The following is a 111,617-nucleotide window of genomic DNA, read 5'->3' as shown; positions in this document are numbered from 1 at the left end:
CTCGTCATCTGGACGACCTCGGTGTCGGCTTCATCGAGGGTGGCTGGCCAGGCGCGAACCCGAAGGACACCGAGTTCTTCCGGCGGGCTCAGACAGAGCTCGACCTGAAGCACGCGCAACTCGCCGCGTTCGGCGCGACCCGCCGGGCCGGAGTGAAGGCCGCCGACGACCCTCTGGTGGCCGCGTTGCGCGAATCCGGCGCACCCGTCGTGACACTCGTCGCGAAGAGTCACGACAGGCACGTTGAGCTGGCCCTCCGCACCACGCTCAAGGAGAACCTCGCGATGATCCGCGACACCGTCTCCCACCTGCGTGCGGAGGGCCAGCGAGTCTTCCTCGACGCCGAGCACTTCTTCGACGGCTACGCCTCCAACCCGGCCTACGCACTGGAGGTCCTCCGTACGGCGGCCGAGGCCGGGGCATCCGTCATCGCGCTCTGCGACACCAACGGAGGGATGCTCCCCGACGAGCTGGCCGACGTCGTCCACGCCGCCGTCTCCACCGGCGCGCGCGTCGGCATCCACTGCCACGACGACACCGGCTGCGCCGTCGCCAACACGCTGGCCGCCGTCAAGGCCGGCGCCACCCACGTGCAGGGCTGCGCCAACGGGTACGGCGAGCGCTCGGGCAACGCCAACCTGTTCACGGTCGTGGCGAACCTCCAGCTCAAGAAGGGGTTCGACCTCGTACCCCCGGATTCGCTGCGGGACATGACCCGCATCGCGCACGCGATCACCGAGGTCACCAACGTCACGCCCAACTCACACCAGCCGTACGTCGGGACGTCGGCCTTCGCGCACAAGGCGGGCCTGCACGCGTCGGCCATCAAGGTCGACCCCAACCTCTACCAGCACATCGACCCGTCCATGGTCGGCAACGACATGCGCATGCTCGTCTCGGACATGGCGGGCCGGGCCTCGGTGGAGCTCAAGGGCAAGGAGCTGGGCTACGACCTGACCTCCGACCAGTCCCGCCAGCTTGTCGAGCGCGTCAAGGAGCTGGAGTCACGCGGGCACACCTTCGAGGCCGCCGACGCGTCCTTCGAGTTGCTGCTGCGCGACACCGTCACCGGCGAGCGCCGGCGCCACTTCTCCGTCGAGTCCTGGCGGGTCATCGTCGAGCGCCGCCCGACCGGCGAGGTAGCGAGCGAGGCCACGGTCAAGCTGCACGCCAAGGGCGAGCGGATCGTCGCCACCGGCGAGGGCAACGGCCCCGTCAACGCCCTCGACAAGGCCGTACGGCTCGCGCTGGAGAAGCTCTACCCGGAGCTCGCCGGGGTGGAGCTCATCGACTTCAAGGTCCGCATCCTGGAGGGCACCCACGGCACCGACGCCATCACCCGGGTGCTCATCACCTCCAGCGACGCCACCGGCGACTGGTCCACCGTGGGCGTCGCCGAGAACATCGTCGAGGCGTCCTGGCAGGCCCTGGAGCAGGCTGTCACCTACGGACTCCTCCGCGCCGGTTACAGCGCCTGATTGGGCTCGCTGTGTCTATTTGCGCTCGCTTCGCTCGCGCGGGCTCGGGGCGCCTTGAGGCGATGTCTTCTCTCGTCGCTCGGGGCTTCGTCCCTCAGCCCACTCGTTCCTCAGCCCAGACACCGCCGCGCCCCTCGCGTCATGGTTCGGGCTGTAGGGGTTGATGGTGCTCGCGCGGGCGTCGTCTGATCCCCTCGCGTGGAGACGGGGGATCAGACGAGGTCGGAGCCGGAGATCTTGAAGCTGGTCGGGCCGTCGGAGGTGTGAACGATCACCGAACGGCCCGAGCAGCTCACCTCAGGCTTCGCCGTGCCGGGCACGATAATCGTGAGCAGCGACGAGGCCGCGGGCGAGATCACAGCCGGGGCGGCGACCTTCTTCATGTAGGCGGGGGAGATCCACCCCTGGTAGGGGTTGGTCTGGCCGCGGACCACCTTCTGGCCGCCGATCGGCTTGCATGAGGGCAGGGCGAGTTGCACCAGCGTCGCCCGCCACGACCCCTCGCCGACCACGACGCGGCCGCCGCCGTTGGAGTACACCTTCAGCGACGGGTCGAAGTGCCACAGGTTGCGCACCTTGCCGCCGCCCGTCGTGTCCAGCACCGCCATGACGTCCTGGTCGTGGTTCACGAGCACCGCCCTGGTACGGCTGACGCCGTACGCCTTGTCGGTCAGCGTGAACGACTGACGGTCCTTGCCGATCGAGCGGCGGACCAGCGACGTCGGCGTGCGGCCGTGGAACGGCTTCCCCACGACAACGGGGATGTTGTGCGCCTCGGGCGTCATCGTCCAGCGCCGGTACGGGGTGTTCTCGTAGGAGTGGAACCCCGCCTCGGTCAGCACGTCGCGGCCCTGGGCGTAGTAGGTCACACCCAGGTGGTCCTCATGGCCGTGGAACTTCAGGCCCGGCCCGAACCTGATCGAGTAGTAGGCCGACTGCGGATCGCCCCAGGCCGTACGGCCGAAGACGTAGCCGGCCTTGAACACCTGCACGGTCTCGGAGGAGTGGGCGAACCCGGCGGGCTGGACGTCCGGCGCGCCGTCCCCGAGCGGCACCATGTACCCGTTGGGCCGCGTGGCGGCGCTGATGTGCTTGGGCAGGCCGTCCCAGCGCTTGGCGAGGTCGTCGGGCACCTTGAGGTCGCAGTCCTTGATGGTGTCCGTGGCGACGCGCAGCCGGTCGTGCACGTAGATCGCGTACCGCGGGGCCTGTTCCCTCAGCGATCCCTCGGAGTCGATGTCGAGCTTCATCGACTTGACCATGCGGGAGAGGGCGAGGTCCTTCCAGCCCTTCTGGTTGTAGCGGCAGCCGATGCGCAGGAGGCCGATGTCCTGGTCGAGCCCGTGGTTGTGCCCGGCCTTGTAGAGGCGCGGGTCGGCCAGCAGCTTCGCGTGTACGGCGAGGCTGTTCTTGAGCCAGGCGTCGGGGACGTACCTGCTCAGGCAGACCAGCGCGGGGGCGCGCAGCGCGGTCGGGTGGTCGCTCCAGGCGTACTTGTGGGTGCTCCGGCCGCCGTAGGGGTTCTTCTCGACCCAGTCCTTGGCGATCTCGGTCGCGCGGGTGAGGTACGCCTGCTTGCCGGTGGTCTCGTAGTCGGCCACCAGCCGCCCCATCCACCGCAGTGACTGGAACACCATCTGCCACGACCGGCTCTTGTACGGGTCCAGCTTCCAGTCGATCTTCGCGCCGATCTTGACGGCCGGGCGGTCCAGGAAGGAGAGCTGCCCGCTCATCACGTCCTCGGAGGTCGGCGTTCCCGGCAGCCAGTCCCCCTGGCACTCGGGTGTACGAGCGGGGGGCTCGGCGGATTGGGAGGCCTCGGCGGGCACGGCGGCGAACGCGCCGCCGGTGAGGGCCAGCGCGGAGATCAGACCGAGGGCTCGAGCGCGGGTACGCACGCAAGATCCTTCCGGGGCACGGACGGGAGAGGGTGATCATGCTGGCCGAATGTCCGTTATCGGTCAAGTCGCCGATGGTCATCGTTAGCAGGATGTAAGGGTCACGCCGTCCGGCCCCCTCGCGTGACCCGACGAGTTCCGTCCGGTGCGGGGGACCTGTGCGCGACTTGCCGTGAACCCGCTGGACGCTTGACCTCATACAGGGACGGTCCGGGAAGGAGTCCCAGAAAGGAGGAAGCCATGATCAAAGGTGCGCACTGGCTGCTGTACAGCCACGACCCGGACGCCGACCGGGCCTTCCTCCGAGACGTGCTCGGGCTGCGGAACGTCGACGCCGGGGGCGGCTGGCTGATCTTCCGCCTGCCGCCCGCCGAACTGGGGGTGCATCCCACCCGGGACCGGCCGATGTTCGACCTCTACCTGATGTGCGACCGGATCGCCGACACGGTCCGCGAACTGACGGCCAAGGGCGTGACGTTCACCCGGGAGGTCGGTGACGAGGGGTACGGCCTGGTCACCGGGTTCCGCCTGCCCGGCGGCGCCGAGATCGGCCTGTACGAGCCCCGCCACCCCACCGCCGTATAGGCGCGTCTAGTCGCGCTTGGGCGAGGCGCTCTGCACGACCTCGAAGGACCAGATCTCGGACGCGGACGCGGCCGGACCCTGGCCGTGCCCGTGACCCTGCCCCGGCCCGTGCCCCTGACCGTGACCGTGGCCCTGCGCGCCGGCCTCGGCGGCGGCCTGCGCGTGGCCGGACTGGAAGGCCCGGCTGCTCTGCCAGCGCTGGAAGTCCTCCTCGCTGCGCCAGCGCGTGTAGACCATGTACCGGTCCGTGCCCTCGACCGGCCGGAGCAGCTCGAACCACTCGAACCCGTCGGCCGCCTCCACCATGCCGGCGCGGTTGGCGAAACGCTGCTCCAACTCCTCGCGCATCTCCGCGCTCACCGTCAACACGTTGATCTTCACGACCGACATCGCGGGCTCCTCCCGTGGATGAATTCCGACACGGCCACACTACGAGTCGTGCTGTTCGCCCCCGGGACGCGCCACGGCCTTCCCGCCCCCGGGGTGCCACAAGCCGGGGGAGAGGTACGTGAGCAATCGGCAAGCGGCACTAGCCTTGTGACCGTGCGTATCGCGAGGTTCTCCAAAGGCGACGGTGTCGCCTTCGGCGTGGTTGAAGAGGACGGCGAAGTCGTCGCCAGGGTCGACGGGCATCCCTTCGGCGGTGTCGAGTTCGCCGGGGACAGATATCCGCTCGCCGAGGTCAGGCTCGTCGCGCCGATGCTGCCCAGCAAGATCGTCGCAGTCGGCAAGAACTACGCCGACCACGCGCGCGAGATGGGCGGTGAGGCGCCGGAGGAGCCGCTCATCTTCCTCAAGCCGAGCACCTCGGTGGTCGGCCCCGGCGAGGCCATCGCGTACCCGTCGAAGCTGTCGCAGCGGGTCGACTACGAGGGCGAGCTGGCCGTGGTCATCGGGCGGCTCTGCCGGGACGTGCCGGTGGAGCGGGCGCATGAGGTGATCTTCGGGTACACCTGCGCCAACGACGTGACCGCGCGCGACCTGCAGCAGCGGGACGGCCAGTGGAGCAGGGCCAAGGGCTTCGACACCTTCTGCCCGATCGGCCCGTGGATCGAGACCGACCTCGACCCGGGCGACCTCGCCCTCACGACCAGCGTGAACGGCGAGCTCCGGCAGAGCGCGCGCACCTCGCTCCTGCTGCACGACATCCCGGCGCTCGTCGCGTACGTGAGCGCCGTCATGACGCTGCTGCCCGGCGACGTCATCCTGACCGGCACCCCCGCCGGCGTCGGGCCCCTGTCCGTCGGTGACGAGGTCAGCGTCGGCATCGAAGGAATCGGAACTCTCACCAACCGGGTGATCTCTCGTGACTGACCTGCGTGTCCGCTTCGCGCCCTCGCCGACCGGCATGTTCCATGTCGGCGGCGCCCGTTCCGCGCTCTACAACTGGGCGCTCGCCGAACAGTCCGGGGGCACGTTCGTGCTCCGCATCGAGGACACCGACGCGGCGCGCAACCGGCCCGAGTGGACCGAGGGCATCATCTCCGCGCTCGCCTGGATCGGCATCAGCGGCGACTCCCCGCACTTCGAGGGTCCCTACTTCCAGTCCGCGTACGAGGCGCAGCACCGCGAGGCGGCGGCCAAGCTCCTCAAGGACGGCAAGGCCTACCACTGCACCTGCACGCGTGACGACGTGAAGGCCAGGACGGGCTCGGAGCACCAGGGCTACGACGGCTTCTGCCGGGACCGCGGCCTCACCGAGGGCGCGGTGCGGTTCCACACGCCGGACGAGGGCGTGACCGTGGTGAACGACCTGGTCCGCGGGCGGGTCGAGTTCCCGAACGCGGCCATGGAAGACTTCGTCATCGTGCGCGCCGACGGGTCGCCGCTGTTCAACCTCGCCAACGTGATCGACGACATCGAGATGCGGATCTCCCACGTCATGCGCGCGGAGGAGCACCTGTCGAACACGCCCAAGCAGCAGCTCCTGTGGGAGGCGATGGGCGCCACGCCGCCGGTCTGGGCGCACGTCCCGGTCATCGTCAACGAGAAACGGCAGAAGCTGTCCAAGCGTCGCGACAAGGTGGCCCTGGAGTCCTACCGTGACGAGGGATACCTCGCCGAGGCGATGGTCAACTACCTCATGCTGCTCGGCTGGGGCCCCGGCGACGACCGCGAGATCATGCCGTGGTCGGAGATGATGCCGATGTTCCGCCTGGAGGACGTGAACCCGTCCCCGGCGTTCTTCGACGAGAAGAAGCTGCGCGCCTTCAACGGCGAGTACATCCGGGCGCTGCCCCTCGACGTCTTCATCCAGCGCTGCGACCCCTGGCTCGACCCGAGCTGGGACCGGACGACCTTCGCCCGGGTGGCGGAGCTGGTCCAGACCCGCATCGCGGTGCTGTCCGAGGTCACCGCGAACGTGGACTTCCTCTTCCTGGAGGTCCCCGTTCATGACCAGGCGTCGTGGGACAAGGCGATGAAGCCGGGCGCGACCGAGATCCTCAACGACTACGCCGAGCGGCTGCAGGACGTGAACTGGGATCCCGAGTCGCTCAAGACCGCCTTGGAGGAGGTCGGCGCCGCACACGGCCTCAAGCTGGGCAAGGCGCAGGCGCCGGTCCGCGTGGCCGTCACCGGCCGTACGGTCGGCCTCCCGCTGTTCGAGTCGATCGAGGTCCTCGGCCGCGAGCGCTCCCTGGAGCGGCTGCGTACGGCTCTGTCGAAGCTCTCCTGAGCGCGGCGGCCGGCCGGCTATCCGGTCGGCCGCCGCGTCAGCGTCATCGTGAGCGCCAGCGAGAGGGCCGCTCCGGCGGCCATCGCGAGCCAGAGGCCGGTGACGCCCAGGGAGGAGCTCAGCAGCGCGGCGAGGGGCAGCTGGACCGCGAAACCCGCCAGCGTGGCGGTGAGCAGCCTGCCGCCCTTTCCGCTTGCCTGGAGCGCCCCGCCCATGGCGATGAGCCCGCCGAACGGCACCAGATAGAGGCTCATGCACCGCAGGAACCACACGGTCGCCCCGGCCACCGCGGCATCGTCGGTGAAGAGGGCGGCCGCCGGCACCGCACACATGTTGAGGATGAGCGCGGTGACGACGCCGGCGGCCAGGCCGAGCCGCAGTGATGTGCCGGTGGCGGCGCCACCACCTCGCGCCGTCCGGATCATCGCCGCCTGGCGCAGCGCGTAGAAGGCCATCGTCCCGGCCAGCATGATCTTCAGGCCGATGCCGTAGCCGGCCAGTGCGGGAACGCCGTGCGCGCCCACCAGGCCGGTCATCGCCACGCCGGTCAGGCTGCGCGCCAGGAAGTCGCCGGACATCGGCAGGCCCGTGCGCAGGAGTTCCACGCCGTCGGCTCGGTTCGCCATGCGGTGCGCGCGCGGCGGCCGTTCGCGCGGCAGCCGTCGCACGAGCAGGGTGGCCGCCACCGCCAGCGTTACCAGCCGGGCCAGGACCGTGGCCAGCGCGGCGCCACGCACCCCCAGGTCGAAGCCGTAGATGAGCAGGGGATCGAGCCCGATGACCAGCGCGTTGCAGAGCAGCGCGGTCCGCATCGGCGTCGCCGTGTCGCCGAGCCCCTTGAATATCCCGTCCACCAGCGTCTGAGCGAAGAAGACCGGGACCGCGGAGAGCGACACCAGGAAGAAGTCCGAGACGAGGACAACGGTAGCGGCGTCTCCGGTGAAGAGCCGCGCCAGCGGTTCGCGGAAGAGAACGCCCGGTACGGCCACCACGAAGCCGAACAGCGCCCACAGGACCCACGCGGTACGGATCACCGGCGTGAGAGATGATTCGCCCTCCCGCCTGCCGACCAGCACGGTCGTGCCCGTCGTGAGGGCCAGGATCACCCCCAGGGCCAGGTGCTCGGTGGTGGTGGCGATCGTGACGGCGGCGACCGCCGTACTGCCCAGCCCCGAGACCCACAACGTGTCGATCAGGCCGACGGCCACGACAGCGGTCAGCAACTCGACGTAGACGGGCACAGCCAACCGGATGAGCTTCATTCCATACCTCGATTCGAGCTATATCGATTAGAGGTATAGCGATACGATGCGGCCATGGCAAGCGGGGAGCTGGCGCTGGCGATCCTCGGCTTCCTCAACGAGGAGCCGATGCACGGATATGAGCTCAAGCAGCGGATCGCGGGGCTGAGCGGGCATGTCCGTCCGGTCAGCGACGGCGCGCTCTACCCGGCGATCACCCGGCTGGAGAGGTCGGGCCTGGTCGACCGGCGCGAGGAGGAGGGGGCCGCCGCGGCGCGGCGGCATGTGCTCTCGCTCACCGGCAAGGGCCGGGAGGAGCTGTTCCGCCGGCTACGCGAGCCGTCCGACCTGGAGATCAGTGACCAGTCGCGGTTCTTCGCGCTGCTGACGTTCCTGTCGGCGCTTCCCCGGGAGGACCAGGTAACGGTGCTCCGGCGGCGGCTGGACTTCCTGGAGGCGCCCGCGAGCTTCTTCTACCGTTCGGGAAAGCCGGTCAGGGCCAGGGAGGTCGCCGACCGCTTCCGCCACGGCATGCTGGTCATGGCCCGCGAGATCGGAGCCGTGGAGAAGGCCTGGCTCAAGGGCGCCATCGCCGATCTCGCTGAACCGGGCCCCGGTCCGGCCGAAATCCCCGACCCCTCTCCTGACCTGTCCGTACACCATCCGTGAGGGCGCTCGCTGCGCCGTGCGAGCCCGGCGAGCGGAGTTCCACGCGATCACAAGGGCTCGCGGCGTGACGGGACCGCGAGCCCACGCGTGATCAGGTACGGCGTCAGAGAAGGCCGCGGCGGGCGAGCAGGGGCTCGATCTGCGGGTCACGGCCCCGGAAGTCGCGGAACGCCGTCAGGGCCTCCATGCTGCCGCCCTTGGACAGCAGCCGCTGCCGGAACCGGTCGCCGTTCTCCCGGCGCAGCCCGCCGTTCTCCTTGAACCACTCGACCGTGTCGGCGTCGAGGACCTCGCTCCAGATGTAGGAGTAGTAGCCCGCGCTGTAGCCGCTCGACCAGATGTGCGCGAAGTAGGTGCTCCGGTAGCGCGGCGGCACGGCGGGCAGGTCCACGCCCGCGTTCCGCAGCGCCTCGGCCTCGAAGGTCTCGGCGTCGCCGCCCGTGTAGGAGGTGTGCCAGGCCCAGTCCAGCAGCGTCGCGGCGAGGTACTCGACCGAGGCGAAGCCCTGGTTGAACTTCTGCGACTCCAGCATCCGGTCCACGAGCTCCTGCGGCATGGGCTCGCCGGTCTCGTAGTGCTTGGCGTAGTTCGCCAGGATCTCCGGGTCGGTCGCCCACATCTCGTTGACCTGCGAGGGGTACTCCACGAAGTCCCTCGGCACCGCCGTACCGGAGACCCGGGGGTAGCGGACGTCGGAGAACAGGCCGTGCAGGGCGTGGCCGAACTCGTGGAACATCGTGTTGACCTCGTCGAAGGTCAACAGGGTCGGCTCGCCCTTGACGATGTTGAGGTTGTTGACCACGACCGGGCGGGTGCCGTCCAGGTCCGACTGCTTGACCAGGCTGTTCATCCAGGCCCCGCCGCGCTTGGCGGCGCGGGCGAAGAAGTCCCCGAGGAACAGGCCGAGTGGCGAGCCGTCCTCGTTGAACACCTCGAAGACCCGGACGTCCGAGTGGTAGCCCTGCAGGTCCGCCCGCTCCCGGAAGGTGAGGCCGTACAGCCGCTGCGCCGCGTAGAAGACGCCGCGTTCCAGGACGCTGTTCAGCTCGAAGTAGGGGCGCATCCGGGAGCTGTCGATGTCGTACCGGGCCTTGCGCACCTTGCCGGCGTAGAACTCCCAGTCCCACGGCTGGATCGGGTGCCCGGCGATCTCCTCCAGGTCGGACTGCTCCTTGCGGGCGTTGGCCACGGCCGGAGGGACGAGCCGGCCGAGCATCTCGGTGACCGCCTGCGTGGATCCGGCCGTCTGGTCCGCGAGGACGTACTCGGCGTGGTTGGCGTAGCCGAGCAGCTTGGCCCGCTCCTCGCGCAACGTGGCGATCCGGGTGATCAGCTCGGCGTTGTCCGCCCCGCGGCCGACGGACGCCTTGTGGATCCGCTCACGCAGCTCCCGGTGGGTGAGCTCGGCGAGTGCGGGCTGGCGGGTGGGCAGGGTGAGGGTGACCAGGTAGCCGGCGTCCAGCCCCCGCTCCTTGGCGGTCTCCTGGAGGCCCTGTACGGCGTCGGGGGAGAGCCCGTCGAGCTCGGCGACGTCCTCGACGGCGACCGCCCGCGCGTTGGTGTCGGCGAGCAGGTTCTGGTGGAAGGTGGTCGCGAGGGTGGACAGCTCCTCGTTGAGCTCCCTGAGCCGTGCCTGCTCCTCCTCGCCCAGTTCGGCTCCCGCCCGGATGAAGTCGGTGAGGTAGCGGTCGAGGAGCCACTGCTGCTCCCCGTCCGCCGCCTGTACGGCCCGGATGCGGGCGAACAGCCGCGGGTTCAGGTGGATGGCGTCGCCGTGCGTGGACAGCTTGGGCGTGATGTCCTTCTCGATCTCCTGGACGCCCGGCGTGGCGTCGGAGGACGCCTGGTTGAAGAAGACCGTCGAGACCCGGTCGAGGAGCCGGCCGGACCGCTCCAGAGCCTCGATCGTGTTCTCGAAGGTCGGCGGCTCGGAGTTGTCCGCGATCGCCGCGATCTCGGCGAGATGCTCGGCCATCCCCTGCTCGAACGCCGGGACGTAGTGCTCCTCCCGGATCTCCTGGAAGGGAGGCAGTTGGTACGGCAGGGAGCTGGGGCTCAGAAACGGGTTCGCCGTCTGGGACATCGGGGGCTGCTCCTCATCGCTGTTCTCGACGCTGGTGGCTCTTCTCAGCCTGGCACAGCAGGGTCGTGAGCAGCGATGAGGAGCCACGCGGGCAATCGTTTTGGTGATGAGCCGCAAGCTGGGCTATTCTTTCGGAGTCGCCAGCGAGCCCCAAGGGGCGAGCGAAACGATGGGGTATAGTGCAATTGGCAGCACGACTGATTCTGGTTCAGTTAGTCTAGGTTCGAGTCCTGGTACCCCAGCTGCATCCCTCCTTCGGGAGATGCTACGGATTCGGGTTCCCCCCGGTCCGATCACAGTGTGTATGGTCCCGTCGTCTAGTGGCCCAGGACGCCGCCCTCTCAAGGCGGTAGCGGCGGTTCGAATCCGCTCGGGACTACCACACACTGCGAGGTCCCGTCGTCTAGTGGCCCAGGACGCCGCCCTCTCAAGGCGGTAGCGGCGGTTCGAATCCGCTCGGGACTACTTTTTCTCCAACCCCCGGAACATTCGTTCCGGGGGTTTTTCGTTTGTCGTGGTTCCACCTCCGGACCCCATCGCCGTTGACTGGACAGTGCTGCTATCCAATAATTGGGGAGCTGGACTATCTAATTGGAGGTGTGTGGGGATGTTCACACTGCTGGCGGACGGCCGCGACGAGGTCGTCCCGGGTCTGACCGTCCCGGCCGGAGAGAAGGTCCTCGGCTGGGAGCGCAAGCCGCACGGCTGGTGCCGGGGGGACGCCTGCATCCCGGCCTTCCGGGCCGCGGCCGCCGAGACCGCCGCCGGCACCGACCTGGTCGCGTTCGCCGGGCTGCTCGGGCGCGGCGTCGTGGTCGACCACGACGAGAGGCTGATCGCGGTCGGTGACGCGCGGACGATCAGTCCCGAGGAGGCTCCGGAGTTCGAGCTGGACGGCTTCCGTCTCGACGGCCTCCGCGGTACCAAGGTGGCGCTCGTCTTCTGGGCGTCGTGGTGCGGCTGCCGCTACGACCTGCCCGCCTGGGAGCTGCTGCACCGTGAGCTGTCCCCGGACGGCTTCAGCGTGGTCAGCGTCTCTCTCGACCGGAACCGCGATGACGCCGCCCCGTGGATCGAGGACGTGACCCACCCGGCGCTGGTCGACACGGAAGGCGCCGTCGCCGAGATGTACGGCGTCATCAACGTCCCGACCGTCGTGTGGATCGACGAGGAGGGGCGGGTGGCCCGGCCGCAGGACACCATGACCGCCACCGACACCTTCCGCGAGATGAACGGGCTTTCCTCCGAGGCCGCCACGGCGGCCCTGCGCCGGTGGGTCGTCGAGGGCGAGTCCGGTCTGTCCGAGCAGGCCGTACGGGAGCACCTGCGCGTCCCGACCGAGGAGGAGCGGCTGGCCCGGCTGCACGCGCGCCTCGCCGCCTGGCTGTTCCGCCGCGGCCGCGCGGACGCGGCGCGCGGGCACGCCCGCCGGGCGGCCGAGCTGGCGCCGCACGACGTCGCCATCCGCCGGGGGCTGATGCCGCTCGACGGCGTGGATCCGTTCGGGGACGGCTACTTCCGGCTTCGCGCCGAGCTTGAAGCGAGTGGGACGCCGATTTACCGGCCGCTGCCCGACTGGGCGGGGGAGCGGTGACGTGATGGGGTGGGTTGCGGTGCGCGGCACCTGGGTTCCAAAATCAGACTCATGACCACGACACTGCGCTCGCGCACGCACAGCTGGGCCCCGCCGACATTGCCGGGGGACGTCGCGGAGTTGAGCGGCCTGGAGTTCCTTCAGGCCATGCTCGACGGCCTGATCGCCGCTCCGCCGATCGCCGGCACGATGGGTTTCACGCTGCTGAAGGTCGAGCCCGGGGTGGCGATCTTCGAGGGGGAGACGGGAGAACACCAGTACAACCCGATGGGCTCCGTGCACGGGGGCTACTTCGCCACCCTGCTCGACTCGGCCCTCGGATGCGCCGTCATGACCATGCTCCCGGCCGGGACGGCCTATACGACCACCCAGTTGAACGTGCACATGGTCCGCCCGGCCTTCGCGCACACCGGGCTGCTGCGGTGCGAGGCGAAAGCCCTCCATGTGGGCCGGAGCGTCGCGACCGCCGAGGGGCGGCTGGTCGGCTCGGACGACGGCAAGCTGTACGCGCACGGCACGACGACGTGCGCCGTTTTCGCGATGCGCTGATGGTCCCGCCGCCGGGAAAGGGGACCGGCTCCGGGCGGCGGTCGTCGCGGACATGACAAGGGGACACGACCCCGCCGGATCGTGTCCCCTTCTCCGTGCCCTTCGGGGGCCGTGGACGCCGCCTAGCCGCGCGACCGGGCCTTGAAGAGCGCCCGCTTGGCGGCCTTGCCCACCTGCTTGTCCGGGTGGGCCTCGGCGACGGCTTCGAGCAGCTCCTCCAGGTGCGGGTGCGGCACCTTCCAGATCACGTCGAGCAGGCCGATGATCTGCTGCGCGGGGCCGATGTCGTGCAGGCTGCTGACGAACTCCGCGCGGCCGAGGCCCGCCGAGATCGTCCACATGTCGAGGATGAGCCAGTGCGTGTCGGCCGGGGTGGGCTCAGGCGCGTCCTCGACGTCCAGCTGGGCGAGGTGCGTCGCGGCGTACGGCCGGAGCGAGGGCACCTTGAGCGCCTCGGTCCAGGCGGGCACGGCCACCTCGCCGAGGGCGCCGACCAGGCTGGCGGCCTGCACCCGGACCAGGGCGTCGGCCTCGTCCTCCGCGGCGGCTTCGAGCAGCTCGGTGGCGGCCCGGGCCGGGTCACGCAGGTCGAGCCAGGCGGCGAACTCCGCGTCCGCCTCCTCCTCCGGCAGGTCGGCGCTCAGCGTCAGCAGGTCGAGCGCGGTCATCGCGTCGATGGCGGGCCGGGCGTCGATGTCGATGTCGGCGTCGTCCACCATGTGGACCACGCCCTCCACGCCGAGAGGCGTGAGGCGCACCTCGTCGCCCTCGACGGTCACCATGCCGTAGCCGGTCAGCCAGGCGAGCACCGGCGCCAGCGGGTCGCCGGCGGCGGTCCAGGCGTCGGAGCCGAGATCGTCGTACTCGCCGGCCGCCTCGGCCAGCTCCCCGCGCAGCTGTCCGACGGAGCGCGAGCCGCCGTTGACCAGCACGCGGACCAGCAGCGCGCGGGTCAGCCCCGACAGGGCGAGGGTCAGATCGTCGTCGTCCAGCTCGGGGTCGCCGTAGTCGATCGAGTGGAGGCCGAGCAGCCAGGCGTCGAGCACGTCGTCGTCGTCCTCGAACGGCCAGGCGGCGGTGTCGGGGTCGACGCTGACCGTGTCGTCATCGTCCGGGGCGAGGAACTCCAGGTCGATGGCGAGGTTCCAGAGGTTCCACAGCGACTGGGCGTCGCTCAGCCCGACGCTGAGCACCGCCTCCTTGACCTCTTCCTCGGTGAGCAGGGTCTCCTCGCCGACCTTGCGGCCGGAGCCGACCCAGAGCGCGAGACCGCGGGCCTGGGCGATGAGCGTGACCTCGCGGGCCGCCGCCGCCAGCTCGGTGTCCGGACGCAACCGGATCGTGGGCAGGTCGGCGATCTCGTCGGCGAAGGGTTCGAAGTCGCCGAGGCTCTCGTCCTCGTCGTCCTCGAACTCGTCCTCCTCCTCGTCCCAGTCGCGCTCGGCGAGCACGTCCTCCATCGCCTCGATGAAGTCGTCCTCGATCTCGTCGAGCTCGGACAGGAGGACGTCCACCGAGGCCGACCCCGTCGCCAGGCGGCCGGTCTCGGACAGGAACGTCAGATAGGACCGCAGCGCGGGGACCATGCCGTCGGCGGCCTCATCGGGGTCCTCGACGACCTGCGGAATGCGCTCAAGCAGGACGGCGCGCAGGTCGCCCGCCTTCCACAGCCCCACGTTGTCGCGGACATCCAGGCGATGCCAGAGAACGGCCGGGCCGACCAGGTCGGTATCGGTGCCCGGAGCGTTGGCGGGAGCCCAGAGGATGAACTCCTGCAGCAGTGGACGCAGTTCAGCGGCGGCTGCCTCAATGCGGTCTGTCACCCCGCCAGCCTAGGGCTAACCGGGCATGCTCTCTAATCAGTTAGCGCGCCGCATCGCCTCGGTGATCCGTTCCGCGGCGGCAACGACGGGGGCGGCGTGCATCCGACCCGGCGTGCGGGTGAGCCGCTCGATCGGTCCGGACACGGAAACCGCGGCGATGACCTTGCCGCCCGCGCCCCGGATGGGGGCCGAGACGCTCGCGACGCCCTGCTCGCGCTCTCCCACGCTGTGCGCCCATCCCCGCCTGCGTACGCTGGCGAGCGTGGCGGCGGTGAACTTCGCGCCGCGCAGGCCGCGGTGCAGCCGGTCGGGCTCCTCCCAAGCGAGCAGTATCTGCGCGGCCGAGCCCGCGGTCATCGGCAACGCGGACCCGACGGGTACGGTGTCGCGCAGGCCGCTCGCGCGCTCGGCGGCGGCCACGCACACGCGCTCGTCACCCTGGCGCCGGTAGAGCTGGGCGCTCTCCCCGGTGAGGTCGCGCAGATGGGTCAAAACGGGCCCGGCGACGGCGAGCAAACGGTCCTCGCCGGCGGCCGTGGACAACTCCGAGAGCCGGGGTCCCAAGACGAAACGCCCCTGCGTGTCGCGGGAGACGATGCGGTGGTGCTCAAGGGCGACGGCGAGGCGGTGCGCCGTCGGCCGGGCGAGGCCGGTCGCCTGGACGAGCTGCGCCAGGGAAGCAGGCCCCGCTTCCAGGGCGTTGAGAACGAGAACGGCCTTGTCGAGAACTCCGACTCCGCTAGAGTTGTCCATCCCCCGATACTGCCGTCTCGCGATCCGAGACGCAAACACGATGGTCCGGATTACCCGGTAGGCTTGTCCATATCCCGATATTTCCGTCTCATGATGAGAGACGTCGGGAGGTCGAACGCAAGGAGGCGTCACAACCATGGGTCGCACACTGGCCGAGAAAGTCTGGGAGCAGCACGTCGTGCGGCGTGCCGACGGCGAGCCGGACCTGCTGTACATCGATCTCCACCTCATCCACGAGGTGACCAGCCCGCAGGCGTTCGACGGCCTGCGCATGGCGGGGCGTACGGTGCGGCGGCCCGATCTCACCATCGCGACCGAGGACCACAACGTCCCGACCGTGCTCGGCCCGATCTCCGACCCGGTGTCGCGCACCCAGGTCGAGACGCTGCGCAAGAACGCCGCCGAGTTCGGCATCCGGCTGCACCCCATGGGCGACGCCGGCCAGGGCGTGGTCCACATCATCGGCCCGCAGTTCGGCCTGACCCAGCCCGGCATGACGATCGTCTGCGGTGACTCGCACACGTCCACGCACGGCGCCTTCGGCGGCATCGCGTTCGGCATCGGCACCTCCGAGGTCGAGCACGTGCTGGCCACCCAGACGCTGCCCGCGTACCGGCCGAAGACCATGGCCATCGAGGTCACCGGCGAGCTGCCGGTGGGCGTCACGGCCAAGGACCTGATCCTCGCCATCATCGCGAAGATCGGCACCAGCGGCGGCCAGGGCTACATCGTCGAGTACCGCGGCGAGGCCGTCCGCAAGCTCTCCATGGAGGGCCGGATGACCGTCTGCAACATGTCGATCGAGGCGGGCGCCCGGGCCGGCATGATCGCTCCGGACGAGACGACCTTCGCCTACCTCAAGGGCCGCCCGCACGCGCCGGCCGACGAGGCCTGGGACGCGGCCGTCGAGTACTGGAAGAGCCTGCGCACCGACGACGACGCCGTCTTCGACAAGGTCGTGGAGATCGACGCCTCCACGCTGACGCCGTTCGTCACCTGGGGCACGAACCCGGGCCAGGGCGCTCCGCTGGGCTCGGCCGTCCCCTCGCCGGAGGAGTTCGACGACCCGATCGAGCGGTCCGCCGCCGAGCGCGCCCTGGAGTACATGGGTCTGACCGCCGGGACGCCGCTGTGTGAGGTCCCCGTGGACACCGTCTTCGTGGGCTCCTGCACCAACGGCCGGCTGGAGGACCTGCGCGCCGCCGCCGACATCCTGCGCGGCCGCACGGTCGTCACCCGCACGCTGATCGTGCCCGGCTCCATGCTGGTCAAGAAGGCCGCCGAGGAGGAGGGCCTGGACCAGGTGTTCAAGGACGCCGGCGCCGAGTGGCGTGAGGCGGGCTGCTCGATGTGCCTCGGTATGAACCCCGACACGCTGAAGCCGGGTGAGCGCAGCGCGTCCACCTCCAACCGCAACTTCGAGGGCCGTCAGGGCAAGGGGGGTCGCACCCACCTGGTGTCCCCGCAGGTCGCCGCCGCGACCGCCGTCACCGGCAAGCTGACCGCTCCCGCAGACCTGGCCTAGGCCCTTTTCGAGGAAGACCACCGATGGAAGCCTTCACCACGCACACCGGCAGGGCCGTTCCCCTGCGCCGCAGCAACGTCGACACCGACCAGATCATCCCGGCCGTCTGGCTCAAGCAGGTCAGCCGTACCGGCTTCGAGAACGGGCTGTTCGCCGCCTGGCGGGAGGACCCGTCCTTCATCCTCAACAACCCCGCCTACCAGGGCGCCTCGATCCTGCTGTCCGGCCCCGACTTCGGCACCGGCTCCTCGCGGGAGCACGCCGTATGGGCGCTGCAGCAGTACGGCTTCCGCGTCGTGATCGCGGCCCGCTTCGGCGACATCTTCCGCAACAACTCGACGAAGATGGGCCTGCTCCCGGTCATCCTGCCCTCGGAGGTCGTGGAGCGGCTGCAGGCCGCGGCCGAGGCCGACCCCACCGTCGAGATCACCGTCGACCTTGCCGAGCGCGAGGTCAGGCTGGGCTCGGAGTCCTGGTCCTTCGAGATCGACGACTACACGCGCTGGCGGCTCATGGAGGGCCTGGACGACATCGGCCTGACCCTGCGTCACGCCGACGACGTCGCGGTGTACGAGAATGGACGGCAGCCATGGCTGCCGACGACTGTCTGAACGAGCTTCAGCTAGAGGACGACTACCTGGCGCGGGGGTTGCGTGAGGCGCACCGCCGCGTCCGGGCGATGGATGTGCCCCATGAAGAGCGGACCCGCCTGACACACAGGTTGCTTGCCATCTGTAACGTGGCGAAACAGGACATGGAGCATGCAATCGCCCGGCTTGATGCCTTCATCGCCTATCTGGACGGCGAAGCCGACACGCCGAGTGGGCGAAACGCATCGCAGGGTGATTGAGTCCCATGCACGAGTCCCCTAATTTCAAGCGCGTAAGGGGGAGGAACCAATGAACAAGAAGGAACTCGTCGACGCGATCACGGATCGCGTCGGTGACAAGAAGACGGCCACCGAGGCGGTCAACGCGATCCTTGACGCCATTCAGCACGCCGTCGCGAGTGGGGACAAGGTTTCCATCACCGGGTTCGGCGCGTTTGAGATGGTCCACAAGCCTGCCCGCACGGCTCGGAACCCTTCGACCGGCGCGCCGATCAAGGTCGAGGAGAGCTGGGGGCCCAAGTTCCGCCCCGGAAACGACTTCAAGGAGCTCGTCAACGCAGGCGGGAAGAAGTCGGCCAAGAAGTAGTGGCGGTTTTCGGTTGAGGACGGCGTCCGGATGATCCGGGCGCCGTCCTGCTTTTCCCCGCCCCGAGCCCGCGCGAGCGCCAACATTCACTACGGCGGTGAACCATCACGCTCGGGGCGCGGCGGTGTCTGGACTGAGGAACGAGTGGGCTGAGGGACGAGGCCCCGAGAGACGAGGGAAGACATCGACTGAAGGCGCCCCGAGCCCGCGCGAGCGGAGCGAGCGCAATTCAGCGGGGCACGGGGAAGGTGGAGAGGGTGACGTAGGTGATGCGGTCGCCGTCGAGGAGGATGTTCACCCGCTGGCCGGTGCGCAGCAGCCGCAGCGGGCCGGCGTCGAAGGCGGCGGTGTCGAACGGCAGCTCGGTGCCGTCGTCCAGGAACACCGACCCGCAGTGGGTCGCGTCGTCGAAGGTCTTCACCGTGGCCTGCACCTGATCAGCGTACTCGTCCCGACGCGGGGCGGATAATGCGTCGCCGCGAGGTGGGCGGGCCGGGCGGGGGGTGGTGGAACGCGCCCGTACTGAGGCTCTTCGGGGTCGGCGCGCCGCCGCCCCGGCTCAGCTCGCGTCGGGCGGCTCTTCCACGTAGGAGGCGAGGCCGCGCAGGATGATGTCGAGTCCGAGTTCGAAGCGGTAGTCGTTGGTCTCGTCCACCATGAGGTTCGCCACCGCGAGCATGTTGGGGAACCGGTCGGGTGGGAGCGCCCCGAAATACGCTTTCATTTCGTCGCGGATCTCGCTCCACGACTTGACGTCCTCGCCCTCGTAGCGCTCCCGCCAGATGGTCTCCTCGGCGACGAAGCCGTCGATGTAGGTCGAGAGCATGTCTCCGGCGATGGCGGCGACGCGGTCGGGCAACCCGGTCGCGCGCAGCAGGGCGAGCAGCCTCTCGACATGCGGCAGGAGCTCGGGGGAGAACGGCGTCTGCCCCATGGAGATGCGGGCCATGTCGCGGTGGTGCTGCATCCGGGCGCGGCTCTCCCGCGCGAAGTTCTTGAGCTGCTCCTGCCAGTGCTCGGGGTCGTGCTCCGGTAGCTCGAAGCCGTCGAAGAGCCGGTGGTACATCAGCTCCAGCAGCTCGTTCTTGTTGTCGACGTGCGCGTAGAGGGCGGAGACCGTGACGCCGAGCTCGGAGGCGACCCGGCGCATGCTCAGCCCGTCGAGCCCCTCCTGGTCGAGCACGACGAAGGCGGCGTCGACGATGCGCTCGCGGGTGAGGGGGACGCGTGCCCGGGTGGGGCGCCTGCGCGCTCGCTCCCAGGGCGGTGTGGGCATGTCGCGCTCTGTCATGTGGCCTCCCGCCGCACATGGTAGTGAACATCGCTCACCAGAACCGAACGGCGATCGGAAACGAGATATATCTTGTGCGCCACACAGAGGCGATATATCTTGAGAACACCGCACGTTTTCAACGAACGCCGTTCGATGATAGAACAGCGATCTGTCTAACTGAACAGTGTTCTCATGCACCCTGGAGGAAACCATGACCACATCCGACGAGGCGGTGGCATCCGCACCGCCCACCCACGAGCCGGCGCCGTACAGATGGCGTTGGGCCGCTCTTTTCGTGATCCTCGCCGCCGAGGTCATGGACCTCCTCGACGCGATGGTCACCAACATCGCCGGGCCGACGATCAGGGCCGAGATCGGCGGCAGCGAGAGCACGCTTCAGTGGCTCGGCGCGGCGTACACGCTGGCCATGACGACCGGGCTGCTCACGGGCGGCCGGCTGGGCGACATCTTCGGACGCAAGAGGATGTTCGTCATCGGCGCCGGGGGGTTCGTCCTCGGGTCGCTGCTGTGTGCCGTCGCCCAGTCGCCCGAGACGCTCATCTCCGCGCGCGTGGTCCAGGGCCTGTTCGGGGCCGTCATGCTGCCGCAGGGGCTGGGGATGATCAAGGAGATGTTCCCGCCCAAGGAGATGCAGTCCGCCTTCGTCCTGTTCGGCCCGGTCATGGGCCTGGCCTCGGTCGGCGGTCCGATCCTCGCCGGCTGGCTGGTGGACGCGGACTTCTTCGGCACCGGCTGGCGCATGATCTTCCTCATCAACCTGCCGCTCGGTCTGGCCGCGCTCGCCGGGGCCCTTCGCTTCCTGCCGGAGTCCCGCTCGCCGCACCCGCTGCGGCTGGACGTCCCCGGCGTCGTCATCGCGTCGCTGGCCGCGGTCTTGATCGTCTTCCCGCTGGTTCAGGGCCGGGAGAACGACTGGCCGGTCTGGTCGTTCGTGATGATCGGCGCGTCCGTCGTCATCTTCGCGTTCTTCGGGTGGTTCGAGTCGCGTAAGAGCCGGGCCGGGGGCGACCCGCTGATCGTGCCGAGCCTGTTCCGCAAGCGCGCCTTCACCGGCGGCCTGCTGACCGGCATCGTCTTCTTCTCCGGCATGGCCGGGTTCATGCTGGTCTTCAACCTCTACACCCAGATCGGGCTGGGCTACTCGCCGATCAAGGCCGGCCTCGCCGGAGTGCCCTGGTCGATCGGCATGATCCTCGGCATGGGCATCATGCAGGCGGTCAAGCGGTTCGGCCGCAAGGTCCTGCACGGCGGGGCGCTCGTGATGGCTCTCGGCGCGGCCGGCGTCTACCTGACCATCGACCTGGCCGGGATCGGCGTCACGCCGTGGCAGCTCGCGCCCGCCCTGATCGTGACCGGCATCGGCATGGGCCTGCTCATGGGCCCGTTCTTCGACATCGTGCTCTCCGGCGTCGAGCAGCACGAGACCGGCTCGGCCTCCGGCACGCTCACCGCGGTGCAGCAGCTCGGCAACGCGTTCGGCGTGGCTCTGCTCGGCACGGTCTTCTTCGACCTGCTCGGCCCGGTCCCCACCGGCACGAGCTTCGACCACGCCATGAAGGTCACGCTGTGTGTCGTGGTGGGCATGCTGCTGCTCACGTTCGTGGTCGCCTTCCTCCTGCCGAAGTACGCCCGCGAGGAGGACGCCCTCGAAGCGGAGCCGGCGAAGGAGGCCCTGTCCGCCTGAGCTGAGATGCCCGTTCGATCACATCCGATCGCATCCGAACCGTCGTCCGTGTGGCCGCGCGATCACCTCTCCGATCGCGTGGCCACGCCCGCTTCCCCACCCCGCCCGTACGGCGCGGCGCCGGTGATCGGGGGCCGGATCCGCGCGACCACGGCCGAAGTGGTGGCGGGCAGGCCCAGGGCGAGCGCCTCGCGCAGGTCCTCCACCGTGTCCACGTCCCTGCGGACGGAGGCGATGCCGTCCATGACCAGTTCCTTCGCTCCGCCGGAGAGGTGCCGGGCCTTCGACTCGCCGCCGAATCGGGGCCGGAAGGGCACACCCGGCCGTACGCCGTAGAAGGTGGTCCCGACATCGGCCGCGTCGGGCACGAACGCCTGGTCGAACTCCTCGGCGGCCGCGAGGACCCGTTCCAGCTCCGCGGGGCGCAGCGCGGGCAGATCCGCCTGGAGCGCCCCGACGGCGTCGTCCGGCGCGAGCCGTACGGCCTCGGCGGCGCCGAAGCGCAGCGCGGTGTTGAGCCCCCGGTCGGGGTCGGTCACCACGTGGGCGCCCAGCGCGGCCAGCCGTTCCGCCGGCACCGGGTCCGCGGTGACGACGATCACGCGGTGGACACGGGGGCAGCTCAGCGCCGCGGACACCGTGTCGCACGCCAGCGCGACCGCCAGGTCGGCGCGGTACGGCCCCGCCGCGCCCGCCAGGCGGGTCTTCGCCCTGATGATGGTCTTCACCGGCACCACGAGGGTCCATCGTGTGAGCTGCATAACGTAAGCTTCCCGCCTCGACAGCGCCCGGAGCCAACCGGGAGACTTGGGGCACCCGCCGCCGGGAGCGGCGGATCAGTACGTGGAGGAGCGAGTGAGCGGACGACGGGGCGCGATGGCGCGCGCCCGTGTTCCCGCCGGGAGGGGCGCGCGCAGCCGGCGCGGCGCGCCGTGGTTCCCCGTCCGGCCGGCACACGAGGAGCAGAAATGAAACGCCGTAGCCGTCCCTCCTGGTTCTGGGAAGTCCTGGCCGTCCTGATCGTGAAGCCGCTGTCGCTCCTGCTGACCAGGCATGTCTGGCGCGGAGGGGAGTTCGTGCCCCGTTCCGGAGGCGTGATCATCGCGGCCAACCACATGTCGTGGTCGGACCCCCTCCTGCTCTCGCACTACCTGTACAACAACAGGCGCTGGCCGGTGATCCTCGCCAAGTCGGGGCTCTTCAAGATCCCGGTGCTCGGGCGTGTCATCACCCGGTGGCTGACCATCCCGGTTCACCGGGGCAGCACCGAGGCCACCCAGTCCCTGAAGACAGCTGAGCAGCGGCTCCGGGACGGGGGCTGCGTCATCTTCTACCCCGAGGGCACGATCACCCGCGACCCGGACATGTGGCCCATGGTGGGCAAGACCGGCGTGGCGCGGCTGGCGCTCGTGACCGGCGCGCCCGTGATCCCGGTCGCCCACTGGGGCGCCCACGAGCTCCTGCCCTACGGCGAGAAGAAGCCGCGGCTGTTCCCCCGCAAGACGTTCCGGGTGCTGGCCGGCCCGCCCGTCGACCTGTCGAAGTACCAGGGCCAGCCGATGCGCGGCACGGTCCTGCGCGAGGCGACCGCCGACATCATGTCCGCCATCACCACCCAACTCGCGGAGATCCGCAAGGAAGAAGCGCCGGAAATCCCATATGACCCGAAAAACGCGGCTCACTCCTGACGAGCGCGTACGGTGAGAAGGACGACGCGCGGGGAACGGGCACGACCGGCGAGCGGCGAGTGGAACGGCCGGCCGGGAGACGAGGCCGTCTCGCCGGATTACGAGGAATGGTGAGCGAGCGGTGAGCAGGGCTGTCGTTTTCGGTACTGGCTCGTGGGGGACCACGTTCGCGATGATCCTCGCGGAGGCGGGCACCCAGACGATGCTGTGGGGGAGACGGGCCTCGGTCGTCGACGCGATCAACGAGAGGCATGAGAACCCGGAGTACCTTCCCGGGCTGCGGCTGCCGGAGAGCCTGCGCGCCACCACCGATCCGGCGGAGGCGATGGAGGGGGCCGACTTCGTGGTCCTCGCCGTGCCGGCCCAGACGCTCCGCGACAACCTCGCCGCGTGGAAGCGGTACCTCCCGCCGGACGCCGTTCTGGTCAGCCTCATGAAAGGCGTCGAGCGGGGCACCTGCAAGCGGATGAGCGAGGTCATCTGCGAGGTCGCGGGCGTGCCCCCCGAGCGGGTGGCGGTGGTCTCGGGACCGAACCTCGTCCCCGAGCTCGCCCAGCGGCAGCCCGCCGCCGCGGTGGTGGCCTGCTCGGACGAGGAGGTCGCGCGGCGGCTCCAGGACGCCTGCCACCTGCCGTGGTTCCGCACGTACACCAACCCGGACGTCGTCGGTGTCGAGCTCGGCGGCGCGGTGAAGAACGTGATCGCGCTCGCGGTCGGCGTCGCGGTCGGCATGGGGCTGGGGGACAACGTGACCGCGATGCTCATGACCCGCGGCCTCGCCGAGATCGCCCGGCTCGGCGCGGCGCTCGGGGCCGACCAGCACACGTTCGCCGGCCTCGCCGGCATGGGCGATCTGGTGGCGACGTGCAGCTCCCCGATGTCCAGGAACCGCACCTTCGGTGAGAATCTGGGGCGCGGGATGACCTTGGCCGAGGTCGTCGCGGTGACGAAGCAGACCGCCGAGGGAGTCAAGTCGTGCGAGTCGGTTCTCGAGCTGGCGAGGAAGCACGACGTGGAGATGCCCATCACCGAGGTCGTGGTCGGCGTGGTCCACGACGGGATGGCCCCGTCCGAGGCGGCGATGCTCCTGATGTCGCGTACCCCGAAACCGGAGCGCTACGGCGTGTAGCCCCATGAGGCGCGGGCGCGGGAGGCTCGTGGAGAACTCCCGCGCGGTCCATGGCCGGAGGACGCGGAAGACCTGATCATGGACGTGACGCAGGCGCTCGACACCATGCGCCCGAACGGTTACACCCGGGCCTGACAAGCGGGTTCCCCGTCCGGAAGCGGTACATTCGAGCATCATGAACGAGCAGCGCGAGGTGCCTTCCCGGCCGATCCGAGTCGCCGTCGTCTTCGGCGGGCGCAATTCCGAGCACGCGGTGTCGCTGATGGGCGCGGGCAGCGTGATCGGCGCGATCGACCGGTCGAAGTACGAGGTCATCCCGGTCGGCATCGCTCCCGACGGACGCTGGGTCCTGGTGTCCGAGGGGCAGAGTTACGCGATTGAAGACGGCAAGCTGCCGGTCGTCGGCGACTCCGGCACGGCGCTCGCTCTGCCGTCCGACTCCGGGTCGATCATCGCGCTCGACCCCGGGCATATCCCGCGCTCCCTCGGTGAGGTGGACGTGGTCTTCCCGATGCTGCACGGGCCGTTCGGCGAGGACGGCACCATCCAGGGCCTCCTGGAGATGGCCGGGGTGCGCTACGTCGGCTCAGGCGTGCTGGCGAGTGCGGTCGGCATGGACAAGGCGTACATGAAGCTCGTGCTCAAGGCGGCGGGGCTGCCGGTCGGGCCGTTCGTCGTCGTCCGCGACCGCGACTGGCGCACCGACCGCGGGAGGGTGCTCAAGGAGGTCGAGGAGCTCGGCTGGCCGGTGTTCGTCAAGCCGGCCCGCGCCGGGTCCTCACAGGGCATCTCCAAGGCGCACGACCTGGAGTCGCTGGAGGCCGCCATCGACGTCGCCCGCGAGCACGACCCCAAGGTGCTGGTCGAGGCCGCGATCGTCGGCCGGGAGGTCGAGTGCGCCGTGCTCGAGTCCCTCGGCGACGCGCCGCCGAAGGCGAGCGTCCCCGGCGAGGTGCTGGTGCGGGGCGAGCGCGAGTTCTTCGACTTCGAGGCGAAGTACTACCCCGACCAGATGGCGCTCGCCGCGCCCGCCGACATCCCGGCGGAGACCGCCGAGGAGGTGCGCGCGATGGCCGTGCGGGCCTTCGAGGCGCTGTCGTGCGAGGGGCTGTCCCGGGTGGACTTCTTCTACACGCCCTCCGGTGAGATCATCCTCAACGAGATCAACACGATGCCCGGCTTCACGTCGCTCTCGGTCGCGCCGCAGCTCTGGGCCGCGACCGGCCTGCCGTACGCGGAGCTCGTCGATCACCTGATCCGGCTCGCGCTCGAACGCCCCGCGGGGCTGCGCTGAGCCGGATCGGTCACTCGGGGATGGACGACTTGATCGGGCCGGCCAGATCCACCATCACGTCTCCGGGAACGTGCTTCCCGGAGACCGTCACCTCGACGTACGCCGCGCGGTTGATCGCGGTGAACAGCGCCGGGAGCCGGGGATCCTGGTACCAGGTGACGCCGTCGAGGTCGGTCGCCTGGTCCGTGGCGGCCATCGAGGCGGGCCGCTCCACCCCGCACCGGAGGGCGATCTCGCCCGCTCCCCACACCGCGACGTACGGCGAGGGCGGGTCACTCTCCACCCGCTCCACACCGTCGAGCCGGTTGGGGAGCGCGGTGGCGAGCTTCTGGCACGCCGCGGCCGCGGCTCCCTCCGGCTTCGGCGGCTCCACCCGCACCGCGCCGGAGCAGGCGGAAAGGGACAGGACGGCGAGCAGCCCGGCCGCCAACGCGGCCGCCGGCCGGGCCGGCGGGATCAGTCTTCGCATCTCTTCCCAGGTCAGATGTGCACGATCGGACATGTAAGAGTACGCGTGATGCCCTCGACAGCCTGAATCTGGGCCACCACCAGCTTGCCCAGCTCGTCGACGTTGCGGGCCTCGGCCCGGACGATCACATCGTAGGGACCGGTGACATCCTCCGCCTGGGTGACTCCCGTGATCCCGGCGATCTGGCCGGCCACATTGGCCGCCTTGCCGACCTCGGTCTGGATAAGGATGTAGGCCTGCACCATAACGCCCTCCGGATAGAGATCAGTGCCGGAGCGTACCGTACCTCGAATGCACTAGGGGTGTGCCATCACAGTCGGAGATCTTGGCGAATTCGGTGTAATTGGACGTATCGCTGGGCGATTGCCGCAGGGCGCGGCCGTGCTGCTCGGACCTGGAGACGACGCCGCTGTTCTGAGCGCGCCGGACGGGCGGGTCGTCGTAAGTACGGATCTCCTAATCGAGGGTAGGCACTTCCGTCGCAATTGGTCCAGTGGCTATGACATCGGCCGGAAAGCGGCAGCCCAGAATCTTTCCGATATAGCGGCTATGGGGGCTGATCCGACGGCGATCTTCGTCGGCCTGGGGATGCCCGCCGACGTCACCACCGATTGGCTGGACGCCCTCACCGACGGCTTCCGGGACGAGTGCGCGCTCGTCGGCGCGAGCGTGGCGGGCGGGGACATCTCCCGCTCCGACACAGTGGTGCTCGGCGTCACCGCGCTCGGCGACCTCGGCGGGAGACGGCCGGTGACCAGGTCGGGCGCCCTCCCGGGGGAGGTCGTCGCGGTCGCGGGCCGTCTCGGTCACGCCGCGGCGGGACTGGCGCTGCTCCAGGCCGGCCGGGTGGGCCCGGACGTCGTTTCCGGCCCGTCGGGTCCGCCGGAGGGGGTGCCGAGGGGCGGTGCGGAAGGCCGTGTGGTCGCCGGGGACGGTGGGATCGAGGAGCTGCTGTCGGCTCTCGTGGACGCCCATCGCCGTCCCCGCCCCTTGTACGCGTGCGGTCCCGGCGCGGCCCGGCTCGGCGCGACGGCCATGCTCGACGTGAGCGACGGGCTTCTGCAGGACCTCGACCACATCGCGGAGGCGAGCGGTGTCCGGATCGAGCTTGACCCCGGCGCCTTCCCCGTCGGCCCGGCGCTCGCCGCGGCCGCCCGCGCGCTGGGGGCCGACCCGCTGGAGTGGATCCTCACCGGAGGGGACGACCACGCGTTCGCCGCCGTCTTCCCCTCTGACGTACGCCTCCCGGAGCCGTGGCTGGTGATCGGCCGGGTCACGGAAGGTGAGGGGGTCCACGTCGCCGGGCGCGCGGACGCGTGGGGCGGCTGGGACCATTTCCGTAGTTCGCACGATTGATCGGGAAACGCCGGGGAGGCGGTTCGCCCCGCCCGCGCACCGTATGGGCAAGGGTGGGGAAATGTCCTGGTTTGATAGGGGCATGACCTCCACTCCCGCGCGCGTCCTCACCATCGCCGGTTCCGACTCCGGCGGCGGCGCCGGCATCCAGGCCGACCTCAAGACGATGCTGGCTCTCGGGGTGCACGGCATGAGCGTGATCGCCGCGGTGACCGCGCAGAACTCGCTCGGCGTCCAGGGGTACTGGGAACTGCCGGAGGAGGCGGTCCGGGCGCAGCTCGACTCCGTGCTCGGCGACATCGGCGTCCAGGCCGTCAAAACGGGGATGCTGGCCTCGCCGGTGCTCGTGGAGACGGTCGCCCGCACGCTCGCCGGCGTGGCGGCCCCCGTCGTGGTCGATCCGGTCGGCGTCTCCAAGCACGGGGACTCGCTGCTCGCGCCCGAGGCGGTCGAGACCCTCAAAGAACTGCTGCTGCCGGTCGCGACCGTGGTCACGCCGAACCTCTGGGAGGTCGAGCAGCTCACCTCGGTCACGGTCGAGGACGAGGACGACCTGCCGCGCGCGGCCGAGGCCGTGCTCGCGCTCGGGCCGCGCTGGGCGCTCATCAAGGGCGGCCATCTGCCCGGCGACCCCGTGGACCTGCTGACCGACGGAGACCGGAGCTACCGCTTCGCCGCCGAGCGCCTCGACAACCGCCACACGCACGGCACCGGGTGCACGCTCGCCTCGGCCATCGCCTCCCGCCTCGCCCTTGGCGACGACCTGCCCGAGGCCGTACGGCAGGCCAAGGAGTACGTCACCGGCGCGATCGCGCACGGCTTCCCGCTCGGCGCGGGCATCGGCCCCGTCGACCACGGGTGGCGCTGGCGAACCGCCTGACCGGCCGGGTGTGACCCGCGCGGTCGCCCGAGCGACCCGGAGCAGCGGGCGCGGGCAACGCGAAAGCCCGCCACCGGATCGGTGACGGGCTTCGAAAGAAGTGAGGTCAGCGGGTGACCTTACCTGCCTTGATGCAGGAGGTGCACACGTTCATCCGCTTCGGCGTCCCGTTGACCGTCGCACGCACGGTCTGGATGTTCGGGTTCCAGCGGCGGCGGGTGCGGCGGTGCGAGTGGGAGACGTTGTTGCCGAAAGTCGGCTTCTTAGCGCAGACGTCGCAGACGGAAGCCACGGTCATCGCTCCTTCAGATCAGTCGAATCGGCCCGGTCCGCTGAGAAGCGGCTCATCCGAGCGTGCCGGGGCAACCGGCTGGCCACACGAGGATATCCGATGTCAGCCGTTGCACGCCAAACGGGATCCCGGCGAACGGGGATAATCTCGTAGCGACCAACGGTAGCGCATCTCGGCGGCGCCACGCGTGCGGGTCACCGGACCGAGGGGGCGGCGTTCATGCTTGAGGTGCTCGACCCGCCCGCCGTTCGCCGCTGGTCACGCCGGTGCGCGGACGCGCTCGGCCGGGCCAGGGCGGAGATAGACGCGCTCAACGTGTTCCCCGTCCCCGACGGCGACACCGGGACGAACCTGCACCTCACCGTGCTGTCCGCGGCGGAGGCGCTGGACGGCCTGCCCGGCGACGCGGGGCGCGACCGGACCTGGCAGGCACTCGCCCAGGGGGCTCTGCTCGGCGCCCGGGGTAATTCGGGAGTGATCGTCAGCCAGGCGATCCGCGGGCTGGCCGAGGTGCTCGGACGCGCCGACGGATGCGGAGCCGACCTGCGCCGGGCGTTGACGCGGGCCGCCGAGATGGCCAGGGCCGCCGTGATGCGGCCGGTCGAGGGCACCGTGCTGACCGTTCTGTCCGCCGTCGCCGAGGCCGTGCGGCACGCCTCCGACGACCTCGGCGAGGTGGCGCGGATCGCGGCGGAGGAGGCGCGGAGGGCGCTGCTTCGCACCACGCGACAACTCGACGTGCTGGCCAGGAACCACGTGGTCGACGCGGGCGGCGCGGGCCTGGTGATCATCCTGGAGACCCTGGCCGAGGTGGTCACCGACGCGTTCAGCGAGCGGCACGAGGTTCCCGCCCCGGCGGCCGGGCGGGCCCCGGTCGAGGAGGCGCGGGAGAAGACCCGCGAGGCCACGCCGGGCTACGAGGTGATGTACCTCCTGGACGCGTCCGAGGAGGCGGTCGGCCGGCTCAGGAGGGAGCTGGACGCGCTGGGCGACTCCCTGGTGATCGTCGGCGGCGACGGCCTCTGGAACGTCCACGTGCACGTGGACGACGCCGGCGCCGCGATCGAGGCGGCGATCGCGGCCGGGCGCCCGCACCGCATCCGGGTGACCCACCTCGGCGGCCGGGTCCACGAGCCCGCACCGGCGCGCGGCGTGGTCGCGATCGCGGCGGGCGACGGCCTCGCCGCCCTCTTCCGGCGGGCCGGAGCCGTCGTCGTACGGCGCGAGCCCGGCGCCGCCCCGCCCCTCGCCGCGGTGCTCGCGGCGATCAGGGAGGCGGGCGGCGAGGTGGTGGTGCTGCCGAACGACAGCGGCGCGCACGCGGTGGCCGTGGCGGCCGCGGAGGTCGCCCGCGAGGAGGGGCTGACGGTCAGCGTGCTGCCGACCAGGGCATCGGTCCAGGGGCTCGCCGCGCTCGCGGTGCACGATCCGCTGCGCCGCTTCGACGACGACGTCGTGGCGATGACCGACGCGGCGGGACACACCCGGCACGGGCACGTGTGGGTGGCCGACCGCGAGGCCGTGACCAGTGCCGGGCTGTGCCGTCCGGGCGACGTGCTCGGCGTCGTCGACGGCGACGTCGCCCTCATCGGCGCCGATCTCGCCGATGTGGCGGTGCGGGTCGCCGAACGCATGATGTCGTCGAGCAGCGAGCTGGTGACGCTGGTGACCGGAGCCGCCTCCGCCGCCGCCCCGGAGGGGGCCGTACGGAACCATCTGGCGCGGGTGCGCCCGGACGTCGAGGTGGTCGTCTACGAAGGGGGACAGGGCGGCTACCCGCTGCTCATCGGCGTGGAGTGACGCCCCTGCCGTCCCGCCGGAGGGGCGGGGCGGGCGCCCAGGTGATTTCTGTCGGTCACCGGCGGTAGAACTTATCTTCGTGACCGCGCGTCTTCCGGCCGTCGCGCCTCGCCTGCCGGGCGGGCGGGGCGTCGGGCCGCGCGCGGTCGCGGCGCAGGACACGATCCCGTCACGTGAGGGGGGCGCATGACGAGGTTCGACGAGCCGCTGAAGCGGGCGCTGGGCCGTACGGCCGGCCCGCTGGAGCGCGCGCTCGGCATCGCCACCGTGGGGGAGCTGCTCCGCCACTACCCACGGCGCTACGCCGAGCGCGGCGAGCTGACGCCGATCTCCTCGCTGCAGCACGACGAGCACGTCACGGTCGTGGCCCGGGTGGCGGCGCTGCAACGGCGGCCGATGAAAAACCGGCAGGGCACCTGGCTGGACGTCGAGGTGACCGACGGTCAAGAGCGGCTGCACCTCGCCTTCTTCGGCAAGGGCGCCTTCGTGGCGGAGCAGCGGCTGACCCCCGGCACCGAGGCGATGTTCTCCGGCAAGGTCAACGTCTTCCCACTGCAGGCCGGCCGGCGCCGGGTCTCCCTCACCCATCCCGAGTACGAGACGGAGGAGATCGAGGACGTGGCCGAGTTCGCCGCCGCGCCGGTGCCGATCTATCCCTCCGCGCAGGGGCTGGCCACGTGGACGATCCGCCGGGCCGTACGCACCGTGCTCGACGTGCTGGCGCTGGACGACCCGCTCCCGGCCGAGATCAGGCACCGGCACGATCTTCCCGAGCTTGAGGTGGCGCTGCGCCACATCCACCGGCCGCGGAGCCAGGCCGACATCTCCCTGGCCCGCGGGCGGCTGAAGTTCGACGAGGCGTTCCTGCTCCAGTCCGTGCTGGCCAGACGCAGGCTGGCGGCCTCCGCCTGGCCGGCCCGCCCGAGGCCGGGGCGTCCCGACGGCCTGCTGCGCGACTTCGAGGGGCGGCTGCCGTTCGAGCTGACCGAGGGGCAGCGCCAGGTCGGCGAGGAGATCGCCGCGGATCTGGCCCGCGAGCACCCCATGCACCGGCTGCTGCAGGGCGAGGTGGGCGCGGGCAAGACGGTCGTCGCGTTGCGGGCGATGCTCCAGGTGGTCGACTCGGGCGGGCAGGCGGCGCTCATCGCCCCGACGGAGGTCCTGGCCCAGCAGCATCACAGGTCGATCATCGGGATGCTGGGCGATCTCGCGACCGGCGGCATGTTCGGCGGCACCGGCGTGACCCTGCTGACCGGCTCCATGGGCGCGGCGGCGCGGCGGAGCGCGCTGCTCGACGCCGCCTCGGGAGCCGCGGGCATCGTGGTCGGCACCCACGCGCTGATCCAGGAGCACGTCCAGTACGCCGATCTCGGCCTGGTCGTGGTGGACGAGCAGCACCGCTTCGGCGTGGAGCAGCGCGACGCGCTCCGCGAGAAGGGCGGCGGCGGCCGTCCCCACGTGCTGGTCATGACCGCCACCCCCATCCCGAGGACGGTCGCGATGACGGTGTTCGGCGACCTGGAGGTCTCCACGCTGTCGCAGTTGCCGTCCGGCCGCGCGCCGATCACCACCCACGTGGTGCCGGCCGCCGAGAAGCCGCACTTCCTCGACCGCGCCTGGGAGCGGGTGCGCGAGGAGGTCGGGCTCGGCCGCCAGGCGTACGTCGTCTGCCCCCGCATCGGCGACCAGGAGGGCGACGAGGGCGACCTCGGCAAGGAGGACGACGAGCGCAGGCCGCCGCTCGCGGTGCTCGAGGTGGCGGAGATGCTGGCCGAGGGCCCGTTGCACGGCATGCGGGTCGGCGTCCTGCACGGCAAGCTCCCCCCGGAGGAGAAGGACGCGGTGATGCGCTCCTTCACCAAGGGTGAGATCGACGTGCTCGTGGCCACCACGGTGATCGAGGTCGGCGTCGACGTTCGGAACGCCTCGGTCATGGTCATCATGGACGCGGACCGGTTCGGCGTCTCCCAGCTGCACCAGTTGCGCGGCCGGGTCGGGCGGGGCGGTCTGCCGGGGTTGTGCCTGCTCGTGAGCGAGGCCGCCGCCGGCACCCCGGCGCGTACCCGCCTGGACGCGGTGGCCGCCACCCTGGACGGCTTCGAGCTGTCCCGGGTGGACCTGGAGCAGCGCCGCGAGGGGGACGTGCTCGGGGCCGCGCAGTCGGGCCGCAGGTCGTCGCTGAAGATGCTGCAGCTGCTCCGCGACGAGGACGTGATCCAGGCGGCGCGAGAGGAGGCGAGCGCGCTCCTGACGGCCGATCCCGAGCTGGCGGACCATCCGGTCCTGCGGGCCGAGCTCGACGCCCTCCTGGGCGATGAGCGCGCCGAGTTCCTGGAGAAGGCGTGAACGGAGAAGGCGCGAACGGAGACGGCGTGAACGGCCCCGCCCGAGCGCTGATCGCGGCGGCCGACGGCCGCGCGCATAAGAATGACCCAGGGCCCAGCCTTGGGACGGCCTCCCCCCGAATGCCGTCCCCGGCTGGGCCCACCCTCGGGTCAGGTGCCGAGGGCGCCGGCGTGCGGAAGGGCTCACGACCACGCCGGCCGGCCTTCCCCTGGGTCACCTTGAAGGCCGCAGAATCATCATGCGGAACGCGGAGGCCGTGCGATACCGCTCTTACCCATTCGTCGCCCCCGCTTGCCCACTCTTGACCGCTCCCGGGGCCGCCCGGTGCGGGCGCACCGCCGTCCCGGACCCCCTTCCCGGAGCGGGACAATGAACAGATGACGCGGGTCATCGCAGGCAGCGCAGGAGGACGCAGGCTGGCCGTGCCACCGGGCAGGGGCACCAGGCCGACGAGCGATCGTGCCCGGGAGGGGCTGTTCTCGACAGTGGGGTCGCTTTTGGGATCGTTTGACGGGACCAGGGTCCTCGATCTCTACGCCGGGTCGGGGGCGGTCGGCCTGGAGGCACTGAGCAGGGGCGCGAGCCACGCCCTCCTCGTCGAGTCGGACGCCAAGGCCGCACGGACCATCAGGCAGAACATCGCCACTCTCGGCCTGCCCGGAGCCGTGCTCAGGGCGGAGAAGGTCGAGCGGGTCTTGGCCCAGGGGTGTGCCGAGCCGTACGACTTCGTGTTCGCGGACCCGCCGTACTCCGTCGGCGACGAGGCCGTCACCCGGGTGCTGGAGGCGCTGCGCTCCGAAGGGTGGGTCGGCGAGGGCACGCTGGTCGCCTTCGAGCGCGAGTCCAGGGGGAAGGACCTGGTCTGGCCGCCGGGCTTCGAGGAGGACAGGGTCCGCCGTTACGGGGAAGCGGCCGTTTGGTACGGTCACGCAGCCGGGAACCCGTAAACCTGGGGGTGCGCCTTGCGTCGCGTCGTATGCCCGGGGTCGTTCGACCCCGTGACCAACGGACATCTGGACATCATCGGCCGGACCTCCCGGCTGTATGACGAGGTCGTCGTGGCCGTGTTGATCAATATTGAGAAGGCCGGCCTGTTCACCGTGGACGAGCGGATCGAGATGCTCGAGGCGGTGACCAAGGAGTACGGGAACGTCCGGGTCGAGAAGTTCCACGGGCTGCTGGTCGACTTCTGCCGCCAGAACGACATCCCGACGATCGTGAAGGGCCTGCGGGCGGTCAGCGACTTCGACTACGAGCTCCAGATGGCGCAGCTCAACTACCGCATGTCCGGTGTGGAGACGCTGTTCATGTCCACCAACCCGGAGTACTCCTTCCTCTCGTCGAGCAGACTGAAGGAGATCGCACGGTATGGTGGGGACGTATCCGGCCTGGTCCCTGACCTCGTCCAGCGGCTGCTCATCGAGCGGCTCAGGGGCTGACCAGCTGCTGGTATCCTTTCTATCCGGCCTTGCACGACGGCGGTGATTCGTCATGCCTAACGAGAGCAGGATGACTCTGCACAGCCTCGACCCCCGAGCCCCATGGGTGATCTCCACTCACGATCTGGGACGGCGACCGGGGTCGATGCGCAGGATCAGCCCGGTTCTTCCGGCACCGGCGGACCTCGCGGTCGGAATGATCGGCGTTCCCAAGAACGCCGACGTCGAGCTGGACATCCGGCTCGAGGCGGTGATGGAAGGCGTGCTCGTCACGGGCACGGCGCGGGTTCCTCTCAGTGGAGAGTGCTCACGTTGCCTGGATCCGCTGACCTCGGAGATCGAGGTCGGGTTCCAGGAGCTTTTCTTCTACTCGGCGGAGGACGCCGGAGAGGACGACTTGCTCCTCGACGGCGAACTGCTCGATCTCGAGCCGATATTCCGCGACGCGGTGGTGCTCGCACTGCCGCTGAGCCCGATGTGCGGTGAAGACTGCCCCGGTCTCTGCGCGGAATGCGGGGTCAAGCTGGCGGAAGCCGGCCCGGACCACGGGCACGAGCGGATCGACGCGCGCTGGGCGTCGCTGCAGGGTTTGGTTGTGGACAAGAAAGACGATCAGGAGGGTTGACGTGGCCGTCCCCAAGCGGAAGATGTCGCGGAGCAACACCCGCGCCCGCAGGTCCCAGTGGAAGGCCGCCGCGGTCGCGCTCGTGAGCTGCCCCCAGTGCCGCTCGCCGAAGCGCCCGCACGTGGCGTGCCCGAGCTGCGGCACCTACAACCGTCGTCAGGTCATCGAGCCGTCGGCCTGATCGCGCGACAAGCGGAACGGAACGCCGGCCGGGTCGTCAAGACGCCCCGGTCGGCGTTACCTTGCTTTCAGCGCGTACGGTGGCGGGCGGAGGCACGACGGCAGGCGGACGTGCCCGCGGCCGTGGTGGACGCCGGGAGGCCCCGATCAGCGGGGAACCGGCGCCCACCACGTCTTCGGGCTGATCACCGGACCAGTCACCGTGCGGCCTTGCCATGCACAGGTGAACAGGAGGAGCGGTGGGCGCAGCGATGAAGCCGGTAGCAGTTGAGATCGCCAGGGACGAGCTGGCACGCGAGATCGGCGTGGCACTCAGCACGGGCATCCTGGAGCGGGCGCTGACGCACCGGTCCTACGCGTACGAGAACGGTGGCCTGCCCACGAACGAGCGCCTGGAGTTCCTGGGGGACTCGGTGCTCGGGCTGGTGGTCACCGACACATTGTTCCGGGGGCACCCGGATCTTCCTGAGGGGCAGCTCGCCAAGCTGCGCGCCGCCGTGGTCAACATGCGCGCCCTCGCGGACGTGGCGCGCGGCCTGAACCTCGGGAAGTACCTCCGCCTCGGCCGGGGCGAGGAGGGCACCGGCGGGCGGGACAAGTCCTCGATCCTCGCCGACACCCTGGAGGCGCTGATCGGCACGGTCTACGTCGACAAGGGCCTGGACGAGGCGTTCCGCGTCGTGCACCTGCTCTTCGACCCGTTGATCACGCGGTCGGCCTCCCTGGGGGCGGGCCTCGACTGGAAGACCTCGCTGCAGGAGCTGACCGCCGCCGAGATGCTCGGCGTGCCGGAGTACCACGTCGCGGAGAGCGGCCCCGATCACGCGAAGTCGTTCGTGGCCACCGTCCGGGTCGGCGGTACCGAGTACGGCACCGGCGCGGGACGGAGCAAGAAAGAGGCGGAGCAGCAGGCCGCGGAGGCGGCGTGGACGGCGATCCGCGCCGTCCGCGAGGCCAAGGAAGGCGCCGGGCTCGGCCAGGGTTGAGCCGCGCTCCGGCACGGGTGAGTTGAGGGGACGGGATGCCTGAGCTGCCCGAGGTCGAGGTCGTCAGGCGCGGCCTCGAACGCTGGGTTTCCGGCCGGACGATCGCGTCGGCCGAGGTGCTGCACCCGCGCGCGGTGCGCAGGAACGCGGGTGAGCTCGCCGACCAGCTCAAGGGGCGCGAGATCCGTTCCGCCGAGCGGCGCGGCAAGTACCTGTGGCTTCCCCTCGGTGACGAGGGTGCCGAGCCTGGCGGGCCCGAGGGAGAGGCGGGGGAGGCCCTGCTCGCCCATCTGGGCATGAGCGGCCAGCTCCTGGTGATCGAGCCGGACGCCCCGCTGGAGAAGCACCTCCGGGTCCGGATCGGCTTCGCCGACGGTGGGTCCGACCTGCGGTTCGTCGACCAGCGCACGTTCGGCCACCTCCTTGTCGCGCCCCTGACGGCGCCCGAGCCGCCGTCGCGCGGCGGGCGGGTCCGTCCGGTGCCGGAGCCGGTGGCGCACATCGCGCCCGACCCGTTCGAGGACGTGTTCGACGAGGCGGAGTTCGCGGCCCGGCTGCGCCGCCGTCGTACCGGGATCAAGCGGGCGCTGCTCGACCAGTCGCTGATCAGCGGGGTCGGCAACATCTACGCCGACGAGGCGCTGTGGCGGGCGCGGCTGCACTGGGCCCGGCCCACCGAGTCGCTGTCCACGAAGAAGATCGCCGAGCTGCTCGGCGCCGCTCGCGCCGTGATGGGCGAGGCGCTCGACGAGGGCGGCACGTCCTTCGACAGCCTGTATGTGGACGTCAACGGCGAGAGCGGCTACTTCGACCGGTCGCTCGCCGTGTACGGGAGGCGGGACGAGCCCTGCCGCCGCTGTGGCACCCCGATCAGGCGGGAGGCGTTCATGAACAGGTCCTCCTACAGCTGCCCCCGGTGCCAGCCGCGCCCGCGAGACGCCCATCCCTGAGTCCGCGCCAGAGACCTCCGGGATACTGTGAGTCATGATCCGGTTGACGGCGTGGGTGCGCGGGCGGGTGCAGGGTGTGGGGTTCCGCTGGTGGACCCGGGCCAGGGCGCTGGAGCTCGGACTGGCCGGTTGGGCGACGAATCTGTCGGATGGCAGGGTTGAGGTCGTGGCCGAAGGCTCACGGGAATCATGTGAGTCGCTCCTCGGGCTGCTCAGAAGCAGTGACACGCCCGGGAGAGTGGATGGCGTTACAGAACGTTGGAGTGACGCAAAGGGCGGTTTGGTGGGTTTTGTCGAGCGATAGCCCTTCCTTCGGGCGTCGCAAATGCGGTATATTTACATGCCGAGAGTGTCCATCGGTGCGTCTGTGTGAAGCGTTCAACTTGACCGCCTCCAATACCGGTGCGACTCTTGAGAGGAACCACGCGCACCCCTCCCGCGGCATGAAGTGCGCGAACCAGTCTGGTCACTCAGCGTGGAGGACCCTTTACTATGGCGAAGGCTCTACTCGGCCACGTCGGCGGTCCTGATCCTCGGATGGTCTCCGAAATGCGCCGCCTCCAGCAGCGCATCCGGGACCTGGAGGCAGAACTCACCCGGCTCCAGGCACAGAACGACGCGCTGGCGGCGCAGTCTCGGGATGAGGCACTGGTCCGGCTGGAGGATCGCGAGCCGGCCCTCACCTGAGGCCGGAGGAATCACCGTCAGGGACGCCTGCCAAAGGCGTCCCTTGTCATTTGTGTAGCCCAATGCATTTTTGCGGCCGGTATAAACGCATTCGTCCCGATAGGCCTTCCCGTCAACGGTTCGATAATCCCGGTTCCGTACAAAATTGTCCCCAGGGGTATTCCATATCGGGCCCGTCGCGCGGCCCCTGGCACCGCTTCGGGTGATATCCGCCGCCTCCCGTCCCAGGGGACCGGTAGTCTTCCGGCAAAGCTGGGCAGGGAGGGGGCGGGTCGTTGTATCTGAAGACCTTGACCCTGCGCGGCTTCAAGTCCTTCGCCTCCGCGACCACCCTGCGGTTCGAGCCCGGCATCACCTGCGTGGTCGGCCCCAACGGCTCCGGCAAGTCCAACGTGGTCGACGCCCTCGCCTGGGTGATGGGCGAGCACAGCGCCAAGTCGCTGCGCGGCGGCAAGATGGAGGACGTCATCTTCGCCGGCACCTCCAGCCGGCCGCCCCTCGGCCGGGCCGAGGTCACGCTCACGATCGACAACTCCGACGGCGCGCTGCCGATCGACTACACCGAGGTGACGATCAGCCGCCTCATGTTCCGCTCCGGCCAGAGCGAGTACGCCATCAACGGCGACACCTGCCGGCTCCTCGACATCCAGGAGCTGCTCTCCGACTCCGGCATCGGCCGTGAGATGCACGTCATCGTGGGCCAGGGCCAGCTCGACCAGGTCCTGCACGCCGGCCCCGAGGACCGCAGGGCGTTCATCGAAGAGGCCGCGGGCGTGCTCAAGCATCGCAAGCGCAAGGAGAAGGCGCTGCGGAAGCTCGACGCGATGCAGGCCAACCTCAACCGCGTACAGGACCTCACGACCGAGCTGCGCCGCCAGCTCAAGCCGCTGGGCCGCCAGGCGGAGATCGCCCGCAAGGCCGCCGTCATCCAGGCCGATCTGCGCGACGCCCGCCTGCGGCTGCTCGCCGACGACGTCGTCACCCTCCGCGAGACCCTCGAACGCGAGGCCGCCGACGAGGCGGCCGTACAGGCCCGGCGGGCCCAGGTCGAGGCCGACCTCGGGCGCGACCAGCGGCGCGAGGCCGAGCTGGAGGCCGTGGCGGCCGAGGCCCAGCCGCGGCTCACCGCCGCCCAGGAGACGTTCTACCGGCTCTCCGCCCTGCGGGAACGGCTGCGCGGCGTCGAGGGGCTCGCCCTGGAGCGCGAACGGCACGCCGCCGACGCGGCGTCGATCGAGCGGCGCGGCCGTGATCCCGAGGAGTTCGAGCGGGAGGCCGCCGAGGTCCGCGAGAAGGAGCGCGTCCTCTCGGAGGAGCTCGACGAGACGCGCGAACGGCTGTCGGCCGCGGTGGAGATCCGCGCCGAGGCCGAGGAGGCGCTGAGCCTGGAGGAGCGCAGGCTGGCCGCCGCCGCCCGGGCCGCGGCCGACCGCCGGGAGAGCCTGGCCCGGCTGCGTGGCCAGGCCGAGTCCGCCAGAAGCCGGGCCAGGGCCGCCGGAGAGGAGATCGGCCGGCTCTCCCGCGCCCTTGACGAGGCGCGCCTGCGGGCCGAGCACGCCCAGGCCGACTGCGACGCCCACGAGCTCGATGAGCCCGCCGCTGACCCGGCCCTCGCCGCCGAGCTGAACGGGGCCGAGGAGGGCGTGGAGATCGCCCGTGCCGCCGTTGAGTCGGCCAGGGCGCTGGTGGACGAGGCCAAGGAGGCCGTCGAGCGGGCCAAGGAAGCCGTCGCCGGTCCCCGGGCGGCACTCGCCGCCGCCACGTCCGCGGTCGCCGCGGCCCGCGCCGCCGACCAGGAGTCGCAGCGCGCTGTCGCCGCTCTCGACGCCCGCCGCGAGGCGCTGGAGATGAGCCTCGCCCAGGGGGCCGACGGGGCCGCCGCGCTGCTCGGCGCGGGCATCCCCGGCGTGCTCGGCCCCATCGCGACCATGCTCGCCGTACGCCCGGGAGCAGAGTCGGCCGTCGCCGCCGTGCTGGCCGCCGACGCGGTCGCCGTGGCCTCGCTGGAGGGGGCCGTCGCCGCGCTTGAACACCTGCGGGACGACGACGGCGGGCGGGCCGGGCTGCTGATCGCCTCGACCGACCACGAACGCGGCAAGGCGCGTCCCCCCGTGCCCATCGCCGGCGCGGTCTGGGCCGCCGATCTCGTCACCGCGCCGGACGAGCTGCGCGCCGCCGTCGACGCCGTGCTGTCAGGGGTTCTCGTCGTCGAGGACCTCGCCGCCGCGCGCAAGGTCGTGGAGGGCCATCCGGGCATCCGGGCCGTCACCCGGGCGGGCGACCTGCTCGGTGTGTACGAGGCCGGCGGCGGCTCCGGCGGCGGCTCAGCCCTGCAGATGCGGGCCGCGCTCGACGAGGCGACCGTCGATCTGGAGGCCGCCCGCGCCGCCGCGGAGGAGAACGCCGAACTTCTGGAGCAGGCCGTCGCCGCGGAGGCCGAGGCCCAGCTCGCGCTCGAGGCGGCGCAGGCGCGCGTGAACGAGGCCCAAGCCGGGGTCAGCGCCGTGCAGAACGCCGTCAACACCGCGCAGAACGGCCTCAACGCGGCCCAAGGTGTGCTGGACCGGGTCCGGTCCAAGCAGCGGGACGCCGACCGCCGGGCGGCGGACGCGGCCAAGCAGCTCGCCCGGCTGGAGGCCGCCGTCAAGGCCGCCCATGACGAGAGCGCCCGGCTGGCCAAGTCCGTACAGGACGCCGAGGAGGCCCGGCAGGCCGCGGAGGCGGACGCGGCCGAGATGGAGGAGCGGCTGGCCGAGGCGGAGTACGCCCAGGAGCTGGAAGCCGAGCCCACCACCGAGAGGCGCGACGAACTGACCGCCGCCTGCGGCGTGAGCAGGCAGTCCGAGATGGAGGCCCGGCTCGCCGTACGCACGGCGGAGGAGCGGGTCAGAGGCATCGCCGGGCGCGCCGAAGGGCTGCTGCGCGCCGCGCAGCGCGAGCGCGAGGACCGCGCCCGGGCGGCCGCGCAGCGCGAGCGGCGGCGCAGGCAGGCGCAGATCGCCGCCGCCGTCGCGCGGGCCGCGCAGGCCGCGCTCACGGCGCTCGTCGGCTCCATCGACCGGGCGGCGGCCGAGCGCGACGAGGCCGAGCGGGCCCGCGGCGAGATCGAGGCGGAGCTCAAGACCGTGCGGATCCGCGTCCGGGAGCTCGGCGGCGAGCTGGACCGGCTGGTCAACCGGGCGCACGGCAGCGAGATGGCCCGCACCGAGCAGCGGCTGCGACTCGAACAGCTTGAGCAGCGGGCCTTCGACGAGTACGGCGTCGAGCCGGGGGCCCTGGTCGCCGAGTACGGTCCCGCGGTCCCGGTGCCGGGCGAGCCGCCGATCCCGTACGTCCGCGAGGAGCAGGAGAAGCGGGCCAAGACGGCGGACCGTCAGATGACGCAGCTCGGCAAGGTCAACCCGCTCGCGCTTGAGGAGTTCGCCGCACTTGAGGAGCGCCACGCGTTCCTGACGTCCCAGCTCGAAGACCTCAAGAAGACGCGCCGGGACCTCCTCCTCGTCGTCAAGGAGGTCGACGACCGGGTCGAGCAGGTGTTCTCCGCGGCGTACGAGGACGTGGCCCGCGAGTTCTCCGAGATCTTCGGACGGGTCTTCCCCGGCGGCGAGGGCCGCCTCCTGCTCACCGACCCCTCCGACATGCTGACCACGGGGGTCGAGGTCGAGGCCCGCCCGCCCGGCAAGAAGGTCAAGCGCCTGTCGCTGCTGTCCGGCGGCGAGCGTTCGCTCACCGCGGTCGCCTTCCTGGTCGCCATCTTCAAGGCGCGCCCCTCGCCGTTCTACGTGATGGACGAGGTCGAGGCGGCCCTGGACGACACCAACACCCAGCGCCTGCTGACCCTCTTCGAGGAGCTGCGGGAGAACTCCCAGCTCATCGTCATCACGCACCAGAAGCGCACCATGGAGATCGCCGACGCGCTGTACGGAGTCTCCATGCGCGGCGACGGCGTCACCCAGGTGATCAGCCAACGCCTGCGCGTAGCCGACTGAGCTGTGCTTATTGCCGCGCCTCCGGCGCGGCGGGCTCGGGGCGCCCTCAGTCGATGTCTTCCCTCGTCGCTCGGAGTCGCTCGTCCCTCGCTCCCCGCTCGCTCCTCAGTCCAGACACCGCCGCGCCCGGAGCGTGACGGTCCGGCGCCGTAATGATCACAGGCGCTCGCGTGAGCCTGCCGCGCCGAAGGCGCGGCGGTTCAGCAGGGCGGTGTGCTGGACCATCGGGGGGCGTCTGGAAAACTTGAGCGCGTGGAAGGTTACCTCGGCATCATCGTGATGGTCGTCGTCATCGCCGTACTGGCGGTGGGCGGCCTGTTCCTGTTCCGGCCCAGAGCCAAGGACCTCCCTCCGGTGGAGGCGCCGCCGGAGCCGCAGATCCCGGACCTGAAGGTTCCTCCGCAGGAGGGCCCGGTCGACCGGGAGGGCGGCACCATCACCACCCTTCCTCCGCCCGAGGAGGAGCTGCTCAAGGCGCCCGAGATCGAGGTGCCGCCGCCCTCGGCCGGCCGTATGGTGCGGCTGCGCACGCGCCTGTCCCGCTCCCAGAGCGTGCTGGGCAGGGGACTCCTCGAACTGCTCTCGCGCGACCGGCTCGACGACGAGGTCTGGGACGAGATCGAGGAGATCCTGATCACGGCCGACGTCGGCGTCGCGCCGACGCGGGCGATGGTCGAGGAGCTGCGGACCAAGGTGAAGGTCCTCGGCACGCGTACTCCTGAGGAGGTCCGCGGCCTGCTCAGGGAGGAACTGCTCAAGCAGATCTCGCCCGACCTGGATCGCACTCTGCACACCAAGTCGCCGGCGGGACGGCCCGCCGTGCTCCTGATCGTCGGCGTGAACGGCACCGGCAAGACGACCACGACGGGCAAGTTGGCCCGCGCCCTGGTGGGCGACGGCAACACGGTCGTCCTCGGCGCCGCGGACACGTTCCGCGCGGCCGCGACCGACCAGTTGCAGACCTGGGGTGACCGTGTGGGCGCCGCCGTCGTACGCGGCCCCGAGGGCGGCGACCCGGCGTCCGTCGCGTTCGACGCGGTGGCCAAGGGCATCGAGGACAGCGCCGACACGGTCATCATCGACACCGCCGGACGGCTGCACACCAAGACCGGCCTGATGGACGAGCTGGGCAAGGTCAAGCGGGTGATCGAGAAGAAGGCCGTGGTCGACGAGGTGCTGCTCGTCCTCGACGCCACGACCGGCCAGAACGGCATGCGCCAGGCCCAGGTGTTCGCCGAGGCGGTGAACATCACCGGCATCGCCCTGACCAAGCTCGACGGCACGGCCAAGGGCGGCATCGTCATCTCGGTCCAGCGCGAGCTGGGCGTGCCGGTCAAGCTGGTCGGCCTGGGCGAGGGGCCCGACGACCTGGCGCCCTTCGACCCCGAGGTGTTCGTGGACGCCCTGCTGGGCGACTGAGCTCCGCCGAAACGGGCGGGATCGACGGCACTGTCCGATCCCGCCCGTCTTTTGCACTTTGTGATACGTTCGACGGCGCTGTGCGCTGCCGCGAACTGAGGAGGTGAGACCGATCAACGCTGTGACAGGTCGGGACTCCCTCCCTCGCATGGCCTAGGGAGTGCCCGCAGAAGGCATCCCGAAAGGCTGAAACGCTATGCGCTTCACCTCTGAGACGTCGTGTGACGGTGTCTCCGAACAACTCTTCACCCTTGGTGAGATTCCCGGCGTGCTGTGGACGCCAGAAGGCGCCGCCGGTACGCGTCCCCTTGTCTTCATGGGACATGGCGGCGGTCAGCACAAGAAGGCCCCCGGCATCGTGGCCCGTGCGCGCCGCTTCGTGGCCGAGTGTGGGTTCGCGGTGGTGGCGGTCGACGTGCCCGGCCATGGCGACCGGCCGAAGGACGAGGAGTACAACCGGATCGCGACCGAGAACCAGGCTCGCGCGGACGCCGGAGAGGATCTGGCTCCGCTGATCGCTGGGTTCCAGGCGCTCGTAGCCCGCCAGACCGTCCCGGAATGGCAGGCGGTCCTGGACGGGGTCCAGCAAGCCGAGCACGTCGGGGCTGGTCCGGTGGGCTACTGGGGTGTGTCGTTGGGTTGCGGACTCGGCGTTCCGTTCGTTGCCGCCGAACCCCGGGTCCGCGCCGCGGTGCTGGGCCTGGGCGGGGCGTCGGCATCGGCGGAGGCCGCCGCGAGAATCACCGTCCCGGTGGAGTTCCTGCTGCAGTGGGACGATGAACGGATGCCGCGGGCCCAGGGCTTGGCGCTGTTCGACGCCTTGGCCTCGGCCGAGAAGACGCTGCATGCCAACCCCGGCAAGCACGGGGAGATCCCGGCATTCGAGCTGGACAGCACGCTGCGGTTCTTCGCCCGGCACCTCGGCTGATACTGCTGCCTGCGGTGCGACGCGCCGATCGGGATCCGCTCCCGATCGGCGCGCTCGGAACACTGGGGACCGGTCAGGTCTCCTCGCCGATGAGCAGGAAATCGGGCCGCGAACGGTCCCATTCCGGCGCGTCCAGCGTGTTGAGCGCCGCGAGGATCCGCTTCTCCTCGTAGACGAAGTGGGTCTCCATCAGCGCGGCGAGGCTGTCCAGCTCGCCGCGCAGTATGACGGGGTCGGTCTCGCGGCCCAGGCCGTCGAGGAGGGCCTGCAGTCGCGTGAGGGAGTCCTCCACGAGCTGATGGTCGCGGCGCAACTCGTCCAGCACGGGGCGCAACTCGGGGAATCGCTCCGCGAGCACGGGGAAGGCGCCGCCGTCCTCGCCGACGTGGTGTCGCTGGAGGGCGGTGCAGAAGGTCAGGCAGTGGGCCCGCAGATCGCGGGGGCGGGCGCCTCCGGCGAGATAGGCGTCGACGTCCTCGCGGAGGGCGGCGAGCTCCTCCCGGAGCCAGAGGTGTACTTCGATCAACTGGTTGCCGAACGCCGCCAGGCGCTCGTGTGATGTTTCCATGGTGGTCCCATGTTCCGGCGCCTCCATGTCCTCGGCGATCTCCTTGCCGGGTACACCGCGACGCAGGCACGGACTACATCATGATCGGCGACCGCCGGTCAAATCACCCGAACCTGACCAGTCGTCCGGCGGCCCGAGCCCGCGCGAGCGGAGCGAGCGCAAATAGACACGGCCATGCCCCGGTTGCGCAGTTGTCATGATTTATCGGGAAATGACCATTACCAGCCTAGGTCTTGTGACCTGACGTGGTCCGTGTTGACATGGGCGTCGTTCCTCAGACGAGATCAGAGAGGCCCTGATGAAGAAGGTCGTTGTTCACAAGCCCGGCACGGTCCAGCTCTCCGGCCAGGCCAGCGCCAAGCACCACGCGTGAGCGACCGGCGAGACCTGCCGCCGTACGGCATGGTCTCGCCCTTCCGGGGGCGACGAGGGGAGCGCGTGTGCGTCATCTGTGGGTCCAAGGGCGGCGCTGGAACGGGGAACGTGACATACCCCCGCTCGTGGCTCCCCCCGTCGTCGTCGGTGTGACGGCCGGTCCGGCGCACAGCCGGTCGGCCGACCGCCCGGACGGTGGGACGGGTTCCGATCGGACCTTCCAGGGGATCCGTCCCGTCCCCGGCGATCAGTCGGCCGCGCCCAGCCACAGGGCGGCGCCGTACACGGTCGCGAGCGCGCTGCTCCACGCGATCGTCCCCGGGGCGCGAAAGGAACTCGTCGACGCACACGACATCGAGATCCGCGCGGCGGCCCCCGGGTTGAGGGACGTTGTGCCGGCTGTGCGCGGGTCGCTCGCGGCGCATCTCCCCAAGGCGGAGCGGATCCTCGTCCCCGCGCCGCGCCGTACGCTCCGGCTCGCCAACGGGCTGGCGGAGTTCGTCCACGACCACCTCAAGGAGGTGGGGCCCGCCGCGCTCGTCGTGGAACGCGCCGACGTGGCCGACGAGACGGACCAGGAGTTCCTCGCCGTCCTGCTCCGCAGGATCGACCCCGCGCTGCTCACCGTCGTCGTCTGCGCCGAGAGCGCGGATCCCGTTCTCGCCGCCGTGCTCAAGCGGCACGCCCTCCCCGCGCCGGACGGCGGTGCGACCGTCGCGGGACGGAGCGGTGAGGAGGAGCACCACAGCTACCACGAGAGCCGGAGCGGGGACGAGCACGGGCCGGAGGTGGTGGAACGCTACTTCACCGAGGGCTTCCACCACGCGGCGGCCCGGCTCGGCGTGCGGGCGCTGCGCGGGGCCCACACCGAGGCCGACCCGGATGCCGATCCGGACGCCTGGTGGTCGCTCGTCCACCGCACCGCGGGCGCGCTCGCGGCCGTCGATCGGGAGGATGAGGCGCGGGCGATCCTGGACCGGGCCCGGCGGGAGAGCGCCGACCCCAAGAACCGGGCCACCGCCGCGTACGCGACCGCGATGCTGCTGATGCGGCATCACGACCCGGCGGCGCGTGACGTGGGCGAGGCGCTGTCGTGGATCAACGAGGCGGTCGCGATCACCTCGTCGCTGCCCGACCGCAGGGAGCGGGCCTTCCACCTGAGCTTCGACCTCAACGGCAAGGCGCTGGTGGAGATGCGCGCGGGGCGGCCGGAGGAGGCGCTGCGGCTGGTGGAGCAGGCGATCGAGCTCGCCGACCGCGACCTCGATCCCGGCGAGCACCCCATCCACCGGCTGGTCCTGCGGGCGAACCGGGGGCAGCTGACCGCGATGCTCGGCGACCCGGCGCGGGCGCTGGCCGACCTGGACGCGGCCGTCGCGGCCGACCCGGGCTATCCCGACTACTACATCAGCAGGGGCAACCTGCTGCACCGGCTCGGCCGCCCGCAGGACGCCGTCGCCGACTACGAGACGGCCATGCGGGCCGGGCCGCCGTTCCCCGAGGCGTACTACAACCGGGCGGAGATCAGGTTCCAGGCCGGAGACCACGCCGGCGCGCTGGCCGACCTCGACTACGCCCTCGAACTCGACCCGGGGTTCGCCGACGCGTACGCCAACCGCGCCGGGCTGTTCGTCGAGTTCGGCGAGTACGGCAGGGCCCGCGCGGACGCGCTCCAGGGGCTCGCCCTCGACCCGCGCAACGCGTACCTGCTGTGTGTGCTGGGGCAGGTGGAGGCGGCCGAGGGCAGGCACGCCGAGGCGAGGAAGGCCTTCGACACGGGGCTGCGCCACGATCCGGCGCTCGCCGCGCTCTGGGTGAGCCGCGGGATCCTGGCGTTCGAGACGGGCGCGCCGGAGGACGCGGTGGCCGACCTCACCCGGGCGCTCGAACTCGGGGACGATCCGGCCGTACGGTTCAACCGGGCGGTGGCGCTCCGGGCGCTCGGCCGCGACGAGGAGGCCCGGGAGGACCTCCTGCGGGCGGCCGAGCTCGCCCCGGAGGACGAGGACATCCGGCGGGAGCTGGCGGCCGTCAGCTCCGATTCGCCGTCCCGATCGGCACCACCAGGGGAGTGCCCGCCACCGGATCAGTAATGATCTTGGCGTTCAGGCCGAAGACCTCGGCCAGCAGTTCCTCGGTCAGCACGTCGGCGGGCGGGCCGGCCGCGACCACCCGGCCGTCGCGCATCGCCACGAGCCGGTCGGCGTACCGCGCGGCGAGGTTCAGGTCGTGCAGCACCATGACCACCGTCTTGCCCGCCTGCGCGTGCAGCTGATCGACCAGCTCCAGCACCTCGATCTGGTGCGCCAGGTCCAGGAACGTGGTCGGCTCGTCGAGCAGGAGGAGCCCCGTGCCCTGGGCGAGGGCCATCGAGATCCACGCCCGCTGCCGCTGCCCGCCGGACAGCTCGTCCAGCGGCCGGTCTGCGAGGTCGAGCAGGCCGGTACGCTCCAGCGCCTCGGCCACCGCGCTCTCGTCGTCCGGCGACCACTGGCGGTACCACGTCTGGTGCGGATGCCGTCCGCGGGCCACCAGGTCGGCGACCGTCAGCCCCTCGGGCGCGGCGGGTGCCTGCGGGAGGACGCCGAGAAGCCGGGCCACCTCGCGCGACGGCATCCGGTCGATCCGCTTCCCGTCGAGCAGCACCTGGCCGCCCAGGGGCTTGATCAGCCGTCCCAGGGCGCGCAGGAGCGTGGACTTGCCGCAGCCGTTCGGGCCGATGATCGTGGTGATCGTCCCGCTCTCGATGCCGAGGTCGAGCCCGTCCACGATCACCCGGTCGCCGTAGCCCAGGCGGATGTCGACGGCTTCCAACCGCGTGTTCACGAGCGTGCCTCCCGGCGGGCGCGGATGAGCAGATAGATCAGGTAGGGAGCCCCGAGTACGGCGGTGACCACGCCGACAGGCAGTTCCACCGGCGCGAAGAGGCTGCGCGCGGCGAGGTCGGCGGCCGACGTCAGGACGGCGCCGGTGACGGCGGACACCACCAGCGGCGGCTGGGCCACCCCGGCCAGGCGCAGCGCGATCTGCGGCGCCGCCAGGGCGACGAACGCGATCGGCCCGGCGGCGGCGGTCGCGACCGCCGCGAGCAGTACGGCTCCGAGCAGCAGCACGGCGCGGGCCGCGTTCAGCCGGACGCCGAGCCCGGTCGCCGTCTCGTCGCCGAACCTGAGCGCCGACAGCACCCGGGTCCCGGCCAGGCAGAGCGGCACCAGCACGACCAGCGCGTACGCGACGGGAGCGACGTGCTCCCAGCCGCGCCCGTTCAGCGAGCCGCTGATCCACACCATCGCGCGGGAGCTGTCGTTGACGTCGCCGGTCGTCATCAGCCAGTACTTGACGTTGGTGAACACGGCGGCGACGCCGACGCCGACCAGGACCAGACGGTACCCGTCCAGCCCGCGCCGCCAGGCGAGCGAGTAGACGATCACCGCGCCGATCAGGCCGCCGGCCAGCGCGGCGACGGGGATGCCGACGCCGGCCAGGGCCCCGCTGGCCCCGCCGTACACGCTGCCGCTGCCGACGATCACCGCCACCACGGTCACGCTGGCGCCCGAGGTCACGCCGAGGATGTCGGGGCTGGCCAGCGCGTTGCGCGCGATCGACTGGGTGATCGCGCCGGAGAGTCCGAGCGCGGCGCCGACCAGCACGCCGGTCAGGGCGCGGGGGAGGCGCAGCTCGACCACGACGAAGTGGTTGCCTCCGGTTCCGGTCAGCGACGCGACGATCTCGCTCAGGGACAGCGGGAAGTCGCCGATCCGCAGGCTGAGCGCGACCAGGACCGCGATCAGCGCGAGCCCGGTGAGCCCGGCCGCCACGCCGCGCGGGCGGACCAGCCAGGAGATCTTGCCCGCCCGGTACGGCCGGGCGTGCGGGAGCCGTACGCCGGTCACAGCCGCACCGGCTTCCTGCGGCGGACCAGCGCGACGAAGAACGGGGCGCCGATCAGGGCGAGCACCACCCCGGCCTCCAGTTCACCGGGCCGGGCGACCACCCTGCCGACCACGTCCGCGAGCAGCAGCGCCGCCGCGCCGAGCAGCCCCGAGTACGGCAGCAGCCACCGGTGGTCGGGGCCGGAGAGCGCGCGGGCCAGGTGAGGGACGATCAGGCCGACGAACGCGAGCGCGCCGCACGCGGCCACCGCCCCGGCGGTCAGCAGCGTCACGGCGGTGATGCCGAGCGCCCGGGTCGCCGTGACGTTGCGGCCGAGGGAACGCGCGACATCCTCGCCCAGGGAGAGCGCGTTGAGCCCCGGCGCGTTCGCCAGCGAGAGCACCAGTCCGGCGGCGATGAACGGCAGGACCTGCCAGGCCACGCCCGCGCCCCGCCCGGCGATGGAGCCCGCCTGCCAGAAGCGGAAGACGTCCATGGCCTGCTCGTTCACGAGAACGAGTCCGGAGGTCAGCGCGTACAGGAAGGCGCTGACGGCGGTTCCGGCGAGCGCGAGGGTGAGGGGGCTCGGGCCGCCTCGGCCGCCGACGGAGCCGATCGCGAAGACGCCGACACTCGCGACGAGGGCGCCGGCCAGGCCGAACCAGATGTAGCCGTACAGGTTCGAGACGCCGAACGCGATGATGGCGAGGACCATCGCGAAGGCCGCGCCCTGGGTGACGCCGAGCAGTCCGGGGTCGGCGAGCGGGTTGCGCGTGTGCCCCTGCATGAGCGCGCCGGCGACGCCGAGCGCGACCCCGGCCAGCAGGCCGAGGGCGGTGCGCGGGACGCGCAGTGTGCGGACGATGATGTCGCTCTCCGTCCCGCCGGGCGACCAGAGGGCGTGCCACACGTCGCCGAGCGGCACCGACTTGGCGCCGATCGCGACGCTGAGCACGGCCCCGGCGAGCACCGCCGTGAGGAGCGCCGCGAGGACGCCCGCCCGCCGGCGTCGCGGGCGCAGGGCAGTCATGGGTACGTGATCCCTCTCTCTGTCGCTTGACCCGGACGAGTATGTCAGGCTTAGGTGAGCCTTAGCTAATTTAGGGCTCCCTTACCTAAGAAAGGCCGGGTTTTTGATGAGAGCGCTTCGCGCCTTGGGCGCCGGGATCGTGCTGGCCATGGCGGTCGCCGCCTGCGGCTCGTCCACCACCGCGACCGACCCGGGGAACGCGAGCGGGACGACGGAGGCGACGTTGGCCGCCCAGACGGGGTACCCCCGGGTGGTCGAGCACGCCATGGGCAAGACCGAGGTGAAGGCGCAGCCGAAGCGCGTCGTCGCGCTCGACCAGAGCTTCGTCGACGCCGTCCTGACGCTGGACACCGAGGTCGTCGGCTACACGCAGTACCGGTCGATCGAGGAGAAGCTGCCCGACTATCTGCGGCCGGTCCTGGCCAACGCGGCGAACGCGGTGCCGGTGGGCACGCTGGAGGCGCCCAGCCTGGAGAAGATCGCCGAGCTCAAGCCGGACCTCATCGTGTCGGCCAAGGTCCGCCACGAGGCCCTGTACGACAAGCTCTCGGCCATCGCCCCGACCGTTTTCAGCGAGACCACCGGCGCCATCTGGAAGGACAACCTCCGCCTGGTGGCCAAGGCCCTGGGCAAGGAGGACCTCGCCGAGCAGCGGATCAGCGCGTACGCGGCCCGCGCCACCAAGATCGGCGAGGAGATCAAGGAGAAGAACGGCGGGAAGATGCCGACCGTCTCCATCGTCAGGTTCGCCGGTGAGCCGACGGTCCGGCTCTACGTGGAGAACTCCTACTCCGGGGTCGTGCTCAAGGACGTCGGATTCCCCCGGCCGGAGGGGCAGCCGACCGTCACCGACACGATCATGGTGGAGATCAGCGAGGAGCGCATCGCCGACCTCGACGCCGACCACATCTTCGTGAGCTCGTACCAGGACCCGGCGGCGGACGAGACGAAGAAGAAGTTCACCGCCAACCCGCTGTGGGGCAAGCTCAAGGGCGAGAAGCACGACGTCTCCGACCAGACGTGGATGTCGGCGGTCGGCATGCAGGGCGCGCACGTCATCCTCGACGACCTGGCCGCGGCCTTCGGCGTGGACCCCGCCCGGCAGGCCTGAGGTCCGGCGCGTACGCCTACGCGAGACGCCGGCCGGGGGTGATGCGACCTGGCCGGCGTCTCGCGTAGGGAGGCGGGGCGGGGGCACGAGGGCCCGCGCGTGGGTTATGCGGGTATGTGGAAGGCGCGCAGCTCCTCCAGGTGCGGCGCGATGTCGATGCCCTGGCGTTCGAGCCAGCCGTCGTCGCCGTAGGTGTCCCGGTAACGTTCGCCGCCGTCGCAGATCAGCGTCACCACGCTGCCCCGCTCACCCGCCGCCCGCATCTCCTTGATGATCTGTACGGCGGCCGCCATGTTGGTCCCGGTCGAGCCGCCCACGTCGAGGCGGGTGACCTCCTTGACCCACCGCATGGCGGCGATCGACATCGCGTCGGGCACCTGGGTCATCCGGTCGATCACCGCGGGCATGAACGACGGCTCGACCCGGGGGCGGCCGATGCCCTCGATGCGGGAGCCCGTCCCCGGCCGCTCCTCGCCCGCGACCCAGGAGGGGTAGAACGCAGAGCCCTCGGGGTCGGCCACGCAGAGCCGCGTCTGGTGCCGCCGGTACCGGATGTAGCGCCCGATGGTGGCGGACGTGCCGCCGGTCCCCGCGCTCACCACGATCCACGCGGGCTCCGGATGCCGTTCCAGGGCCATCTGATTGAAGACGCTCTCCGCGATGTTGTTGTTGCCCCGCCAGTCCGTGGCCCGCTCGGCGTAGGTGAACTGGTCCATGTAGTGGCCGCCGGTCTCCTCGGCCAGCCGCCGGGACTCCGCGTAGATCGCGCAGGGGTCGTCCACGAGATGGCACTTGCCGCCGTGGAACTCGATGATCTCCCGCTTCTCCGGTGACGTGCTCGCCGGGATCACCGCGATGAACGGCAGGCCGAGCAGCCGGGCGAAGTACGCCTCGCTGACCGCGGTGGAGCCGCTGGACGACTCGATGATCGTGGTCGTCGGGCCGATCCAGCCGTTGGCCAGGCCGTACAGGAAGAGGGAACGGGCGAGCCGATGCTTCAGTGAACCGGTCGGGTGGACCGACTCGTCTTTGAGGTAGAGATCGACGCCCCAGTGCGGAGGGAGCGGGAAGACATGCAGGTGCGTGTCGCAACTGCGGTTCGCGTCGGCCTCCACGGCCTGGATGGCGTCCGCCGCCCATCGACGGATGCCCGGGTCGTGCCGTTCCACGTATTCCATGCCATAACCCTAGCTAGTGAGGTTTGCCACAATTTCTACAGGATCGAGTAATGAGTGTTATTGTAATGAGACTTAGACGGGCCGCACGTGACTTCGCCGTGCTGGCCCACGTCCGCGGTGACCCCTCTGACCAGGCACGACCCTTAACACTTCGCTTACGAGTCCCCTGCAACGATGTCGAGCGACGTAACAGGTCCCGGGCGCCCGCATGGGTTCACGCCGGAGGGGTAGCGGGGGAGCAGTTTCGCGTAGGGGGATGGAAATGATCACGATGACCGATGAGCAGCGCCAGGCATGGTTCGAACGCGATGTCGTCCCGGTGACCGGTCAGCTTTACGCCTCCGCCATGCGTCTCACCCGCAACCAGGCCGATGCCGAGGACCTGGTCCAGGAGACGGTGGCCAAGGCGTACACCTCCTACCACCAGTTCCGTGAGGGCACGAACTTGAAGGCGTGGCTGCACCGGATTCTGACGAACAACTTCATCAACGACTACCGCAAGAAGCAGCGTTCGCCCAAGCTGTCCGCCGCCGAGGAGATCGAGGACTGGCAGCTCGCCGCGGCGGAGTCGCACATGTCCACCGGTTTGAAGTCCGCGGAGACCGAGGCGCTTGAGCAGCTTCCGGACAGTGCCGTCATGAACGCGCTGCGCGCCCTGCCCGAGGACTTCCGGGTCGCGGTCTACCTCGCCGACGTCGAGGGGTTCGCGTACAAGGAGATCGCCGACCGGATGGGCACCCCCATCGGCACCGTGATGTCCCGGCTGCACCGGGGCCGCCGCCAGCTCCGCGGCATGCTCGCCGAATACGCCCGCGAGGAGGGCGTCGTCCGCGTGCCCGTCGCCGCCTGACCGCACCCGCCTTCAGTGGGGGGTCCACGCACCTGGACGGGTCGGTCACTCCGCCCGAAGGAACCTGCGGTCCTCGCTCCCTTCCGCTCCTCTCCCTCGATCCCGGTGAACGTTTACGGAAACGCACTAGGTGTGCGGCACGGCGATCAGCGCCACCGCGCTGAGCGCGAACCCCACCCCCGCGATCTGCACCCGGTTGAGCCGTTCGTCCAGCACGTACCGCGCGAGCAGCAGCGTGCTCGCGGGGTAGAGCGACACCAGTACGGCCACCAGGCTGAGCATCCCGCCGCGGGCCGCCAGTAGGTAGAGGATGTTGGCGGCCATGTCGAGCACGCCGGCCGCGATCGTCACCGGGAGTGCCCCCGGGATCGGGCGCAGCGTCCGGCGCGAGACGAGCGCCAGCAGCACGACCAGCGAGATCGACGCGATGCGCGCCCCGGCCAGCGGCCACAGGCCCGAGCCGGCCGGGGCCAGCTTGAGCAGCACGAAGAACCCACCGAAGCCCGCGCCTGACGCGAGCGCGCTCACGATCGGGCCGAGCCGGGCGCCGGACGGGCCGGCGGCGGAGTCGCGGCTCACCAGGAGCACGGCGAGCAGGCCGAGCGCGATCCCGACCATCGCGGTGACGGACGGCCGCTCGCCCTGGATCAGCCCGAACAGCACGGGGACCGCCATGGAGGTGGTCGCCGTCGTCGGCGCGACCACGGACATCATCCCCGACGCCAGGCCCCGGTAGAACAGAACGATGCCGGCGGCCCCGGCCACGCCCGAGGCCATGCCCCACAGCAGCGCCGCCGGGCTCGCCTCCCCGGGCAGGACGGGCATGAGGGCGCAGACCAGCACCAGCCCGCCGAGCTGGGAGATCACGACGACCGCGAGCACGCGGGATCGTCGCGTGGCCAGCCCGCCGAAGAAGTCGGCCGTACCGAAGATCACCGCACACGCCGTAGCGAGCGCCACTGCCGTCACCGCGCACCTCACAGTTCACTGAATTGCACTGTTCATACAACATGTTGAGTGCAACAGATTGCAAATCAGATTCACTAGGCTGTACACATGCCGGATCTGGAGACGATCAGCGCGGCCATCGCCACCAACGTGCGCGGGCAGCGCGCCCATCGCGGGATGACACTCGACGAGCTCGCGGCTCGGTCGGGGGTGAGTCGCGGCATGCTCATCCAGATCGAGCAGGGCCGGACCAACCCCAGCATCAACACGCTGAGCAGGATCGCCGAGGCCCTCGGGGTCACGGTCGGCCGGCTCGTTGAGGTGTCCGAGACCCCCGTCGTCCGGGTCGTCCACGCCGCCGACGTGGTGACCTTCCGCCACGCGAGCGGGGGCGAGGCGCGGCTGCTGGTGGGCGCGGACGCGCCGGCCATCTGCGAACTGTGGGACTGGCGGCTCGGTCCCGGCGAGCACCACGACGGCGACCCGCACCCGGCCGGCACCCGCGAGATGCTCAGCGTCCTGGAGGGCGAGCTCACCCTCACCGTGTACGGCAAGAGCCACACGGTCGGGGCCGACGAGGCGGTCGTCTTCAGCGGCGACCGGCCGCATCGCTACGCGAACGAGGGGGACGGCCCGCTCCGCTTCATGATGGCCGTCATCGAACCCCGCGAGCAGGCCGACCAGCCTTATTGACAGGCCGTCGTAGAGCAGCGGCGAGGTGACCGATGCTGAGCGGCTGGTCAGGGCGAGGCCAGCGCCTCTGTCGGGGCCAGGTGGCTGGCACGGATGGCGGGGTAGAGGCCGGCCAGGCTGCCGATCAGCAGGGTCGCGACCAGGGCGCCGGCCGGCGCCCAGACGGGGATCACCATCGGCAGGGCCTGGATGGCCGTGTACACACCGGTCACCGCGGCGCCCAGGAACAGGCCGCCGAGACCGCCGAGGCCGGACAGCAGCAGCGCTTCGGTCAGGAACTGGACGCGGATCTGCCCCTGTGTGGCGCCGAGTGACCGGCGCAGCCCGATCTCGGCCTTGCGTTCCAGGATCGAGATGATCATGGTGTTGGCCACGCCCACGCCCCCGACGACCAGGGCGACCGCGCCGAGGCCGAGCAGCAGGCCGGTCAGCGCCCGATCTGTCGCCTGGCGAGCGGCGAGCGCGTCGGATGGCCTGGACACGTTCACCTCGCCGGGCACCTGAGGTTTGGCGGTGGCGGCCAGCACGGCGCGCACCGCTTCCACGGCCGAGTCCTCGGTGCGGGTGTAGATCGTGGTCGGATGCCCGTCGAACGACAGGTACCTTGCGGCAGCGGGCCGGCCGATCAGCGCGGAGGAGTCCAACTCCGGCGCGAGCGGCACCGCGTCCAGCAGGCCGATGACGGTGAACCAGTGTCCGCTCAGGTACACCTGCCGTCCCAGTGCCGTGACGCCCAGCCGTTCGGCCGCCGTCGAGCCGAGCACGACGGCCGGGTACCGGGCCGTCGCGGCGTTGAGCCAGGTTCCTCGCGCCACGGTCGCCCCGATGAGATCGGGGACGGTGAGCTCTGTGGCGACGACGGCGATGCCGCCGCTCTCGGCGGCAGGGATCCGATCGTGACGGTACACGTGCGCGTCGGGCAGCAGCGCGGTGGCGGCGGCGCCCGTCACCGGGCGGATCCTGCGGATCATGGCCGCCGCTTCCTGCGGCAGCTGCGCCTGCTTCCCGAAGACGGTCTGGCCCGGCGCGACCGTGAGCAGGTTGGTGCCGAGCCTGGCCAGGGTCCGGTCCAGCTCGGCTCTGCTGGAAGCGGAGATCCCGACGACCGACACCATCGCGGCGATCCCGATGGCGATGCCGAGGGCCGACAGGAGGGCTCGCAGCGGCCGGGTGCGCAGCCCGGCCCCGCCCACCCTGATCACGTCCCTGGCCGACAGCGCCGTCATGGCAGCACCCGCCCGTCCCGCACGCGTACCTGCCTGGGCAGGGCGTGCGCGATCTCCAGGTCGTGCGTGATCACCACGATCGTGGTCCCTGACGCGTTCAGCTCCCGTAGCAGCGCGAGCACGCCCGCGCCCGCCGCCGAGTCGAGGTTGCCCGTCGGCTCGTCGGCCAGCAGCAGGACAGGCCGGCGCACGGCCGCCCTGGCGATGGCCACGCGCTGCCGCTCGCCGCCGGACAGTTCGTGCGGCCGGTGCCGTACGCGATGGCCGAGGCCCACCTGGTCGAGCGCCTCCAGCGCGCGGGCGCGCCGCTGCCCGAGCGGCACCCCCGCATACAGCAGCCCGTCGGCCACGTTGTCCAGCGCCGACGCCCCTGTGGTCAGGTGGAACTGCTGGAACACGAACCCCATCCTGGTGGCCCGCAGCTCCGACAGGGCACGGTCCGGCAGCGCGGCCACGTCCTGGCCGTCGAGGTGCACCCGGCCGCTGGTCGGCCGGTCCAAGGTGCCGAGGACGTGCAACATGGTGGACTTGCCCGACCCGGACGGCCCGACGATGGCCAGCAGCTCGCCCTCCTCGATCTCCAGCCAGACGTCATCCAGCGCGATGACACCACCGGGGTAGGCCTTGGTGACGCCCTCGAGCCGCGCGATCATGTCGGCATCCCCACCTTCAGGCCGGCGGTGAGTCCCTGTCCTGACACCTCGACACGCCCGCCGGCGAACAGCCCCGTCCGGACCGGAACGATCCGGCCGCCCGCGAGCTCGACGCCGTACCCGCCTTCGGACAGTGCCAGGAGCGCCGCGATCGGCACCGTGAGGACGCCCTCGCGCACCTCGGAGACGAGCGTCACATCGACCGCCGCCCGGTCGCAGCCGACGGCCCCGATCGCCACGGTCAGCTCCACTTTGGTGGTCGTGCCTCCCTGATCGGAATTGACTACGAACTGCGCGGTCGCGACCTTTCCCTGGACCTGCTCGCCGGACGGTGTCTTGACCGTCGCCGTCGCGCCGATCTTGGCCAGCCGGTATTCGGTCTCGTCCAGCCGTACGGTGACCAAGTGCTCGGTCCCGGTGAAAGTCAGGAGCGGAGAGCCCGGATGGACGAGCGTCCCAGGCCCTGAGGTCTGGTCGTTGACGCGGACAGCGTCCGGTTGGAAGACGACCCGGCCGAGCTCGACCATGCCGGTCTGCTTGACGCCGAGGTCCTTCTGCCACTTGCGTACGGCCCGCGCGATCTCCTTGCCGAATACGTTGTCGACGGTGAAACCGCGATAGCCGAGTTCGCGCAGATTCTCTGCCAGCTGCCGGACGTCGGCCCCTCGCACGCCGGACCGCAGCGTCCGGTAGGCAGGCACGTTGCCGTACAAGAGCACGGTGGGGACCTGGTCGACCTTGAACAGCACGCCACCGCGACGGACCGTCGAGCCGACGGCGGGGAGCGCGGTGACCGTGCCGGGAGCGGCCGCGGCGAGCGGGCGCTCGCGGCCGTAGCCCACGATCCCCGTGGCCGTCGTGGTGTCGGCCAGGTCCTGCTTGGTGACCTCGGCGACGGCGGCGGGCGCGGCGTCGCGGGTGGCCGGTTCGTCGCCGTGCCCGCCGAGCACGATCACCGCGGTGGTGGCGCAGCCCGCTGCAAGGATCAGCGTCCCGGCCGCGATCCGGCCGGTCATGCCGCGCGGCACTTTTCCATCGCGGCCGTGAACTTCGGGTCGTCAGGGCTGGCTCCGAGGGCTCCGACATCCAGTTTGATCCTTCCGCTGGGGTCGGGGTCAGGGAACTTGGGGTATCCGTTCTCGCGCATGCACTTTGCCTGATTGCGCGCGCTATCGAGATCTTGAGTACTCGGCTTGCCGCCCTGTCCGCCGGGGAGGAGGTGACCGCACTTGGCCATCGCCGCGTCCATCTTCTCCTTCTCGGCGATGTCGCTGCTGACCTGGAAGCGGCCGTCGGTCGGGTCCTTGATGTCGACGCCTTCACCTCGCATGCACCGGGCGAAGGCCACCTCTCCGTCACCGGCGGCCGAAGGGCTCGCGGCCACGCTCGCCGTGGCGCCGCTCGCGGTGGCGACCCTGGGCTCGGGTTGGGCGCCGCAGGCAGTCAGGGGGAGGCCCACGGCGAGGAGCGTGATCAGCGTCTTCGTCTTCATGGCCCCGGAGTTCATCGCAGAGCCGATTACCGTGGCGTTAGCGCGAACGTTAACTGTGGCGATACACACAACCGGATAGAACTTCTGAGCGTGCGTGTTCTGATCGTTGAGGACGAACCGGTGCTGGCCGACGGCATCGCCGAGTGGCTGCGTCGCGACGCGCTGGCCGTTGACGTGGTCAACGACGGTGGCTCGGCGCTGGAGCGGCTGGAAGTGAACGACTACGACGTGGTCATCCTCGACCGTGATCTTCCTGCCGTCCACGGCGACGACGTGTGCCGATCGATTGTGGAATCGACCTCACGAACCCGCGTTCTCATGCTGACCGCTGCCGCGGCCGTACGGGATCGGGTGGCGGGCCTCCAGCTCGGCGCTGACGACTACCTGTCCAAGCCGTTCGCACTGGCCGAGTTGTCGGCCAGAGTGCAGGCGCTGCTGCGGCGCACCGGGCGCATCACGCCTCCGGTCCTCAGCCGCCGTGGCCTCCGGATGGATCTGGCCAGGCGGGAGGTTTACCGCGACGGGCGTTACGTCGCCCTGTCGCGCAAGGAGTTTGCCGTACTCGCCGAGTTGCTGCGCGCCGATGGGGCGGTGGTGTCGGCCGAGGACCTGCTGGAGCGGGCCTGGGATGAGCACACCGACCCGTTCACCGGCGTCGTGCGGGTGACGATTCTGAAGTTGCGCCGCAAGCTGGAGGTCCCAGTGATCGACACCATTCCTGGAGTCGGGTACCGCATCGCATGAAGAAGCTCACGATCAGGGCCAGATTGACCCTGGTATACGCGGCGTTCTTCCTGGTGGGCGGAGTGGTGCTGCTCGGCGTCACGACCCTGCTGGTGTCCCAGCAGGTGCCCTCGGCCATCAGCGGCAAGCACATTCTGTCGTCCGCGCCGTCTGGACCGCCGATGGACGAGGGCCGGCAGATGCTGAGCGACCGGATCCGCACGGTGACCACCACCTCCCTGATATCGCAGGGCGCGATCGGGTTGCTGCTGGTCGGCGCGGCCTCGGTCGGGTTCGGCTGGCTGGTGGCGGGCCGGGCGCTGCAGCCCTTGCACCGTGTCACCGAGACCGCGCGGCGGCTGTCCGTGGGCGCGGGGCGGGGACTGCACGAACGGATCGTCATGGACGGCCCGCAGGACGAGGTACGCGACCTGGCCGACGCCTTCAACCTGATGGTGGAGCAACTGGACGCGGCCTTCGACGGACAGCGCAGGCTGGTCGCCAACGCCTCGCACGAGTTGCGCACCCCGCTGGCCATGAACAGGACGCTGGTGGAGCTCGCGGTCAGCAGGCCGGGTGCCTCGGAGGACTGCATCCAGCTCGGTACGTCGTTGCAGACCGTCAACGAACGGCACGAACGGCTGATAGACGGCCTGCTCACACTGGCCGACTCCGAGCACGGCATCACCGAGCGCACCCCCGTCGACCTGGCCGACATCGCCGGCCACGTCTGCGACCAGCTCGGCGTGCCCTGCGACGGCGCGGCCGCCGCGATCACCAGAGGCGATCCGATCCTGCTCGAACGGCTGGTGCAGAACCTGGTGGAGAACGCCGTCGAGCACAATGTGCCCTCCGGGCTCGTCTCTGTGACCACGGAGACTGTCGGCGAGGACGTGGTGCTGACCGTGGCCAACTCGGGGCCCATCGTGCCGCACTACGAGATCGAGTCGCTGTTCCAGCCGTTCCGGCGGCTCAACCGCGAGCGTACCGGCGGTGGGAGGGGATTCGGCCTCGGCCTGTCCATCGTGCGCTCCATCGCCCGCGGTCACGGCGGCTCGGTGACGGCCGTCCCTCGCGACGGCGGTGGCCTGGTGGTGACCGTACGATTGCCGGGCCCGGGCACCGCCTCACCGCGAGAGGCCGTGTGACGCACGACGACCCGGCGGCGAAGCCATCGCCGAAGTCACCGGCGTCCTTGCCTCACCCCGCCACACCCACTGAGCGGCCTCACCAACAAACCGCCGAATACCGCCGGGGTAACTCACGCCATCAAGCCATCAAAGTCACAGATGTCGGCCATCACCCTTTCGGTGGTGACGGTGGGGTGGGGGAGCTTTGTCATAGCGTGATGAAGATGGGAGTGTGTGGGCGTTTGGCCGCCCCATTTCCTCGGGAAGTCATCCAGAGTGCGACTCACGGGGATCTCGACAGCGATGCCCGTAGCAACGGTCAGGCCAATATTCCTGCGAGGTAACGGGCTGGAGCCCCATGATTACTCCATGAGTTCTCCCGCCCCCGAACAAAATCTATTGGTCCGTCCTTTCCGTGCCCTTCTGCGGCCACGGAGTGCGAGCGATGGCTGAGTCCGCGGACGCGATGGCGAAACTGCACGCCGAGCTCGCCGCCCTCGGCGTTTCCGACGCGTACGAGATCGGCGACGGTGCCACGCTGTCGGTCTGGATCGGCCTCGTGGTGAGCTATCGCGACGGGTTTTACCGGTGGCAGGAGGCCTCCGTGAAACGCCGTCACGTGGGTAGTGACCCTTCCGGATGTGCCATCCGGGTGGCCCGTAGATATGCCGATCTCCGAGCGAACGTGCCGCCCTGGTGGGAGGACCTGGCCAGGGTCATACGGGGGGACAAGGCCAAGGGATATCCCTGATCCCCGCCAGCTCGGGGGGAACACATGCGGGTCGGCCTCACCTGTCTGGCACTGCTGCTGGTGTCCGGATGCGGTGTCCTGTTGCCCCGCCCGTCGGCCGGGCCGCGCCCCGCCCCGACGCCCCGCCCGACCGGCCCGGCCGGCGCGCAGCCGTCCCCGGCCCCCTCGCCCTCGCCTTCTTCCGCACCGAGCGGCACGCCCCGGCCGCCGCAGCCTCGCCACATCTCGTGCGCGCACGTCAAGTGCGTGGCCCTGACCTTCGACGACGGGCCGGGAAACTACACCTCGCACGTCCTCGACGTGCTCGCCAAGCACTACGCCCGGGCGACGTTCTTCCTGGTCGGAGAGATGATCCACAAGGAGGACCAGCCGGTGCTGCGGCGCATGGTCGCCGACGGGCACGAGCTGGGCAACCACACGTGGGACCACCGCGATCTCACCTCGCTCAGTGACGCGGCGCTCAAACACGAGGTCGTCAGTACGGAGCGGCTGGTCAAACAGGTGACCGGCGTCCGTATGCACGCCTTGCGGCCGCCGTACGGAGCGACCGACCGCAGGGTGGCCGGCGAGGCGAAGCGGCTCGGGCTCGGACAGGTTCTCTGGGCGGTCGACACCCTCGACTGGCGCGACCGGGTGCCCAAGCTCGTCGTCCAGCGCAGCACGGCCGCGAAACCAGGACAGATCGTCCTGATGCACGACATCCACAAAACGACCGTGGAAGCACTGCCGCGCCTGCTGAACGTGTTCGACAAGAAGGGGTTCACGTACGTGACCGTGTCCGAGCTCTTCGGCGATCTCAAGCCGGGAAAGCGGTACTCCGACCGATGAAGGGCTACGACTTCGAGGGGCCCGCGCTGGAGCTGGGCGCGCTGGTGGCGGACGGGCGGGCCGACCCCGCGGAGAAGATCAGGATCCCGCTCGGGATGATGAACCGGCACGGTCTGGTCGCCGGCGCCACCGGCACGGGCAAGACCAAGACCTTGCAGATGATGGCCGAGCAGCTCGCCGCGCAGGGCGTTCCGGTGTTCCTGGCCGACGTGAAGGGCGACCTGTCCGGCCTCGCCTCGCCCGGCGCGCCCTCCGACCGGGTGAGCGCGCGGGCCGCCGAGATCGGCCAGCCCTGGACCGGGAAGGCCTGCGCCACCGAGTTCTTCTCGCTCGGCGGCATCGGCGACGGCATCCCGTTGCGGGCCACGACGACCGCGTTCGGGCCGACGCTGCTGGCCAAGGTGCTCGGGCTGAACGAGACCCAGGAGTCCTCGCTCGGGCTGATCTTCTACTTCGCCGACCGGCACGGCCTGCCGCTGCTGGACCTGAAGGACCTGGTCGCGGTCATCCAGCACCTCACCGGCAACCCGGAAGAGCTGAAGGGCGTCGGCGGGCTCGCCCCGCAGACCGCCGGGGTGATCCTGCGCGCGCTGATCAATTTCCAGGCGCAGGGGGCGGAGGCGTTCTTCGGCGAGCCCCAGTTCGACACCCGCGACCTGCTCCGTACGACGTCCGACGGCAGGGGAGTGATCTCCGTCCTCGAACTGCCCGCCGTACAGGACCGGCCGCGGCTCTTCTCGACCTTCCTGATGTGGCTGCTCGCGGACCTGTTCGAGGGGCTGCCCGAGATCGGCGACCCGGACAAGCCCACGCTCGTCTTCTTCTTCGACGAGGCGCACCTGCTCTTCGACGGGGCGTCCAAGGCGTTCCTGCAGGCGATCACGCAGACCGTGCGGCTGATCCGCTCGAAGGGCGTCGGCGTCTTCTTCGTCACCCAGACGCCCAAGGACGTGCCCGCCGACGTGCTGGGCCAGCTCGGTTCGCGCGTGCAGCACGCGCTGCGCGCCTTCACGCCCCAGGACGCCAAGGACCTGAGGGCGACCGTGTCCACCTTCCCCGCGTCGTCGTACAACCTGGAGGAGCTGCTCACCCAGCTCGGCATCGGGGAGGCGGTGGTGACCGTGCTGTCGGAGACGGGCGCGCCCACCCCGGTCGCCTGGACCCGGCTGCGCGCCCCGGAGAGCCTGATGGCCCCCTCGGACCCCGCCGTGGTCCGGCAGGCCATCGCCTCCTCCCCACTCCTCCCCAAGTACGGCACGGCAGTGGACAGGGAGTCGGCGTACGAGATGCTGAACGCCCGGCTCTCCCCGCCCGCGCCCGCCCCCACGGCACCCGCCGAAACGCCGGAGCGGTGGCGGGAGAGGCGCGAGGAGCCACGGGAACGCCGCGACGAGGCGCGCGAGCGGCCGGGGGAGAGGACGCCGCTTGAGGGGGTGCTCCGCTCGCCCGCGCTGCGGTCGCTGGCGCGTTCGGCGGCGTCCGCCCTCGGGAGGGAGATCACGCGGTCGATCTTCGGCACCGCCCGCCGCCGCCGCTGAGCTCCCCACTGCGCCGCCGGCTCCGGGTCCGACGCCCGCGATTTCCGAGGCCCGTTCCCCGCCGGTTGTACGGCTCGCGCGGTGGCGCGAGCCGTACCGGATTCACCGGGTCATCAGCAGCGCCAGCGCTCCGATGAGCAGCCAGGCGCCGATCTGTGTGGAGCACACGATCGCGGTGGCGTACTTCATGGCGGGATTCCCCCTCTCGGTGGGAGGCGCCGGGCCCCGTGGCGCTCTCCTCACGTTGATGGTGCCGCCGGCCTCTTGCGCTCTGCTGGGCGGTGACTTGGGGCGTCAGCGGAGCACGCCGCAGGCGATGCGGTTGCCTGTGTCGCCGGCTTTCAGGGTGGTCGCGTCCGCGCCCGTGGTGCCCGTCGTGTCCGCCGGGTGGGAGTAGCGGGAGGGGATGTTCCCGTAGTTGTCCGGCAGTGCGTGGATGACGACGGCGCTGCCGTCCGCGTCGGCGAGCTGCGCGACCCGGAACCGGTCGGTGACGAAGGAGGCGCGGGCCGTGCCGTTCTGGCCCACGAGCAGCGCGGGCAGGTCGCCGTCGTGCCCGCCGTGCCCGCCATGGCCGCCGGGTGTGGCGGGTGTGGCGAGGTCGAGGTGCGCGCCCGCCGTGGTGAACGGGCTCCCGGTCGCCGGATCCACGGCCCTGGCGTCGCACCTGCCGGTGGTATGGACATGGAAGCCGTGGAATCCGGCCGGCAGCCCCCAGACGCTCACGGTGATCCGGGTCGCCTGGCCCTCGTCCTCGACGCGCAGCACGCCGACCCGCTTGCCGGCCGCGTCACGCAGCGTCGCGTCGAGTGGCCGGGCGATGTGGCCGGGCGCCGCCTCGGCGGCGGAGGATCCGATGACCGCCGCGCCGAGCGCGAGCGTCACGGCGAGCGCGAGGTGTGTCCTTCCGGGCATGGTCTCTCCCCTGCTTCGTGCGATGAGTGTCCTTCCGATTACCTTGCGTTACGAAGGAAACCATGCCTGACCCGTGCCCGGGGCGGGAAACGGCTCCGGGAACGCGAACGCCCGCCCCGGGACGACTCCCGTTCTGGGAGCCGGCCGGGGCGGGCGTTTCGCTGTGATCAGTTGGAGCGCTTGGCCCGCGCGGCGGCCCGGCCGCGGATGGCGGCGTCGAGGACCACCTTGCGGAGGCGGACGGTCTCGGGCGTGATCTCCACGCACTCGTCGTCGCGGATGAACTCCAGCGCCTGCTCCAGCGACAGGACGCGCGGCGGGATGACCTTCTCGGTCTCGTCCGCCGTGGAGGAGCGCATGTTCGTGAGCTTCTTCTCCTTGGTGATGTTCACGTCCATGTCGTCGGACCGTGAGTTCTCACCGATGATCATGCCCTCGTAGACCTCGGTGGTCGGAGAGACGAACAGCGTGCCGCGCTCCTGGAGGTTCAGCATGGCGAACGCGGTGACCGGGCCGGAGCGGTCGGCGACCAGGGAGCCGTTGTTGCGGGTGCGCAGGTCGCCGAACCACGGCTCGTACGACTCGAAGACGTGGTGGACCAGACCGGTGCCGCGCGTCTCGGTGAGGAACTCGGTACGGAAGCCGATCAGGCCGCGGGCCGGGACCACGAACTCCATCCGGATCCAGCCGGTGCCGTGGTTGGTCATGTGCTCCATGCGGCCCTTGCGCAGGGCGAGGAGCTGGGTGACGGAGCCGAGGTACTCCTCGGGGCAGTCGACGGTGAGCCGCTCGACCGGCTCGTGCGTCTTGCCGTCGATCACCCTGGTGACGACCTGCGGCTTGCCGACGGTCAGCTCGTAGCCCTCGCGGCGCATCTGCTCGACCAGGATGGCCAGGGCGAGCTCACCGCGGCCCTGCACCTCCCAGGCGTCGGGCCGGTCGGTCGGGAGCACCCGCAGCGACACGTTGCCGACCAGCTCCTTGTCGAGCCGGTCCTTGACCATGCGGGCGGTGACCTTGGCGCCCTTGACCTTGCCGACCAGCGGGCTGGTGTTGGTGCCGATGGTCATGGAGATCGCGGGCTCGTCCACGGTGATCAGCGGCAGCGGGCGCGGGTCGTCCGGGTCGGCCAGCGTCTCGCCGATCATGATCTCGGGGATGCCGGCGATGGCGATGATGTCGCCCGGTCCCGCCTCCTCGGCGGGCTTGCGCTCCAGCGCCTCGGTCATGAGCAGCTCGGAGATCTTCACCTTCTGCACGGTGCCGTCGGTGCGGCACCAGGCGACCTGCTGGCCCTTCTTGATCGTGCCCTGGTGGACCCGGCAGAGGGCGATCCGGCCGAGATAGCTGGACGCGTCCAGGTTGGTGACGTGCGCCTGCAGCGGTGCGGTCGGGTCGTACACCGGGGCCGGGATCGTCGAGGTGATCGTCTCGAACAGCGGCTCCAGGTCCTCGGAGTCGGGCATCTCGCCGTCCTGGGGACGGTTCAGGGATGCGCGGCCCGCCTTGCCGGACGCGTAGACGATCGGGAAGTCGATCTGGTCCTCGGTCGCGTCGAGGTCCATGAAGAGCTCGTAGACCTCGTCGACGACCTCGGCGATCCGGGCGTCCGGCCGGTCGACCTTGTTGATGCACAGGATGACCGGCATCTTGGCCGACAGCGCCTTGCGCAGCACGAATCGGGTCTGCGGCAGCGGACCCTCGGAGGCGTCGACCAGCAGCACGACGCCGTCCACCATGGACAGGCCCCGCTCCACCTCGCCGCCGAAGTCGGCGTGGCCGGGGGTGTCGATGATGTTGAGCGTCATGCCCCCGTGCTTGACCGCGGTGTTCTTGGCGAGAATGGTGATGCCCTTCTCGCGCTCGAGGTCGTTGGAGTCCATGACACGCTCGTCGACGTCCTGGTTGGCCCGGAACGCCCCGGACTGCCACAGCATGGCGTCCACCAGCGTGGTCTTGCCGTGGTCGACGTGCGCGATGATCGCGATGTTCCGCAGGTCGTCGCGGCTGTTCAATGGCATAGTGGAGTCTCGCTCTGGTTCGTTGGGGCTGTCCGTCCGCGTCCCGGGAACCGGCTCGTGTCCCGCCGCGAGACGTCTGGCCGCGAGTGCGACCTTCAGATTTTAGTTGATGCGCGTCACCGCCGCGCGCCATGGTCGCACGATCCGGCACATTCCCACGCTTATCGCCGATGGTTTCGTCGATGAGAGTTCCACGGGTGATGGTCTCATTCATGAGAGTACAAGGAGCTTGATGCGCCGATTCATCGGCCGACAGCGGGAGCTCGCGCGACTCCACCGCTGGCTGGGAAAGACGGCGGACGGCGGCGCGATCGGCCGTCCCGGGCGGGCGCTGCTCCTCAGGGGACGGCGGCGGGTGGGGAAGTCCCGGCTTGTGGAGGAATTCGTCGAACGTTCCGGCGTTCCTCACCTGTTCTTCACCGCGTCAGGACGGCCGATGGGTGAGGAACTGCGATTGTTCGCCGCCGAGGCGGCGGCCTCCACTCTCCCGGGGGCGTCTCTCTTCGATTCTGTGACGCTCGAATCGTGGGAGGCGGGCTGTGGGAAACCTGCTGGAATCGCGGTCGGAGGCCGCGGTTACAGTTGGCTGATATGACCTTCGCTCCGGCCTTCGCGGCGATGCTGCGCACGTCGGACGGTGTGCGGATCGATGCCGCGCACACGCCCAACGACTCCCTCGACCTCGGCATCGTGATCGCCCACGGGTTCACCGGATCCTGGCGGGCCCCCTGCACGCGCCGCATCACGCACGTCCTGTCCCGGTTCGGCGGGGTGCTCTCCTTCGACTTCCGCGGCCACGGGCGCTCCACCGGTGAGTCGACGGTCGGCGACCTGGAGGTGCTGGACCTCGACGCGGCCGTCAAGCACGCCAGGTCCATCGGCTATCGGCGGGTCGTCACCGTCGGCTTCTCCATGGGCGCCGCCGTGGCCGTACGGCACGCCGCGCTGCACCGGGGCGTGGACGGCATCGTCGCGGTGAGCGCGCCCGCGTGGTGGTACTACCGGGGCACCAAGCCGATGCGCCAGGTCCACTGGGCGATCGAGCGCCCGGAGGGCCGGCTCGCGGCGCGGTGGGTCAAGGGGACCAGGATCGCGTCCGGGCGGTGGGACCCCGTGCCGCTGCCGCCGTTCGAGGCGGCCGCGCTGATCACCCCCACGCCGCTGCTGATCGTCCACGGCGACGCGGACCCGTTCTTCCCGCTCGACCACCCGCACGAGCTCTACGGCAACGCCCGCGACCCGAAGGAGATGTGGATCATCCCGGGGTACGGTCACGCCGAGGCCGCGGCCACTCCGGACCTGGTGCGAAAAATCGGTTCGTGGATCGTGCGAACCAAACCCGTATAACGGTCGTCTACCAGAGTTGTGCGGATCAAACCCCTCGGGAGTGGTCCAATCCACCGATTAGGGGTGATCGGTGCGCACCATTGTGTAGTCATGGTGTGGCCCAGCGTCGCGGGGGCGCGCTGGGCGGGCCTCCCGGTCCCGTACGGGCCACGCGAGGCGCGAGGGAACATCTCGCGCGCGGCGCGTCGTGCGGGACCGGTGGGGTGTCTCCCCGGCCCGGGAAGCCGCCTCAGCCGAGACGGGCGATCGACTTGTACTCCAGGTAGGCCGACAGGCCCTCGGGGCCGAGTTCCCGGCCGAGGCCGCTCGCCTTGTAGCCGCCGAAGGGCGAGGACGGCTCCATCGTGTTCATCATGTTGACGCCGTAGGTGCCGGTGCGCACCTGGCGGGCGACGTCCATGCCGTGCTCGGTGTCCGCCGTCCAGACCGACCCGGACAGGCCGTAGTCGCTGTCGTTGGCGATCCGGATCGCGTCCGCCTCGTCGTCGTACAGGATCACCGCCAGGACCGGGCCGAAGATCTCCTCGCGGGCGATGCGCATGTCGTTGGTGACCCCGGCGAACACGGTCGGGGCGACGTACCAGCCACGATCGAACGGCCGATCGAGGCCGCCGATGACGGCCTTGGCGCCCTCGTCGAGGCCGGTCCTGATGTATCCCTCGACCCGCTCCTGCTGCCGCCTGGCCACCAGCGGGCCGATGCCGGTGGCGGGGTCGGCCGGGTCGCCGACCGGCTGGCCGGCGACCATGTCGGCCACGGCCTGCACGATTTCGTCGTACCGGTTGCGTGAGGCGAGGACGCGGGTCTGCGCGACGCACGCCTGGCCGTTGTTCATGAGCGAGGCGATCGACAGGAAGCCCATCGCGGAGGGCAGGTCGCAGTCGTCCAGGATGATGGCGGCGGACTTGCCGCCGAGCTCCAGGCTGCACCGCTTGAGCTGCTCGCCGCAGATGGCGCCGATGCGGCGGCCCGCCGCGGTGGAGCCGGTGAAGGCGACCTTGTCCACGCCGGGGTGGGAGACCAGGTGCTCACCCGCCTCGCGGCCGGCGGCCACGATGTTGACGACGCCGTCCGGGATCCCGGCTTCCTTGATCATCTCGGCGAGGAGGTAGGAGTCGAGCGGTGTCTCGGGGGCGGGCTTGACGACGATCGTGCAGCCCGCGACGAGCGCGGGGGCGAGCTTGGTCATGATGACGAACTGCGGGACGTTCCATGGCACGACGGCGGCGACGACGCCGACCGGCTCGCGGCGCACCGTGATGGGCCCGAACATGCCGGGCCGCTCGTCCTCGACGGCGTAGGTGGCGCCCAGCTCGGCGAAGTACTGGAGCATCCCGAGCGGCTGCGGGGCCTGGGCGAGCTGGGAGAAGGTGATCGGCGACCCCATCTCCAGGGTGATCACCTCGGCGATCTCGTTCTGCCGCGCCGCGTAGATCTCGGCGAGCTTCCCGACGACCGCGGCGCGTTCGGCCATGCTCATGCGGGGCCACGGCCCGTTGTCGAACGCCTCGCGTGCGGCGGCGACGGCGCGGTCCATGTCGGCCGCGGTGCCGTCGGGGACCCGCCCGACCACCTCCTCGGTGTGCGGGGACACGACGTCGATGGTTCCGGTGCCCGCGGGGGCCACCCAGTCGCCCCCGATGAAGAGTTTGTCGTGCTGAAGCATGGTGGTCCGCCTCCCGGTCGGGCGCGCCTCATTTGAGCGAATGCTTGGTTGGTAGACAGTTTGTGTGCCGTGGCGTCGCAGGACAAGTACCCGGCCGCCATTGGGACCGAATCATGTTCTGTCAGGGCTGGCAAGACACTCCATATCCGGTCAAGTCCGGCAAACGCCTTAAAGCCGGACAGGATCCCCCGTTCAGGTGGCAACTATCAAGATCACCTTCTATAGTTTCGGACCGTCAGCAGGGGGGGATCACGTGCAACCGGGGCGCTGGGTCGGCCTGGCGGTGGTGTTCACCGCGCTCCTCGGCGCGCTCGCCATTCCCGGTGCCCAGGCCGCGCCGGACGAGCAGGCCAAGCTCAAGAAGCTCCGTGAGGAGGCCGCCGAGCTCACCAAGGCGTACCGCGGCGAGATCGTCAGCCTTGAGGACACCCAGAAGCTCGCGGAGAACTCCTCCGGCCGGGTGGCGCGGCTCAAGCGCTCTCTGGCCGCCGCCGAGCGCAAGCTGACGATGTTCGCCCAGACCGCGTACATGGGCGGAGGGATCGACGACTCCCTGCTCCTGATGCCGCAGGCCGACCTCGGCGCCTCCTCGATCGTCTCGTACCTCTCCAGCGAGAAGACCCAGCGGGTCGCCTCGATCAAGACGCTGATCGCCGAGGAGAAGAAGGCGGCGAAGGACGCCGACGGGAAGATCGCTCAGCTGGAGCAGCACATCAAGGAGCTGAAGGCCAATCAGCACGAGGTCGAGCAGAAGCTGGCCAAGTTCGGCTTCCAGGTCCCCGGCTCGTCGTCCGGCCTGACCCAGCGCCTGATCACGCTGCGCGCCGAGGTCATGCAGACGTTCCCGATGCCGTTCAGTGTTGGTTGCCTGCGTGTCGGCGACCCGGGGGAGCACGGCAAGGGCCGGGCCTGCGACTTCATGATGAGCGGCGGCGGCCGGATGCCCGACGCCGTGGCCAAGGCGCGCGGTGACGCCCTGGCCAAGTGGTGCATCGACAACGCCGACAAGTACGGGATCATGTACATCATCTGGCAGCAGCGCTTCTACGACATGCGTACCGGCGCGGGCTGGCGGATGATGTCCGACCGCGGAGGCATCACCGCCAACCACTACGACCACGTCCACGTCTCCGTGCTCTGATCCCGCGTACGGCATGTGCCGTGCCGGCGGCCCCGCGGGGGCATCCGGGGACGGGCGCGTGGAGGCGCGGCTCCGGACGCCGCGCGGGTCACCCGGCGATCAGCCGCTTCAGCCAGTGGTAGCTGGCCTTCGGGGTGCGCTTCTGGGTGGCGAAGTCGACGTGGACCAGGCCGAACCGCTGGTGGTACCCCTCGGCCCATTCGAAGTTGTCGAGCAGCGACCAGACGAAGTAGCCGCGGACGTCCACGCCCTCGGCCTGGGCCTGCCTGACCGCCGCGATGTGGCCGTCGAGGTAGTCGATCCGCTCCTGGTCGTCGATGCCCTCGTACGAGCAGCCGTTCTCGGTGATGTAGACGGGCGGGAGCGCCGCGCCGTACCTCGCCTTGAGGGAGACGAGCAGCTCGCGCAGGCCGTCGGGGACGACGGGCCAGCCGAACGCCGTGGTCGGGTAGCCGGTGATGCCGGCGTCGTCGAACGGCAGCGCGTCGGTGGAGGGGGCGGCGACGCGGGTGGGGTTGTAGTAGTTGATCCCCAGGCCGTCGAGCGGCTGCCCGATCGTCTCCAGATCCCCGTCGTGGATGAAATCCAGCTCTTCCACGCCGAACGCCGAAAAATCGGGATACGAGGCGGCGAAGAGCGGGTCGTTGAACAGGCGGTTGTGCAGGGCGTCGTACGCCTCGGCGGCGGCGAGATCCTCGGGAGCGTCCGAGGCGGGCCACACCGGCGTGCAGTTGTTCGTGATCAGCACCTGGTCCGCGCCGTTCGCCCGCAGCGCGGACACGGCGAGGCCGTGGCCGAGGAGCTGGTGGTGCGCCGCGGGAAGGGCGTCGAGGAACAGCGTCCGGCCCGGCGCGTGGACGCCGAGGGCGTATCCGAACGTCATGTGGACGAACGGTTCGTTGAGGGTGATCCACATCGGGACCCGGTCGGCCAGCCGTTCCGCCACGATGGCCGCATAATCCGCGAAATATTGGGATGTATCGCGGTTGAGCCAACCGCCCTCGTCCTCCAGCGCCTGGGGGAGATCCCAGTGGAACAGCGTCAGGGCGGGGGTGATCCCCTTCTCGCACAGGCCGTCCACCAGCCGGTCGTAGAAGTCGAGCCCGGCCTGGTTGACCGCGCCGCGCCCGGTGGGCTGGATCCGCGGCCACGCGACGGAGAAGCGGTACGCGTTGAGCCCCGCGTCGGCCATCAGCGCGACGTCCTCGGGCCAGCGATGGTAGTGGTCGCAGGCCACGTCGCCGGTGTGCCCGTCCCGGACCCGGCCGGGTTCGTGCGAGAACGTGTCCCAGACCGAGACGCCGCGTCCGTCCTCGGAGACCGCGCCCTCGATCTGATAGGAGGCGGTAGCCGTACCCCAGAGGAACATTGTCACCCTTTCGGATATGAGTGACGCTCATGTTAACGCGCAGGACTTCCGGGCGGGAGAGAATGGGCGAATGACGAACGCCGCGGGTGGAACGCTGCGCCGCCGCCCCTCCCAGCGCCGCAGCCTCGAACGGGTCGAGCGGATGCTGGACGAGTGCGCCCTGTTGCTCGACGAGGTCGGCTACGAGCAGCTCACCACCAAGGAGGTCGCCCGCCGGGCAGAGGTGCCCATCGGGACCTTCTACCAGTTCTTTCCTGACAAGCAGGGACTTGTCCGGGCGCTCGCCCTGCGCAACCTCGACGCCTTCCTCGACCGGTTGGCCGCCCGGGTGGCGGGGGTCGCCCTGCGGGACTGGACCGAGGCCGTGGACCTGTTCATCGACGAGTTCGTCGCGATGAAACGGACGACGCCGGGCTTCGGGGTCGTCGACTTCGGCGAGATACTCACGACGCCCGGCGGCCCCCCGCTGCCCGAGACCCGGCGGATGCTCGACCGGGCCTTGGAGAACAACGTCATCGTGGCCGACCGGCTGCGCTCGCTCACCATCGAACTGCTCGGCGCGCCCAGGAACGAGGGGCTCGGCCGGGTGTTCATCGTCGCGGTCGAGGCGGCCGACGCCGTGCTCAAGCTCGCCTTCCGCGCCCACCCGCAAGGCGACCCGGACCTGATCGCCGAGTGCAAGCGCCTGGTCCGCCGCTACCTGTCCGAGCACCTCTCCGATTCGGCCGTGGACGCCTCCGAGTCCGCCGCCACCGAGTCCGCCGCCACCGAGTCTGTCGGCCGCGCGTCCGAGGGCCCGGCCGAGCCGTCCTCCTAGGTCGTGTCTGGGCAAGACCCGCGAGCCGGCTTCCGCGCCGGAGATCAGGCGGGCTCGTCCAGCCGGGCGCGCAGCGCCGGGTCCAGGTCCACCTCGACCAGCAGCTCGTCGAGCTGGGCCGCCGAGCTGGCCCCCACGATCGGCAGGATGCCCTGGGCGCGCAGCCAGGCCAGCACGACCTGGTTGCGGGTCGCGCCCAGCTCGCGCGCCACGCCGTCCAGAGCGGCGAGCCGCCGGGCCGTCCCGGGGTGGTCGTACAGCTCGGGCAGCGGCTTGGCGGTGTACGCGCCCGAGAGCAGCGACGAGTAGACCCAGAGCGTCAGGTCCGGCTCCGAGCGCACATAGTCCAGGGTCTCCTCGGTCACCTGGACGTGACCGCCTTCCGGCAGCCGAACGCCCGGACGCGGGCGCAGGTAGGAATGCCGCAGTTGGAGGCAGGTGTACGGCGTCCGGCCGAGGCCGGCGGCGATCCGCCGGGCGCGCTCGACCCGCCAGGCCGGATGGTTGCTCGCGCCGAGCACGCCGACCTTGCCCGCCGCCGCCAGCTCGCCGAGCGCCTCGACGGTCTCCTCCAACGGGACGGAACGGTCCTCGATGTGCGCCCAGTAGATGTCGAGGCGGTCGAGGCCGAGCCGGCGCAGGCTGCCCTCGGCCGCCTCGCGGACGGTGGCCGCGGAGAGGCCCTCGGCTGAATCGAGCGTGGTGTCGCCGGGGACGGTGGGACGCGCCCCGCACTTGGTGCTCACCGTGATCCGGTCGCGTACGCGGCGCGAGGCGAGCCACCGGCCGACCGTGCGCTCGCTCTCGTCCCCGGTCGCTCCCGGGATCCAGAAGGAGTAGTTGTTCGAGGTGTCCACGATCGTGCCGCCGCTCTCGGCGAACCGGTCCAGGATCGCGAACGAGGTGGCCTCGTCCACCGCGGTGCCGAACGGGAGGGCGCCCAACGCGAGTTTCATGGCGTACACGCTGCACGCTGGAGCGCACTCCAGCGCAACCGGTCGGCGTCGGCGTACGCGTCGCCGGCCGCCGGCGCAACCGCCCGGGCGACGACGCCGATGGCCGTGATCTCGAAGGACGTGCCCGGTCCCCGGCGCCGGACGGGGGAGATCTCGGTCATGCGCGGAAGTCGCCCGCGTGGTCTCGCGCCCAGGTCGCGAAGGTGCGCGCGGGGTGTCCGGTCAGCTCCGGCACGGCCTGGGTCGGCTGGACGGGAACGCCGTCGCTGGACTGCCACCAGTTCAGGAGGGAGTCGGCGTAGGAGGCGGGGATGTGCTCGGCCATCTCCTGCTTCCATTCCTCGCGGGTGACCTGCCGGAAGGGGAAGGGCCGGCCGGTCACCCGGCTCAGGATGTCGAGCTGTTCGGCGAAGGTCAGCGACTCCGGACCGGTCAGGGTGTACGGCCGTCCGCCCAGGCCGGGATCGGTGAGCACGGCGAGGGCGGCCTCGGCGATGTCGGCTTCGTGGATCGGGTCGCTGTGCGCGCCGGGGAAGGGCAGGCTGATCGGCCGGCCCGACCGCAGGCTCCAGCTCCACGCGAGCGCGTTGCTCGCGAACGCTCCCGGCCGCAGCGACGTCGAGTGGAGGGAGGAGGCGTCGAGCGCCCTTTCCACATCCAGGTGCGACGTGGCCAGCGGGCTCTTCTCGGCGTCCGGGGCGAGGACCGAGGAGGAGGACAGCAGCACGATGTGCTCGACGCCGGCGGCGGCGGCCTCCTCGGTGAACGCGCCGATGTGGGAGGGCTCGGCGTAGAGGAAGACCGAGGTCACGCCATTGAGCGCGGCGGCGAAGGTGGACGGGTCGGTGAGGTCGCACCGGATGGTCTCCGGGCCGGCGGGCCGGCTGGACGCGGCGCGGACGGCGAGCCCGCGCTCACGCAGCAGGCCGATGAGGGTCCGGGCGACGGCGCCGCGGTTCCCGGTGACGAGAACGGTCATTTCGGTGACTCCTTTTCAGTGGTGGCCCGCCGGGGCCCTGCGCGGCCACGGGGGCGAGGACACACGTATCCCCGTTTGCGAAGCCGAATAGAATGTGAACGTGACGCAGATGCTTTGTCGCACACAATGTGCGTGAAGAAATATCTGCGCGACGAAGGCAAATTTGAAGCATGGAGGTGCCAGGTGTCAAACCGGGCGGAGTTGCTCGCGCGCGTCGCGGAGGAGAGCCAGCGGCATTACGCCGCCTACAGCCTGTTCAACCAGGCGATGGCCGACCGGATCGGGCTGCACCCCACCGACGTGCAGTGCATCGCGCTGCTCGACCTGGAGCCCGGTCCGGTGACGACCGGGGAGATCGCCCGGCTCACCGGCCTGTCGTCGGGATCGGCCTCACGGCTGGTCGACCGCCTGGAGAAGGCGGGCTTCGTACAGCGGCAGCCCGACCCGCACGACCGCAGACGGGCGCTCGTCGCCCTGGCTCCCGACGCGGCCACGCGCACCGCGGAAGCTTGGGAGGTCCCGGGCAAGGCATTCGGCGCGGCGCTCGAGCGCTACACGGCCGAGGAACTGGGGATCATCGCCGACTATCTCCACCGGACCGCCGAAGTGGGCCGTGACCAGGCTCGACGGCTGACCGCCGAGGCGGGGTAACCCGCCACGACGCCTCGTGGTGCCCCGGGCACCATGTGCCGCGCCTCGGCCCGGTCGGCTTGACCTGGAGCACGCTCCACGTGCCACGATCGGAGGCGTGACCGCCTACACACCGGGACAGGCCGCCGAGGAGACCGGGTTCAGCCTGGACACGCTCCGCTATTACGAGCGCATCGGGCTGCTGGAGCCGATCGAGCGCAACGCCGTGGGGCAGCGCCGCTTCAGCGACGGAGACATCGGCTGGCTCGGCATGATCCGCTGCCTGCGGGACACCGGCATGCCGATCGCCGAGATGCTGCGCTTCGCCGAGCTCACCCGTGCGGGCGAGCACACGATCAGCGACCGGATCGCTCTGCTCGCGGCGCACGACCAGGCCGTCGAGGACAAGATCGCCGACCTGCGACGGCAGCAGGGGGCGATCCAGCACAAGATCCAGTTCTACAGGGACGTGCTGGCCATCCCCGACGGGCTCTGCGAGCGCCAGGACGAGCCCGCCTCCTGACCGGGGGAGGGCGCTCACGGGTTCGATCCGTGGCTTGGTGACAGGGCGCCCGGCCCGCGGCGGCGTCCGCCGTCCCGGGCCGGGCCTTGCCTCGGGCGATGTGCTCAGGTGGTGGTGGTCACGCGGTACGCCTCGGCTTGGAGGTTGTACAGCTCGGCGTAGATGCCGGAGAGCGCCATGAGCTCGTCGTGCGTGCCGTGCTCGGCGACCTGCCCGTGATCGAGCACGTAGATCCGGTCGGCGTAGCGGACGCTCGCCAGCCGGTGCGTGATGAGGAGCACCGTGCGCCCGTCGGCGTGCCGCCTGATCCGGTCGAAGAGCGCGTGCTCGGCCCGCGCGTCGAGCGCGGCCGTGGGCTCGTCGCAGATCAGCAGCGGCGCGTCCCGGTAGAAGCCACGCGCGACGGCGATCCGCTGCCACTGGCCGCCCGACAGCTCCTGGCCGTCCTTGAACCGCTTGTCGAGCAGCGTGTGGTAGCCGTGCGGCAGCTCGGCGATGACCTCGTCGGCCCCGGCCACCTCTGCCGCCCGGCGTAACGCCTCCTCGCCCTTCTCGGTGCCCATCGTGATGTTGTGCCGCGCGTTGAGCGGCCAGTGGCTGTGGTCCTGGGCGATCACCGCGATCTGTCCGCGCAGCAGGTGCGGGTCCACCCGGCTCAGGTCGGTGTCGTCCCACAGGACCCGGCCCCCGTCCGGGAGGTACAGGCCGGCCAGGATCCGGGACAGGGTGGTCTTGCCGGAGCCGTTCTCGCCGACGAGGGCGACGACCTCGCCGCGGTCGATCCGGACCGACACGCCGCGCAGGGCCGGCTTCTCCGCCCCGGGATAGTGGAATGTGACGTCTTCGGCGGCGATCCGCTCGAACGTCTCCGGCGGCGCCTCCTGCCGCTCCCGCGTCCGCTCCGTCTCGGCCGCCGCGCAGAAGTCGACGAAGTCGGTGAAGTAGAGCCCGTTCTCGTAGAGCCGGTTCACCGCGTACAGCAGGTTCGAGAGCGAGTTCTGCCCCGAGCGGATCGCCAGTACGGCGGTGCCGGCCACGGCGAGCGGCACCGCGCCGAACGCGAGGAGCAGCCCGAGCGCGACGTAGATCAGGGCGGTGCCGAGGCCGCCCAGCGCCTCGCCGAAGAGGCGGGCGAACGTCTGCCGCCGGGCCAGCGCGACCAGGACCGCCTGCTCGGCGCGGGCCACCTGGTCGTAGACCCGGAGCAGGAAGCCCCGCATGGTGAAGGAGCGGACCTCCGCCGCGGTGGGCCGCACGGCGAGCAACTCGCTGACGATCCACTTGCGGCGGTAGGTGGGGACGAGCGACAGCATGGTGGTGTAGCGCATCCGGGCGGAACGGACCGTCGACCACGCGTCGGGCAGGACGGCGATGACGAGCAGCGGCAGCAGCGCCGGGTGGAGGACGCCGAGGACGCCGACCGCGGCACCGAGGCCGATCGTGGCGGTGAGCACGTCGATCGCCGAGTCGACGACCGCGTCGGAGGAGTCGACGCCGCGGACGCGGGCCCGCTGCAGGCTGTCGTGGAAGTCGGAGTCGTCGAAGCGGACCAGCGGGACGTCGCTGGTCACGCCGTAGAGCCGTTTCTCGGCGATGCGGCTGACCTGGGGTTCGAGCCGGCTCTGCGCCCAGTTGGCCCCCGCCTGGAGGCCGGTGCGCACCGTCGCCGCCGCGCCGACCGCGAGCAGCGCGGGCAGCGCCGCGCGCACCCGCTCGGGCGTCGGCCCGGCCGCCAGGAGCGCCTGCAGCACGCCGGTGGTGGCCAGCAGCCCGAACGCGGTGAAGACGCCGGCGAGCAGGCTGAGGCCGATGGTGGCGGCCGTGTCCCGGCGGCTCGCCTCCCAGGCCATGCGTACGGCCTGGACGATCAACGCGGGCAGCCTGCGCGCGATGGTGAAGAAGCCGATGTCGCGCATCGTGTCGTCGTGCGCGTGCCAGAGATTGGCGCTGAGGTCGGAGAAGTCCGGAAGGTCGTCCGGCTCCGGATCCGGCTCCGGCCGCCCGCCCGGCCCGGTCGCCGCAGGCGGATTCCCATCGGGTGTCGTGTCCGCTGTTTCGGTGGTTTCGGTGCTGTGCGGCGTGTCGGCCGTTCTCCCTTCGTGCGCTGCCTCCTCGGAACGGGCGCGCGGCGGCGCTCCGGCCGCTTGCTCGCCGGGCTCCGAGGAGGACCCTGATCCTGATGTGGGGCCTGTCTCCGGGCTCGCCCCTGCGCCCGCCCCCCGCGACGTCACAGTCATGGCAGTCAGTGTGACGAACGTCACTGACATTTCCCATCGGCGGCGGGTGGCCAGGAACACGGCCCCGGAGACAGGCGATTCCCTCCGGCGCGCTGTATGCGGAGACGTTATCCGCGCGTAGCCGAAGATCCCTTGACGCCCGACGGTGCGAGGTGGGTTGATAAAGGTTCTTGCTGACAACGTTGTCAGTGCTCGGGGGTAAGGATTTTCGACGACCACACACCCCGAAGGGATGTGCGATGAGGCGACGGTGGTTGGCGGCCGTGGCGGTCTCGATGGCGGGTCTGCTCACCCTTACAGCCTGTGGAAGCGGCGACAAGGCGGCCGGTGACGGGAAGTCCGGGCAGAAGAAGGTCGAGGTCTTCTCCTGGTGGACCGGCCCCGGCGAGGCCGATGGTCTGAAGGCCATGCGAGAGATCTTCGAGAAGAACAACTCCGACTTCACGTTCTATGACGCCGCCGTCGCGGGCGGTTCCGGTGACCAGGCCCGCGCGCTGCTGGCCAGCAAGCTCCAGGCCAACCAGCCCCCGGACACCTTCCAGGGCCACGCGGGCGCCGAGCTGCAGGGATACATCAAGGCGGGCAAGCTGGAGCCGCTGAACTTCCTCTATGACGAGCTCAAGCTGAAGGACGCGCTGCCGCAGGAGCTGATCGACCAGATCTCGGTCCAGGGCCAGGTCTACTCGGTGCCGGTGAACATCCACCGGTCCAACGTCCTCTGGTTCAACCCGTCGGTCCTCAAGGAGGCCGGGATCTCCGCGGCGCCCACGACGATCGACGAGTTCATCGCCGATCTGGACAAGGTGAAGAAGACCGGCAAGATCCCGCTCTCCATCGGCTCCCAGTGGACCGCCGTCCACCTGCTGGAGAGCGTCCTGCTCGGCTCGCTCGGCACCGACGCGTACAACCAGTTGTGGACGGCGAACGCCGACTGGTCCGGCGCGAACGTGACGAAGGCGCTGGAGAACTTCAAGACGATCCTGTCGTACGCCGGGACGCCGCAGGAGGACTGGCAGCCGGCGGCCAAGCAGGTCGCCGACGGCGCGGCCGCGTTCAACATCATGGGTGACTGGGCCTACGGCTACTTCCACAACCCGGCCCCCGGCGGCCTCGGCAAGACGTCCAAGACCGATTTCGACTGGGCCGCCTCTCCCGGCACGGACGGCACCTTCATGTGGCTGTCGGACAGTTTCACCCTGCCCAAGGGCGCTCCCAACCGGGACGGCGCGGTGGCGTGGCTGAAGGTCGCCGCCAGCAAGGAGGGCCAGGACGCCTTCAACCCCAAGAAGGGTTCGATCCCGGCCCGCAAGGACGCCGACAAGTCGCTCTACCAGGACTATCTCGCCTGGGATCTGGAGCAGTGGGCGAGCGACAAGCTGGCGGGCTCCATCCAGCACGGTGTCGTCGCGAACGACGCCTGGCGTGCCGCGATCAACGACGCCGTCGGCCTCTTCCAGCAGGACCACGACATCGCCAAGTTCCAGCAGGCGCTGGCCGACGCCGCCAAGAACAGCGGGCAGTGACCTGACGTCCGTACGGCGCGCGCCGGTTCCGGCTCCGGTCCGGCGGGCGCCGCGGTCTCGTCGCTCGCGGAGCACATCGGACGCGCCGCGGCCCACGGGCGGGCGCGTCCTCGACGTTGAGAGGTGCAATTGAGACGGGTGCGCAGGTGGCTGCCCGGTCTGCTCCTGGTGTCGCCGTCGATCGTCGCCATCGCGGTCTTCGTGTACGGCCTGCTCGGCTGGAACTTCAAGGTCGCGATGAGCGATCAGCACGACGAGATCTCCCAGGGGAGCTTCGTCGGGCTGGAGAACTTCGCCGGCATCTGGGATCAGGAGCGTTGGGGGATCTCGGTCCGGCACGCGATCGTCTTCACGGTCGTCTTCGTCGGCGGGGCACTCGTCCTCGGCTGGTTCCTGGCTTTCCTGATGGAGAAGGGCATCCGCGGGGAGGGCGGGTTCCGGGCGGTCTACCTGTTCCCCATGGCCGTCTCCTTCATCGCCACCGGCGTGGTGTGGCGGTGGCTGATGAACAGCGGCATGGGGGAGCAGGCGGTCGGGCTGAACAGCCTGTTCAGCCATCTCGGGCTGGGCTTCCTGGAATGGCAGTGGTTCCGCGATCCGGACTGGGGGATGGCCGCGATGGCGATCCCCGCGATCTGGCAGATGTCCGGATATGTCATGGCGTTGTTCTTGGCGGGCTTCCGGAGCGTGCCGGACGAGCTGCGCGAGTCCGCCCGGGTGGACGGCTGCGGCGAGTGGCAGGTCTACCGGTACATCGTGCTGCCGATGCTGCGCCCGGTGACCCTGTCGGCCCTGATCATCCTCGGGCACATCTCGCTGAAGGTCTTCGACCTGATCGTGGCGGTGTCCGGCAAGCAGATCATCACCGACGTGCCAGCGGTCTTCATGTGGACGGCCGTCTTCGACTCGCACGACCCGGCCAAGGGGGCCACGATCGCGGCGTACATCGTGCTCTCGGTCGCCGTCTTCGTCATTCCGTATCTGGTGTGGAACGCGCGCAAGGGAAACAGGCCATGAGCGAGCGAGCCGACGGACGCGGCGTCGAGTCGCCGCGCGGGGAGGAGTCATGAGCGTCGCACAGGAGGTCGTACGGCGGGCCGACCCGGTGGCGCGGGCCCGGCGGCGGGCGGCGCTCGCCCGGTGGGTGCGGCCGGCGCTGCTGCTGGTCTTCGTCGTGGTGTTCCTGATCCCGGTCTACGTGCTGGTGGTGACCAGCTTCAAGCCGCTCTCGGAGGCCGACCCCTCCCAGGCGTGGAACCTGCCGAAGGTCTGGACGACCGAGGCGTGGAGCGTGGCGTGGGAGAAGCTCCAGCCCGGCGTCGTCAACAGCCTGCTGCTCGCCGTGCCGGGGTCGGTGATCTCCGCCGTCCTCGGCTCGATGAACGGGTACGTGCTGTCGAAGTGGCGGTTCCCCGGCGCCGATCTGGTGTTCACCCTGTTCCTGTTCGGCATGTTCATCCCGTACCAGGGCGTGATGATCCCGCTGGTCCAGCTCATGGTGAATCTCGGCGACGCGCTCGGCGTCCAGCTCTACGGCGGGATCCCCGGGCTGACGCTCGCCCACGTGGTGTACGGCATCCCGATCTGCACGCTGATCTTCCGGAACTACTATGTGACGATCCCGGACGAGCTGGTCGAGGCGTCCAGGGTGGACGGCGCGGGCATGCTCCGGACGTTCTGGTCGATCATCCTGCCGGTGTCCGGCCCGGCGTTCGCCGTCGTGGTCATCTGGCAGTTCACGTCGATGTGGAACGACTTCCTGTTCGCCGTCTTCCTCACCGCGCCCAGCTCGTGGCCGACGACGGTCATGCTCAACAACATCGCGGGCGCGCAGACCGTGCCGTACAGCCAGCAGATGGCGGCCGCGATCCTGGCGTCGATCCCCACCATGATCGTGTATGTGCTGCTCGGCCGGTTCTTCATGCGCGGCCTCATGGCGGGCGCGCTGAAGGGCTGAGCCCCGGCTCGGACGGGGGATTCGAGGGCTCGCGGCACCATGAACGGCCCATGGCCGCGCGCTTGGCGCGGCCATGGGTTGAGCGTGCTCAGCTTTCGGCGACCAGCTTGCGGTACACGTCGTAGGCGGGCTTGGGCCGGTAGCCGCTGGTGGTCAGCCCGAGCTGGGCGGTCGGCTCGGCGCGGGCGGAGTCGGCGTCACGGAGACCGAACAGCTCGTAGTGAGTGACGTTGTAGCGCGTGGCGGCGGCGGCCACCGTACGGATCATGATGCCGAGCCGGGAGGCCTGGTCGTCGGGCGTGCGGTCGGGCCCGGTGGGGGTGCCGTTCTCGGCGACGTGAATGGGCACGTCCGGGCCGAGGTGGGCGCGGGGCATGCTCTGCTCGCGCAGATGGCGCAGTGCGTGCTCGGTGAGCCCGGCCAGGGCGGGTTCGGGCACGGGAGAGAAGGCGTCCGGGTAGAGCCCCAGGCCCACGTAGTCGACGTGGGCCGCGAAGTCCGCGGGTGCGAGCGCCTCCAGGTGCGCCCAGAACTCCTCGTCGCCGCCCAGGAACTCGGGTGGTTCCGCGACGGAGAAGCCGATCCGGACGTCACGGTGCCCGGCCGCGTCGAGCAGGCGGCGGGCGTGGCACGTCCCGGTGGTGAGGGCGTCGAGGACTCCGGGGGAGCTGCCGTCGATCCAGGGCAGCTTGAAGTTCGGCTCCAGGGTGATCTGCAGGAAGCGCGCGATGGCCCCGTATCGATGAACGGCCTGCTCGATGAAGGCCAGCCACCCGTCGAGGTCGCGCTCGGTGGGCAGGTAGCACAAGACCAGGTCGAGCCGGCGGTTCCCTGTGCTGTACCACTGGTCGGGCATGGTCAGCTCGCGCATCCGCCGCTCGGGCGCCAGGATCTGTGCCTTCTCGGGGTCTGCGGGCGTTCCCAGGAAGTGCATATATTCGCGAACGACGAAGGGCCGTCCGCCGCTCAGTCCGCTGACCAGGCCGTCGATGGCCGCGGGGTCGTCCGGCGGGCCCGCCGTAGCGGCCACCTGGTTGGCCGCGTAGATGCCGTACGTCAATCCGCTCATGCCTGTCCCTTCGCCGGCCAGGCCAGCTCGCCGTCGTCGATGCGCGAGATCAGCGCGCGGATCCATTCCGCTTCGGCGCGCAGTTGGTGCAGGATGAAATCGACCTCGATCATGGTGATCTCCGGCAAGCCGGGGTCGCTCGCCCGTTCCAGCTCCCCGATCCGCTCCTCCAGCGACTCCTGCCGCTCGCGCAGTACATGCGGGGCCTCGGCTCGGTCGAGCGCGCCGAGATAGGCCAGGGCGTCCACGAACGCCGAGGTGGTCACCTTGGCCTCGCGGATCTGCCGCCGCACCCGCTCTTTGAAGACGTTCCAGCCCTGATCGGTCAGGGCGTAGACGGTACGCGCAGGGCGGTTGCCCATCTGCTCGACGCCGGTCGGGGCCACCCATCCGGCCGCCTCCAGCGACCGTACGAGCGTGTAGACGGAGCCGCTCTTGGCGTTCATGTACGGATAGCGCTCGTTGAGCGTGACCGCCAGCGCGTATTGGTGCATCGGCTGCTCCACCAGGAGGCCGAGCAGCCGCAGGGTCAGTGGATTGTCCACCGCGGTCAAAGGCATGTCCGAATACTATCATTCGTATACGGCTATATCGACGAAACGGCGCGGCCGCCCACCGGCGCGCGATCCTGATCTGCTCCGGCACATGCGGGAAGTGCGGGCTGTCCCCATGCTGAGCAGGGCCGATGATGCGGGCCGGCGGACGGCGCCTCAGGCGGGGGGTCGCTCGCCCGATCCGCGTACGACGAGGCGGGTGGGCAGCTCCAGCCGCTGCGGCGGGCCGCTCTCGCCGGACAGGCGGCGGAAGAGCAGCTCCGCCACCGCGCGGCCCATGCCGACCGGGTCCTGCGCGATCACCGTGATGCCGAGCAGGTCGGCCGGCTCGAAGTCGTCGAAGCCGACGATGGCGACCGTCCCGGCCGACGGCGCCCGGCCAGTGGGCGCGGGCCCCGCGGTTTCGGCGAGGGCGCGCAGGGTGGCGACCGTGATCTGGCCGTTCCCGGTGAACAGCGCGGTCGGAGGGTCGGCGAGCCGGAGCAGGCGCCGCAGGTCGGCCAGTATCCGCGCCTGGTCGGGCCGCCCCATCGCGACCAGCCCCTCGTCGTACGGCAGGCCGGCCGCGGCGAGGGCTTCCCGGTAGCCGCGCAACCGTTCGGTCGCCGTGAAGATCGACGGCGCGTCGGCGAGGAACGCGATGCGGCGGTGCCCGTGGGCGAGCAGATGCTCGGTGCCGGTGCGGGCGCCGCCGGCGTTGTCGCAGACGACCGTGTCGGCGTCCGGACCCGCGCCGGGCGGCCGGTCGGCGAACGCCACCGCGATGCCGGCCTCGACCTCGGGGGTGAGGTAGTCGTGATCGGTGCCCGCGGGCACGATGATCAGTCCGTCCACGCGCCGGGCGCAGAAGGCGAGCACCAGCTCGCGTTCGCGTGCCGGGTCCTCACCGGACGAACCGGTGAAGACCAGGCAGCCCTCGTCGAGCGCGATGTCCTCGACCGCCCTGCTCAGGCCGGAGTAGAACGGGTCGGCGACGTCCTCGATCACCAGGCCGATGCTCGCGGTGCGGCCGCGGCGCAGCGTCCTGGCGCCGTCGTTGCGCCGGTAGCCGAGGCGCTCGATGGCGGCGTGGACCCGCTCCGCGGTGGAGGCGTTCACGCCGGGCTCGTTGTTGACGACCCTCGACACGGTCTTGAGCGCCACCCCCGCGGCGGCGGCGACGTCGTTCATGGTCGGGCGACCGCGTCTCGTCTCTGACACATCCGGATCATCCCGCATTTCAGAAATGGTGACAACGTTGTCAAACCGGGTCACGCCGCCGATTACGGTGACCGGCGCGGAATTGCGTATCTTGATCGACGTCACGGACGAGATCGTCGCCGGGACGGCGGCGTGCGCGGAAGCGAGCGGGTCATGGAGGAAGTCATGGGGAAGCAGGTGCTGGTCGAGCGGCGCAGCACGGACCGGATCGCCCCGCCGCTCGGCATGTACAGCCACGCGGCGCGCGTCTCGCCGGGCGGCGCCGTCCTCCACATCGCCGGGCAGGTCGGCAACGCCCCCGACGGAACGATCGCCCCGGACGCGTACGGGCAGACCGTCCAGGCGCTGCGCAACATCGCCGCCGTCATCGAGGACGCCGGAGGGACCCCGGCGGAGGGGCTGGCCTCGCTGTTCACGATGGTCACGAGCCGGGAGGCGCTTTCCGACGTGCGCCGCGGCATCGGCGAGGTCTTCGCCGAGTGGTTCCCCGAGGGGGACCATCCCGCCAACTCCCTGTGCGTGGTGGCCGGGCTGGCCCGTGAAGACCTGCTGGTCGAGATCGCCTCCGTGGCGGTGGTGCCGGGATGACGCCCGAGCGACACCGCCGGCGAGGTCGACGCGATCTCTCTTGCCTCTTGATGGAGAAGATCGGATAGTTCCTGTGCCGGGCGATCGGGCGGTGTATGCGTAGACCCACTGGGCAAGAGGTGAAATGTCATGACAACAGGCACCGTGCGGGACGCGACATTCGACGTGCTCCGCAGTACAGGCATGACGACGATCTTCAGTAACCCGGGATCCACCGAGGTCCCGCTGCTGGCGGGGCTGCCCGAGGACCTGGAGTTCGTGCTCGCCCTGCACGAGGGGTCCGTCGTCGGCATGGCCACCGGCTGGGCGCTGGCGCGGGAGCGTCCGGCGCTCGCGCTGCTGCACACCACCGCCGGGCTGGGCAACGCGGTCGGTGCGCTCGCCACCGCCCGGGTGAACCGCGCGCCGGTCGTGGTCGTGGTGGGCCAGCAGGACCGCCGGCACCTCGCCCTCGAACCCTTCCTGGCCGGGCGGCTGCACGGCCTGGCGGGGGACTACCCGGTCTGGGTGGACCAGCCGGCCCGCGCCCAGGACGTGCCGGGCGCGATCGCCCGCGCGGCACACGAGGCGGTCACCGGGCGCGGCCCCGCGCTGGTCGTCGTCCCGATGGACGACTGGGCGGCCGACTGGGACGGCACGGTCCTGGCCGCGCCCCAGGTCGTGGCGCGGCCGACGGCGGTGGACGACGCCGACCTCGCGCCGCTCGTCGCCCTGATCGAGGCCGCCGAGTCGCCGGTCATCGTCTCCGGAGCCGGCGCGGACTCGCCGCGGGTCTGGGAGGGGCTGGTCGCGCTCGCCGAGCGGCTCGGCTGCCCGGTGTGGCAGGAGTCGTTCGGGGCCCGGGCGGGCTTCCCCCAGGACCACCCGCTGTTCGCCGGGATCCTGCCCGCCGGGCGGGCCGGGCTGCGCGCCGCGCTCCGGCGGCACGACGCCGTCCTCGCGGTCGGAGCTCCCGTCTTCCGCCAGTACCCGTACGAGCCGGGGCCGCTGGTCGAGCCCGGGACTCGCGTCGCGATCGTCAGCGACGACCCGGCCGAGGTCCACCGCAGCCCCGCCGAGCTGGCCTTCCTGGCCGATCCGGGCGTGGTCGCGGCCCGGCTCGCCGCGCTGCTGCCGGCCCGGCCCCGCCCGGCGGAGGGCGTCGTGCGGGCGGCCGCGGCGCCGTCCAGGCCGGCGCCGGGGGAGCCGCTCCGGGCGGCCCACGTCATGCACGAGCTCGCTCTGCGGCTCCCGCCGGAGGCGGTCGTGGTGGAGGAGACCCCGTCGTCCCGGCCGGACCTGCACCGGCTGATGCCCGCGCGGCGGCCGCTCGGGTTCCTCTCGGCGGCCATGGGCGGGCTCGGGTTCGCCCTGCCGGCGGCGGTAGGGCTGCGCATGGCCGTGCCGTACCGGCCGGTCGTGGCGGTGGCGGGGGACGGCTCGGCGATCTACGGGATCCAGGCGCTGTGGAGCGCCGCGCACTACGGCGTCGGCGCGCTCTTCGTCGTGCTGGCGAACGGCCGGTACGCGGTGATGGACCGGCTGGCGGAGAAGAACGGCGCGGGAAAGGCGCCCTGGCCGGCGTTCACGGAGGTCAGCCTGTCGGCGATGGCCCGTTCGTTCGGCTGTCCGGCGACCCGGGTGGACTCCTACGACGACCTGGTGGCGGTCCTCGACGAGATCGTCCCCGATCTGGGTTCCCGTACGGAGCCGCTGCTCCTGGAGGTAACGGTCATCCCTGATACCGAGTTTCATCCTTAGGGGGCTTTTTCATGGCATTCATGGACGGGACGGCACGGAATGCCCGTTCTGACATGCCCGGCATGAAAAGGGAACGTTCGGCCGGGCCGGGCCGGGTGCTGCTGATCGTGGGGTTCGTCCTCGCGGCGCTGAATCTCCGGCCCGCGCTCGCGGGCGTGTCACCGCTGCTCAGCGACATCATGCGGGATCTCGGGCTCACTCCGGCCGCGGGCGGCGCGATCACCACGATCATGGTGGCCTGCCTCGGCCTGCTCGCGCCGCTGGCCCCCGCGCTCGCCGGGCGGATCGGCCTGGACCGCACGCTGCTCGTCGGCCTGATCCTCCTCGCCGCCGGGGTGATCCTGCGCAGCGTGGACGGCCTCGCCGCCCTGTACGGCGGATCCGCCCTCGCCGGGGCCGCCATCGCGATCATGAACGTCGCCATGCCGGCGATCGTCAAGCAGCACTTCCCGTCCAAAGTCGGGCTCTACACCGCGGTCTACGTCTCGTGCCTGGTGGCCGGAGCCGCCGGGGCCTCGGCCGGTATGGTCCCGCTGGCCGGCGAGTACGGCTGGCGGGCGGCGGCCGGATCGGCGGCGGTGCTCGCGGTCGTCGCCGCCGTGTTCTGGGCTCCGCAGGCGTTCCGCCGCCCGTCGATCAAGAAGGCGCCGGCCGGGCACCGGCCGTACCTGACGCTGCTCGGCAGCCGGATGACGTGGTTCGTGACCGCGTTCCTGGGCCTGCAGTCGCTGACGTTCTACGTCATGCTGGCCTGGCTGCCCACGATCTTCCAGGACGCGGGCCTCGCCGCCGACGAGGCGGGATACCTGCTCGGCCTGACGAACCTGGCCCAGATCGCGGCGACGCTGACCGTGCCCGCGCACGCGGGCAACGCGCGGTCGCAGGTGCCGCACATCGTGGTCGCGGTGCTGCTCACCGCCGCCGGGTACGTCGGGGTGCTGCTGGCCCCCGCGACGGTCCCCTGGCTGTGGATGATCATCCTCGGCCTGGGACAGGGCGCCGCCATCGCGCTGGCCCTGCTCATCATCGCGCTGCGCGCGCCGGATCCGGCCTCGGTGACCGCGCTCTCCGCCGTCGCCCAGTCCAGCGGGTACGCCCTGGCCGCGGTCGGCCCGATCCTGTTCGGCCTGCTGCACGAGGTGTCCGGGACCTGGACGCTGCCGCTGCTCGTCGGCCTCGGCGCGTGCGCCGTCCAGCTCCTGTTCGGCTGCCTGGCCGGACGCCCCGAGGACCGCCGGGCTCAGGCCGGATCGAGCGGACGCAGCTCGTCGGCGTAGCTGACCGACAGCCGGCGCATCATCCCGTCGTCGCCGATGGAGTACTGCCCCAGACGCCACAGGGGCGGCGAGTAGGCGTGGATCGACACGCTGCCGTGCTCGACGCCGGTCAGCCGGTGGATGTGGTCCGGCCCGAAGGAGAACGAGTCGCCCGCCGTGACGGTCGTCTCCAGGTGCCGGCCGCCGATCCTGGGGTTGCTCTCCTTGAGGGTGCCGTTCACCACCCGGACCGCGCCGGAGGAGACGTCGTGGTCGTGCCACCCGGTGTCGTCCTCGGGCCGCCAGCACAGCAGCCACACGTCCACGTACGCGTCCCGATGGAGCGAGGCGTAGTGGCGGCCGCCGTCCTCGCTCCCCTCGAAGCCGAGGTGCTCCTTCCACAGCTCGGGCCGGGCGGCGAGGTCGTCGACGAGAGCCGCCAGCTCCCGGCGGTCCAGCGCGCGGGCCGGCAGCCGCTCATAGGGCGTGTCGCTCCCGGCGACCTGGGCTGTGGGCGTGCTCATGGCTGCGGTTCCTTTCCTGTCGGCGCCGTCGGGGGCAGCGGCGGTCGGGTGTGTGGTCGGGGGCGCTGGTGGGTGTACTGGTGCGTGTCCTGTTCGGGGCGCCGGTGGGCGCGTGGCAGCGGCTCCGGGCGCGCCGTCGGCCGCGCCGCCGCGTGCCGCGAGCCGTCCAGCAGGCGCAGCGCGTTCGCCGTGCCGACGGCGTGGCGGGCCGCGGCGCCGAGGTCCGGCCACGCGGCCTCCGCGTACGGCTGGTCCGATCCGGTGACGATGACGTCGATGCCGAGCTCCCGGATCATCGCGTCGACGGCCCGCGGCCCGTAGGAGGACGTCTCGACGAACACGTCCGGGTCCACCCGGCCGCGGCCGGGTGCCCCCCGGTTCATGGCGCGTTCAGAGTGGAGCGGCGCCAGCCCCGCGAGCAGGGCGAAACAGACCCGCAGGGTGGGATGCCGGGGGCGCCCCACGGCTCGGAACGCGTACCAGGCCGCGTGCATCTGCTGCACGTACGGCACGACCGGGGCCCACCAGGGCGGGCTCCCGGGCGGGGCGGCGGCCGGTCCCGGATGGACGAACAGCGGGAGCCCGCGCTCGGTGAGCACGTCGAGCAGCGGGGCCACGGCCGCGAAGCCCGCCGCGTCCAGCAGCGCGGTGGCCGGGAGCTGGAGCCCGACGAAGCCCTCGTCCAGGGTGCGCGACAGCCGTACCGGATCGGGGTCGGTCACCGGGGCGGCGGCCCAGGCGCGGAACGGGGCGGGCAGCGCCCCCGCGTGGTAGGCGTCGATCAGCGGCCACGCCTCGTCCGGCGGCAGGTGCTCGATCCCGAGCGGGCTGGACAGGGAGACCAGGGCGAGGTCCAGCCCCGCGGCCCGCTGAGCCCGGACGGCCGGGTCGTGGTCCGCCGGGTCCACCTCGTACGGGGGCTCGCCGTCCAGGAGGAGGGTCCAGCCGTCCAGGCGGGGCGGCGCGGTACGGCGGCGCAGGGCGTCGACGAACGGTGGCGTCCAGAGATGCTGGTGGACATCGATGCTCATCCTCACCCTCCCGGCTTCACGTTATTCCCTACCCATAATAAGGGTTATTGCGACCGGGATGGCGGATGCCGAGCGTGTGTGCCGAGGTGAGACGGCCGCGCCGCCCGGCGACCGGGGAGCGGTCGGGGCGGCGCGGGCCGGTGATGCGGGGGGCGGGAACGGAGGTGAGGCGGGCCGTCAGTCGTTGACGCGGAGGATCAGCTCCAGGATCCAGCTGATCACGCCGATGAGGATCGCGCCCCAGAAGGCGGCCATGAACCCGCTGACGTGGAACGGCAGTTTGAGCTGCTCGGACGCCCAGCTGGTGAGCAGGAGCAGGCCGGCGTTGACCACCAGTGCGAAGAGGCCGAACGTGAGCACGTAGAACGCGCAGCCCACGAACTTGATGACCGGCTTGATGACCGCGTTCACCAGGCCGAAGATCAGCGCGACCGCGAGCAGCGTGCCGATCTGTTTGGAGGTGGTGTCTGCGGTGAGCACGATGCCGTTCACCAGCTTGGTGGACGCCCACAGTGCGGCCGCGACGATCAGAACCTTGATGATGACCTTCACGCAAACGAGTCTTCCACGCCAGGGCGCGCCGTGGGCATGTCTGGGTTTCGGCAAAAGCCGACGGGGCTCGTCATCGGGGGGCTGGGGAGGCGTCCGTTCCGCCGCAAAGAAGGTCGCCGCGTCGCGCCCGGGCGAGGAATGGCCCGCTTCTAACCGGACATTGAGCATTAATTGCCGCAAATCTGGGGAAATCACCTCGATGGGGGTGGGGAGGATGGACGTGGAAGACCTTGAGGGGCTGTCCGCCCGGGAGCTGCACGATCGCGCCGTCCGCTATGCCGTACGACACGGTGACCTCGGATTCCTCTGGCGTCTGCTGAAGGCGATTCCGGCGGCGGAGGCGGCCAGCGGAGATCGTGAGGAGACGGCCAACGACCTCAGCCGGGTGTCCGCGCTGCTCAGCGATGCCATGGCGGCGGGAGAGGGTCGTCTCGGAGAGGCGTTGCGTCCCGTCTACATCGCGTACCTCGCCGAGCATCCTGACGCGTGACTATGGGCGAGGGCCCGGCCGTCGGTGCATGATGGCGCCGTGGCCGACACACGTGTCCTCGTCGTGGACGACGAACCAGGGGTGCGCAACGCGGTCGCCCGCGCGCTGCGGCTGGAGGGATACCAGGTCGCCGGCGCGGCCGACGGTGTGACCGCCCTCGCCTCGATCATCGGAACCCAACCTGACCTGGTCGTCCTCGACGTGATGATGCCGAACATGGACGGCCTGGAGGTCTGCCGGAGGCTCCGCGGGAGCGGCGACCGCACCCCCGTGCTCATGCTGACCGCCCTCGGCGGCGTCGGTGACCGGGTCGTCGGCCTGGACGCGGGGGCCGACGACTACCTGATCAAGCCGTTCGCGCTGGAGGAGTTGTTCGCGCGGGTGCGCGCCCTGCTCCGCCGTACGGCGCCGGCCGGGCCGGTCACGCGGTACGCGGACCTGGTGCTGCTGCCCGAGAACAGGCAGGTCCGGCGGGGCGCGCGCGTCATCGACCTGACGAGGACCGAGTTCGCGCTGCTCGACCTGCTCATGTCCAACGGAGGCCAGGTGCTCACCCGCGAGATCATCCTTGAACGCATCTGGGGATACGAGTTCACTCCGGGTTCCAACTCCCTGGAGGTCTACATCCGCTATCTGCGGCGGAAAACCGAGGCGTGCGGGGAGCCGAGGCTGATCCACACCGTGCACGGCCTCGGGTACACGCTCAGGGAGCAGTTGTGAAGATCCGCTGGCGGCTCGCCCTCGCCTCGGCGCTGGCCGCGGCGATCAGTGTGATCGTCGCCATCGTCGCCGCGTACCTGATCACCTGCCGGAGGGTCGAGAGCGCGCTCGGGAGCTACGACGCGTGGCCGGACCGGCCGCCGACCGGGGCGCTGGCCGCTTTGGGGGACGTCGACGATCTCGGCTGGCCGTTCCTCGCCGCCGCTCTCGGCGGGCTCGTGCTGTCGGGCGGCCTGGGCTGGATCGCCGCGTACACAGGGTTGCGGCCGGTCGGCACCCTGAAGGACGCCGCCGAGCGGGTCGCCACCACGCGCGACCTCACGACCCGCATCAAGGTCGGCAAGGACGACGAGCTGGGCAGCCTGGCCCGCAGCTTCAACACGATGCTCGACGCCCTGGAGCGTTCCGCCCGGGCGCAGAAACGCCTGGTCGCGGACGCGTCACACGAGCTGCGCACCCCATTGACCGCGCTCCGGACGAACGTCGAACTGCTGATCAGGGGCGGGCTCACGCCGGAGGACCGAGACGAGATCAGCAAATCGGTGACCGCCGGTCTCGAGGAGCTGACCGTGCTGATCTCCGACGTGGTCGAGCTGGCCAGGGACGAGGAGCCGGCCGCGCTGGTCGAGGACGTGCGTATCGACGAGGTGATCGCCCGAGAGGTGGCACGGGCCTCCGCGCACTGGCCGTCCGCGTCGTACCGGGTCTCGGTGCAGCCGGCGGTGGTGCGGGGTGTGTCCGATCGCCTGTCCCGGGCGGTGGCCAACCTGCTCGACAATGCGGGCAAGTACAGCCCGCCGGGAAGCGCCGTCGAGGTGCGCCAGGTCGGCGGCGTGGTGACCGTACGCGACCATGGGGCGGGGATCGCCCCCGAGGATCTGCCGCATGTCTTCGACCGGTTCTACCGGGCGCCGGGCGCGCGGTCCAGGCCCGGGTCGGGGCTGGGGCTCGCCATCGTGCGCCAGGTCGTGGACAGCCACAGAGGCAGCGTCTCGGCGAGCGCCGCCCCCGGCGGGGGCACGCTGGTCCGGCTCGACCTCCCCCTCCACAGGGCCGACCTCCCCGTGCGCGAGCCCGACGTCCCCCTCCGTGAGGGCGTATAAGCGCCCTGAGCGCCGTTTCCGAGGGGAGGCGGTTGATCTTGCGTGGCCTTGTCGAAGGCCGCCGACCGAGGTGGAAACCCCACCGTGACATGACCCGCCCGTGGTGTGGCCGTCGGTACTGTGGAAGCAGGTCAAGGGGGCCATGGCTCCACCGATAAGACTTTTGCCGATAAGGACGCGGAGGGGGAACCGCGTCCGGACAGCGGGAACCGCCGGTGCCTTTGGGGAGGGTATCCCGGGCGGACCGCTTCAGTCGGGGCCGGGTAGTTGGGGGACTGCCCGGCCCCGACGCATGTCCGCCGTCGGTTCTCCTCCCGCACCCCGCCCCAAGCGGCGCTCGGCCGGGACCGCCCGGGCTGACAGCGCGCGGGATCCCGGCCCTGTGGCTTTCACCCGATTCGCGTCCTCGATGAGTGCGACGGCAGATGCGGCTCCGGGGTCGTTACCGCACCCGGCTGGTCCTGGAAACGTTCTTCCTCAGCTTTCACCTGGGTATCTCCCGCCCCATTCCTGTTATGTTCCCGCCCGCTCCGTCGGGCCTTTTCCTGTTTGCTCGTTCTGATGTCGCGAGGGCCGCCAGTGCGCGGCCTTTTCGCGTTTCCCCGGCCGGACCGCCGCCATGCGGGGGGCGGCTTTCGCGTCGCGGTCTCGTACGGCGAAGCCCTTGCCGGCCGCCTCTCGCCGGTCGGTCGCCGTCGGTGACGTCCCTCGTCAGCGTCTTGATCGCTCCTCGGAGGGCCACGTTCCGGCGCTCTCCGCTCTCGTGATGGCCCGCGCCCGTGCTCCGGACGCAGGACTGGGGCGCGCAATGCCGTCGTTTTGCCTGGCGGCGCGGGAACACGCTGATCGGCGCTTTACCCTATGGAAGCTCCCTTTGCCATTCGCCCGCGCGGGAATCCCGGTATACGCGCGGTTTCCGACACATTGACGTGGCCGGCATTAGATCGTTTTTAGCTAACGTGGTAGATCTTTTGCCGTATTTGCGTGCTTTCGTTTGCTTTGTCATGTCTTGGTGTGTAGTGTCCATATTGCTGCCGACCGGTGGCTGGACTTTCAGAAGAGGAGACCTTGCGGGAGATCCCCGCCTGACCTCCGAATCCGGGTCCTCACGGCCCGTCCGCCCGACGCGATCATCGGCCCTCAACTGATGGACGCGTACAGCGCACGAAATGTGCATCTCAGTGGCGATCGACATCTCTCGACCCGCTCCGCGCCCCGTGCCTGGCCCGCCCTTGACCTAGCAGGCCTGATACACGACGCACGCGGCCGTCCCCTGTCGTCTCACGAAAGATCTCGATTTTTCATGAACACGCTGTTTGGCCTGCGCAAGAACCGGAAGCTGACCGCTCTGACCGCCGTCGCCGGCGCCGCCTTCGTCGGTGTCAGCGCGTTCGGTGTCACCGCGGCCAGCGCTGCCCCCGCGGCGGTCGCCCCGGTGAAGGCCGCCCACACCTCCCAGGTCGCACAGGCTCCGGAGATGGAGCAGGCGATCTTCCATGGCAGCACCAGGGGTTCGTACTTCTGGGACGACGCCTCCGGCCGCCAGGGTGACACCGGCCTTCCCGCTATCGGCAAGCCGATGCAGAAGGGCCTGTTCTCCAGCCCGAGCTGGCCGCTCGGCACCGAGGGCTACATCATCTACAAGGGCAAGAAGGCCAAGTTCTTCATCGGCGACCGCGGCCCCGGCGTCCCGTCCGAGAGCGGCGTCATGCTCGACATCGATGGCAAGACCTTCGCCGAGCTGACCGGTGGCTCGTGGAACACCAACACGCTGACCGTCGAGAACAACGGCGGCGAGGGCCACATCGCGATCGACTACGTCGTCACCAAGTGGGGCAAGGGCCCCGGCACCAAGGGCACTCCCCAGCCCTTCTCCTCCGGCGCGTGGAGGGGCTGATCCAGCCCCGTTCGCCGGTGATCCCCTGAAGCTTGGCGCTCCCCGGGCCGTGGTCCGGGGAGGCGGCAACGAATGTGCGTGACGCCGTGGAGACTGCTAAGGTTACGAGCGTTCGCAGGCGCCGCTAGCTCAGTTGGTTAGAGCAGCTGACTCTTAATCAGCGGGTCCGGGGTTCGAGTCCCTGGCGGCGCACAGAACGAAAGCCCAGGTTGGCATAGTCGACCTGGGCTTTTTCTATTTGGTGATCGCCTCAGCGGTGCCCAGCGCCCGGGGTTGATCACGATGGTTGCTCGCCAGCCGAAATCCTGATCGCAGCATGATCATTTGTGGCCCTGGTTCCAGTGTTGAGGAGCGGGGCTGGATGTCGAATAAGGGGCCTGGCGGCGGTTCAGACTTATGGCTGGGCGTCCTCGGGAGTAGGGGGACCGAGTAGGTCGAGGATGGCGGTCAGGGCTGCCGGACGTTGGTTCGCCGGTAGGCGTTCGACCAGGTGGATGGTGCAGCCCAGGGCTGCTGCGCCGCCGTCGGCGGTGTGGTCGTCACCTACCATGACGACCTCGTCGGGCGTGAGGCCAATCAGGGTGCATGCGGTCTGGAAGATCGCAGGGTCGGGCTTCTTGGCTTCTTGTTCGAAGGAGAGCAGGAAGTGGTCAATGAGGTCATCCATTCCGTGGTGGCGGAAGACCGGCCGTAGGTCCCAGCCGATGTTGCTGACCACGGCTACAGGAATCCCTCGTTTGCGCAGCTCTTTGAGCGTGCTTTCGGTGTCGGGGTAGGGCAACCAGGCCACCGGTGTGAGGGTGCGGTCATAGAGCGCCTCAGCCAGGTCCGGCCAGGGCAGGGCCGCCTCCCGCGCGAGGGCGGTATATGCAGCACGATGCTGTTTGGTGCTCAGATCACGTTCCCTCCACAGCCCGGCGAGCTCTCGGGGCACATGGCGCGGAGCAGGACCGCCAGGAAGAGCTCCGGCCTCTTCAAGTCGGGTGGCGCAGGCGGTGAGTTCATCCTCCCGCATGTCATGACCGGCTTCCCTGATTACAGCGCGGAGCCAGGCTTCGGTTGGTTCGGCGCGAAAGAGGGTTCCGGAGAAGTCGAACAGGACGCCCTTGATCATGTCTGTGATCGTCGCCGTGCTGGAAAGCCGTGCGCAAGCCCACAGCGATGATCTCGGTTCTCTGTGGTTCGAAGCCCATGCAGCCTGAGCACGATTGATCAGGGTCATTCGAGCAATGGGGGTGGGTCGGTCGCTCGGTGGTTGCTCGGATGCCAAGGACGCGGTGTTAAAGGGCGAGAGACCGGTCCCCGTGCCGCGTTCGGACGCGGGGACCGGCGAGGGGTCAGCCCAGCCGCTGCCAGAGCGCCGGGGTGTTCGGCGGCTCCCACCCGGTGAGAGCGGTGTGCGCCTGGAGGCAGCGGTAGCTCGCGCCGCCGTAGGTGACCTGGTCACCCGCCTTGTACGCGGTGCCGGCCGCCCAGGTGCCCGCCGGTGTGGTCGGGCTCGTCGACGGGCTCGGGCTGGGGCTCTGGCTCGGGCTCACCGTGGGGCTGGGGCTGGGGCTGGGGTCGGGGCCGTCGCCCACCTGCAGGTCGATGCAGGAGTAGAAGGCGTTCGGGGTGTCGGCGATGTTCCAGATGGCGAGGACCTTCTGCCTGCCGGTCCGGCCACCGAGGTTCACGTTGTGGGTGACCGTGGCGCCCGGCTGGCGGCCCCCGTCGTCGAACACCGCGACGCGGGTGCCGCCGATGTAGTACTCCCACGTGCTCGTGGCGTGGCGGGCGGTCAGCACCCAGTTGAACTGAACGCTGTTCCCCACGCGGGTGGTCGGCCACGCCTTGCTCTCGTCGTCGAGCTGGGCGAAGCGGGCGTTTCCGCCGCTGCACGACCGTAGGCCCTTGGGGCCCTCCACGCTCTGCGGCTCGTAGATGATCTCGCCGCAGTTCGCGACGCGACCCTCGGCGCACATGGCCTGCCTGCTGGGCGGCGACGACACGTAGCCGTGGGCCAGGGCGGGGGAGGCGAGGAAGAGCGTGCTCCCGGCGGCGACGATCGCCGACGAGAGGAAGATGACTGCTTTGCGCATGTCACACTCCTTCATGCTGGGGGGTAACCCTTAACATAAAGGAAAGTTTCTTAACAGTAAACGCCTTCGTTACCTCATCTCCAGATCGTTGTCGAGGGGCGGAGGGCCCTTCTTGATCCCGGAGTGAGCCGGGCGAACGGGGCTCTCCCGTGCTCCGGCTCGTACGCTCCGGCGCCGGTGGCCAACGGACGCCGGCCACCGGCACGAGGTCGTGGTGTCCCGTTCAGAGGGCGATCTGCACTCCGGCGTAGGCGAGCACACCGATGAGCAGAGATGAGGCGAACCCGAGCACGAGCGCCCGCGGTCCGGTACGCCGCAGCGAGGCCAGGTGGACGCCGGTGCCCAGGCCGAACATCGCCGCCGCGAGCAGCCACGTGTCGAGCGTCTTGATCGCGTCGAGGGCCGCAGGAGGCAGCAGGCCGGTGCTCCGTACAGCGACCATGGCGAGGAAGCCGACCACGAACAGCGGCACGATCGGCGGGCGCGCGCCACCCTCGACGGCGGTGCCCGCCCGGCGGCGCGCGATCCCCACGCCCGCCAGGAGGGGAGCCAGCAGCGCGACCCTGGTCAGCTTGACGATCACGGCGGCGCCCATGGCGCCGGGGACGCCCGCGGCCGTCGCGACCACCTGGGAGACCTCGTGGACGCTCGCCCCGGCCCAGGCCCCGAACGTATTCGGATCGAGGCCGAGCGGCCCCTGGAGGAGAGGCAGCAGGAAGATCGCGAGCGTGCCGCAGATCGTCACCAGGCCGATGCCGGTCGCCACGTCCTCCTCGTCGGTGCCGGAGACGCTGTTCATCGCGGCGATCGCCGACGCGCCGCAGACGGCCGTGCCCGTGGCGATGAGCAGCGACTGGCCGGGCGGCACGCCCATCCGGCGGCCCAGCCAGCGGGTGCCGAAGAACGTTGCGAGGGTGCTGACGACGACCGCGCCGAGCATCGGCCCGCCCAGCCCGAGCACGTCCGAGACCGCCAGTTGGAGGCCGAGCAGAACCACCCCGGCGCGCAGGATCCGCTTGGCGGCGAAGCCCGTGCCGGCGCGGGCGCTCGGCCGGACCAGCCCGGTGTTGGCCGCGACCACTCCGAGCAGGATGGCGCCGGTGAGGGGCCCGATCGCGGGGACGAGCCGGTTGATCAGTACGGCGAGCACGACTGCGGCGACGGTGAGCGCGAGCCCCGGCAACAGCGGGACAAGCCGCGAGCCGAGCGCCCGAGGCGCCGCCGGTTCATCGGTGAGCAACTTTCCTCCACTCTTGTTGTGCTCACCACGCTTCCGCGGCGGGTGGCCGCTCGCTAGCCGTGAGATGGCGACGGGTCCATAGGATGTTTCTATGAGGCTGAACAACTGGCCCGATCTTGAGGCGCTCGCCCTGCTGGTCACGGTGAGCGAGCTCGGAGGGGTCGGCCGCGCCGCCCGCCAGCTCGGCATCTCCCAGCCGTCGGCGAGCAGCCGCCTGCGGACCCTGGAGCGGCGGCTCGGCGTGCCGGTGCTCCAGCGCCTGCCCATCGGCTCGCGGCTGACCGCCGAGGGCCAGATGGTGGTCGACTGGGCGCGTGAGGTGCTCGCCGCGGCCGACGCCCTGATGACCGGTGTCACGGCGATGCGGCGCGAGCGCGGCGCCGCCCTCCCGGTGGCGGCGAGCATGACCGTCGCCGAATATCTCGTTCCGGGCTGGCTCATCGCCCTTCGCCCGATGGAGCCGGACGTCACCGTGGGCCTGCAGGTCGTGAACTCGGCCCGGGTCGCCGAACTCGTGCTCTCCGGCGAGGCCGAGGTCGGCTTCGTCGAGGGGCCCTCGCTGCCGGTCGGCCTCGCCTCCCGGCTGGTGGGCCGGGACCGCCTGGTGGTCGTGGTCTCGCCCCGGCACCCGTGGGCCCGCCGCCGTACGCCGCTGCGTCCCCGCGAGCTGGCGGCCACGCCCCTGATCGTCCGGGAGCCCGGATCGGGCACGCGGATCACGTTCGAGACGGTGATGGCGCGCTACGGGCCGCTCGCCGAGCCGCTCCTGGAACTCGGGTCGAACTCCGCGGTGAAGGTGGCGCTCGCCTCCGGCGCGGGCCCGGCCGTGCTCAGCGAGCTCGCCGTCGGCGACGAACTGGCCGAGGGCAGGCTGGTGGCCGTCGCTCCCGAAGGTGTCGATCTCCAGCGGAAGCTGCGGGCCGTCTGGATCGAGGGGCGGCGGCTGGACGGTCCGGCGCGGTCGCTGCTCACCCTCGCCGCGCGCGGCGCCGCCGCTCGTCGTCCGCCCGGATCCTGACACTCGATGGTGCCGGTCCGGGCGGGACGGCCGGCGCGGTTCGACCGGCCGTCGCCCGGGTATGCGAGATCAGGCGTGTTGTCCACACGCGTCTTCCCGCGCGACGTCCGTCGCCCGTTGAAGGCTGGATCCGCCCCCCGGCGACGTCTGATCGGCGCCGTCCCGGCCGGGCCGTACGGGCGCGTGCGGGTTCGATCGGCGGTGCTGCGGGGGTGACCGGTTGGCCGGGTCGGCACGGCGTGAGGTGGCGCGTAGGGGGCCGCTTCGCGCATGGCTGATGGAGGGTCTCCAGCAGGAGGATCTGCGGGCCCTGGGGCCGCACGGCTCGCAATCCCCGGAGAAGCAGTACTCCTGGTGGCGCGTCATGTGCCTCACGGGGGTGGACTACTTCTCCAGCCTCGGTTACCAGCCCGGCATCGCCGCACTGGCGGCCGGGAGCGTCTCCCCGGTGGCCACCATCCTGCTCGTGCTGCTGACGCTGCTCGGCGCGCTGCCCGTCTACCGCCGGGTGGCCGTCGAGAGCCCGTACGGCCAGGGCTCCATCGCGATGCTGGAAGGGCTCGCGCCGCGCTGGTGGGGCAAGCTGGTCGTGCTGGTTCTGCTGGGTTTCGCGGCCACCGACTTCGTCATCACGATCACGCTGTCGGCGGCCGACGCGTCCGCGCACATCCTGGAGAACCCCTTCGTCCCGCGTGCGCTCTCCGGCCAGCAGGTCGCGGTCACGATCTTCCTGCTGGCCCTGCTCTCCGCCGTGTTCCTGATGGGCTTCACCGAGGCCATCGGCGTCGCCGTACTGGTGGTCGGTGTCTACCTGGTCCTGAACGCCGTCGTGGTCGTGCGGACGATCCTGTACATCCTGGCGCATCCCGGCCTGATCGTGGACTGGGAGCGGATGCTCACCGTGCAACACGCCAGTCCGCTGGGCCTGCTCGGCGTGTCGCTGCTGGTGATGCCCCGGCTGGCGCTCGGTCTGTCCGGATTCGAGACGGGCGTGGCGGTGATGCCGCTCATCAAGGGCGACCTGCCGGTACGCGTCCGCGACGCCAAGCGGCTGCTGACCACCGCCGCACTGATCATGAGCGTGTTCCTCATCTGCAGCAGCTTCGCCACGATCATCCTGATCCCGGAGAAGGAGTTCCAGCCCGGCGGCAAGGCCAACGGCCGAGCCCTGGCCTACCTGGCGCACGCCTACCTCGGCAACGGCTTCGGCACGCTGTACGACGTCAGCACCATCGGCATCCTGTGGTTCGCCGGCGCCTCCGCGCTGGCCGGCCTGATCAACCTCGTGCCGCGCTACCTGCCCAGGTACGGCATGGCCCCCGACTGGACCCGCGCCGTGCGCCCGCTGGTCCTCGTCTTCACGGTCGTCTCGTTCGCCATCACGCTCGCCTTCGGCGCCAGTGTGGACGCCCAGGGAGGCGCGTACGCCACCGGCGTTCTGGTGCTGTTCCTGTCCGCCGGCGTTGCCGTCACCGTGGACGCCTACCGGGCCGGACGGCACGGCCGCACCCGGGTCTTCGGGCTGATCACCCTGGTCCTCGCGTACACGCTGGCGGACAACATCCGCGGGCGCCCCGAGGGCGTGAAGATCGGGGCGCTGTTCATCGCGGCGATCATCGTGATGTCGCTGATCTCGCGGGCCACCCGCTCCACCGAGCTGCGGGTGTCCGACGTGCGTCTCGACACGCTCGCCCAGGAGTTCATCGCCGAGTCCACCGGCGAGATCCATCTGATCGCGAACGACCCGCGCCGCCGCGACCAGGCGGAATACAACGCCAAGCTCCGTGAGCAGTGGTACACGCACCGGCTGCGCAGCTCGGAGCCGGTCATGTTCGTCGAGGTCACCGTGCAGGACGCGTCCCAGTTCCGCAGCGAGCTGCGGGTCAGGGGGGACGTGCGCTACGGCCACCGGATCCTCCGCATCGAGAGCGCCACGGTGCCGAACGCCCTGGCCGCGCTCCTGCTGTACATCCGCGACCGCACCGGCGAGGTGCCGAACATCTACTTCCATTGGGGTGAGGGGAATCCGGTGGTCGCGATGCTGCGCTATCTGGTCTTCGGCGGCGGTGACGTGCCCGGGATGACCCGCGAGGTGCTGCGCGAAGCCGAACCGGACCCGGCGCGCCGCCCCCATGTCCACGTGGGCTGATCCATGGGTTGCCGGCCGTAGGAAAGTCATCAACTTTCTCTCGAGGAACGTATATAAAGCATCAAGATCCCCGAAAAGCCGCAAATATCGCGATTTCCTGATAGGGGCAGTCGGTGAGGGTGGTGCGGTACGGGCCGTGCGGCGCGATTCGGTTCGCGCTGAGTGGCGCTGCCCGCGACCGGCCGCGCCCGCCGCCAGGGCGAACCAGGCGGTGACCCGCCGCGACCTAACCTGGTTCTGAAGGCGTAAGGAGATGAGGCACATGGCGCGTGGGCGGCTCCGGATCTACCTCGGCGCCGCTCCCGGAGTCGGCAAGACCTTCGCGATGCTCGGCGAGGGCCGCAGGGCGCAGGAGCGGGGCCGGGACGTGGTCGTCGGGCTCGTCGAGACGCACGGCCGCGCCCGCACGGCCGAACTGCTCGACGGCATGGAGATCGTCCCCAGGAAGGCCCTCGTCTACCGGGGGATGACCCTCACCGAACTCGACGTGGACGCCGTCATCGCCCGCCGTCCCCGCGTGGTCCTGGTCGACGAGCTCGCCCACACCAACGTGCCCGGCTCGCGCACCGCCAAGCGCTGGCAGGACATCGACGAGATCCTCGACGCCGGGATCGACGTCGTCTCCACCGTCAACATCCAGCACCTGGAGTCGCTCAACGACGTGGTCCAGGAGATCACCGGCATCCCCCAGCGCGAGACCGTCCCCGACGAGGTCGTACGGCGGGCCGACCAGATCGAGCTGGTCGACATGTCGCCCGAGGCGCTGCGCCGCAGGATGGCGCACGGAAACGTCTACCCGCCGGAGAAGGTCGACGCCGCCCTGTCGAACTACTTCCGGGTCGGCAACCTGACCGCGCTGCGGGAGCTGGCCCTGCTCTGGGTCGCCGGAAAGGTCGACGAGCAACTCGACCGCTACCGCGCCGAACACGGCATCGCCGGGACATGGGAGGCCCGCGAACGCGTCGTCGTCGCGCTGACCGGCGGTCCCGAAGGCGACACCCTGGTGCGCCGGGCCACCCGCATCGCCGCCAGGAGCAAGGGCGCCGACCTGCTCGCCGTACACGTCACGAGGGCCGACGGGCTGGCCGGGCAGGACCCGGCGAGCCTGGCCAGGCAGCGGGCGCTGGTCGAGAGCGTCGGCGGCACCTACCACCAGGTCGTCGGCGACGACGTCCCGCGCGCGCTGCTCGACTTCGCGCGCGGGGTCAACGCCACCCAGCTCGTGCTCGGCGCGTCCCGGCGCGGACGGCTGGCGCAGCTGTTCTCCCGCGGCGTCGGCGTCACCACCACCGCCCTGTCCGGCTCCATCGACGTCCACATGGTGACGCACGAGGAGATCAGCAAGGGCAGGACCAGGGGCGCGCGGTCGCGGGCCGCCCTCACCCGCAGGCGGCGGGTGGCGGGCTGGGCCCTCGCCGGGCTCGGCATTCCCGCGCTGAGCGCCCTGCTGGTGCCGTTCCGCGAGGAGCTGACCCTCCCGAGCGAGATCCTGCTCTTCCTGCTCATGGTGGTCGTGGTGGCGCTCGTCGGCGGCATGTGGCCGGCGATCACCGCGGCCGTGGTCGGGTTCGCCCTGCTCAACTGGTACTTCACGCCGCCCGTCTACACCTGGACGATCTCCAGCCCGGAGAACCTGCTCGCGCTGGCGATTTATGTGCTGGTCGCGGCCATGGTCAGCGCCGTCGTGGACGTCGCGGCCCGCCGTACGAGAGAGGCGGCCCGAGCGAGCGCGGACGCCGAGGTGCTCTCCACGCTCGCCGGGCACGTGCTGCGCGGAGAGGCGGCCCTGCCGTCCCTGCTCGGCCGGCTCCGGGAGACGTTCGGACTGACCTCGGTCACCCTCCTTGAACGCCGCGGCGGCCGGCAGCCGGCTGCGGGGGACCAGTCCGACCCGGACGCCTGGCGCATCGTCGCCACCACCGGAGGCCCGCCGTGCGCCTGCCCCGGTACGGCCGACACCGACGTGGTCATCGACGACGACCTGGTGCTCGTCGCGCGTGGCCGGCTGCTGGACGCGTCCGACCGCAGGGTCCTGGAGGCGTTCGCGGCGGAGGCCGCCATCGCGCTGCGGCAGGAGCGGCTGGAGGAGGAGGCCGAGCAGGCCCGGCCGCTCGCCGAGGCGAACAAGATGCGCACCGCCCTGCTCGCCGCGGTCAGCCACGACCTGCGCACCCCGCTCGCCTCGGCTAAGGCCGCGGTCGAGAGCCTGCGCAACACCGAGATCGACTGGACCGACGAGGACCGCGCCGAGCTGCTGGCCACCGCCGACGAGTCCCTGCTCAAGCTGGACCGGCTGGTGGCGAACCTGCTCGACATGAGCCGCCTCCAGGCGGGCGCGCTCGGGATCGCGCTGCGGCCGACCGCCCTGGAGGACATCGTGCCTCGGGCGATCGACGATCTCGGGCCGCTCTGGGACCGCGTCGACGCGGACATCTCGGTCGAGTTGCCCGAGATCACCGCCGACCCCGCCCTGCTGGAACGCGTGCTGGCCAACCTGATCGCCAACGCCGTGCGTTACAACCCCCCGGAGGAGAAGGTGCTGATCAACGCCAGCAGGCACGGTAGCCTCGTGGAGATCAGAGTCATCGATCGCGGCCCCGGCATCCCCTCTGAGGCGCACGACCGCGTCTTCCTGCCCTTCCAGCGCCTCGGCGACCGGGACAACCACACGGGTGTCGGGCTCGGGCTGGCCCTCGCGCGCGGGCTGACCGAGGCCATGGGCGGCACGCTGGTGCCCGAGGAGACACCCGGAGGAGGGCTGACCATGACCGTCACGCTGCCCATCGCCTGGACCACGGTCGCCGAGTACGCCTCCGGGCACGAACATGCCCCACGCGGCGTCACCCCCGATGGCACTCCGGGGCCTGATGGCGGCGCCTCCTCCGCGTCCGGTGACGTGCCCGCGGCGGAGCGCCGATGACCAAGATCCTCATCGTCGACGACGAGCCGCAGATCCTCCGCGCGCTGCGCATCAACTTCGCCGCCCGGCACTACGAGGTGGCGGTCGCCGCGGACGGCGGCTCCGCGCTACGCCAGGCCGCCGACTGGCATCCCGACCTTGTCGTGCTCGACCTGGGCCTGCCGGACATCGAGGGCATCGACGTGATCCACGGCCTGCGCGGGTGGAGCCAGGTGCCGATCATCGTGCTCACCGGCCGGGTGGGCAGCGCCGACGCGGTCAGCGCCCTCGACGCGGGGGCTGACGACTACGTCACCAAGCCGTTCGGCCTCGACGAACTGCTCGCCCGAGTCCGCGCCGCCACACGCCGTGCGGCGGCGCAGCAGGCCGAGACCCCGGTGGTGCGGATCGGCGACCACACGATCAACCTGGCCGACAAGACGATCTCGAGCGGCGTACGGCTCACCCCGACGGAGTGGCACCTGCTGGAGATCCTGCTGCGCAACCCCGAGAAGCTGGTCAGCCAGCGTCAGATGCTCACCGAGGTGTGGGGTGCCACGTATGTGACGGCGACGCACTACCTCCGGCAGTACATGGCACAGCTCCGCCGCAAGCTGGAGCAGGATCCCGCCCACCCCGTGCACCTCATCACCGAGCCCGGCATGGGCTATCGCTTCCGCCCCTGACCGGTGACCGGTGACCGGTGACCGGCGGACGGCGGGTGCGTTCCGTTCGTGATCGGAGGCTGATGGCCACTCCGTCGCCTGTCGGAGGTGGGAGGCGGAGCCGACGTATGAGATCGTGACGCTTGTGCGTGCGCCCAGGGCGAGAACGGAGAGCGGTCCAGCCGCCCCACCCGCGGCTGTGACGGCCGGCCGAGCTCGGGCCGGATCTCGCCTCGCGTCGTCCTCGGCGGATCTCCTGCCTCGCCCGGCCGGGCCGTACGAGTCAGGCCGGAACCGCGTCGACGTCGGCGACGATGACGCTGATGTTGTCGGGGCCGCCCGCCTCGTTGGCCAACTCGATGAAGTGACGCACGGCCTCCTCCCGATCGGCGACCGTGGTGAGCACACGATGCAGCGTCTCGGGATCGAGCACGGCGGTCAGCCCGTCGGAGCAGAGCAGATAGCGGTCGCCGGGGTGTGCTCCGCGAAGCGAGAGGTCGGGGTCGGCCAGGCCGCTCGTCTCCACCGCACGCAACAGGAGGGACCGGTTGGGATGCTTCGCCGCCTGATCGGGGCTCATCCGGCCGTCGTCCACCAGAGACTGGACAAGCGTGTGATCACGGGTGATCTGGTACAGAGCGCCGTCACGCAGCATGTACGCCCGCGAGTCGCCCACGTGGGCCAGCGCGAAGCGGGAGCCGTCCCAGAGCATCGCGGTGATGGTGGTGCCCATCCGTTCAAGGGCCGGATCTCGGACCGCCAGATCTCGCAACCTGCGGCTGGCCTCCTGCACCGCCTCGTCGAGGGCGGCGACGGCGTCCTCGGGGAAAGGCCCTTCTTCCAGGAGGACGAGGGCGGAGATCGCCGCCGCGCTTGCCACCTCTCCGTGGCCGTGACCCCCCATCCCGTCGGCGATGGCGAGCAGTCGCTCGCCGGCGTGGAACGAGTCCTCGTTCTTCTTCCGGGAACGTCCGACGTCGGATCCCGCGGCGTAGCGAAGTCGGTTGTGCGTCATGCTTTTGAGTAAAGCACTGGTTGAATGACTTCACAAGCTCCAGCTAAGCTTGTCGTCATGAGCCACGACGCCACAGTGAACGCGGGCGACATCGCCCGCCTAGCCGACGTCGGGAGGGCCGCGGTGAGCAACTGGCGCCGTCGGTATGAGGACTTTCCCCACCCGGTGGGCGGCACCGCGTCCAGCCCGCTGTTCTCGCTGCCCGAGATCGAGGAGTGGCTGCGCAGGAACGGCAAGTCCTTCGAGGTGTCGCTGGGCGACCGTGTCTGGCAGGGGCTCAGGGCCGCCGTGGACGACCTCCGGCTGGGCGAGCTCAGCGGTTTCGCGGGGGCGTTCCTCCTTTACGCGCGACGGGATCCCGACGGCTGGCGCCGGCTCGCCGCCGCTCCCGACCTGGTCGTACGGCTGCCGCGCGAGGTCGCGGCGGCCACGGCCGACCTTCCGGCCCGGCCGGGGAGCGTCCTGGAGGACGCGCAGCTCATCCGGTGGATCGCGGACCTGTCCGCGCTCCACGGACCGGCCACCGCGTTCGAGTTCGTCTGCGAGCGCTACGTGGAGGCGCACACCCGGCGGCTCGCGGTCACGCGGGGCGAGGTGGCGTCGCTCATGGCGCGGCTCGCGCGCCAGGCGTGTCCCGAAGGAGGCGCGATCCTCGACCCGGCGGTCGGTGTGGGAACGCTCCTGCTCGCGGTCTCGGACACCGCCGTCCTCGACGGCGCGCCGCCCGGTGCGCCGCCGGTGCGTCTGCTCGGCCAGGAGATCAACGAGACCTCTGCTCTGCTCGCCTCGCTGCGGCTCCTCCTGCGCGACGCGAACGCGCGCGTCGTGGCGGGCGACTCGTTACGGCACGACGGATTCGAGGGCGAGCGGGCGGACGTGGTGCTGTGCGACCCGCCCTTCAACGAGCGGGCGTGGGGCCACGAGGAGCTGATCGGCGATCCGCGCTGGGACTACGGCGTGCCCCCGCGCGGCGAGCCGGAGCTGGCCTGGGTCCAGCACTGCCTGGCCCACGCGCGTCCCGGCGGCCTGGTGGCGATCCTGATGCCGGCCGCGGCCGCGGCCCGGCGTTCCGGCCGTCGGATCCGCGCGAACCTGCTCCGCGCCGGAGCCCTGCGCGCGGTCATCGGCCTGTCCGCCGCGGGGCCGGATCTCTGGCTGCTGCGCCGGCCGGAGGCGGGGGCGCCCTCCCCGGCGTCGATCCTGCTCGCCGACGCCTCCGACGACCTCTCGATCGTCGAGTCGGCCTGGTGGACCTACCTGGCCGACGCGGGTTACGTCGGCACGAGTCCTACGGCCGGCGAAGGTTTCGCCGGCACGGACACGGCCGGTCCCGCAGCGCCGGAAGCCGCCCGACGCGGGCCGGCCGCCGGTTCGGTGGCCGAAGGCCGGACGTCCGGTGGCGTTGCGAGGCAGGCCGCGGCGGTGGCCTCGGCAGGCGAGTTGCCGCGCTCTGCCCGGATCGTACGGATCATCGATCTGCTCGACGACGAGGTGGACGTCAGCCCGGCCCGGCACGTCTCCTCACGTGGCGACGCGCAGCGTTATCCCGCCGCCGGGCGCGGGCTCCGCGACCTCGCCGAGGTGCTGGCCGAGGCGGCGGGGGCGCTGCCCGACCTGGAGGTGCTGTCCGGGCGAGCCGGCCTCCCCACGACCGCCATCACCGATCTGGCCAAGGCCGGGATGGTGACGGTGCGGCATTCGGTGCTGAAAACCGCGGACAGCGGAGATCTCAACGTATTGACCGCCGACGACCTCGCCCGAGGCGGGACGCCGTCCGGTCGCTCCGGCAGTGAGCCCGGCATCGTCACGGTGGCGGCCGGAGACGTGGTGGCCTCGACGACGACCGCACGCGTGATCCACCAGCCGGGCGCCGTCCTCGGCCCGCAGCTCTCGCTTTACCAGGTGGATCGGTCCCGGCTCGACGCGGACTTCCTCGCCGGATTCCTGCGGTACGCGGCCGCCCGGGCGCACCCGGGAGCCAGCCGCGTCGACGTCCGCCGGGCTCGCGTCCCGCGGCTCCCGCTGGTCGAGCAGCGGGCGTACGGGGCGGCCTTCCGGCGGCTCGCCGAACTGGAGGACGCGATCAGGGAAGTGGCCGACGCGGGCGAGGCGCTGATCCGGCTGGGGTTGGAGGGGCTGGTTGACGGCCGTCTACGACCGCGCGCGTGAAGGTGTAGCTTTTCCCGAAAGTCCGACGGGAGGGGCGGATGGTCATCGGTGACCGGTATGAGCTGGACGACCTTCCTCTCGGCCAGGGCGGCATGGGGGCCGTCTACGGCGGCCACGACAGGCGTCTCGACCGCAAGGTGGCGGTGAAGTTCCTCCGCTTTCCGGGTGGTCATGACGAGGAGCTGGAGCGCCGGTTCATCCGAGAGGCGCGCATCCTCGCCCGCCTGGAGCATCCGGGCGCGCCCGTCCTCTACGACTTCGGCACGTACGATCAGCGCCTCTTCCAGGTGATGCAGTTCATCGAGGGCGTCACGGTCGCCGACCTGGTCAGCGAATATGGCCCGCTCCCGGTCCCGTGGGCCGCGGCGATCGCCGCCCAGGCGTGCGCGGTGCTGACCGCGGCGCACGCGCTGTCCATCTGTCACCGTGATCTCAAGCCGACGAACCTGATGCTCTGCCCCGACGGCAGCGTCAAGGTCCTCGACTTCGGTCTGGCGATGCTGCGCGAGTCGGACGGCGCCCAGTTCACCCGGGTCGGGCAGATCCTCGGCACCCCCGCGTACATGTCGCCGGAGCAGATCCAGCGCGGCGTCGCCGGCCCGAAGAGCGATCTTTACGCTCTCGGCTGTGTCCTGCACGAGATGCTGACCGGCAAGCCGCTGTTCACGGGGCCGACCGAGTACGCCGTGTTCGACAAGCAGGTGAAGGAACGCCCGCCGTCGGTGCCCGACGTCCCGGTCGAGCTCGACCGGCTGATCGCCGAGCTGCTGGAGAAGCAGCCGGAGAATCGCCCCGCCGACGCCGTCACGCTCTACGAGCGACTGCAGCCTTTCTCCGTCGACCTGCCCATGCTGCCGGGCTTCCTGCACCCGCCCTCAGTGCCGAGTCCCGGCCGTATGTACGCGCGCATGGTCGGCCGCGTCCGCTGACGCAGGCCCCGGTCAGCGTCGGCTCCCCGCCCCGTTGGGACGCTCGGTCGGTTCGGGCGGAATCACGTGGCCGGGGTGAGGGGTGAGGGCCGGCGAACCCGCATGAGCTGCGCTCATATACGTCGGGGTCGGACCGGAAACCAGGGATGGAAACACCCGGAACCCCGATCCGCGCCCCCCGCCGGGATGACACAAGATCACCCGCGCGACGGACGCCCGGCCAGGTGCCGCTCGCCTAGCTTGCTCGGTGCAACGGGGCGCATCAGGTGCCCCCGTACGGGAGAAAGGCGGGGATACGCATGAGCAAGACGCGTACCACCCTCGACGACATCGCGGCCTTCGGTCCGGAGCTCGACGAGGGTCAGCTTCTTCAGGTGAGCGGTGGCGCCAAGAGCCAGGTCATCGAGATCTGCGGCAACCACACGCACACCTCCGGCGACAGCAACTAGTTCGCCGCGGGGGCGCGACCGCGTCGCGCCCCCGTCCGGAGCCCCGCCGATGATCCTCGTCCTGACCTCTGACGGAGATGAGCACGCCGACCGGGTCGTGAAACCGCTCATGACCGCGGGCGCGGATGTCGTCGTCTTCGATCCCGCCTCCTTCCCGACCGCCGCCACCCTCGAGATCAGCCACTCCGGGGATGGTTCGACCAGCCGGATGTTCGGCCGCGCGGGCCGCCGCCTCGTCCTCGACGAGGTGACCGCGCTCTGGTACCGCAGGCCCCTCGACCCGGTCGCGCATCCGAGGGTCGCCGCCCGCGACTACGTGGAGGAGGAGTGCCGCGTCATGGCCGAGAGCCTCTGGGACAGCCTCGGCTGCCTCACGGTTCCCGGCTCCCGGCCGGTCATCGACCGCGCGGCGCGCAAGCCGTACCAGCTCGAACTGGCCAGGCGGCTGGGCTTTGAGCTCCCCGCGACGCTGGTCACGACCGACCCCGAGAGTTTTCTCGACTTCTACGACCGGCACGAGGGCCGTGTGATCACCAAGCCCGTGCACGGCAACCAGCTCGAAGCGGAGGGAGAGCGGTTCGGCCGGTTCGCGGCCCCCGTCACCCCTGTGGACGTCGCCTACGCGGACGCCCTGCGCTTCTGCCCGGTCATCGTCCAGGCGTACGTGCCCAAGCGGGTCGAGATACGCGTGACCGTGGTGGGCAGGAAGGTCTTCGCCGCGGAGATCCATTCCCAGGTGAGCAACCACACCCGGTACGACTGGCGACACTACGACCCCGGCGCGACGCCCATCCGGGCGCACGACCTGCCGCCGGAGATCTCCCAGCGGTGCCTGGATCTGGTCGAGCGGCTCGGGCTGGCCTACGGCGCGATCGACCTGATCCTCACGCCGGACGGCCGCCATGTCTTCCTGGAGATCAATCCGAACGGCCAGTTCCTCTGGATCGAGGACGCGACCGGGCTGCCCATCGGCGCGGCGGTCGGCGAGCTGCTCATGAGCGGAGTGACGTGGTGACGGACGGACGGATGCTCGCCGAGGCGATCGACATGCTCGGCGCCGGTACGGCCGGGCACGACCTCGATGGCTTCAGGGCGCGGTACCCGGGGGCGCGGGTGCGGCTGGTCGCCCAGCGTGAGGAATATGACGGATCGCTCCATCACGCTCTGCTCATCAAGGAACGCGACGGCGCCACGATCTCCCTCTCCTGGTGCCCCGACCGGGCGTTGCCCTGGCCGCTGCGCGGTGTCCACCGGGCCGGTGAGCACCTGCTGCTCCGGGTCAACGGTGTCGAGACCCCGGTGGCCAGGGCGATCGCCTGCCTGGATTTCATCTGGGACGAGTCGCGGCTGGCCGACCGCCTCGTCACCGACAGCCTCGTACGTGAGGTGCGGGAGGAGGAGCCCGAACCGCTGACCGACGCGGAGCTCCAGGAGGCGATGGACGCGTTCCGCCGGGCGCGTGGGCTGCTGACCGGCGGCGCGGTCCGGGCATGGATGGACCGCAACCACATCTCCCACCACGAGCTGGAGGAGCTGGTCGTCCTTGAGGCGTCCGTGGCCGGACTCCGGTCGCGGGTGGCCGCCGGCCGGGTCGATGACTGGTTCGCCGCGCACGGTCACGAGTTCGACGTCGCCCGCGTCGCGCGGGTGGAGTTCACCGAAGGGCCGCGCGTGCCGGCCGCCGACGGGTTCCTCGACGCCGCGGAGCGGGCTTTCGCGGACGGCACGGCACGGCCGGGCGAGGTGTTCGCCACGCTGCGCAGAGGGGACCTGAGCCCAGAGACGGCCGGCCGGGTCTTCGGAGCCGCGCCGGGGACGGTCACCGGTCCTTTCGCGACGGAACACGGTCACCTGCTGATCAAGGTGCTGGCCGTGGAGCCCGCCGTTCTCGACGGGACCGTGCGCGAGCTCGTCGAGCGCCGGATCTTCGCCGAATGGATCGAGCGGCGCAGGAGCACGGCCAAGATCGAATGGTTCTGGGGGACCGCGGACCGGACCGCCGCGTCCGGCTCTTCCGGCGTCGCGAACTCGACCGGTACGGCCGGGCGGGCCGGCACATGACGGGACTTCCGTACCGGGAGAAGGCGGTTCACCACCACATGGCCGCCCGGCGGCGCGTCGAGCGGCCGTACCGGATCTCCAGGAGGCTCCTGGTCGGCCTGTGGATCTACGTCGGGCTGCTCGCGATGGCGATGGCGGCCGTGGTGCTGATCGGCGTCCTTCCCGCGCTCGGAGCGGGGCGATGAGGCGCGGGCGGGTACCGGTGATCAGGCAGGCCACGATGGCCGACTGCGGCGCCGCCTGCCTGGCGATGGTTCTCAGGCACCACGGACGCCGCACGACCGTGCGCGAGGTCGGCGAGCACGTCCAGGTGTCGCGGGACGGGCTGAGCGCGTCGGCCGTCGCGGAGGCCGCCAGATCGTACGGCCTGCGCGTCAAGGCGTTCTCGCTCGCCCCCGAGCAGCTCGGCGCGGTGCCCGGGCCCTTCATCGTGCACTGGGAGTTCAACCACTTCCTGGTCGTCGAGCGCTGGCGCCCGGACGTCGTCGAGGTCGTCGATCCCGCCTCCGGGCGGCGCAGGCTCACGCCGGAGGAGTTCGACGTCGGGTTCACCGGGGTCGTCCTGGCCTTCGAACCCGGCCCCGAGTTCGACGTCCGGGGCCCGCAGCGCCGCCCGTGGCGCCGGGACCTGGTCCGCGCCCTGCTGGCCCGCCACCGAGGCCTGCTGCTCCAGGGGTTGTTCGCGTCCCTGCTGCTGCAGGGCGTCACCCTCGTCCTTCCCCTGCTCTCCGGGCTCGTCGTCGACGAGGTACTTCCCGGAGGGAACCGCTATCTGCTGCGGATCCTCATCGTGGGGCTCGGCTTCGTGGTGCTCATCCAGGCGATCCTCACGTACCTCCGTACGGCCGTGCTGCTCATGTTGCGGGCGCGGGCGGACACCCAGTTCACGGCGGGTGTGGTCGGGCACCTGTTCACGTTGCCCTACCGGTTCTTCACCCTCAGGGGGACGAGCGACCTGGTCATGAGCACGCAGAGCGCGGCCAGCCTCCGGGCCATGCTCTCCGGCCAGGCGCTCTCCGCGCTGCTCGACGGTCCGATGGCCGCGGTCCTCATGACTCTGGTCCTCCTGGGCGATCCCGTGCTCGGAGGATGCCTGCTCGCCGTGGCGGTCGTCCAGGTCGCGCTGCTGCTGGCCACCCGGAGGCGGATCGCCGACCTGACCGGGCGCGAGCTGACCGCCGCCGCCACGACCCAGGGCCGGCTCATCGAGTCCATCGGAGGCATCGAGACCATCAAGGCGTCCAGCGCCGAATGGCGTGCCATGGAGCGGTGGTCCAGGATGTTCACCGCCCAGATGAACGCCGACGTGCGTCTCGGCCTGACCCGCGGGGCCCTGGATGCGGTCCTGTCGGGGATCAGGGTCCTCGGTCCCGCGCTGCTGCTGCTCGTGGGCGCGTCACGGGTGCTCGACGGCGAGCTGACTCTGGGCACCATGCTCGCGCTCAACGCGCTGGCCATGTCCACCCTCACCCCGCTGACCTCGCTGCTGACCAGCCTGCAGGAGCTCCAGGAGGCAGGGGCGCACTTCGAGCGGCTGGCCGACATCGTCGAGGCCGAGCCCGAGCGGAGAGGCAGGAAGCGGCCGCACCTGCGCGGAGAGGTGGTCCTCCGGGATGTCGGATTCCGCTTCGACCCGCGCTCCCCATGGACGGTCAGGAACGTGT

107 protein-coding genes, 4 tRNA genes and 1 pseudogene (2 of these 112 only partly in view) are annotated in these 111,617 nt (G+C 70.7%); 70 read left to right on the top strand and 42 right to left on the bottom strand.

Annotated elements, in window-relative coordinates; translation table 11 throughout:
* Positions 1-1,478, top strand: the 3' portion of a protein-coding gene (gene cimA, locus AWQ71_RS02035; RefSeq protein ID WP_067125458.1) for a citramalate synthase. 97 nt of this gene lie to the left of the window's left edge; only the last 1,478 of its 1,575 coding nucleotides appear in the window; the start codon falls outside the window, past its left edge; its stop codon occupies positions 1,476-1,478.
* Between the two features lie 212 nt (positions 1,479-1,690).
* On the opposite strand, the gene AWQ71_RS02030 is transcribed toward cimA, so the two are convergent.
* Positions 1,691-3,376, bottom strand: a complete 1,686-nt coding sequence (locus AWQ71_RS02030) for a heparinase II/III domain-containing protein (protein ID WP_084258337.1) — start codon at positions 3,374-3,376, stop codon at positions 1,691-1,693.
* A 240-nt stretch (positions 3,377-3,616) separates the two neighbouring features.
* Here AWQ71_RS02030 and AWQ71_RS02025 point away from each other — a divergent pair, with 240 nt between their 5' ends.
* A complete protein-coding gene (locus AWQ71_RS02025; RefSeq protein ID WP_067125456.1) occupies positions 3,617-3,961 on the top strand; it encodes a VOC family protein in 345 nt (114 codons plus the stop codon).
* Between the two features lie 6 nt (positions 3,962-3,967).
* Here the strand turns inward: AWQ71_RS02025 and AWQ71_RS02020 are convergent, their stop codons facing one another.
* The gene (locus AWQ71_RS02020) at positions 3,968-4,351 is read right to left on the bottom strand and encodes an antibiotic biosynthesis monooxygenase family protein (RefSeq protein ID WP_067125453.1); all 384 of its coding nucleotides are present in this window, start codon (positions 4,349-4,351) and stop codon (positions 3,968-3,970) included.
* A gap of 153 nt (positions 4,352-4,504) precedes the next feature.
* Between AWQ71_RS02020 and AWQ71_RS02015 the strand changes: the two genes are divergently transcribed.
* Together AWQ71_RS02015 and gltX are read left to right on the top strand one after the other, a co-directional pair.
* Positions 4,505-5,275, top strand: a complete 771-nt coding sequence (locus AWQ71_RS02015; protein ID WP_067126124.1) for a fumarylacetoacetate hydrolase family protein — start codon at positions 4,505-4,507, stop codon at positions 5,273-5,275.
* Positions 5,268-6,638 (top strand): glutamate--tRNA ligase, encoded by a 1,371-nt coding sequence (gene gltX / locus AWQ71_RS02010; protein ID WP_084258335.1) that lies wholly within the window; start codon positions 5,268-5,270, stop codon positions 6,636-6,638. The genes AWQ71_RS02015 and gltX overlap by 8 nt, the downstream gene beginning before the upstream one ends.
* 17 nt (positions 6,639-6,655) lie before the next feature.
* Here the strand turns inward: gltX and AWQ71_RS02005 are convergent, their stop codons facing one another.
* Positions 6,656-7,900 (bottom strand): MATE family efflux transporter, encoded by a 1,245-nt coding sequence (locus tag AWQ71_RS02005; RefSeq protein ID WP_067125451.1) that lies wholly within the window; start codon positions 7,898-7,900, stop codon positions 6,656-6,658.
* Between the two features lie 54 nt (positions 7,901-7,954).
* Here AWQ71_RS02005 and AWQ71_RS02000 point away from each other — a divergent pair, with 54 nt between their 5' ends.
* A complete protein-coding gene (locus tag AWQ71_RS02000; protein WP_067125449.1) occupies positions 7,955-8,548 on the top strand; it encodes a PadR family transcriptional regulator in 594 nt (197 codons plus the stop codon).
* A gap of 103 nt (positions 8,549-8,651) precedes the next feature.
* Here AWQ71_RS02000 and AWQ71_RS01995 read toward each other — a convergent pair whose 3' ends face one another.
* A complete protein-coding gene (locus AWQ71_RS01995; RefSeq protein WP_067125447.1) occupies positions 8,652-10,631 on the bottom strand; it encodes a M3 family metallopeptidase in 1,980 nt (659 codons plus the stop codon).
* A gap of 170 nt (positions 10,632-10,801) precedes the next feature.
* Here AWQ71_RS01995 and AWQ71_RS01990 point away from each other — a divergent pair.
* The 5 genes from AWQ71_RS01990 to AWQ71_RS01970 all read left to right on the top strand — a co-directional run bounded on the left by AWQ71_RS01990 (position 10,802) and on the right by AWQ71_RS01970 (position 12,774).
* Positions 10,802-10,873, top strand: a tRNA-Gln gene (locus AWQ71_RS01990).
* A gap of 64 nt (positions 10,874-10,937) precedes the next feature.
* A tRNA-Glu gene (locus AWQ71_RS01985) sits at positions 10,938-11,013 on the top strand.
* 10 nt (positions 11,014-11,023) lie between these two features.
* A tRNA-Glu gene (locus AWQ71_RS01980) sits at positions 11,024-11,096 on the top strand.
* 142 nt (positions 11,097-11,238) lie between these two features.
* On the top strand, positions 11,239-12,225 hold the full coding sequence (locus tag AWQ71_RS01975; RefSeq protein WP_067125444.1) for a redoxin domain-containing protein: 987 nt from the start codon (positions 11,239-11,241) through the stop codon (positions 12,223-12,225).
* A gap of 51 nt (positions 12,226-12,276) precedes the next feature.
* Entirely contained in the window at positions 12,277-12,774 is a 498-nt protein-coding gene (locus AWQ71_RS01970; protein WP_067125441.1) for a PaaI family thioesterase, read from the top strand.
* Between the two features lie 122 nt (positions 12,775-12,896).
* Here the strand turns inward: AWQ71_RS01970 and AWQ71_RS01965 are convergent, their stop codons facing one another.
* Both AWQ71_RS01965 and AWQ71_RS01960 read right to left on the bottom strand, forming a co-directional pair.
* Positions 12,897-14,597: a hypothetical protein gene (locus AWQ71_RS01965; RefSeq protein WP_067125438.1), complete on the bottom strand. Its 1,701-nt coding sequence runs from the start codon at positions 14,595-14,597 to the stop codon at positions 12,897-12,899.
* Positions 14,598-14,633: 36 nt separating this feature from the next.
* A complete protein-coding gene (locus AWQ71_RS01960) occupies positions 14,634-15,350 on the bottom strand; it encodes an IclR family transcriptional regulator (RefSeq protein ID WP_066942797.1) in 717 nt (238 codons plus the stop codon).
* Between the two features lie 136 nt (positions 15,351-15,486).
* Between AWQ71_RS01960 and leuC the strand changes: the two genes are divergently transcribed.
* The 4 genes from leuC to AWQ71_RS01940 are packed head-to-tail and all read left to right on the top strand — an operon-like array spanning position 15,487 to position 18,071.
* Entirely contained in the window at positions 15,487-16,875 is a 1,389-nt protein-coding gene (leuC, locus tag AWQ71_RS01955; RefSeq protein WP_067125435.1) for a 3-isopropylmalate dehydratase large subunit, read from the top strand.
* 23 nt (positions 16,876-16,898) lie between these two features.
* Positions 16,899-17,486, top strand: coding sequence for a 3-isopropylmalate dehydratase small subunit (gene leuD, locus AWQ71_RS01950; RefSeq protein ID WP_067125432.1), 588 nt, complete (start codon positions 16,899-16,901; stop codon positions 17,484-17,486).
* Positions 17,465-17,725: an SCO5555 family protein gene (locus tag AWQ71_RS01945; RefSeq protein WP_067125430.1), complete on the top strand. Its 261-nt coding sequence runs from the start codon at positions 17,465-17,467 to the stop codon at positions 17,723-17,725. The genes leuD and AWQ71_RS01945 overlap by 22 nt, the downstream gene beginning before the upstream one ends.
* Positions 17,726-17,774: 49 nt before the next feature.
* Complete coding sequence (locus tag AWQ71_RS01940; protein WP_066942789.1) at positions 17,775-18,071, top strand: HU family DNA-binding protein; 297 nt, start codon at positions 17,775-17,777, stop codon at positions 18,069-18,071.
* 229 nt (positions 18,072-18,300) lie between these two features.
* Here AWQ71_RS01940 and AWQ71_RS01935 read toward each other — a convergent pair whose 3' ends face one another.
* Both AWQ71_RS01935 and AWQ71_RS01930 read right to left on the bottom strand, forming a co-directional pair.
* The gene (locus AWQ71_RS01935; RefSeq protein WP_067125427.1) at positions 18,301-18,504 is read right to left on the bottom strand and encodes a hypothetical protein; all 204 of its coding nucleotides are present in this window, start codon (positions 18,502-18,504) and stop codon (positions 18,301-18,303) included.
* A gap of 126 nt (positions 18,505-18,630) precedes the next feature.
* Complete coding sequence (locus tag AWQ71_RS01930) at positions 18,631-19,362, bottom strand: TetR/AcrR family transcriptional regulator (protein ID WP_067125424.1); 732 nt, start codon at positions 19,360-19,362, stop codon at positions 18,631-18,633.
* Between the two features lie 193 nt (positions 19,363-19,555).
* On the opposite strand from AWQ71_RS01930, the gene AWQ71_RS01925 reads away from it, so the two are divergent.
* Positions 19,556-21,049, top strand: coding sequence for an MFS transporter (locus tag AWQ71_RS01925; RefSeq protein ID WP_067125421.1), 1,494 nt, complete (start codon positions 19,556-19,558; stop codon positions 21,047-21,049).
* 62 nt (positions 21,050-21,111) lie between these two features.
* Here the strand turns inward: AWQ71_RS01925 and cofC are convergent, their stop codons facing one another.
* Positions 21,112-21,810, bottom strand: coding sequence for a 2-phospho-L-lactate guanylyltransferase (gene cofC / locus AWQ71_RS01920; RefSeq protein WP_067125418.1), 699 nt, complete (start codon positions 21,808-21,810; stop codon positions 21,112-21,114).
* A gap of 207 nt (positions 21,811-22,017) precedes the next feature.
* On the opposite strand from cofC, the gene AWQ71_RS01915 reads away from it, so the two are divergent.
* The 3 genes from AWQ71_RS01915 (at position 22,018) to AWQ71_RS01905 (ending at position 25,160) form a co-directional block, all read left to right on the top strand.
* Positions 22,018-22,737: a lysophospholipid acyltransferase family protein gene (locus AWQ71_RS01915; protein WP_067125415.1), complete on the top strand. Its 720-nt coding sequence runs from the start codon at positions 22,018-22,020 to the stop codon at positions 22,735-22,737.
* 121 nt (positions 22,738-22,858) lie between these two features.
* Positions 22,859-23,866: an NAD(P)H-dependent glycerol-3-phosphate dehydrogenase gene (locus AWQ71_RS01910; RefSeq protein WP_067125412.1), complete on the top strand. Its 1,008-nt coding sequence runs from the start codon at positions 22,859-22,861 to the stop codon at positions 23,864-23,866.
* Between the two features lie 175 nt (positions 23,867-24,041).
* The gene (locus AWQ71_RS01905) at positions 24,042-25,160 is read left to right on the top strand and encodes a D-alanine--D-alanine ligase family protein (RefSeq protein WP_067125408.1); all 1,119 of its coding nucleotides are present in this window, start codon (positions 24,042-24,044) and stop codon (positions 25,158-25,160) included.
* A 10-nt stretch (positions 25,161-25,170) separates the two neighbouring features.
* Here the strand turns inward: AWQ71_RS01905 and AWQ71_RS01900 are convergent, their stop codons facing one another.
* A complete protein-coding gene (locus AWQ71_RS01900; protein WP_067125405.1) occupies positions 25,171-25,629 on the bottom strand; it encodes a DUF3515 domain-containing protein in 459 nt (152 codons plus the stop codon).
* An 11-nt stretch (positions 25,630-25,640) separates the two neighbouring features.
* Positions 25,641-25,874, bottom strand: coding sequence for an Lrp/AsnC family transcriptional regulator (locus tag AWQ71_RS01895; protein WP_066942771.1), 234 nt, complete (start codon positions 25,872-25,874; stop codon positions 25,641-25,643).
* 64 nt (positions 25,875-25,938) lie between these two features.
* On the opposite strand from AWQ71_RS01895, the gene AWQ71_RS01890 reads away from it, so the two are divergent.
* Both AWQ71_RS01890 and thiD read left to right on the top strand, forming a co-directional pair.
* On the top strand, positions 25,939-26,985 hold the full coding sequence (locus AWQ71_RS01890; RefSeq protein WP_067125402.1) for a thiamine-phosphate kinase: 1,047 nt from the start codon (positions 25,939-25,941) through the stop codon (positions 26,983-26,985).
* An 82-nt stretch (positions 26,986-27,067) separates the two neighbouring features.
* Complete coding sequence (gene thiD, locus AWQ71_RS01885) at positions 27,068-27,865, top strand: bifunctional hydroxymethylpyrimidine kinase/phosphomethylpyrimidine kinase (protein ID WP_067125399.1); 798 nt, start codon at positions 27,068-27,070, stop codon at positions 27,863-27,865.
* A gap of 106 nt (positions 27,866-27,971) precedes the next feature.
* Here thiD and rpmB read toward each other — a convergent pair whose 3' ends face one another.
* Positions 27,972-28,157 (bottom strand): 50S ribosomal protein L28, encoded by a 186-nt coding sequence (gene rpmB / locus AWQ71_RS01880; protein ID WP_061255238.1) that lies wholly within the window; start codon positions 28,155-28,157, stop codon positions 27,972-27,974.
* A 219-nt stretch (positions 28,158-28,376) separates the two neighbouring features.
* Here rpmB and AWQ71_RS01875 point away from each other — a divergent pair, with 219 nt between their 5' ends.
* The 13 genes from AWQ71_RS01875 (at position 28,377) to AWQ71_RS01820 (ending at position 43,506) form a co-directional block, all read left to right on the top strand.
* Complete coding sequence (locus tag AWQ71_RS01875) at positions 28,377-29,957, top strand: DAK2 domain-containing protein (RefSeq protein ID WP_067125396.1); 1,581 nt, start codon at positions 28,377-28,379, stop codon at positions 29,955-29,957.
* 186 nt (positions 29,958-30,143) lie between these two features.
* A complete protein-coding gene (gene recG, locus AWQ71_RS01870) occupies positions 30,144-32,303 on the top strand; it encodes an ATP-dependent DNA helicase RecG (protein ID WP_067125392.1) in 2,160 nt (719 codons plus the stop codon).
* Between the two features lie 377 nt (positions 32,304-32,680).
* On the top strand, positions 32,681-33,250 hold the full coding sequence (gene rsmD / locus AWQ71_RS01865) for a 16S rRNA (guanine(966)-N(2))-methyltransferase RsmD (RefSeq protein ID WP_067125388.1): 570 nt from the start codon (positions 32,681-32,683) through the stop codon (positions 33,248-33,250).
* A gap of 15 nt (positions 33,251-33,265) precedes the next feature.
* Positions 33,266-33,742: a pantetheine-phosphate adenylyltransferase gene (gene coaD / locus AWQ71_RS01860; protein WP_067125385.1), complete on the top strand. Its 477-nt coding sequence runs from the start codon at positions 33,266-33,268 to the stop codon at positions 33,740-33,742.
* 70 nt (positions 33,743-33,812) lie between these two features.
* Positions 33,813-34,367, top strand: coding sequence for a YceD family protein (locus AWQ71_RS01855; RefSeq protein ID WP_067125382.1), 555 nt, complete (start codon positions 33,813-33,815; stop codon positions 34,365-34,367).
* 1 nt (position 34,368) lies between these two features.
* On the top strand, positions 34,369-34,548 hold the full coding sequence (gene rpmF, locus AWQ71_RS01850; RefSeq protein WP_061255026.1) for a 50S ribosomal protein L32: 180 nt from the start codon (positions 34,369-34,371) through the stop codon (positions 34,546-34,548).
* 250 nt (positions 34,549-34,798) lie between these two features.
* Positions 34,799-35,533: a ribonuclease III gene (gene rnc, locus AWQ71_RS01845; RefSeq protein WP_067125379.1), complete on the top strand. Its 735-nt coding sequence runs from the start codon at positions 34,799-34,801 to the stop codon at positions 35,531-35,533.
* A gap of 35 nt (positions 35,534-35,568) precedes the next feature.
* Positions 35,569-36,483: a bifunctional DNA-formamidopyrimidine glycosylase/DNA-(apurinic or apyrimidinic site) lyase gene (mutM, locus tag AWQ71_RS01840; protein WP_067125376.1), complete on the top strand. Its 915-nt coding sequence runs from the start codon at positions 35,569-35,571 to the stop codon at positions 36,481-36,483.
* 34 nt (positions 36,484-36,517) lie between these two features.
* Positions 36,518-36,787, top strand: a complete 270-nt coding sequence (locus tag AWQ71_RS39760) for an acylphosphatase (RefSeq protein WP_084258333.1) — start codon at positions 36,518-36,520, stop codon at positions 36,785-36,787.
* A gap of 188 nt (positions 36,788-36,975) precedes the next feature.
* Positions 36,976-37,170 carry a hypothetical protein gene (locus AWQ71_RS01835; RefSeq protein WP_067125373.1) on the top strand — a complete coding sequence of 65 codons (195 nt, stop codon included), beginning with the start codon at positions 36,976-36,978 and terminating at the stop codon, positions 37,168-37,170.
* Between the two features lie 275 nt (positions 37,171-37,445).
* Positions 37,446-41,159 carry a chromosome segregation protein SMC gene (gene smc / locus AWQ71_RS01830; protein WP_067125370.1) on the top strand — a complete coding sequence of 1,238 codons (3,714 nt, stop codon included), beginning with the start codon at positions 37,446-37,448 and terminating at the stop codon, positions 41,157-41,159.
* Between the two features lie 252 nt (positions 41,160-41,411).
* On the top strand, positions 41,412-42,578 hold the full coding sequence (gene ftsY, locus AWQ71_RS01825; protein ID WP_439650345.1) for a signal recognition particle-docking protein FtsY: 1,167 nt from the start codon (positions 41,412-41,414) through the stop codon (positions 42,576-42,578).
* Positions 42,579-42,774: 196 nt separating this feature from the next.
* Complete coding sequence (locus tag AWQ71_RS01820) at positions 42,775-43,506, top strand: dienelactone hydrolase family protein (RefSeq protein ID WP_067125368.1); 732 nt, start codon at positions 42,775-42,777, stop codon at positions 43,504-43,506.
* Positions 43,507-43,579: 73 nt separating this feature from the next.
* On the opposite strand, the gene AWQ71_RS01815 is transcribed toward AWQ71_RS01820, so the two are convergent.
* Positions 43,580-44,074 carry a hemerythrin domain-containing protein gene (locus tag AWQ71_RS01815; protein WP_067126119.1) on the bottom strand — a complete coding sequence of 165 codons (495 nt, stop codon included), beginning with the start codon at positions 44,072-44,074 and terminating at the stop codon, positions 43,580-43,582.
* Between the two features lie 500 nt (positions 44,075-44,574).
* Between AWQ71_RS01815 and AWQ71_RS01810 the strand changes: the two genes are divergently transcribed.
* Positions 44,575-46,542, top strand: coding sequence for a tetratricopeptide repeat protein (locus tag AWQ71_RS01810; protein WP_245658062.1), 1,968 nt, complete (start codon positions 44,575-44,577; stop codon positions 46,540-46,542).
* Here the strand turns inward: AWQ71_RS01810 and AWQ71_RS01805 are convergent.
* From AWQ71_RS01805 to AWQ71_RS01795, 3 genes are read right to left on the bottom strand one after another with little or no spacing between them, the layout of a single operon-like run.
* Positions 46,481-47,275 carry an ABC transporter ATP-binding protein gene (locus AWQ71_RS01805; protein ID WP_067125365.1) on the bottom strand — a complete coding sequence of 265 codons (795 nt, stop codon included), beginning with the start codon at positions 47,273-47,275 and terminating at the stop codon, positions 46,481-46,483. The genes AWQ71_RS01810 and AWQ71_RS01805 overlap by 62 nt on opposite strands.
* On the bottom strand, positions 47,272-48,342 hold the full coding sequence (locus tag AWQ71_RS01800; protein ID WP_067125362.1) for a FecCD family ABC transporter permease: 1,071 nt from the start codon (positions 48,340-48,342) through the stop codon (positions 47,272-47,274). Before AWQ71_RS01800 ends, AWQ71_RS01805 begins: the two co-directional genes overlap by 4 nt.
* The gene (locus AWQ71_RS01795) at positions 48,339-49,352 is read right to left on the bottom strand and encodes a FecCD family ABC transporter permease (RefSeq protein WP_067125358.1); all 1,014 of its coding nucleotides are present in this window, start codon (positions 49,350-49,352) and stop codon (positions 48,339-48,341) included. The genes AWQ71_RS01800 and AWQ71_RS01795 overlap by 4 nt, the downstream gene beginning before the upstream one ends.
* Positions 49,353-49,458: 106 nt before the next feature.
* Here AWQ71_RS01795 and AWQ71_RS01790 point away from each other — a divergent pair, with 106 nt between their 5' ends.
* A complete protein-coding gene (locus AWQ71_RS01790; RefSeq protein WP_067125355.1) occupies positions 49,459-50,463 on the top strand; it encodes an ABC transporter substrate-binding protein in 1,005 nt (334 codons plus the stop codon).
* 104 nt (positions 50,464-50,567) lie between these two features.
* Here AWQ71_RS01790 and AWQ71_RS01785 read toward each other — a convergent pair whose 3' ends face one another.
* Positions 50,568-51,641: a PLP-dependent cysteine synthase family protein gene (locus tag AWQ71_RS01785; RefSeq protein WP_067125351.1), complete on the bottom strand. Its 1,074-nt coding sequence runs from the start codon at positions 51,639-51,641 to the stop codon at positions 50,568-50,570.
* 262 nt (positions 51,642-51,903) lie between these two features.
* Between AWQ71_RS01785 and AWQ71_RS01780 the strand changes: the two genes are divergently transcribed.
* A complete protein-coding gene (locus AWQ71_RS01780; protein WP_061255234.1) occupies positions 51,904-52,491 on the top strand; it encodes a sigma-70 family RNA polymerase sigma factor in 588 nt (195 codons plus the stop codon).
* A gap of 126 nt (positions 52,492-52,617) precedes the next feature.
* On the opposite strand, the gene AWQ71_RS01775 is transcribed toward AWQ71_RS01780, so the two are convergent.
* Complete coding sequence (locus tag AWQ71_RS01775) at positions 52,618-53,460, bottom strand: DMT family transporter (RefSeq protein ID WP_084258332.1); 843 nt, start codon at positions 53,458-53,460, stop codon at positions 52,618-52,620.
* Positions 53,461-53,547: 87 nt separating this feature from the next.
* On the opposite strand from AWQ71_RS01775, the gene AWQ71_RS01770 reads away from it, so the two are divergent.
* The gene (locus AWQ71_RS01770; RefSeq protein WP_067125345.1) at positions 53,548-54,132 is read left to right on the top strand and encodes a helix-turn-helix domain-containing protein; all 585 of its coding nucleotides are present in this window, start codon (positions 53,548-53,550) and stop codon (positions 54,130-54,132) included.
* Positions 54,133-54,179: 47 nt separating this feature from the next.
* Here the strand turns inward: AWQ71_RS01770 and AWQ71_RS01765 are convergent, their stop codons facing one another.
* The 4 genes from AWQ71_RS01765 to AWQ71_RS01750 are packed head-to-tail and all read right to left on the bottom strand — an operon-like array spanning position 54,180 to position 57,503.
* Positions 54,180-55,358, bottom strand: a complete 1,179-nt coding sequence (locus AWQ71_RS01765) for an ABC transporter permease (RefSeq protein WP_067125344.1) — start codon at positions 55,356-55,358, stop codon at positions 54,180-54,182.
* Entirely contained in the window at positions 55,355-56,011 is a 657-nt protein-coding gene (locus AWQ71_RS01760; protein WP_067125343.1) for an ABC transporter ATP-binding protein, read from the bottom strand. Before AWQ71_RS01760 ends, AWQ71_RS01765 begins: the two co-directional genes overlap by 4 nt.
* Complete coding sequence (locus tag AWQ71_RS01755; RefSeq protein ID WP_067126115.1) at positions 56,008-57,027, bottom strand: peptidoglycan-binding protein; 1,020 nt, start codon at positions 57,025-57,027, stop codon at positions 56,008-56,010. Before AWQ71_RS01755 ends, AWQ71_RS01760 begins: the two co-directional genes overlap by 4 nt.
* A complete protein-coding gene (locus tag AWQ71_RS01750; RefSeq protein ID WP_084258330.1) occupies positions 57,024-57,503 on the bottom strand; it encodes a hypothetical protein in 480 nt (159 codons plus the stop codon). The genes AWQ71_RS01755 and AWQ71_RS01750 overlap by 4 nt, the downstream gene beginning before the upstream one ends.
* A 90-nt stretch (positions 57,504-57,593) precedes the next feature.
* Between AWQ71_RS01750 and AWQ71_RS01745 the strand changes: the two genes are divergently transcribed.
* From AWQ71_RS01745 to AWQ71_RS01725, 5 genes are all read left to right on the top strand, one after another.
* Positions 57,594-58,247: a response regulator transcription factor gene (locus AWQ71_RS01745; protein WP_067125342.1), complete on the top strand. Its 654-nt coding sequence runs from the start codon at positions 57,594-57,596 to the stop codon at positions 58,245-58,247.
* Complete coding sequence (locus tag AWQ71_RS01740) at positions 58,244-59,374, top strand: sensor histidine kinase (protein WP_067125341.1); 1,131 nt, start codon at positions 58,244-58,246, stop codon at positions 59,372-59,374. Before AWQ71_RS01745 ends, AWQ71_RS01740 begins: the two co-directional genes overlap by 4 nt.
* Before the next feature lie 427 nt (positions 59,375-59,801).
* The gene (locus AWQ71_RS01735; RefSeq protein ID WP_067125340.1) at positions 59,802-60,107 is read left to right on the top strand and encodes a hypothetical protein; all 306 of its coding nucleotides are present in this window, start codon (positions 59,802-59,804) and stop codon (positions 60,105-60,107) included.
* A 24-nt stretch (positions 60,108-60,131) separates the two neighbouring features.
* Positions 60,132-60,935, top strand: a complete 804-nt coding sequence (locus AWQ71_RS01730; protein WP_067125339.1) for a polysaccharide deacetylase family protein — start codon at positions 60,132-60,134, stop codon at positions 60,933-60,935.
* Positions 60,932-62,473 (top strand): helicase HerA-like domain-containing protein, encoded by a 1,542-nt coding sequence (locus AWQ71_RS01725; RefSeq protein WP_067125338.1) that lies wholly within the window; start codon positions 60,932-60,934, stop codon positions 62,471-62,473. The genes AWQ71_RS01730 and AWQ71_RS01725 overlap by 4 nt, the downstream gene beginning before the upstream one ends.
* 102 nt (positions 62,474-62,575) lie before the next feature.
* On the opposite strand, the gene AWQ71_RS41250 is transcribed toward AWQ71_RS01725, so the two are convergent.
* The 3 genes from AWQ71_RS41250 to typA all read right to left on the bottom strand — a co-directional run bounded on the left by AWQ71_RS41250 (position 62,576) and on the right by typA (position 65,409).
* A complete protein-coding gene (locus AWQ71_RS41250; RefSeq protein WP_157570130.1) occupies positions 62,576-62,716 on the bottom strand; it encodes a hypothetical protein in 141 nt (46 codons plus the stop codon).
* Positions 62,717-62,767: 51 nt separating this feature from the next.
* Entirely contained in the window at positions 62,768-63,388 is a 621-nt protein-coding gene (locus AWQ71_RS01720; RefSeq protein WP_067125336.1) for a superoxide dismutase family protein, read from the bottom strand.
* 167 nt (positions 63,389-63,555) lie between these two features.
* Positions 63,556-65,409 carry a translational GTPase TypA gene (gene typA / locus AWQ71_RS01715; protein WP_067125333.1) on the bottom strand — a complete coding sequence of 618 codons (1,854 nt, stop codon included), beginning with the start codon at positions 65,407-65,409 and terminating at the stop codon, positions 63,556-63,558.
* A 109-nt stretch (positions 65,410-65,518) separates the two neighbouring features.
* Between typA and AWQ71_RS41245 the strand changes: the two genes are divergently transcribed.
* Together AWQ71_RS41245 and AWQ71_RS01710 are read left to right on the top strand one after the other, a co-directional pair.
* Positions 65,519-66,004: an ATP-binding protein gene (locus AWQ71_RS41245; RefSeq protein WP_218001599.1), complete on the top strand. Its 486-nt coding sequence runs from the start codon at positions 65,519-65,521 to the stop codon at positions 66,002-66,004.
* Positions 66,001-66,756, top strand: coding sequence for an alpha/beta hydrolase (locus AWQ71_RS01710; RefSeq protein ID WP_245658061.1), 756 nt, complete (start codon positions 66,001-66,003; stop codon positions 66,754-66,756). The genes AWQ71_RS41245 and AWQ71_RS01710 overlap by 4 nt, the downstream gene beginning before the upstream one ends.
* 229 nt (positions 66,757-66,985) lie before the next feature.
* Here AWQ71_RS01710 and AWQ71_RS01705 read toward each other — a convergent pair whose 3' ends face one another.
* Positions 66,986-68,422, bottom strand: a complete 1,437-nt coding sequence (locus AWQ71_RS01705) for an aldehyde dehydrogenase (protein WP_067125329.1) — start codon at positions 68,420-68,422, stop codon at positions 66,986-66,988.
* A gap of 253 nt (positions 68,423-68,675) precedes the next feature.
* Here AWQ71_RS01705 and AWQ71_RS01700 point away from each other — a divergent pair, with 253 nt between their 5' ends.
* Positions 68,676-69,563, top strand: a complete 888-nt coding sequence (locus AWQ71_RS01700; protein WP_245658060.1) for a coiled-coil domain-containing protein — start codon at positions 68,676-68,678, stop codon at positions 69,561-69,563.
* A gap of 88 nt (positions 69,564-69,651) precedes the next feature.
* Here the strand turns inward: AWQ71_RS01700 and AWQ71_RS01695 are convergent, their stop codons facing one another.
* Positions 69,652-70,932, bottom strand: coding sequence for a GH1 family beta-glucosidase (locus AWQ71_RS01695; protein WP_067125326.1), 1,281 nt, complete (start codon positions 70,930-70,932; stop codon positions 69,652-69,654).
* A gap of 70 nt (positions 70,933-71,002) precedes the next feature.
* On the opposite strand from AWQ71_RS01695, the gene AWQ71_RS01690 reads away from it, so the two are divergent.
* Positions 71,003-71,749: a TetR/AcrR family transcriptional regulator gene (locus AWQ71_RS01690; RefSeq protein WP_084258328.1), complete on the top strand. Its 747-nt coding sequence runs from the start codon at positions 71,003-71,005 to the stop codon at positions 71,747-71,749.
* A 44-nt stretch (positions 71,750-71,793) separates the two neighbouring features.
* On the opposite strand, the gene AWQ71_RS01685 is transcribed toward AWQ71_RS01690, so the two are convergent.
* From AWQ71_RS01685 to AWQ71_RS01680, 3 genes are read right to left on the bottom strand one after another with little or no spacing between them, the layout of a single operon-like run.
* Positions 71,794-72,705 (bottom strand): aldo/keto reductase, encoded by a 912-nt coding sequence (locus tag AWQ71_RS01685; RefSeq protein ID WP_067125323.1) that lies wholly within the window; start codon positions 72,703-72,705, stop codon positions 71,794-71,796.
* Positions 72,702-72,866 (bottom strand): hypothetical protein, encoded by a 165-nt coding sequence (locus AWQ71_RS41240; protein WP_157570129.1) that lies wholly within the window; start codon positions 72,864-72,866, stop codon positions 72,702-72,704. Before AWQ71_RS41240 ends, AWQ71_RS01685 begins: the two co-directional genes overlap by 4 nt.
* Positions 72,863-73,684 carry an SDR family oxidoreductase gene (locus AWQ71_RS01680; RefSeq protein ID WP_067125319.1) on the bottom strand — a complete coding sequence of 274 codons (822 nt, stop codon included), beginning with the start codon at positions 73,682-73,684 and terminating at the stop codon, positions 72,863-72,865. Before AWQ71_RS01680 ends, AWQ71_RS41240 begins: the two co-directional genes overlap by 4 nt.
* 183 nt (positions 73,685-73,867) lie before the next feature.
* Here AWQ71_RS01680 and AWQ71_RS01675 point away from each other — a divergent pair, with 183 nt between their 5' ends.
* Positions 73,868-74,335: a MarR family winged helix-turn-helix transcriptional regulator gene (locus AWQ71_RS01675; protein ID WP_245658059.1), complete on the top strand. Its 468-nt coding sequence runs from the start codon at positions 73,868-73,870 to the stop codon at positions 74,333-74,335.
* A gap of 97 nt (positions 74,336-74,432) precedes the next feature.
* The gene (locus AWQ71_RS01670) at positions 74,433-74,837 is read left to right on the top strand and encodes a MerR family transcriptional regulator (protein ID WP_067125314.1); all 405 of its coding nucleotides are present in this window, start codon (positions 74,433-74,435) and stop codon (positions 74,835-74,837) included.
* 104 nt (positions 74,838-74,941) lie between these two features.
* On the opposite strand, the gene AWQ71_RS01665 is transcribed toward AWQ71_RS01670, so the two are convergent.
* Complete coding sequence (locus AWQ71_RS01665) at positions 74,942-77,074, bottom strand: ABC transporter ATP-binding protein (protein WP_084258326.1); 2,133 nt, start codon at positions 77,072-77,074, stop codon at positions 74,942-74,944.
* Positions 77,075-77,313: 239 nt separating this feature from the next.
* On the opposite strand from AWQ71_RS01665, the gene AWQ71_RS01660 reads away from it, so the two are divergent.
* The 3 genes from AWQ71_RS01660 to AWQ71_RS01650 all read left to right on the top strand — a co-directional run bounded on the left by AWQ71_RS01660 (position 77,314) and on the right by AWQ71_RS01650 (position 80,554).
* Positions 77,314-78,597 carry an ABC transporter substrate-binding protein gene (locus AWQ71_RS01660; RefSeq protein WP_067125308.1) on the top strand — a complete coding sequence of 428 codons (1,284 nt, stop codon included), beginning with the start codon at positions 77,314-77,316 and terminating at the stop codon, positions 78,595-78,597.
* A gap of 138 nt (positions 78,598-78,735) precedes the next feature.
* Positions 78,736-79,614, top strand: a complete 879-nt coding sequence (locus AWQ71_RS01655; RefSeq protein WP_245658058.1) for a carbohydrate ABC transporter permease — start codon at positions 78,736-78,738, stop codon at positions 79,612-79,614.
* 49 nt (positions 79,615-79,663) lie between these two features.
* Positions 79,664-80,554: a carbohydrate ABC transporter permease gene (locus AWQ71_RS01650; RefSeq protein WP_067125302.1), complete on the top strand. Its 891-nt coding sequence runs from the start codon at positions 79,664-79,666 to the stop codon at positions 80,552-80,554.
* A gap of 88 nt (positions 80,555-80,642) precedes the next feature.
* Here AWQ71_RS01650 and AWQ71_RS01645 read toward each other — a convergent pair whose 3' ends face one another.
* The 3 genes from AWQ71_RS01645 to AWQ71_RS01635 all read right to left on the bottom strand — a co-directional run bounded on the left by AWQ71_RS01645 (position 80,643) and on the right by AWQ71_RS01635 (position 83,377).
* Positions 80,643-81,623 (bottom strand): hypothetical protein, encoded by a 981-nt coding sequence (locus AWQ71_RS01645; protein WP_067125299.1) that lies wholly within the window; start codon positions 81,621-81,623, stop codon positions 80,643-80,645.
* Positions 81,620-82,183 (bottom strand): PadR family transcriptional regulator, encoded by a 564-nt coding sequence (locus AWQ71_RS01640; protein ID WP_067125296.1) that lies wholly within the window; start codon positions 82,181-82,183, stop codon positions 81,620-81,622. The genes AWQ71_RS01645 and AWQ71_RS01640 overlap by 4 nt, the downstream gene beginning before the upstream one ends.
* A gap of 150 nt (positions 82,184-82,333) precedes the next feature.
* Positions 82,334-83,377 (bottom strand): LacI family DNA-binding transcriptional regulator, encoded by a 1,044-nt coding sequence (locus AWQ71_RS01635; RefSeq protein WP_369407180.1) that lies wholly within the window; start codon positions 83,375-83,377, stop codon positions 82,334-82,336.
* 165 nt (positions 83,378-83,542) lie between these two features.
* Between AWQ71_RS01635 and AWQ71_RS01630 the strand changes: the two genes are divergently transcribed.
* From AWQ71_RS01630 to AWQ71_RS01620, 3 genes are all read left to right on the top strand, one after another.
* Positions 83,543-83,965: a RidA family protein gene (locus AWQ71_RS01630; RefSeq protein WP_169806497.1), complete on the top strand. Its 423-nt coding sequence runs from the start codon at positions 83,543-83,545 to the stop codon at positions 83,963-83,965.
* A 129-nt stretch (positions 83,966-84,094) separates the two neighbouring features.
* On the top strand, positions 84,095-85,705 hold the full coding sequence (locus tag AWQ71_RS01625; RefSeq protein ID WP_067125293.1) for a thiamine pyrophosphate-dependent enzyme: 1,611 nt from the start codon (positions 84,095-84,097) through the stop codon (positions 85,703-85,705).
* 62 nt (positions 85,706-85,767) lie between these two features.
* Positions 85,768-86,982 carry an MFS transporter gene (locus AWQ71_RS01620; protein WP_067126095.1) on the top strand — a complete coding sequence of 405 codons (1,215 nt, stop codon included), beginning with the start codon at positions 85,768-85,770 and terminating at the stop codon, positions 86,980-86,982.
* On the opposite strand, the gene AWQ71_RS01615 is transcribed toward AWQ71_RS01620, so the two are convergent.
* The 3 genes from AWQ71_RS01615 to AWQ71_RS01605 all read right to left on the bottom strand — a co-directional run bounded on the left by AWQ71_RS01615 (position 86,946) and on the right by AWQ71_RS01605 (position 89,068).
* On the bottom strand, positions 86,946-87,485 hold the full coding sequence (locus tag AWQ71_RS01615) for a cysteine dioxygenase (protein ID WP_067125290.1): 540 nt from the start codon (positions 87,483-87,485) through the stop codon (positions 86,946-86,948). The genes AWQ71_RS01620 and AWQ71_RS01615 overlap by 37 nt on opposite strands.
* Complete coding sequence (locus AWQ71_RS01610; RefSeq protein ID WP_245658057.1) at positions 87,482-88,516, bottom strand: amidohydrolase family protein; 1,035 nt, start codon at positions 88,514-88,516, stop codon at positions 87,482-87,484. The genes AWQ71_RS01615 and AWQ71_RS01610 overlap by 4 nt, the downstream gene beginning before the upstream one ends.
* Before the next feature lie 177 nt (positions 88,517-88,693).
* The gene (locus AWQ71_RS01605; RefSeq protein ID WP_067125288.1) at positions 88,694-89,068 is read right to left on the bottom strand and encodes a phage holin family protein; all 375 of its coding nucleotides are present in this window, start codon (positions 89,066-89,068) and stop codon (positions 88,694-88,696) included.
* A 214-nt stretch (positions 89,069-89,282) separates the two neighbouring features.
* Here AWQ71_RS01605 and AWQ71_RS01600 point away from each other — a divergent pair, with 214 nt between their 5' ends.
* The 5 genes from AWQ71_RS01600 to AWQ71_RS01580 all read left to right on the top strand — a co-directional run bounded on the left by AWQ71_RS01600 (position 89,283) and on the right by AWQ71_RS01580 (position 93,470).
* Positions 89,283-89,558, top strand: coding sequence for a hypothetical protein (locus AWQ71_RS01600; RefSeq protein ID WP_067125287.1), 276 nt, complete (start codon positions 89,283-89,285; stop codon positions 89,556-89,558).
* Between the two features lie 39 nt (positions 89,559-89,597).
* Complete coding sequence (locus AWQ71_RS01595) at positions 89,598-90,278, top strand: response regulator transcription factor (protein WP_067125285.1); 681 nt, start codon at positions 89,598-89,600, stop codon at positions 90,276-90,278.
* Complete coding sequence (locus AWQ71_RS01590) at positions 90,275-91,381, top strand: sensor histidine kinase (RefSeq protein ID WP_067125283.1); 1,107 nt, start codon at positions 90,275-90,277, stop codon at positions 91,379-91,381. The genes AWQ71_RS01595 and AWQ71_RS01590 overlap by 4 nt, the downstream gene beginning before the upstream one ends.
* 1,303 nt (positions 91,382-92,684) lie before the next feature.
* Positions 92,685-93,278, top strand: coding sequence for a hypothetical protein (locus tag AWQ71_RS01585; RefSeq protein WP_067125281.1), 594 nt, complete (start codon positions 92,685-92,687; stop codon positions 93,276-93,278).
* A 118-nt stretch (positions 93,279-93,396) separates the two neighbouring features.
* Positions 93,397-93,470, top strand: a tRNA-Lys gene (locus tag AWQ71_RS01580).
* A gap of 202 nt (positions 93,471-93,672) precedes the next feature.
* On the opposite strand, the gene AWQ71_RS01575 is transcribed toward AWQ71_RS01580, so the two are convergent.
* From AWQ71_RS01575 to AWQ71_RS01565, 4 genes and pseudogenes are all read right to left on the bottom strand, one after another.
* The gene (locus AWQ71_RS01575; protein ID WP_067125279.1) at positions 93,673-94,392 is read right to left on the bottom strand and encodes an HAD family hydrolase; all 720 of its coding nucleotides are present in this window, start codon (positions 94,390-94,392) and stop codon (positions 93,673-93,675) included.
* Positions 94,393-94,615: 223 nt separating this feature from the next.
* Entirely contained in the window at positions 94,616-94,816 is a 201-nt protein-coding gene (locus AWQ71_RS44910) for a carbohydrate-binding protein (protein WP_500778561.1), read from the bottom strand.
* Positions 94,817-94,852: 36 nt separating this feature from the next.
* Positions 94,853-95,359 (bottom strand): annotated as a pseudogene (locus tag AWQ71_RS01570) (lytic polysaccharide monooxygenase auxiliary activity family 9 protein); the annotation flags it as partial.
* 223 nt (positions 95,360-95,582) lie between these two features.
* On the bottom strand, positions 95,583-96,599 hold the full coding sequence (locus tag AWQ71_RS01565) for a YeiH family protein (protein ID WP_067125275.1): 1,017 nt from the start codon (positions 96,597-96,599) through the stop codon (positions 95,583-95,585).
* Between the two features lie 91 nt (positions 96,600-96,690).
* On the opposite strand from AWQ71_RS01565, the gene AWQ71_RS01560 reads away from it, so the two are divergent.
* The 4 genes from AWQ71_RS01560 (at position 96,691) to AWQ71_RS01545 (ending at position 103,351) form a co-directional block, all read left to right on the top strand.
* Positions 96,691-97,617, top strand: coding sequence for a LysR family transcriptional regulator (locus AWQ71_RS01560; RefSeq protein ID WP_067125272.1), 927 nt, complete (start codon positions 96,691-96,693; stop codon positions 97,615-97,617).
* A gap of 277 nt (positions 97,618-97,894) precedes the next feature.
* Positions 97,895-99,766 carry an APC family permease gene (locus AWQ71_RS01555; RefSeq protein WP_084258318.1) on the top strand — a complete coding sequence of 624 codons (1,872 nt, stop codon included), beginning with the start codon at positions 97,895-97,897 and terminating at the stop codon, positions 99,764-99,766.
* Positions 99,767-100,028: 262 nt separating this feature from the next.
* Positions 100,029-102,686 carry a DUF4118 domain-containing protein gene (locus tag AWQ71_RS01550; protein ID WP_084258316.1) on the top strand — a complete coding sequence of 886 codons (2,658 nt, stop codon included), beginning with the start codon at positions 100,029-100,031 and terminating at the stop codon, positions 102,684-102,686.
* Positions 102,683-103,351: a response regulator gene (locus AWQ71_RS01545; protein ID WP_067125269.1), complete on the top strand. Its 669-nt coding sequence runs from the start codon at positions 102,683-102,685 to the stop codon at positions 103,349-103,351. The genes AWQ71_RS01550 and AWQ71_RS01545 overlap by 4 nt, the downstream gene beginning before the upstream one ends.
* 262 nt (positions 103,352-103,613) lie before the next feature.
* On the opposite strand, the gene AWQ71_RS01540 is transcribed toward AWQ71_RS01545, so the two are convergent.
* Positions 103,614-104,345 (bottom strand): PP2C family protein-serine/threonine phosphatase, encoded by a 732-nt coding sequence (locus tag AWQ71_RS01540; protein WP_067125267.1) that lies wholly within the window; start codon positions 104,343-104,345, stop codon positions 103,614-103,616.
* Positions 104,346-104,402: 57 nt separating this feature from the next.
* Between AWQ71_RS01540 and AWQ71_RS01535 the strand changes: the two genes are divergently transcribed.
* From AWQ71_RS01535 to AWQ71_RS01510, 7 genes are all read left to right on the top strand, one after another.
* Positions 104,403-106,514, top strand: coding sequence for an HsdM family class I SAM-dependent methyltransferase (locus AWQ71_RS01535; protein ID WP_067125265.1), 2,112 nt, complete (start codon positions 104,403-104,405; stop codon positions 106,512-106,514).
* A gap of 38 nt (positions 106,515-106,552) precedes the next feature.
* The gene (locus AWQ71_RS01530; RefSeq protein ID WP_067125263.1) at positions 106,553-107,443 is read left to right on the top strand and encodes a serine/threonine-protein kinase; all 891 of its coding nucleotides are present in this window, start codon (positions 106,553-106,555) and stop codon (positions 107,441-107,443) included.
* 299 nt (positions 107,444-107,742) lie between these two features.
* The gene (locus tag AWQ71_RS41235) at positions 107,743-107,892 is read left to right on the top strand and encodes a hypothetical protein (RefSeq protein WP_157570127.1); all 150 of its coding nucleotides are present in this window, start codon (positions 107,743-107,745) and stop codon (positions 107,890-107,892) included.
* A 49-nt stretch (positions 107,893-107,941) separates the two neighbouring features.
* Positions 107,942-108,907 carry an MvdC/MvdD family ATP grasp protein gene (locus AWQ71_RS01525; protein WP_067125261.1) on the top strand — a complete coding sequence of 322 codons (966 nt, stop codon included), beginning with the start codon at positions 107,942-107,944 and terminating at the stop codon, positions 108,905-108,907.
* Entirely contained in the window at positions 108,904-109,953 is a 1,050-nt protein-coding gene (locus AWQ71_RS01520) for a TIGR04500 family putative peptide maturation system protein (protein WP_157570126.1), read from the top strand. The genes AWQ71_RS01525 and AWQ71_RS01520 overlap by 4 nt, the downstream gene beginning before the upstream one ends.
* The gene (locus AWQ71_RS01515; protein WP_067125256.1) at positions 109,950-110,138 is read left to right on the top strand and encodes a hypothetical protein; all 189 of its coding nucleotides are present in this window, start codon (positions 109,950-109,952) and stop codon (positions 110,136-110,138) included. Before AWQ71_RS01520 ends, AWQ71_RS01515 begins: the two co-directional genes overlap by 4 nt.
* Positions 110,135-111,617 carry the 5' portion of a peptidase domain-containing ABC transporter gene (locus AWQ71_RS01510; protein WP_067125253.1) on the top strand. Its footprint extends 650 nt past the window's final position, so only the first 1,483 of its 2,133 coding nucleotides appear in the window; the start codon lies at positions 110,135-110,137; the stop codon falls past the right edge of the window. The genes AWQ71_RS01515 and AWQ71_RS01510 overlap by 4 nt, the downstream gene beginning before the upstream one ends.

The organism is Microtetraspora malaysiensis (assembly GCF_001528665.1).
In the GTDB taxonomy this organism is placed as follows: domain Bacteria; phylum Actinomycetota; class Actinomycetes; order Streptosporangiales; family Streptosporangiaceae; genus Microtetraspora_A; species Microtetraspora_A malaysiensis.
This window is presented reverse-complemented; position numbering and strand designations above follow the sequence as displayed.

Coding starts and splice junctions, on each gene's coding strand:
- AWQ71_RS02025 (WP_067125456.1), top strand. CDS start 3,617: ATGATCAAAGGTGCGCACTGGCTGCTGTACAGCCACGACCCGGACGCC.
- AWQ71_RS02020 (WP_067125453.1), bottom strand. CDS start 4,351: ATGTCGGTCGTGAAGATCAACGTGTTGACGGTGAGCGCGGAGATGCGC.
- AWQ71_RS02005 (WP_067125451.1), bottom strand. CDS start 7,900: ATGAAGCTCATCCGGTTGGCTGTGCCCGTCTACGTCGAGTTGCTGACC.
- AWQ71_RS02000 (WP_067125449.1), top strand. CDS start 7,955: ATGGCAAGCGGGGAGCTGGCGCTGGCGATCCTCGGCTTCCTCAACGAG.
- AWQ71_RS01995 (WP_067125447.1), bottom strand. CDS start 10,631: ATGTCCCAGACGGCGAACCCGTTTCTGAGCCCCAGCTCCCTGCCGTAC.
- AWQ71_RS01975 (WP_067125444.1), top strand. CDS start 11,239: ATGTTCACACTGCTGGCGGACGGCCGCGACGAGGTCGTCCCGGGTCTG.
- AWQ71_RS01970 (WP_067125441.1), top strand. CDS start 12,277: ATGACCACGACACTGCGCTCGCGCACGCACAGCTGGGCCCCGCCGACA.
- AWQ71_RS01960 (WP_066942797.1), bottom strand. CDS start 15,350: ATGGACAACTCTAGCGGAGTCGGAGTTCTCGACAAGGCCGTTCTCGTT.
- leuC (WP_067125435.1), top strand. CDS start 15,487: ATGGGTCGCACACTGGCCGAGAAAGTCTGGGAGCAGCACGTCGTGCGG.
- leuD (WP_067125432.1), top strand. CDS start 16,899: ATGGAAGCCTTCACCACGCACACCGGCAGGGCCGTTCCCCTGCGCCGC.
- AWQ71_RS01945 (WP_067125430.1), top strand. CDS start 17,465: ATGGCTGCCGACGACTGTCTGAACGAGCTTCAGCTAGAGGACGACTAC.
- AWQ71_RS01940 (WP_066942789.1), top strand. CDS start 17,775: ATGAACAAGAAGGAACTCGTCGACGCGATCACGGATCGCGTCGGTGAC.
- AWQ71_RS01930 (WP_067125424.1), bottom strand. CDS start 19,362: ATGACAGAGCGCGACATGCCCACACCGCCCTGGGAGCGAGCGCGCAGG.
- AWQ71_RS01925 (WP_067125421.1), top strand. CDS start 19,556: ATGACCACATCCGACGAGGCGGTGGCATCCGCACCGCCCACCCACGAG.
- cofC (WP_067125418.1), bottom strand. CDS start 21,810: ATGCAGCTCACACGATGGACCCTCGTGGTGCCGGTGAAGACCATCATC.
- AWQ71_RS01915 (WP_067125415.1), top strand. CDS start 22,018: ATGAAACGCCGTAGCCGTCCCTCCTGGTTCTGGGAAGTCCTGGCCGTC.
- AWQ71_RS01905 (WP_067125408.1), top strand. CDS start 24,042: ATGAACGAGCAGCGCGAGGTGCCTTCCCGGCCGATCCGAGTCGCCGTC.
- AWQ71_RS01900 (WP_067125405.1), bottom strand. CDS start 25,629: ATGCGAAGACTGATCCCGCCGGCCCGGCCGGCGGCCGCGTTGGCGGCC.
- AWQ71_RS01895 (WP_066942771.1), bottom strand. CDS start 25,874: ATGGTGCAGGCCTACATCCTTATCCAGACCGAGGTCGGCAAGGCGGCC.
- thiD (WP_067125399.1), top strand. CDS start 27,068: ATGACCTCCACTCCCGCGCGCGTCCTCACCATCGCCGGTTCCGACTCC.
- AWQ71_RS01875 (WP_067125396.1), top strand. CDS start 28,377: ATGCTTGAGGTGCTCGACCCGCCCGCCGTTCGCCGCTGGTCACGCCGG.
- recG (WP_067125392.1), top strand. CDS start 30,144: ATGACGAGGTTCGACGAGCCGCTGAAGCGGGCGCTGGGCCGTACGGCC.
- rsmD (WP_067125388.1), top strand. CDS start 32,681: ATGACGCGGGTCATCGCAGGCAGCGCAGGAGGACGCAGGCTGGCCGTG.
- AWQ71_RS01855 (WP_067125382.1), top strand. CDS start 33,813: ATGACTCTGCACAGCCTCGACCCCCGAGCCCCATGGGTGATCTCCACT.
- rnc (WP_067125379.1), top strand. CDS start 34,799: ATGAAGCCGGTAGCAGTTGAGATCGCCAGGGACGAGCTGGCACGCGAG.
- mutM (WP_067125376.1), top strand. CDS start 35,569: ATGCCTGAGCTGCCCGAGGTCGAGGTCGTCAGGCGCGGCCTCGAACGC.
- AWQ71_RS39760 (WP_084258333.1), top strand. CDS start 36,518: ATGATCCGGTTGACGGCGTGGGTGCGCGGGCGGGTGCAGGGTGTGGGG.
- AWQ71_RS01835 (WP_067125373.1), top strand. CDS start 36,976: ATGGCGAAGGCTCTACTCGGCCACGTCGGCGGTCCTGATCCTCGGATG.
- AWQ71_RS01820 (WP_067125368.1), top strand. CDS start 42,775: ATGCGCTTCACCTCTGAGACGTCGTGTGACGGTGTCTCCGAACAACTC.
- AWQ71_RS01815 (WP_067126119.1), bottom strand. CDS start 44,074: ATGGAAACATCACACGAGCGCCTGGCGGCGTTCGGCAACCAGTTGATC.
- AWQ71_RS01795 (WP_067125358.1), bottom strand. CDS start 49,352: ATGACTGCCCTGCGCCCGCGACGCCGGCGGGCGGGCGTCCTCGCGGCG.
- AWQ71_RS01790 (WP_067125355.1), top strand. CDS start 49,459: ATGAGAGCGCTTCGCGCCTTGGGCGCCGGGATCGTGCTGGCCATGGCG.
- AWQ71_RS01785 (WP_067125351.1), bottom strand. CDS start 51,641: ATGGAATACGTGGAACGGCACGACCCGGGCATCCGTCGATGGGCGGCG.
- AWQ71_RS01780 (WP_061255234.1), top strand. CDS start 51,904: ATGATCACGATGACCGATGAGCAGCGCCAGGCATGGTTCGAACGCGAT.
- AWQ71_RS01770 (WP_067125345.1), top strand. CDS start 53,548: ATGCCGGATCTGGAGACGATCAGCGCGGCCATCGCCACCAACGTGCGC.
- AWQ71_RS01765 (WP_067125344.1), bottom strand. CDS start 55,358: ATGACGGCGCTGTCGGCCAGGGACGTGATCAGGGTGGGCGGGGCCGGG.
- AWQ71_RS01760 (WP_067125343.1), bottom strand. CDS start 56,011: ATGATCGCGCGGCTCGAGGGCGTCACCAAGGCCTACCCCGGTGGTGTC.
- AWQ71_RS01755 (WP_067126115.1), bottom strand. CDS start 57,027: ATGACCGGCCGGATCGCGGCCGGGACGCTGATCCTTGCAGCGGGCTGC.
- AWQ71_RS01750 (WP_084258330.1), bottom strand. CDS start 57,503: ATGAAGACGAAGACGCTGATCACGCTCCTCGCCGTGGGCCTCCCCCTG.
- AWQ71_RS01740 (WP_067125341.1), top strand. CDS start 58,244: ATGAAGAAGCTCACGATCAGGGCCAGATTGACCCTGGTATACGCGGCG.
- AWQ71_RS01735 (WP_067125340.1), top strand. CDS start 59,802: ATGGCTGAGTCCGCGGACGCGATGGCGAAACTGCACGCCGAGCTCGCC.
- AWQ71_RS01730 (WP_067125339.1), top strand. CDS start 60,132: ATGCGGGTCGGCCTCACCTGTCTGGCACTGCTGCTGGTGTCCGGATGC.
- AWQ71_RS01725 (WP_067125338.1), top strand. CDS start 60,932: ATGAAGGGCTACGACTTCGAGGGGCCCGCGCTGGAGCTGGGCGCGCTG.
- AWQ71_RS01720 (WP_067125336.1), bottom strand. CDS start 63,388: ATGCCCGGAAGGACACACCTCGCGCTCGCCGTGACGCTCGCGCTCGGC.
- typA (WP_067125333.1), bottom strand. CDS start 65,409: ATGCCATTGAACAGCCGCGACGACCTGCGGAACATCGCGATCATCGCG.
- AWQ71_RS41245 (WP_218001599.1), top strand. CDS start 65,519: ATGCGCGTCACCGCCGCGCGCCATGGTCGCACGATCCGGCACATTCCC.
- AWQ71_RS01710 (WP_245658061.1), top strand. CDS start 66,001: ATGACCTTCGCTCCGGCCTTCGCGGCGATGCTGCGCACGTCGGACGGT.
- AWQ71_RS01705 (WP_067125329.1), bottom strand. CDS start 68,422: ATGCTTCAGCACGACAAACTCTTCATCGGGGGCGACTGGGTGGCCCCC.
- AWQ71_RS01695 (WP_067125326.1), bottom strand. CDS start 70,932: ATGTTCCTCTGGGGTACGGCTACCGCCTCCTATCAGATCGAGGGCGCG.
- AWQ71_RS01690 (WP_084258328.1), top strand. CDS start 71,003: ATGACGAACGCCGCGGGTGGAACGCTGCGCCGCCGCCCCTCCCAGCGC.
- AWQ71_RS01685 (WP_067125323.1), bottom strand. CDS start 72,705: ATGAAACTCGCGTTGGGCGCCCTCCCGTTCGGCACCGCGGTGGACGAG.
- AWQ71_RS41240 (WP_157570129.1), bottom strand. CDS start 72,866: ATGACCGAGATCTCCCCCGTCCGGCGCCGGGGACCGGGCACGTCCTTC.
- AWQ71_RS01680 (WP_067125319.1), bottom strand. CDS start 73,684: ATGACCGTTCTCGTCACCGGGAACCGCGGCGCCGTCGCCCGGACCCTC.
- AWQ71_RS01665 (WP_084258326.1), bottom strand. CDS start 77,074: ATGACTGTGACGTCGCGGGGGGCGGGCGCAGGGGCGAGCCCGGAGACA.
- AWQ71_RS01660 (WP_067125308.1), top strand. CDS start 77,314: ATGAGGCGACGGTGGTTGGCGGCCGTGGCGGTCTCGATGGCGGGTCTG.
- AWQ71_RS01650 (WP_067125302.1), top strand. CDS start 79,664: ATGAGCGTCGCACAGGAGGTCGTACGGCGGGCCGACCCGGTGGCGCGG.
- AWQ71_RS01645 (WP_067125299.1), bottom strand. CDS start 81,623: ATGAGCGGATTGACGTACGGCATCTACGCGGCCAACCAGGTGGCCGCT.
- AWQ71_RS01640 (WP_067125296.1), bottom strand. CDS start 82,183: ATGCCTTTGACCGCGGTGGACAATCCACTGACCCTGCGGCTGCTCGGC.
- AWQ71_RS01630 (WP_169806497.1), top strand. CDS start 83,543: ATGGGGAAGCAGGTGCTGGTCGAGCGGCGCAGCACGGACCGGATCGCC.
- AWQ71_RS01625 (WP_067125293.1), top strand. CDS start 84,095: ATGACAACAGGCACCGTGCGGGACGCGACATTCGACGTGCTCCGCAGT.
- AWQ71_RS01620 (WP_067126095.1), top strand. CDS start 85,768: ATGAAAAGGGAACGTTCGGCCGGGCCGGGCCGGGTGCTGCTGATCGTG.
- AWQ71_RS01615 (WP_067125290.1), bottom strand. CDS start 87,485: ATGAGCACGCCCACAGCCCAGGTCGCCGGGAGCGACACGCCCTATGAG.
- AWQ71_RS01610 (WP_245658057.1), bottom strand. CDS start 88,516: ATGAGCATCGATGTCCACCAGCATCTCTGGACGCCACCGTTCGTCGAC.
- AWQ71_RS01600 (WP_067125287.1), top strand. CDS start 89,283: ATGGACGTGGAAGACCTTGAGGGGCTGTCCGCCCGGGAGCTGCACGAT.
- AWQ71_RS01585 (WP_067125281.1), top strand. CDS start 92,685: ATGAACACGCTGTTTGGCCTGCGCAAGAACCGGAAGCTGACCGCTCTG.
- AWQ71_RS01575 (WP_067125279.1), bottom strand. CDS start 94,392: ATGATCAAGGGCGTCCTGTTCGACTTCTCCGGAACCCTCTTTCGCGCC.
- AWQ71_RS01560 (WP_067125272.1), top strand. CDS start 96,691: ATGAGGCTGAACAACTGGCCCGATCTTGAGGCGCTCGCCCTGCTGGTC.
- AWQ71_RS01555 (WP_084258318.1), top strand. CDS start 97,895: ATGGAGGGTCTCCAGCAGGAGGATCTGCGGGCCCTGGGGCCGCACGGC.
- AWQ71_RS01550 (WP_084258316.1), top strand. CDS start 100,029: ATGGCGCGTGGGCGGCTCCGGATCTACCTCGGCGCCGCTCCCGGAGTC.
- AWQ71_RS01545 (WP_067125269.1), top strand. CDS start 102,683: ATGACCAAGATCCTCATCGTCGACGACGAGCCGCAGATCCTCCGCGCG.
- AWQ71_RS01540 (WP_067125267.1), bottom strand. CDS start 104,345: ATGACGCACAACCGACTTCGCTACGCCGCGGGATCCGACGTCGGACGT.
- AWQ71_RS01535 (WP_067125265.1), top strand. CDS start 104,403: ATGAGCCACGACGCCACAGTGAACGCGGGCGACATCGCCCGCCTAGCC.
- AWQ71_RS01530 (WP_067125263.1), top strand. CDS start 106,553: ATGGTCATCGGTGACCGGTATGAGCTGGACGACCTTCCTCTCGGCCAG.
- AWQ71_RS41235 (WP_157570127.1), top strand. CDS start 107,743: ATGAGCAAGACGCGTACCACCCTCGACGACATCGCGGCCTTCGGTCCG.
- AWQ71_RS01525 (WP_067125261.1), top strand. CDS start 107,942: ATGATCCTCGTCCTGACCTCTGACGGAGATGAGCACGCCGACCGGGTC.
- AWQ71_RS01515 (WP_067125256.1), top strand. CDS start 109,950: ATGACGGGACTTCCGTACCGGGAGAAGGCGGTTCACCACCACATGGCC.